We start from the raw sequence: 115,343 nt of genomic DNA on the forward strand, positions 1-115,343 counted from the left end.
CAGATGCCGTATGTGCCATCGACCTCGATACCATACTCCCCTTTTATATTATCTCGAAGCTGAAGGGCATTCCGCGTGCGTATGATGCACACGAACTATTCTGCGAAATGAAGGAAGTGGTTACCCGGCCGGCCATCTACCGCACCTGGAAGCGGGTTGAAAAATTCACGGTGCCCAAATTCAAACACGGGTATACGGTCAATGATGCCATTGCCCGGGAATTCTATCGCATGTACCAGGTGCAATACGGGATAATACGGAATGTACCGGTATTACAACCTGTAACCATTCCCGAAAAGCCGGAGAAATATATCTTATACCAGGGGGCGGTGAATGAAGGCCGCAGCTTTGAAACCCTGATACCCGCCATGAAGCAGGTGAACGCACGGCTTATCATTTGTGGAGAAGGAAATTTTATGCAGGCTGCCCGGCAACTGGTACAGGACCATGGTCTTACTGAAAAAGTAATATTCAGGGGGCTGATATTGCCAGAGGAACTCAGACAGTATACGGTACAGGCCTGGATAGGGCTCACCCTGTTTGAAAATAAGGGGTTGAGTAATTATCATTCCCTGGCCAACCGTTTTTTTGACTACATCCATGCCGGGGTACCCCAATTGTGTGTGGATTACCCAGCTTACCGGGAAATAAACAATAAGTACAATATTGCTGTTCTAATAAGTGACCTACGGCCCGAATCGCTGGCCGAACGGTTAAATGAATTATTGTATAACAAAAAATTATATGATCAGTTGCAACAAAATTGTCTGAAGGCCCGCGAGGCCATAAACTGGCAGCAGGAAGAAAAAAAGCTATTGGAGTTCTATAAAAATATATTCTAGCCATTGGAAAAGCATTTACATATTGTTTCATTCGACGTACCCTTTCCTGTTGATAACGGGGTGATGATGGATATTTTTTACACCCTGCAAACATTGCATGCAGCCGGCATCGCGGTTCATTTACATTGTTTTGATTGCGGCCGCGGCCAGCAACCCGACCTTGAGAAATACTGTGTTGAAGTAAATTACTATTCCCGCCAATGCGGTCATAAAGGGTTTTCGACCAGGTTGCCTTATATGGTGGCTTCCCGTTCAAATCCTGAATTGCTGAACAGGCTTTGTGAGGATGAATATCCCATATTGCTGGAGGGTGTGCATGGCAGTTACCTCCTGTACGACGAACGGTTCAGCAATCGAAAAATATTATTACGGGTACACCAGATAGCGCATGAGTACCTGCGCGAACTGTCGCGAACTTCTTCTTCTCCGTTTAAAAAACTGTATTACCTGCACGAAAGCAAATTGATGCGGCAGCACGAAAGCTTTATTGCCGGTAAAATAACCATCCTTACCCAAAGCCAGCAGGATGCGGCCGTATACCGGCAGCAGCTAAATGCATCTTCCGTGCTGGCGTTACCGCCTTTTTTACCCTTCGGCGATACGGTCAATAAGGATGGGATCGGCTGTTTTTGTTTGTATCACGGTAATCTTTCTTCGGTGCAGAATGAAAAAGCGGCGCTCTGGTTATTAAAAAATGTATTTAAAAAGTTGAACGTGCATTTCGTGATAGCCGGTAAAGATCCTTCGGCCCGTCTTGAGCAGGCCATTAATTCGCAATCGAATGCCTGCCTGGTGGCCAACCCCAGTGAGCAGGAAATGCAGGACCTTATTAGCCAGGCGCATATTCATGTACTGCCTTCGCTTTCCAGCAAACCGGTTCAAATAAAATTATTGAATGCGCTGTTCAACGGCCGACACCTAATTGTCAACGAACAAATGGTGACCGACAGTGCGCTCGCGCCTTACTGTCATATCGCTACAACTGCCGAAGCGTTTCAGTCGGTTATTGTACAATTGAAGCACCAGCCGTTTGACGATCATGAAATTATGTTACGCCGCAACCTGCTCGAAAAATATTTCGATAATGAACAGAACGGGAAACGGTTGTTATCCCTGATTTATTAAAGGTCGCTGCCTGCCTGTTGCATGTCAATAAACTGATGTAGCCGGTAAACATCGAACAGGAACAGGGAAGGATTGCAGGAATGCAGGTTGGTTTTAATGTACAGGCCCATAAGCGTTTGCAACAACCGGGGAAGCCATAACAGCCGGTATGTTTTCAGCGTGTAATAGAATGCGTACAGCCGTACATGTGCTTTAAGCTGGGCAACCGGCACCAGCTTTTGCAGCCGGGCCAGATTCTGCAACGCGTTAACGGTTTTGGCCAGAAATACGGCAGTTGCTTCTACCCCATCGTGCTCAACCGCATTATCAATATATTTTACGGGTACCTGAAGCGTTTCGAGTTGAATACCGATCCAGGTATCTTCATGCCCATACCCGGTAAAGGAATCATGGAATTGCAGTTGATTGAAAATGCTTTTATGTACCAGGAAATTATTCGACATAAAACCGGCGTAAGGCTTGCGGTTACGGTTGGCTGTATTGGGGGCTTCCCGTACGGTACCATATTTCCAGTGTAAACGACAGGTACAATCTGGAGGCGGTGTTTGGCTGTATATTCTGCCGCCCGGCACCACGCAGGGCGTATCACTTAACTCATCAAAATAGTTTTGTAAGAACCGGGGTGAAAGCAGCAGGCTGTCGCCATCAAGAAAAACCAGCCAGTTGAAGCGGGCGTTCTGCGCCAGCAATTGGCGAATGCGAATGCGGCCATGATTTTTTGTACCGGGTACATACCGTACAAAAGGGAGATGGGCAATGGATGCATTGATGGCCTGCCACGAAGCATCGGAGCCATCATCCATAATAAGAATTTCGCCATCCTTGTTCAGCGCGGTCATCTGGCTGCTAAGGGCTGTTGCCAGCGCCGTAATGTTGCGGTTGAAAACAGGGATGCAAACAGCGATCATGTAATATTGATACTGGCGTTATCGATCACCCGGCCTCTTTCGGTGCGAACCGTACGGGCGGGATATTTATTGATAACGATATAATCGTGGGTAGCCATTACGATAGCGGTGCCATAGTCGCGGGAGATATGGAACAGCAGCTGCATGATCTCATCGGAGGTTTCGGGGTCAAGGTTACCCGTAGGCTCATCGGCCAGGATCAGCTTGGGCGAATTGAGCAGGGCGCGGGCGATATCAACACGTTGCTGTTCGCCACCACTAAGCTCAAAAGGCATTTTAAAACCCTTTGATTTAAGGCCAACTTTATCGAGCACATCGATGATCTTTTCATCCATCAGTTTTTCGTCCTTCCAGCCGGTGGCGCGCACCACAAAGCGCAGATTATCGTTTACGTTACGATCGGTGAGCAATTGAAAATCCTGGAAAACAACACCCAGGTTACGGCGCAGGAAGGGGACTTTTTTCCAGTCCATATCGCGCAGGTTGAAACCAACAACGGTTCCATCCCCTTCTTTCAGGCGCAGATCGCCGTACATGGTCTTTAACAGGCTCGATTTTCCGGTGCCGGTTTTACCAACCAGGTACACAAACTCGCCTTTTTGCACTTTGAAATTTACATCCTGTAAAACAAGGTTGTTCCCCTGATAGATATTTACGTGCCGTAGGTCAATGATGTTCTCCTGCATACTGATCCGTTAAGTTGAAACAAAAATAAGCAATTCAGCCCAGTTATGAATTTTGTGTTTTACCACTAATAGCATGCCCATTGTTAATAAACTCAGGACTTTAGACAATTTTTCCGGTTCGGGGGAGCGGGGATGTGCCTGCATTTTGAAACAGGGAAGAAAGGCTGGCGGCCAGGGCCGTTTACTGGCTCTAATATATGGTTAATTTTTTATGTGAACAAGGCGGAGTTGGGCTCTTAATTAAGCCCCCCAGAACGGGAACTCTCTCTTCTTTTTTATTGGCAGCGTGTAGATATCCCGGAGATGTCCCGGATATAAGCCGGAAATATCATACTGATATCCTGTCACTTTATAACTCCGGAATATCTCCGGTTTAGTACAATGATATTCCTAAGTTGTTTTTATAATATAGGTAGTCTCGCCCTGCGACATACCGTTATTTTTTGACCATTAAACCATCGTTTATGCCAAAGTTGATAGGAAGTTTGCAATTCATCGGTTCCCTCGATAACATGAGCGCCTATAAAATGCGCGGTTCCGACAAGATCATACTCCGTAAAAAAGGCGGCCCCTCGAAAAAGCAGATCAAGCAAGACCCGCACTTCGATCTTACCCGCCGGAATAACAAGGAATTTGGCGGAAGATCAAAGCTTGCCGCCCAAATCAAAAATGCGCTGTTTCCACTGCGTTCCCTGACAGATTATAATATTACCGGCCCGCTCAATGCATTATTGAAACATATTCAAAAGCTGGATACCGAAAATGAATATGGGAAGCGAAATGTGCTGATCTCGAAAAACCCACGGTTGCTCGAAGGATTTACCCTGAACCGCAAAAACCTGCTTGAATCAATTATAAGTACCCCATTTTTATGGTCATTACAAAAAGATCAGGTGATCATTGATGTGCCTGGGCTGTTGCCGGGCATTAACTTTATAGTGCCGGGCGATTATTCCTGGTACCAGTTTACTGCTGTGGCCGGTTTGGTGCCCGACCTGTATTATCACGAGCACGGATACCGGCCAAAAGACGACCGGGTGCATTTTCGGGATCTGGCTTATTCAGACTGGTTGCCGGTGAACACCCCTTCCCCTGCCGGCAAATTGATCGTAACCGGTTTGCCCGAACAAAAACCGGAAAACTGCAGCTTAATGATCGCTGTGGGCATTGCCTTTGGAACCATTCAACGTGGCGAAATTGAACAGGTAAAATACGTTGGCGCGGGAAAGGTGATCGGGATGGTTTGAGGGGTGGAAGCGAGTTTGCCGGATAATAGCTTGCCCCAAAAGGGCAATTGTGTATTTTAGCGTAATGGATTGGATAGAATTTATCTCCACTGAGATTAGCAAAAAAAATGATATAGAACTTCGCTTTAATTCACCCGTGCCCGAAAGCAGATTGATTGAATTGAAAGAACAATTTGGTCTTACCCAGTTGCCTTTTGAATTGGAGCAATTTTACCGACAAACAAACGGTATTGATGAATATATATATGTTGAGAAAATTGGTGAGTTTATCTGGTCGATTGACCGGGTAATTGAAACTAATAAATTCAATAGAAATTCTCCGCGTTATAAAGACATTTACAAAAGCTTTGACGATCTGCTTTTCTTTTCAGATGCAGGCAATGGAGACCTTTTTGGTTTTGAAACCCTGAACGGTAAATTTGAGCGATCTGATGTATATGTTTGGAATCACGAAAATGACAGCAGAGAATGGATTGCCCCGAACATGAAGGTATTTATAGAAGGATGGACAAATGGCTTCATCAAAGTATAACTATCTTTGGCCCATGTTTGACTTTCGATTAAAGGTATTTTACACCGTTGCGCGCAGACTGAATTTTACCAAAGCGGCGGAAGAATTGTTTATAACGCAACCCGCAGTAACAAAACATATCCACGAAATTGAGACCTACTATAAAACCCAGTTGTTTCAACGGAATGGCACCAGAATAAAGCTAACGCCGGCCGGCACCGCTTTACTGGAACATGCTGAACAGTTGTTTGCGATCTACAGAAATATAGAATTTGAACTCGCAGCCATCAATCAAAATGCAAAAGGCACCATGCGGATCGGGGCCAGCACCACAGTAGCGCAATATGTGCTGCCCAAATACCTGGCGCTGTTCAAACAAAAATTCCCGGACATAAAAATTGCCCTCACGGCTAATAATACGGAGCATATTGAAAACGCACTTATTGCCAGTAAAATTGATTTCGGCATTATAGAGGGGCAATCGAAACGGCCGCAACTCAAGTATACTACCTTCCTGAAAGATGAAATAGTGTTATGCGCCAGAGCGGGTAATCCGTTCCTGAAAAAGCAATCCATTTCCCTGGCCATATTGAAAGACCTTCCCCTGCTGATGCGCGAACAAGGATCTGGCTCACAGGAAGTGATTGCCGCGGCCTTAAAAAAGGCAGGACTTACCATTTCGAAACTAAAAGTGGAAATGGTGCTGGAAAGTACAGAAAGCATTAAGTCGTATCTCTCCGGTTCCGACTGTTTTGCCTTTCTTTCCAGACACTCCATTGTAAAAGAATTAAAAAGCAATGAGCTCAATATTATAGATATAAAGGATCTGCATATTGAGCGGGCTTTTTATTTTGTAAAGCAACAGGGCGATAACCAGCACCTGCCTGAATTGTTTATGAAATTCATTTCCTCTGATAACTTTAAGTTATAGCAGATTAAATCTATTCATTTCTCCCGCTGGCCACCATTTTATTCCTTTGTGCCGGAATAATTATCAGCACAATGGAAACAGAACAGGTTAATCCAAATGAAGAAAGGAAGTTCCTCGACAAAACGATTACCACACGGGAATTGATCTTTTTACTGGCATTGGTATTTTGCATCTCCCCACTGATCACTCCCCCACTCGCTTTATTGCTGGGACTGGTGATTGCCCAGTTTATCGGGCATCCATACATGCATCTGAATCACAAGGCATCACATATATTATTGCAACTTTCAGTTGTAGCATTGGGATTCAGAATGAATGTCACCACTGCCTTGCAGGCCGGAAAACAAGGGCTGCTGATCACCATTATTTCTATTTTGGGAACGTTGATAACAGGTTATTTCATTGGCCGCATCTTTAAAACCAATAACAAGACATCGTATCTTATTGCGGCCGGCACGGCAATCTGTGGCGGCAGTGCTATCGCTGCTGTATCGCCAGTGATAAAGGCTGAAGAAAAGCAGATCAGTGTGGCGCTGGCCACTACGTTTATTTTAAATGCGCTGGCCCTGGTGGTTTTTCCCATGATCGGCTACTGGTTGCATTTAAGTGAGACCCAGTTTGGGCTTTGGTGTGCAATAGCCATACACGATACCAGTTCAGTAATTGGCGCCGCCAGTAAATATGGGCGTGAAGCGTTGGAGATCGCGGCCACTGTAAAACTGGTGCGGGCATTGTGGATCATTCCCGTTGCATTTTTCAGTACGTTGATATTTAAGAACAAAGGAACCCGTATTAAGATCCCCTGGTTTATCGGCTTTTTTGTGCTGGCCCTTTGTTTGAATACCTACGTGCCCGTCATTCAGCAATATACTAATTACATTGCCGGTGTTTCAAGGTCGGTATTGACGGTTACGTTATTCCTGATTGGCTGCGGACTTTCGGGTAAAACAGTAAAAACGGTAGGCTGGCAACCCGTTGTGCAGGGATTTATTTTGTGGTTGATTGTTTCTGTGGCAGCTTTATTGGCTATCCTATATTTAAGATAATTTTATTAGTGTTTTTATAAAGCAATAGTACTGCAATTGAGCTTTTGTGTTATTTTGGCTTATCAATAAGAATGATGCTGCGTAAAATAAAAAGACAGGCGTGTTTAAATAAATACTCAACCTTTCCTTTAAGAGATTATGATACCGAAAACGATGAAGAGGTATATTCATTTCCAACTGTTTTCCGGTCTTATATCTTGACGATCCCTGCCAAAACTTTCAGGGGTAATATCAGGGATTTAGGTATAGAGATTTCGAGGTTGGCAAAAGAACTGAAAGCAAACTCCCTGATCTTTCTGGGCGATTCAGTAACGCCCCATTATGTACTTTCTATGATGTGGATTTCAGCAATAATCAAACCTGCGGGCTTTCGGAAGATGAAAAAATTGCTATCAGTTAATCAAGAGGAGTAATTACAGCGGGTAAATCCTTTAAATTAGCGCATTAAAAATAATCATCATGAGCTCCTACACTTTACCTCATTTCGGAGAAATAGATCTTTCGAACCTCGATGAATATTATGATGTGGAAATTGAAATGAACGGAAAAGAAGTTGACCTCGATCTGAATTTTGAGAAAAAGACTGTTGACCCAGCCAGGTTGGATATCGTAAAGAAATTTTTGGAGAAATTACCGGAGTTTGATCAAAAGAATAAGAAATATATCGTTGAGGATTTTGAAGGCGAAGATAATGATACTGTAGCCACCTATGTTGAGCATCATTTGGAAGAACTTGATGAAGATGAACTGGGGGAGATCATTGATTTTAAAAACGAAGCAGTGGAACCTGAAAAGCAATTTATAGATGCACTGCACCTTACCCGGGTTGGGTTTTACCCCGACGGAGACGACCAGTTTGCTATTTTTGATTACTCTATAGGCCGTGAGCTAACAGATTACCTGGTGGTTATTTTTACCGATGAAAATGGCGAACTGGAATATATGACAATGGAAAGTTAACTGTTAAACGCATGTAACGCTGTTGATACGGGTAGTTCTTATGGACTACCTTTTTTTATTCCATTGAATTGTTACCATCAAATCATGCCAGCTGAAAAATTTAGCAACTACTACTATATAACTATGATCGATATGCTGAAATATATTTAGCCACACCCATTGAACAACATGGCATCATTTATGTCACCATTGATGCGAGTTAAATAATTATCCTATTTATTAAACTTAAACTTTATTCAATGAAGAAGGTCTTTTATTCCTTATTGGTAGTTGCAATGGTGGCAGGCGCCTGTAAAAAGAATGCCTCCCCCGAAAATGAATCTTCCCCAAAAAACAGTTCAGGTGGTGTAAATACTACTGCGAGGGCCGCAAGTACCGTTCAATTCAGCGGCTATACCTGGTATATACGTAATACCGGCAATTCAACAGAAGGTCCTGGCCCTAACATTTTCAACGGTAGCAATGCCTGGGTAGATGGTAATGGCTGGTTGCATTTGAAGATCACAAAGAACACCAGTACCAACAAATGGAATTGCGCTGAAATATACAGTGCCCAAAACTTTGGTTATGGTTCTTATCAGTGGCAGGTAGAAGGTGCAATTGGCTCCCTCGACAAAAACATTGTGCTAGGATTATTTAATTATTCAGGCAACGACGGTTTTGATGAAATGGATATAGAATTTGCCCGCTGGGGAAACAGCAGCTGGCCTAACCTGAATTATACCGTATGGCCAGCAACCTCAGGCAAAAGTGAATGGAATTACACCAAAAACTTTACGCTCACTGGCGGCACTTACACTACACATCGCTTTACCCGTAACAGCAGCTCGGTAGTGTTTAAAAGTTTGAACGGATTTTATAACGACGACACCAATTTGTTCGCCAGCGCTACCTGCTCGTCACCAGCCTGGAGCATCAGCACATTAAGCATGCCGGTACACATGAACCTTTGGTTGTTTGATGGCCTGGCGCCTTCTGATAGCAAAGAAGTAGAAATTATTATTCACAGCTTTAAGTATACTGCCGGGTAAACCAACGATATTACCAGGGGCAACTGCTCAGGGATGTTAGAATTTTAATATTGCACCATTAGCAAACAGGCTGATGGTGCAATTTTTTTTTCAGAGTTATTCCTCCTGTTTCTTTCCCTTCCCCTTCCCCATCGTATTAATTCTTTAAGAACCCTTGAAATTTCATCTATTTGAATAGTTCAATAATAAGAATACAACCCTCCCATTTTAAAAAAGCACCCTTTCATAATGAAAGGGTTTTTTATTGAGCATTGGCCGGTAAATATGCAAATTATTTATTCAAATTGTTTTATTTCAGTTAGTTATACCTCATTCGATTTCCCGGAAAGAAAGGGCCCTGTATTTGATCTTTCTAATAGATTTAAATTTTAGTTGGGGCTGCGTGGTCACAAGGGTGAAACGCAGCATTTACACTCACTTCGTATGAAACAGCCCCTGAAATATATTCTATACGTTTTGGTAATAATTCTTTTAGTGACCATCCTTTCTTACATCTTGTATAAGGCTGGTGTTTATCAAATCAGATCAACATAAAAATATAACAGTCTTTCTGTAATGAAAAGCACCAGGGATAAAAAAGTAAAGGAAGAATTGGACCACCAGATTGACCTGCTGACAAAGAAATTCCTGTATGAAGTATACAAACAGATCCGGATAAAAAAAATGAGGCGGGCTGAGCTTGCCGCATTATTACAGGTTAGTCCGGGTTATTTGTCGCAACTGTTCCATAACAAAAAGCCATTGACATTTACCATGTTGGTGAGGTTTCAACAGGCTTTACATATTGAATTTGAAATAAAAACCAGGTCGCATGACGAACAAAAAACAAAGAATGAAAATTAGTTTAAAGGGGCTGGGCAAAAAGCTGGGGTTACATATTATACTCCCCATCTTTTATGTTCTTGCCCTGCTGGCTGTATTTATTCTAAATAAAAATTAAAACGCTCAATTTGTATGGATCCAGGTCCCGGGAAAAGAGATGAGATCATTAAACGAAACGCCTTTTTAGTAGCCATACTAACAGGCATTATTGCTTTAAGTATTTTGGCGCTGGTTTTAATTCATAATCTGTAAATTGATGCCAAAATGAACCCTGCCCTAATTAGAACCTGAATGAGTTACCATACCCTGTTTTTGTTACTTTTTATAGCTGTCTGGATCATCCGTGCCAATATTGGTAAAAATGTAAATAAAAAGGTAAAGCTGGCGCTTACTGTTTTAGCAATATTCTTTTTGATAATCCCCTTTTTACCAAGGCTGTTCTTTGGAAAGTGGAATGCTATTTCACTATTGAATGATAAAGAAATTTCTCAAATACGCCTGGGGCCTTCGCTGCCAAATTGGAAAGTAAATTTAGTGGGCAGCGACCTGGTTATTTCAGATAAACAACAAATTGACACCATTACTCAGTTATTAAGAAAGGTGGACGTTTACTTCCCCAGCCACCCCATAAGGGTTTGGGAAACAAAAATGTTCCTTATTACAACAACCAGGGATACAGTTGAAATGAAAATTAATAATACGAATAATAACGGTACCTCCATTGAAACCCCTTCGAACGAATGGAGACTGGATACGCTCGGATGCTATCTGGAAAAATTGACCAAATATCAGCAGCCGGTTTACAGCGATACCGTAAAACCTGAACCTGTGAATGTTGGATCACAATAACCTCCGGGCGTACTGTTTAACAAAAGGCTCTCTCCTACTTCATCTTCACCTTCCCCATCGCATATTGCATACCGCCCCATAAATGCTGCAGGTACAGCGGATCGGCCCAGGATTCATCGGTATGTCCTAATTCAGTATAGAAAGCGCGGCCGCCTTCAAAGTTATGGTACCAGCTCATGGGATGGTTGGCGCCATTGGTGCCGCCGCTGTAAGAAGTTTCGTCAATACTGATGAGCACATGCAGGTCTGGTTGAATATCCTTGAAATTGTACCATTCATCGGTGCGCTTCCAGGGACGGGGTAAATGCTTGGTCGCTATGTTCGTGCTGTCGTTGATCACCAGTACGGCTTCCTGTATTTTAGGATGCTTTACAAAATAAGCACCTACCAGTTTGCCATACCAGGGCCATCCATATTCAGTATCGGTAGCGGCATGTACACCTACAAATCCACCGCCGGCCTGTATGTATTGCTGAAAAGCTTTTTGCTGCTCCTCGTTCAATACATCGCCGGTAGTGCTTAAAAATACCACGGCAGCGTATTTTTTCAGGCTGCTGTAAACGAACTTCGTTGAATCGGTGGTGGTATCCACATCAAAATGATATTTCACCCCCAGGTCCTGAATGGCTTTTATGCCTGCATCGATCGACTTGTGATGATAGCCGGCCGTTTTCGAAAATACCAGTACTTTATCTTTTGCCAGGGAAACTATTGTGAAGGATGTTACTAATAAAGCGGTAAATACAATTTTCAGGGCGAAGCTCGTTTTCTTCATGTTATTATTTTTTACATACTTGTCCGGTGCCGAAAGATAGCGAATTCTTTATTAAGCAAAAAAGTCGGAAACGTGCGAAAAAAGGTTGCATCTGCTGCCAGGAAAAAAGGGTGGGCCGTCCCGATAACTTTCGGCACGACCCACCCTTAAGAAGGAGACCCACCTTATTCTATCAATCCCGCTGCGTTTGCGAGCTGTAGGTACTTTCAAATATTTTATCGGCATTGCCTGCTTCAAACCCTTCCCGTCGGTGTATGCGTTGCACCTGGTCTGTCGACAAATGCGCAAATTGCGGCAACACCCGTCTTTCGGCAAATTCAATATACGAGCCTGAAATGGCATGCTCGTCGCCACCCGCAAACCGGGCCCCGATCATTTCGGCTACGGTAGAGCTTTGTAACAACCCGCCATCCGGACTGGTCTTTATTTTTCCGCCCGCATTATTCAGCTTAAAGCCGTTGCGCTCAAGAAACTCATTGAACTGCGCAATGGTGTTGTAGCCTTCTTTCAAATTATGCACGCTGATGGTAAAATGGTTCAGGTAATACCGGTTATAGATCACCCAGGCGGCGTATTCGCTTTGCGCGCTCAGCGTTTGAAAATCGTCCCAGGTGGGCAGTCGCCATAAGCCGCTGTGCAGGAACTGGTCTACCGCCATTGCATCATCAAGGTCAAGCTGTTCAACCGGGTCGGCAGTCACTTCATTGGTATAACTGGTGATGAGCTGCTGCATTTCGGGCGACAGGTCCTTTATCCGCAGCTCGCTGATGAAGATACGCGGGTAATGGGGCGCCGGTGGTGCATACCAGTAGGCATCCAGCTTTTTTTCGGGGAAATGATAATAATCCTTTTTCTGGTAACCATAATGTAAAAAGATCTTTTCCAACGATTGTATGCCAAGGTGCGGTACACCCATTGTGCGGAACGCAATATGGTCATTTTCAATATCACTGGCCTGCTGTATGATATTTTCCTTTATCATGGCGTTGATAATGCCCAGTACATCGGGCACGCGGTCGCGATAGCGAGACATTAAGCCTGATAATACGTTATCCAGTATGATTGACATAGTATTAGTTTCTTTTGTAGTTTAAAGGCTGATGACATGTTCCAGGTTTCAGGACGGCGCGGCCCATTCCCGGGCGAGCCTGCAACCTGAAACTTGCAACTGTATTTTTATTGCCTAATGGTTCTTCCCGTACAAACTTCCATTCTTTGTTTTCAGGAATTTCTCAAACGGTATTTCTTCCTGCTTAATAAATCCTTTTTGGGGTAACTCTTTATTGGCTACCATTTCTACCACAGCTGCTACCGAGGCGGCGGTTGTCCAGCTAATAGCGCGCCATTCTTTGCCATTGATCGTAATTGGATGATAAGCCTGGTAGAATTCTTCCCTTGCCAGCTCCTGCCCTTTCCAGCCTTCCACTACGGCATATACATACACTACATCTTCCCGTACCGGCGGTTTGGCTTCCGTTAGAATTTGTTCAGTTAAGGCCCGTTTATCTTTCAGGATCAGCTCATATAATAAAAACCGCATGAGGCGGGCGTGCCCGGGGTAACGGATGGTCTTGTAGTTCAGTGTATCTACTTTTCCTTCCAGGGTTTCGCACAAAGTGCCCAGTCCGCCACTGGTGCTGAACGCTTCAAACTCCTGTCCTTCAATATTGATCTGTTCAATGCCATCGAGCGAGGGAACCATTTTGCGGATGCCGTTGTGTATTACTTCGGCATCGTTGATGTATTCATTGATAACGCCGGCGGGCGACCAGGTAAAGGAATAGGCCATTAAACCATTGGGGAATCGTGGCAGGGCCCCTACCCGTAGTTCCACATCGCGCAATTTGGTAAACCGGTGGCAAAGGTCGGCGCCAACAATTCCTATAAACCCGGGCGCCAGTCCGCACTGCGGCGCCATTACGCCTTTCGATGTTTCGGCCATCTTTCGTATAGCGCTGGTAGTGGGTACGTCTTCTGTAAGATCGAAATAATGAATACCGGTTTTAAAGGCTGCTTCTGCCACCGGCAGGTTCAGGTTGTATGGTAAACACGAAACCACGGCATCCTGCTTCGACAGGGTGTTTTCCAGAAATTTTGCATCGTTTATATCTCCGGTAACTATGTTGAAAGGAAGACCGGCAGGTGCTTTTTGATCAACACCGGTAACAGTAAAGATATCATTCAGCAACGTGGCTACCAGTGAACCCACCTTGCCCAGTCCGATAACGGCAATATTTTTCATAACTTATTTTAGTTAATAGAATGAGTAATAATATAGTTAATTGACGGGTTGGCAATAGTGCCCAGGACGCCTGTCAATTAAAGATATAGCAACAAAATCAGGATTGAATATGTGTGTAAGACATGAATACTATGGAACGTTCGCGCATGCACTTCGCAGAAATGCCAGGTATGAGTAGAATATTTTTACGCTTTCATTCACGGTGCGAATGTATTCAAAGCTGGTTAAATAACAAACATGTGTTTGTAAAAAACATGCAAAGAGGGTTTTGCACAACCGGGATGTGCCTGCAGCTTCCCGGCAAAAAACGGCAAGGCTAAAATCCGGTTCTCCGGAATATTCGTAACTTATAGTAAATTTTAAATATGTCTACCGGAGGCCTGCTATTTATCCCCGATATCAGTGGCTTCACTCAGTTTGTTGAAAAGACCGAGATCGAACACAGCCAGTTCATTATTAAAAACCTGCTGGAGGCATTGATCAATTGTAACCAGCTCGGTCTGCAGGTGTCGGAAATTGAGGGCGATGCCATTTTGTTTTACAAATTTGGCAACCCGCCCGGCAGTAAGGCCATTTATGAGCAGGTTGAAAAAATGTTCTGCGAATTCCATCACCTGTTGCGCAGTATCTCTGTAAAACGGCTTTGCCAGTGCGGGGCCTGTAAAGAGTCGGAGAAATTAAGCCTGAAGGTGATTACCCACCAGGGCGAATTCACTACTTACAATATTAAGGAGTTCAGTAAACTCATTGGAAAAGATGTGATAAGGGCGCACCAGTTATTAAAGAACGATATCCCCGAACATGAATACTGGCTGGTTACCGATAACCTGTATAATCAGCATTTTAAGCCTGATGAGTTGCCCGGCTGGATGAAATGGGTGCCGGGCCGGAAAGAAATAGAGAATGATGCCATCAACTTTCAATATGTATACCTGTCGCCGCTGTTAGAAAAAGTGCCGGTAGAATCGCGTTTCCCTTCTGCGCTTCAACAGGGCAAAATTGAACTGGTGCGTGTTTATAAAGAAGTGCCGGTTGATTTTATGCAGTTATTCTACCTCACTGTGAACCTCGATCTGCGCCCGCTTTGGGTAGAAGGCGTAAAGGCTATCGATAAAATGAACAATCCCGAAAACCTGGTAGGCGTGGCGCATCGTTGCATTCTTGCAAACCGCAGCGAGGTGCTTATTACCAGTCATGTTCGGGCTACTGATACCTGTATTGAATATGAGGAAACCTCCAAGGATGGCCAGCGCACCATGCATTACGAGTACAACACTACCGGTACGGGCAAAGCAATGGCTTCTTTTGTCATTTATATTAAAAAGAACGCATTGAAGTTATTCCTGTTCGATCTGTTTATGCGAAAGCGCATCACCCGCCTGCTCGAAAACTCACTGAATAACATGGTTGCGCTAAGTAAACGGCAACAGAACTGAGCTACAGATCGGCATACATTTTCTTCAATCCTTTCTTTATATAATCGGGCAGGTTCATTTGCGCGGCTACTTTTTTAAAGAAGCTACGGTCGCCCGCTACCGTAAGGGCATCGAGTTGAATAGGCGCCAGCACGTCGGGTGTTATATTCATGGGCGCTAACTTTTTAAAGGGCAGGCCATGTTTGGCCATGGGATCAAAATTGGGCCGTACCGCCTCGCCCTCCTCTTCATTGTGATCAAGCACCAACACCCATTCCGGTTCTTCATGCGCCTGTAAAGGCGGTTTAAGCGGAACCAGGAAACGGTTGCCCTCCTTGTCCATCATACCACGCAGGGGCAGGGAGCGGGTGGCCAGCTTTCTGATATTGAGCAGTCCGTCCTTTACTTTTTGCGTGGCGGCCGACAGGGTCAATGCGCCTACCACGGGGTCTTGCGAAACCTGTTGCAGGTTGAACAATTTTGATTGTGCGCCAATGGTTTTGGCTTCGGCGCCGTTGCCGCCAAATTTCCGCATCAGCGTGGCATCGCCATATCGCGGCGTTCCATTGATCACTACCAGTGAGATACTTTTTTCGGATGCCTGTAAAAGCGTGGTATAAGGATCGTTCCCCTTTCCCTTTACCACCAGCAGATCGGCGCGTTTGCCTTTTTCCAACGTACCCAATTCCTTATCCCATTTTATGATGCGGGCGGCATTTACAGTGGCCATGGCAATAAGCTCATAATCGCTGAACAGCCTGCCATTGGCTTCGCTGTAGAGTTTGGCCACTTTCAGCTCGCCCAGTAAATTCTTACTGCCGCTGGGCGACCAGTCGCTTCCCAATGCTATGGTGATGCCGCTTGCTTTGGCGCTTTTTATATCGGCCGTTTGCCCGTATAACAACAGGTTGCTGAAGGGCGACCACACCATCGACGCGCCTTTTTGTTTCATGATGGCAAAGTCGGCCGCTTGCAGCGCCACGCAATGAATACCGGTGAGTGAAGGCCCAATGGCCCATTCGTTAAGCCCCAGTCTCAGGTGTTCAAAATGCTTGCGGGCCGAAGCATTTGTTCCTTCGCTTAAGTGCAACAGTAAGCAGGTGCTTTTTTGCAGTTGTTTCGAAAATCTGGCGGCATCGCGGGCGGTGATGTCGGGAATATGCGCATCTACGTTAGGTAGGTTGGCATCGGCACTCTCTTCTACATTACGCACAATGCCGCGGTAATATTTTTTTATACCTGCATTGCTGAACAACATGATCCCCTGTGATGTGGTGACGCCGCCGGCCAGGCATTTGCATTCCACATACCGTACAATGGCTTCCACATACCCTTTTGTTTTTCCCAGCAGGTTCATGGGATAACTGATGGCCTTTTTGTAGGGGTCTATGCCACTCCATTGTGCGCGGTTCTCGTACCGTTTAGGTACATTCCACATGGGCAGGCAATTATAACTTAAATGGTTGTGCAATTCTATAAAGCCGGGGAAAATGGCGCCTTTTGTTTTGTAAACAGGGTAATTGGCCAGGTTGGCTGGAACCGGTTTGCCATCGGGGATGATGGCTTCAATACGGGCCGCGTTTATGAAGATAGTGCCTTTGACAATTTCATTGGGCGCGGTCATGGTAACAATGGTGCCGTGCAATCCATAGCGGGGGCTATCCAGTGGGTCAATGGCTGGTTTCTTTGCTTTGGCCATATCAGTTGAATTTGGGGGCTTTCCATAAAAGGGTGTGTCCGTCGTCGGGCGATGGCCGGCTCACACTGTTCATACCCCGCTTTTTTCTGAAGAAGGCATCGTTACCGAACCAGTCGGGTATACCAAAGGGCAGGTCCAGGGCCGGAATGGCCGCATAATCCTGTTCGGCGAATTTGTCGCCATACAGGGGCTTGTTGGTGGCAGCGCCCTCATCGGGCGTAATGATCCCGCGCAGGGCGGTTACCACCCGGTTCCAATCGGTGAGCATTTTTTTTTCACCGGCAGCCCCGCCCGAATGATAACTGGGATGATAGGTCTCAAACACCGGAATATTGCCTTTGGTATCCCATAGCTGCACCGTTTTCTTTGCCACATCGCCAAAGGCCACTATCGCCTGCAACGAAGGCTTTTTTAGCATGTTGAAGAGCTTGTTGCGCCAGGTGGTCAAATCGGGGCGGCTCAGGAGTTTTATGCCGTCGCCCAGGTGGCTGGGGTGCAAAGCAAAGGCCCACCCGTTCACGCAGGTATACGATTGGGTTAACCCGATCTTTTGCAGAAAGCCCTGCACCCTTTGCCCGGCATTGCCTACCAGGGTGCGGCCTGCAATGCGTTCGGTTGGGCCGGGGTCTGAAGCCACCAGAATTATTTTGGCGCTGCCATCGAGACGGCCCCGGTAAAACACCGGACCCCAGTCGTACCAGAAATTGTTTTTAATGTCGGTGTGATCGGGCAGGGCGGCAAAGTGTTTTACAAATGCTGCACCGGGCCCTTTGTCGAACTGGATCATAATACATGGTTTTATGGTCAATGATGAATGCTTGCCCGCTGTAGTTTTAGCGTAAGCGGGGTCAATGCTTCGCCTGGTAAAGCCCAGTGAAAGCAGGTCCATTGGCAATTGATAACCGGGGTGCAGATTATGATCAGTTCATCAACAGAGATGGTTAGTTGGGTGGGAATACCGGCTATTAAAGCTACTAACTCCGGCGTTTTATGCCAACCGTAGTTTTACTGATTTTAATTAGTTTTTGATCAAAAGGTATAACGGTCAACCTCCCGCAGGGCTCTTTCGAAGTCTTCGTTCTTCCACCAGCCCACTTCCTTGTATTTTTTACTCAGTATGGCGGCCAGTTCTTTTTTCGTGTGTGGCTTGCTTTTCTTTACAACAGGCGGAGCTATCTTCGTGTCATCGGCCAGCTCAACCTTTGTGGCAAACCAGGTAGTGAACTCCCGGGGAATGGCCAGCCCGAGAATCATTCCGGGTAAGCCGCTAAAGAATTCCGGTCCGCCCTGTGGCACTATCTCGGGGCAATAGAACGCTACCACATAAACGCTGTCGTGAATAACGCCGATGGCTTTGCGGCAATCGAAACCGGCTATCTTCCTGATCTCGTTTTCTATCTTCCACTTTATTGGCCGAACACTATCGGCCAGTAAATAGGGTTCGTTTATGAAGTATTGTTGTGAAATGGTTTGCCTGTTCTCAAGATCGGTATATAAACTGTTATCAGCAGCGAAATACGTGGTTGTTCCCCTGCGGCCCAGCGTATACAATAACTGGTTCCCGGCAAACACCAGGTCGCGGTAATAAATATCGAATTCGGGCTTACTGGCTATCCAGCTATTGCTGGCCCGCTCGGCATCGGTGTATATTCTTTTATTATTCTTTTTTATTTCATATTCTATTTTACCCCGGGTAATAAAATCCTGGGCACTTGTTTGTTGCGAGAGAAACAGCGAGGAGCATATAATAAACAACAACAGTTTCATACAGCGTTTATTTTAAACTTTTTGAAAAGTTCCAGGTTGCCGACAAAAGCCAGTACCTTTTTATAACAAAGCGGTTCGATTCGGATACATTGCTACCCGTTACATACCGGTTGTAGCCATTATTATTATTCAGGATGTCATTCACTGAAAACCTGATTACTGCCTGGTTATTCTTCAGGAATTTCTTCTGCACAAAAGCATTCCATTGTATGGTGTTTATACTGGAATTAAAAGATGCGTTCTTTGGCTGAAAATTAAAGAGGCAATCACTCGTAAGCTCCAGATGCCAGGGTATGTAAAAGGTCGCATTCACCGCGTGTGAATGGTTAAAGTAACTGGTGTTAGGGCGATTGGGAATATCGCTCCAGCCCCAGTTCTTATTTACAGTTCCTCTATAACCGGTGCTCATCACTTTTGTCCATTCATGGTTAATGCTATAAGTGGCGCTCACGTTCAGGCTGATACTCTTTAATTTATTATCGTTTTGAATGGCATAATTGCCGCCCTTATTGGTTGATAAGTTTATCGAATGCTTCAGGTGCAATTTTTTATTTTGCCAACTGTAGTACAGGTAACTATTTATATTGGGAATACTATTGAGATTGATATACTGGCTCACACTCCTGTTCTGGGCATCGGTATAGGTTTTGGAGGCTACATCGTTGCTGGTATACCTGATGTTAACACCTGTATTGAACCCGGAGCCTTTTGCCGTATTCCATGAATAATACGACAAATAGGCGCTGTGCCTGAATCCCTGTTGCAGATCGGGATTACCTATTTGTACATACAGCTTGTTGCTGCTTTTTCGTAACGGTTGCAACTGATCAACAGAGGGCTGTGTGGTTTCTCCGCGATAACTGAATGTAAGGCCGGTACCTTGTTTAGGGCGCCAGTTTAAATTTGCCTGTGGCGAAAAGTTGTTAAAGCGGCGGGTGTTTTGCTCGTGCAGGTCGTTATTCATTTGTTTGAACCCGGTAAAAAAGGCATTTCCACCTATAGAAGCCCCAAACTTTTTTTCATTGTATACAAGGGTAGCGCCCGAGATATGCGTGGTGCTGCTAAAAGTATAGTCATTGCTGAGGGTATCAATGCGTTCAGTGAACTTGTCGTTTACATTGTTGAGGGTATTGAATACGTTTCCTGACACATTGTTTTTCCAACCATATTCAAAACCCAGGCTCCATCTGCTGCTGAGTTTCTCCAGGTAATTTATTCTGGCGGCATACGATTCAAAAGAGTTGATGCTTTTCTGTAGCTGGTTCAGCGTATCGGCATTTTTGAATGTGCCCGAAGCCGGATCATAATAATTATTGGCCGAATAGTTATAGGCATCGCCTGTTCTGTTGTTGTAATCCTGCTGTACCATCAGCGAGAGGGTCCTTCCTTCTTTTCTGAACTTGCGTTGCACACTGATGTTGGTGCCAAACTTTCTACTGTCGTAATCGTTTTCGTTCCTTTGTTCGGAACTGTTTACCTGGAATCCTTTTTCATTGATTGAACCGGAAATACTTGTGCTTTGCTCACTGGAGGTACCGAAACTTCCATTGGCCGATATTTTAACGGTGGTGAAAGAATCAGCTTTTATGGTAAAACTGCCACTGGCCCTTTGTGAGAAGCTGTATGTTTTTTCCTGTCTGTCGCTTTTGCTGGTGAATGAAGTGCCATCGGGCAGTACATTCAAATTGGTTGAGTTTTGCCAGCCGGTTGCATTGATCTGTTTAACGCGGTAATTGCTCATCAATTTCAGCTTATCGAAATTCCATTTTTCAGAGTAATGCGCGCCGCCCGATTGTATGGATGGCAAACCGTTACCGCGATAATTCTCGGGTTCATAGTCCCGGTTCGAATAAAAAACAGTACCGCCAATGCCATCGTCAATAAGCTCATAATCTTCGGTGGTATATTTGCCTAAGTCATTATAGGAAAGGGTTTGCTTGCCGGTCTTAGAGGATAGGCCAAATACCGATATTTTACGGGTGCCATCGAACAGAGCGCCCATGGCTTCATGGTTGTAGTATTCTTTGCCATCGCTGGCTGCACTTAGCTTGCCGAAATAGCCGTTCTTCCGGTTCTTCTTTAATTTCAGGTTAATGGTCTTGGTGCGGGTGCCATCGTCGATCCCCGTAAACTTGGCGCGTTCACTTTTATCATCATAGACCTGCACTTTGTCTACTGCATCGGCGGCCAGGTACTTGGCGGCAATTGCGGGGTCATCTGAGAAAAACTCATCGCCATCGACCAGGATCTTTTTTACTTCCTGCCCCTGGGCGTAGATCTTCCCGTCTTTCTCCACCTGTAAACCCGGCATGCGTTTGAACAGTTCTTCCACATTATCGCCTGGTTGTACGGCAAAACTATCTGCGGTATATTCCAGGGTATCGCCCCGCATTCGAATGGGTAATCCGGCCTGTACAATTACCTCCTGTAACAATTGGGCCCGGGTTGTCATTGGAATGGCTTTCAGGTCGAGGTTTGAAGTATCAGTAATGGTTACATCCTGCAGATAATCGGCCATTCTGGGATAAGAGACCAGCAATGTATACCTTCCTTGTGGAATGTTTGTTATTTTAAAAAAGCCGGCTTCGTTGGTGCGAACAGATTGATACAGGGTTGAATCCCTGAGATCAATGAGTGCTACAATGGAGTAATGAAGCTTTTTCTTTTCTGCAGTATCAAGAATAATTCCTTTAATGGAATTTTTTTGCGCGAATACGGGCAGGCAAAAGAGATAGCATAATGCTATCAGCAGCATTGTTCTGGTTGGCCATACTTGTCTTGTCATGGGTTGTCTTTGGGCTGTTCCAAAAATATGGTTCCGCCTGATGTTTTACAACCGCTACGCCTGCCTGTTATCAATAATAGATTTTTCTTAACTTATCAGAAAAATCGCGCATGCAAGATATAAAATGTTTTCCTTACAATATTGGTAGAGTAATAAAGTTTAGTTAAAGCCTAACGGAAAAGAGTATTGCTTAACAGTTAAGCATGGCTTTTAATCATCATATCCCTTGCTCTCAAATGAACTAAATACGGCGCTATTGGTAGTAGGTGCGCCGTTCGACGTTGCATACATGGCATACATACAGCCTGTAAATCCGCCGGCTGTACGGGTGCTCAGGAAGGTGGCATCGAGCCCTTCTTTAAATAAGCGCCACTGGTTGCTGTTCTTTTCTGCATAATAAAATGAATAGGCATTGCCGTTGGTTTGTATTCTCAATTGCAATGGCAACTGGCTGTTCGTTTGTATTTTTTGTGAAGCCAGCAATAGTGGTTCTCCGCCGCCAGATCCCGGGCCTTTGTACAACTGGATCACCGGTTGGTTATTTTGTACCGACTGGCACAGGTAGTAATAATACTGTTCGTTCTGGAATATCAGCAAACCGGCTTTCTCCTGTTCACTGGCAGGGGTAAACGAGAGGCTGATGGCCGCAAAGCCCCGCTGGTGCGATTGCCTGAAACCGATAAAGGCCGGATTGGTTTTATCTGCGCAAGTGGCGGGTTTTAATTGCATGGTGAGCGAACCGGTTACACTGTTGATATGGTACCAGGGTTCGCGCACGGTGCGCAGGAATTGATAGCGATTGTTTAATGTGGCGGTTTTGAAATCGTCTTTAAAATGAAAATCGCTGTTGTAAGGCAGGGGCCCTTTAACATTAAATCCAGCTATGCTTACTTTGTTGGGCACTGTTTCGTTGCCGTGTAGGATCACTGGCCAGCCATCTTTCCATTCAACCGGGGCCATAAAGGTTTCGCGGCCCGTGTTGTAATAATCACCCGAATACGGGCGGCAACCCAGGAATACAGCATACCAGTTGCCATCGCTGGCATTCACCAGGTCGGCATGGCCGGTAGAGGTAACAGCGTGTTTCCGGTTCACATCTAACTGCCGTTGCGTAAGTATGGGATTGCCTTTATACGATTCATACGGGCCTTCTACTTTTTTACTTCTGAATATAACGGCCGAATGATTGAAACCGGTTCCGCCCTCGGCACAGAGCAAATAATAGTATTCTTTGGTTCTGAAAATATGCGGCCCTTCTATCCAGACTGGTTTCTGGCTAATATCGGTTCCGCCATTGACCAGTACCTTTTCTTCGCCTTTTGTTTGCAGGGTGTTCAGGTCAACCTCGTATAGCCTGATGGTGCGGTGTCCTTCGTACTGGGGTTTGTTATCGGGCGCCACGCTGTTGTACACGATGTATGCTTTTCCATTGTCATCAAAGAACATGGAAGGGTCAATGCCGTTCACGGCCGTTAAATAAACCGGGTTGCTCCAGGGGCCTTTGGGATTCCGGGTTGTTATAATGAAGTTGCCGCCTTTATCAACATTGGTGCAGGTAATGTAATAAGTGCCTTTGTAAACCCTGATGGAGGGAGCAAACAATCCGCGCGACACCCCTGCCCCATCCAGGTCGAGCTGTTCGGGCCGGTCCATCGCAAACCCTAATTGTTCCCAGTTCACCAGGTCCTTGCTGTGAAATACCGGCAGTCCGGGATAATAGGCAAAAGTGGAGTTAACGAGGTAATAATCGGTGCCGTTGCGGCAAATGGAAGGATCGGGATAGAAGCCGGCCAGCACCGGGTTACTGATCTTTGCCGTCTGTGACAGGGCGCATTGACAAAAGATCAGCAGGCAGGTAATCGTTTGATAGAATTGTTTCTTCATTTGGCGGAATCCTTAGGTACCAAAAATACAAAAGAAGCAGGAAGTAAGTAGTAATTGTTGATTTTGAGATTTTTAGATTTGGGGATTTGTCAGGAATTGAATTTCCCGATAAATCTCAGGATCTCTACATCCCGCAATCTCAAAATTCCTACTATTACTTCCTGCTCCTTAACACTTACCTCTAAAACCTAAGAAACTACGATCTAATTTGTTTTCAACTGAAGGCCTTTCAGGAATTCAGTATATGCTTATTCATGTAAAGATTACAATTCTTTTTTTCTATGACACTATGTAAATGAGCCTTCGCCAAAGCGGGCGTTGTTCTTATGTCTTTATCTGTAAGACTTTATCTGTAAGACTTTATCTGTAAGAGAGCTCATCATCTCTTCTTTTCTTTAATTGCCTGAAGCAGGCGCCTTCCGCATCGTGGTTCTCTGCGAGCATGGGTGTAAGCCGGTTCCAGGTAGTGATAATTTTATTACTGTCTCTGCGTAAACTAAATAGCACATCACCTGGTTTGAAAGCTTCAGACCCATCGAGGTACTGGTTGTACACGACATCAACTCCTGAAGAGTCGCCTGATAATGTAGTCAGCAATTTAACATAGGTTGTTAAACCGGTTATTTCAAGCGTGCCCCAGCAGGTATCGTGTTGTTGGGTAACAGATAATTCCCACTCCATGATCTTGTTAATACCGGTGGCTGTGGGTACCGGGTCTTCGTGATAGGAATAATCGCCTACCCAGTCAGCGCAATGAAAAAGTGTATTGCTCTTTGAACAGGAATACAGGATAAATATGATCAATAATACAGGTACAGCAATGAGTAGCATTCTTTTCATAGAGTTGATGCTTGTTTTATTAAGGCCTCGCTATAAGACTACGGCTGTATCAGAGGTTATTGATAAGGGGTAAATAATTTTCCGTTGATTACGGGCGGGGTTATTACAAATGCTGATTAATTGTAATAGAAGCATTGTGTTGTAAATGCGCAGCAATTTCAATATTTATCTGTTACCAACTAATGATTTTTCGTTGTTGTGGAAAAATTAAGGGACCAACAGCCTGATAGTTTCGATTTTCAGCAGCTTTCTCATGACAACAAGATCGATTATGTAGATCATAATGCGCATTCCTGTATATCATAACGGAAACGTTTCCGTAAATAAAGGGAAGTTCTTATATGAAATTCACTTAAAATTACTGTCTTGCTTATACATCTATAACGAAATTAATTGCCATGCCTAAAGCCAAACTAACGATTGCCACGTTGGTAATGTGCTGGTGTACTGTTGCCTTTGCGCAAAACAAGCAGTTCACCGGAAGGGTTACCAACCCGCAACAAGCCCCGCTGGCCGGGGTCTCCGTTCAAATTAAGAATAGTAAGACCACTACCGCTACTGCCTCTGATGGCAGCTTTACCATTTCAGCACCCGGTGATAAAGTAGTGCTGGTAATTTCTTCTGTTGGTTTTGAAAAGAAGGAAATACCAGCTACCGCCGGCGTTCCTGTAGAGATCCAGTTGAAAGAAGAAGCACAAGGCCTTTCAGATGTAGTTGTCGTTGGGTATGGCACCCAACGCAAAACTGAGTTAACAGGTTCCGTTTCATCGATCCGCAATGAAAAACTGCGCGAAATGCCGGTGGTAAGTGTTGAACAGGCCGTGAGTGGCCGCCTCGCCGGCGTGCAGGTTCAACAAACAAGCGGACAACCGGGCGCCGGTATCAGTGTTCGCGTGCGGGGTGTTTCTTCCATTGCCGGTGGTAACGAACCGTTGTATGTAATTGACGGATTACCGCAATTCAATGATGATGTGCGCGGCTCCAATGGCCTGGCTACCATCAATCCTTCTGATATTGAATCAATAGAAGTATTGAAAGATGCCTCTGCAACCGCCATATATGGATCGCGCGGCGCCAATGGTGTGGTAATGGTTACCACGCGCTCGGGCCGGGCGGGCGCGCCACGGATCATTTTTGAAAGCTCTGCCGGGATGCAAAAGCTGCGCAAAAAGCTGGAGCTGATGAATGCCGATGAATATGTGGATTTTTCAAAACGGTACTATACCAATTCGGGACAGGCATTTCCGGCCGACCTTGCCGCTTACACCCCCGGCGTAAATACCGACTGGCAGGATGAAGTGTTTCGCACTGCTTTTCTCAGCAATAACAACCTGAGCGTTTCAGGTGGCAATGATAAAACCCGGTATTATATCTCTACCGGTTTTACCAGCCAGGAAGGCATTGTACGCAACAGTGGTTATAAACGCGGCTCGCTGCGGTTGAATGTCGATAGCAAAGTGAGCGATCATTTCAGCATTCAATCGCGCATGACCGTTAGCCGCGCCAAACAAAACGGCTTCTCCCCTTCTGTTGGTGACAATACCCGCAATTTTGGTAAATCGGGTATTGGTTCTGTAATGCGTGCCATAAGTACCGTGCCGGTGAAGAACCCCGACGGAACCTATTCAGATGTAACGCCCTTCAGCTTTAACGGTATCGATGCCGAGAACCCGGTAGCGATGGCCGATGAAGTGCTTGACCAGAACACCACTACACGCATACAGGGCGGCGTTGACTTCAAGACGGTGATCATAAAAGGGCTTACCAATACCACGCGGTTGTCGGCCGATTTTTATCATATCCGCCGTGATCTGTATTTTCCGCGTATTCTGCCCCGCCTGGGTAATAACATTGGTTCGGCAGAGCTGGGCAATTATGATAAAACATCCCTGCTGGCTGAAGACTTCCTGGAATACAAATACAACCTTACGCCCAACTCTTACATAGAAGCGATCGGTGGGGTATCGTATCAGAAAGAACGGCTCAATACCATCGACCTGGCTGCTTCGGGTTTTGGCACCGATCAATTGAAGAATTATAATTTCAACTCGGCCAATTCAATAAGCAAACCAAATACTAACGTTACCGAGAATACGATCCTGAGCGCTTTTGCCCGGGTAAGGCTCAACTTAAAAGAGAAATACATGTTTGCGGCCAGCATCCGGCGCGATGGCGCTTCGGTATTTGCCGAAAACAACAAATACGGGGTGTTCCCTTCTGTGTCTGCTGCCTGGCGTGTGTCGGAAGAAGCATTCCTGCAGGACGTGAAATGGCTATCGAGCCTGAAGCTGCGCGCCAGCTGGGGACAGGCGGGTAACCCTGCCATTAAACCCTATCAATCATTATTGCTGGGGCAAACCGTGAATACAGGCCAGGGGGCTGGAACCGGTTTGTCGGTAGGGCTGGCGCCTACTTTTCCCAATCCCAATCTGAAATGGGAAACCACCACGCAAACCGATCTCGGTTTTGACGCCGCTGTGCTGAACGACAAATTGCGCGTTACGTTCGACTATTACGTAAAGAAAACAACCGACCTGCTGGCGCTGGTACAATTACCGCCCAGCGCAGGCGTGGGCGCGGGTATTGGTTCAGGCCCCGGACAGATCATTGATAACGTAGGCGAAGTGGAGAACAAAGGCTGGGAATTAACGCTGGGTACAAATATCCTGAACAACACCGACTGGACGATCGCCATCGACGTGAACCTGTCGCAGAATAAGAACAAGGTGCTCAGGACAAAAGATGGGAAAGACATTCCTACCATTGCCGGTGGAAACGATGCTTCCGGTTCCAACAGTATTATTCGCCCCGGCCAACCGCTTTCGGCCTTTTACGGCCCCAAATACCTTGGCATGGATAAAGATGGGGTTCCTTTGTATGAAAACCTGAATGGCGACAAAGACGCCACGGGCCGCGACCTCATCAATGCGCTCGACAACCAGATCATCGGCAGTCCCTACCCCGATCTGTATTATGGCATTAACCCAACCATCCGGTATAAACGATTTACGCTGTCATCGGTTTGGGCAGGTGTAAGCGGTTCAAAGATCAATAATGCTGCTTTGTTCGATCTCACGGTTCCTTCCCCGGTGGGACAGTATAACAAGCTGAAAGCTGTAAATGATTTTTATCCTACACCGAGCCTTACTGCCAGCAATTATCATTTCCGCAGCGACCGGTATATGGAGAATGGTTCCTTCTTCCGGTTACGGAACATCCGGTTTGATTATAACATCGATCTGAAAAGTAAGGTCATCAGGAACCTGAATGTGTATGTGAGTGCGCAGAATCTGCTCACTATTACTGATTATTCGGGCTACGATCCTGAAGTGAACACCTTCAATGGCAATGACCGCCGGCAGGGAGTTGACCTGGGTGCATATCCCTCTGCTAAAACTTACAATTTTGGTTTTGGTATAACTTTTTAGAATATAAATGCTTAATATATGAAACTTAAAGTTTTTTATATACTACTGGCCGTTTCCATAATGACCAGTTGTAAAAAATTACTGGATGAAGAGCCAAAGGCAACCGCCACGCTGGGCGACCTTGATCCTACTACACTCGATCAAACTGTTATTGGGGTGTATGAACCCCTCACCCGCAGCCGGGGACGTTTATGGGAATCAACTGTTGGATTGGGGCTTGAACTCATGAGCGAATATGCCGACGGCGGATCGAGCCAGTTGAACTGGAGCAATTACAACGCGCTGATGAACCTGCCCAACAACTTTGCGCAAAGCTGGACGACCCTGTATGAAGCCATTGGCCGGGCTAATTCGCTCATCAGCAATTTGAATAAGAATACCACGCTCAGCGATGCCGTAAAGAACAAAGCATATGGTGAAGCGTATTTTGTGCGCGGCTATTGCTATTATTTTGCTGTACGCGTATGGGGTAAAGTGCCATTGCGGTTACACCCTATCGTAAATGCCAGTGATGTGGGGCTTGCCCTTTCTCCAGTGAACGTCGTTTATGATTCAGTAATTAAGGATATAAAGCTGGCCGATTCACTGCTGCCGAATACGACTACAGCACCCGGCCGGGCAACAAAAGGCGCCGCCAAAACCGCGCTGGCTGATATTTACCTTACGCTGGGCCAGTACCAGAACGCCCGCGACAAAGCCAAAGAAGTGATAGATAACAAGGCTACTTATGGCTACGACCTGGAACCATCGCTTGCTACCGTTTATTCACCCACGTTAGCGACCAATAAGGAAGATGTATTCTCGTTAAAGTTCTCACAGATCGTTGATAAGGGTGCGTTCATGGCTTCTTATTGGGCCGATTCAAAAGCGAAGGCAGCGGGTTATTCGGTGAGCGGTAATAAATTCGGTGGAATTATTTCCCTGGCGCCCCTGATCAAGGGTTGGGACGATAATGACCTGCGTAAGAAATTCAGCCTGTACGACAAATATGTGATCAATGGCGTTACCACTGCAGCCGAAGTGGAGAAGGATATTTATGACCTGCGCATGGGTAAATACAAAGATCCCGATGCACCTATTGATACCGGTAATGGAAATGACTTTTATTTATTCCGTTTTGCCGATGTGTTGTTGATCTTTGCCGAAGCGGAGAATAAATTGAATGGGCCTACAACCGCTGCGTATAATGCCATTAACCAGATCCGCCGCCGTGGCTATGGTCAGCCTGTGAATACGGCCTCTGCGTACGACCTTACGGCAGGGCTAAGCCAAAGCGCTTTTGATGATTCGGTGTTCAGGGAAAGAGGCTATGAATTTATTGGTGAATCGAAGCGGTGGTTCGATATGGTGCGTACGAATCGCGTTGCACAAATGATCAATGGAGTTAATTCTGTGATCAAATTTCCGACCCGCAAACCTGTGCCTACGAAATTTGTGTTTGCGTTGCCGGATGTGGAGTTGCAGAATAATCCCTTGGCTAATTAAGTAGCTGATGAGTAAGTATGTAAAATCGTGAGTTTAGGAGACAGAAGTAAGAAGTAGGAAGTACGAAATTTAGAGATTTCGGGATTTAGAGATTTCGGGATTTAGAGATTTTGAGATTTATCGGAAAAATCAATTCAGTACAAATCCCAAAATCTCTAAATCTCAAAATCAGCAATTACCTCCTACTTCTGTCTCCTATTTCACAAAGGCATCTCGATGACAAGAATAATCGCATCATTCGACAATGCTTCCCACTCCACTTCCTCCGCTTCCCACAAGGCCAATCCATCCCGGGCATGCAACAGGCGGTATTGCACTTCAAATGCGCCTTCAATAACATACACGAACAGCCCGTTGTTGTGATCACTCAATTTATAGGTACTTTCTTCGCGGCCGGCATATTTGCCAATGCCGAATTTGTAAGATGTATTATCAATAGGAATTGGTACCAGCTGATCTTTGAAGTTTACGATATCAAAAGGAATTACCTGCGGAACGCTATCCGGTTCTACTCCCGGCTTATAAAACCAAATTTGCAAAAAGTTCACCAGCTCATTATCGTAGAGATTGCCTATATTAAAAGTCGTGTCTTTAGGTACATCGTATACCTGGCATTCATCGGCTTCAATGATCGTTGTATTGCCGTTGTTGTCGTCGTAGGTAATGGTACCAACGATGGGCACCAGTAATATCTCCGAATCTGCTTCTACGGTCATGGAAATGCTTTTACCACCTGCCAGCGTATCATCGTTCAATACATATAAAGGGCCAAAAGGCGATTTATGGTCATGCTGATAACGGCCGAAGTTGAAGGTATTATAACTTCTGAACCATTCCATTTCATTATGGCCACGTTCATCAGCCAGGAAGATCTTTCCCTTGTTCTGTTGTACCATAGGGCGCTGGGATTTTTAGTGAATAAATGCTCACAAAAGGCGGCAGGGTGAACAATTCGGTCAATAGCTCTCCATTCTCTGTATTACCGGGAACCGACAATAACAACATGTTATTGATGGTGTCGTGCCATACCAGGGGATCGGTAAAGAAATTAACAGCCACCTGGTGTTTCGATTTATCCTTAACATCGGAGTTGATGATCTCGAAACGGAAATTTTTAAAGGGCAGAAATAACCGGCCCAGGTTATTCACCAGGTCGGGTACCCTGCCCTGGAGTTGCTTCAAATACCCAATGACGGCGGCGCTTACCAGAAAATGTAATTTTTCGGCCGCCGGCACATAGGTTATGATGTCGCTGAACGAAAAGTATTTTTTATCCTGGTTGTACAACTGCACCTGCATCAGGAATTCTTTGTACGTATCTTCAAACACCAGTTTATCCCAGGGTTTCACCGAGTGCACATCTATCACCTTTCTGTAACACAATCTGATCATTCCTTTTTGCATAATCCTTGGTTTGGTTTAGGGGTAAGGTTAAAGGTAGAAAGTAGAAGGTTTGGGAACAGGTTTATTAACTTGTAATCTTTGGTTTTTCAATCAGTATTTTGTTAATAATTTTTCCGGAACGCTTTGCTATCATTCCGAGGTATACACAATTAAGAAGCTGTTACCTTAAACCTTCTACCTTCAACCCGCCCTGTTACGCACTCACATTAATAGTATGTGCAAGCGTATAGCCACCTGAAAGGTTTCCGGTACAGGTGGCTGTTTCAAGCCCTGATGAGTCATCAGTGAACACGGTGTCTGATGAATTGTACGTGTAACCGGTCATCCCTTTGGTATAACCATATGATGAACCAGTGGTATTTACAAGATATACGGCACTGCTGCTGCCTTCGGGGAAAGCGATCTGCGTAACCAATAACGAAGTGCCTGACGAATTATACACGTGTACATGAATATGGGTGGCGCGGCTTGTATACCAGCCCGGGAAAATAGAGGTAAACGTTACCAGTCCGTTTGAGTCGGTGGTTTGGCGGCCCCGTAAAAAGTGAACCGAAGTATAATCTACGGTTTGCATGCTGGTGCCACCGTATTCTGAATAATAACCATCTTTATCACAATGCCAGATGTCGACTATTGCGCCGGCGAGGGCAGCACAGCTGGCATTTTTATTCTTGATATAGATCTTGATGGTAAATGCCACGCCGGTTCTGTCGCCTACAATATTTGATTTTACTAAAGAACTGGGCGTAATAGTAGGAAATGGCCCTGCTGTTTCTGTTGGTGTGGTAGAACAGGTGGTGGAGCTGGTTCCACCTGTAGAGTCTGTACCTGAAGTTGTAGTGGTGGTATCTGTACTACCGTCTGTATTTTTTTTACAGGCATTGGCTAAAGGAGCAATAGCGGCAAGACCGAGGGCGGCTAATCCATTCTTCAAAAAAAGTTTTCTTTCCATAATAAACGATTTTGTTATGCTGCGTTGATTAATTGACTGTCTGACCGTATTCTGACGTAAAGTTTAATCGATATTCGCGCCGGAATGGCCGTTCCTCGGTGAAAAAGGAAATTGTGTCGGTGAATATGAGGTGCTGATCAGGATTGTGTGGGGATAAAAAGGCACTGAACGTTATTGCAATTGGGGGTATCTACTTAGCAGTGGGGAGCCGCCAACCCCTATCTTTGCAGCACCATGTCGCTGTTTATTGCATCACTGAACTCGGGAAGCAACGGAAACTGTTATTATGTTGGAAATGAGCAGGAAGCCATCCTGGTTGATGCCGGCATCTCGTGCCGGGAAACCGAACGGCGCATGCTCCGGCTCGGGCTGTCGATGCAAACGGTAAAAGCCATTTTTGTTTCCCACGAACATACTGACCATATCAGCGGTATTCCGGTTCTGGCCAAAAAATACCGGTTACCCGTGTACATCACCGATTCAACCCTGTACCACGGCGGTTTAACCTTACAAAAAGAGCAGGTGTTCGGGTTTAAAGCTTATGAACCGGTTCAAATCGGCAACCTCGCCATTCAGGCTTTCCCCAAAAAACATGATGCTGCCGAGCCACACAGTTTTATCGTGAACGGCAATAATGTGAACATCGGCATCTTCACCGATATTGGCGCTGCCTGTGATCATTTGCTGCTGCATTTCAAACATTGCCATGCTGCTTTCCTGGAAGCCAATTATGATGAGGAGATGCTGGAAAAAGGCAGCTATCCACGGCACTTGAAGAACCGTATTCGCGGCGGGCAGGGGCATCTCAGTAATAAACAAGCGCTGGAAGTATTTACCCGGAACAAACCGGCGTACATGAGCCACCTGTTCCTCAGCCACCTGTCGCGGGATAATAACTCGCCTCAACTGGTACAACAACTATTCAACGAACATGCAGGCGATACCCAGATCATAATAGCCTCGCGCTTTGAAGAAACCGCTGTTTACCAGGTGAAGCCAGCAAGTGATGCCGCCTCCATTCCCCTCCCGCAAAAAGCGGATGCGCCGGTAAATTTTAAACCGGTATACACACAACTGCGTTTATGGTAACCGGGTAGTTTACTTTATCACCTGTTTGCGGTATTGGAAATTTGAAAAAGGGTATAGTAGCTGAATAAGATATACTTACAAACTGAGAATTGTTGATTGTCGGCATTGAATTGCTTACACTTGATAAAATTATATATACCACTAAAAGAGTATTGTGCAGGAATAGCGTGTTGGTATTTTTGCAACATCCAATCTATAGTTAACGACAGATGATCCTCCAAAATTCATCTCCTGGAAGACCCTCCCTAAAAACCCCTTGCTGCAAACGTTCGGCAGGCTTTGCACAAATAGATCCGTAAGTAGCTGGAATTTCCTGGTAGCATTATACTGGCCCGGGCCTGTTGGCCGCCAGCATTGTATTGTATTTATTCAATTTAAATGTAACACCCATGAAAGGATCATTTACACAATTGATTCTACTGCTATTTTTATGCCCTTACATTACCCGGTCACAAAGTATTACACCCAATGTTTTAAATGTGACCGGTGGTTCTGCAGTCAACATAGCAACACCAACACAACCATTGCCGAGTGAGAAACCGGTTGCAACGCCATCGCCCGTTAAACCAGCAGCGGCGGTGTTGCCGAAGCAGGAATAAATAAAGAATTAAAGAGCTTAGGTTTAGGGGGAAAAGTGAAGAGTCCCGGCGAGAAAGCCGGGGCTCTGTTTTTTTATAACAGAATTTTTGTGCTGAATTAAGTTAAGAGGGGCTTTTTTGTTTTTATATTGTACCGAAACAGGTTAATTGTTAATGGATTTATAAAACAAAATTCGATGACCGCGCTCCATTTTCATTTCTCTGACAATCCTTAGTTTTGCGGCAGTAATTCCATGAAAAAGTTCCTGATTACCATATTAGCCCTCGTTTATTTGACCAGCACGTTTGGTGCAACGTTGCGGCTGGATTGTTGTCTGCAGAACCTGGTTCATGTTGGTTTGGGAACGTTGGGTCAGGAGCACCAGTGGCTTAATGAGGCTAAAGACAACTGCAAAGATGAGCACAACCAGGTGAAGCTGGTTCATGAACAAAAACACTCCGACAGCAAAATCCGGATTTCCAAATACGTTCCACCTTCGCTCAATACGGCTTATCCTGATTATTCATTTCACTCAACAGCTACTTTAACTGCTGCCAACCAGGTTAACAACGCGCTGTCAAAACAGGCGCTCATTCCCCTTTTCATTCTCAATTGCGTTCACCGGATTTAGCCGGTCCTTCTCTCTTGTATTTTCACATTAGGCAATTATTGCCTTACTATTTACGTATGCGATAACCATTGTGCCTGTCCTCGCATTTTCAATTGGAATAACATTAAATTATAGGATCATGAGAAGGATCATTATAGCATTATCATTTGTTGTTGTAGCCGTAGCAGCTGTGAATGCCCAGAGTGGCGTGTACCGTACGTTGGAAGATTTTGAGAACAACAGGCTCAGCTATGCCACGAATGATGGAATGAACGAAAATAAAATACGATTCAATGAGTTTTTAAGCAAGCCCTATATTGTTGTAAAGCAAAATGGCGAAAAGATCCATGTATTCAAGGATGAGATCTATGCTTATAAGAACAAAGGTAATATCGTTCGTACGTGGAACTTCACGCAGTACTGTTTTTTGGAGAAAGGACCCATCTGGATCTATTATAAAGATGTGTATGCCTCACAACCCAAGGGTATGCAGCGGGTTCGGAAATATTTCTATTCTACTTATGGCAAAGGCGAGATACTGCCATTGACATTACATAACCTGAAGAAATCATTTCCGGTTAATGACCTGTTACATATTTATCTCGATGCGCAGTTCCGTAATGATGCCGACCTGGCACGTTATGACAATTATGCCAATAAGTTTAAAGTGAATCATCTTTTGGAGAAGGCCGGTATGGGGTTGTCTAAAAGATAACGATCGTGTTTTTAGGGGCTACCATAAAGCCTTCCCATTAAGCCGGGAGGGCTTTTTCGTTGGAGGAAGATTTGTCTTCAGTTGGTTTATTTTAATGCAGCAAGATGCTGTGTTGGAATTCTTGCACTTTGCATTATTATCTAACAGTAAGAATTGATCGAAATACTTTGTTATCTATTGATGTTTTTATTATATTTGTTTACCCATACGCACTGATACAACATTCTACACACAACCCGAGGTTTTTTTCCAAGTGTAAATAGATGTGATAACATTTGATCAATAGTAAGGCTTTACTATTGACGCTTCTATTTTACGCATTTGGTTTAATTCTTTAAAACTGTGTAGAATGAAATATGAAATGTACTCGGATTACAATTTTACAGAGGATTATAGTGTGTTTAATTTCATGAGTATCGGCAAAAATGGAGCTATTCCTAAAAGAATTACTTTTACGGCCACTGAGCTTGAGAATGTCTTTAACCTGGCTTTTGGAGATGTTGATGAAAATGGTGAGTTAGATGATTGCAATATTAGTGACAATGGCGATAGAAATAAAATTTTAGCAACAGTATTTACTGTAGTAGATATCTACACTAAAAAATATCCCAAACGATGGATACTTTTTAGTGGAAGCACCAGAGAAAGAACCCGATTATACAGGATGGCTGTTGGGTTAAATCTGGAAGAACTATCTCTAATTTTTGAGATTTATGCATTTGTTGAACAGGAGCTTATTTTGTTTGCTAAAAACATGGAAATCAATTCGTTTGTAATTAAAAGAAAAAACCCTTAACTTTATAGATATGAAAAAGGTATATAAAGTCAAAAGCGACTTATTTAATAAAGTATGTACCCTTACACATGACCCGGAGCTTGATAAGTTACAGGGTAAAATATGGGCGCCTAAAAAACTTGAAGAGGCAAACAAATTACTTCGAAATCTTAAAACGCCTTTGCCAAAGTAAGTTTGTACAATATAATTTACCTATATCATTTAAGCCACTTATACAAAAGTGGCTTTTTTAATTTTTGCTGATCGTATTTCTTCACTTGTTTTATTTCTGTTGGTTTGAGCTGCTGATTGCCCGCTTGCACCTAACTACCAGTTATCGATTTATGCAAGCTCCGGATAATGTTTAAATATTAATGCCTTTTCCTAGAAAAAGTAAACGGAAGATGGGAAATCAAAAAATCGATGCGGATTTGGGTGTCTTAGCCTATCTATAAGCTGCCGTCAATATCTTTTATTATCAGATTTTGCAGACACTTTTTGCAAAATTCGAATTGGTTGAAAATCAAATAAATATAATTTGCGGACGGTGTCCGCAAAAAGTCGGGATAGGCAAGGTAAAAGTCTTTACATAGGTATAAATGTCCTTCCCTGATAGAGCTTAAGGCTACATTCTTAAGCGTGCCGGAAATCTCTTTAAATAACTGTTGTCATCCGAAATGATCCGGAACACTTTTGCAAAACAAAAACGGCCGAAGAAACCTTCATTTCTTCGGCCGTTATAACATTTCAACTTATAAACATACCAACGTTTCTCCCGCTCGCCAGAAGGGGTCAACCCCTTTCTTCTTTCTTCATTTCGGATAATTCGGGTCTGCCTTTACTTCCATGATCTGTTGCGTATGCCGGTTACTGTGGGCGGCAATGAACAAGATCATCTGGTAGCTGTCTATTGTTCCAAAGGGAAAGGCAACTGTGTGGTTGCGCAGATCCGATTCTGTGGATTTTACATATTCTATCAGTTTTTCCCGGTCCTTTGTAAATGACGCCAGTGCCTCTTCCGTATTTTTCAGGGGAATGTTTTCCGGCTTCAGCTTCTCCATAGTCTTTACTTTGGTGCTTCGGTCTTCGATCCGCTGTATCAACTGTTCATCGGTGAGCTTGATCTCACTGCGCTTGTCGGGCGTGGCGGCGCCTTTCATTACACTGTCCATCATTTGCCATAACATTTCTTCACTCTTGGCAATATGCTTTACGCATTCTTCAATACTCCACCTGTCGGGGCCGGGTTTGAATTTCAACTGGGCCTCTGTTAGCCCTTTTACCTGATCCTTTACGCCTTGCTCTGTATCCTTTAACAGCTTGAGGGCATCTTTCCTTTCTTTTTTTGAAATAGGATCAACAACAAGAAATGAAAGCATCAGTATAGCTGATGCCATAAAAATCAGTTTTTTCATTTGCAATCGCTTTTTGGGTGAACAATACCGGGTACTGTTTTTATAGAGCGGGACTTATGAGGTGGTTGCTAAATTAAGATATTTTTTAATAAGTGTAGTGTGACGGGGATCACGAAACCCTCCGTAGGGCCTTATCCTAAATTAACAATCTTCTATCGGCTATTAGCTAATCGTAATAAACGAAAATCAATAATTGTCAATAAATATAGCAGCAGCCATCAGGCACACAATTTCCAGTATACACATTTTTCCATGTGCTAATTATTTATATTTGTATACACCCAGCCATATGAACTACAAAGTATTTGACGATGCGATACTTTTAAAACTGCTTAAAGCCGGTGATGGCGCCGCTTTGGAAGAGATCTATGCCCGCTATAGTGAAATGGTCTTCCTCGCTGCCCTAAAGAAAGTGCGATCAAAAGCTATTGCAGAAGAACTGGTGCAGAACCTCTTCATCAGCTTATGGGTAAAACGGGAAACCGCCCAGATACAAAATTTGCCTTCTTACCTGCAATCAGCCATTCGCTACCAGGTTATCGATTATATACGCTCACAACTTATTCGGGAGAAGTATTACCAGAGTGCCAAAGAACAGATGGTGGTACAGGAGAATCCATCCGAATCAAGGTTATTGTTGCATGAGCTGTCTATTGCCATTGATAACACCATTAAAAAGCTGCCGCAGAAAACGCAGGAGATCTTTCGCCTGAGCCGGTATGAAAAACGTTCTACCAAAGAGATCGCCCAGCATATGAACCTGTCTGAAAAAGCCGTGGAATACCATGTTACCCAATCGCTTAAATTTATGCGGCTGCATCTTAAAGACTTCATCATTGTAGAACTTCTTCTGCACACCCTTTGAGTGCTTTCATCACCTCATAAACCCCCAGCTATGAAAGTCAAACTATCATTAACCGCAGCCTGGTTAATAATAATACCTGCCATATGCATGACCAGTTGTTCCAGTAACAACGCAGGTATCCCCTATCCAGACCCCGCGCCGGATTCAATACCCAGGGTTTTTCTGCCCGGCATTGTTTCAAAGGATGGGCTCGATTTTAACGCTTCTTTTTCTGCAGACGGGAAAACCTTTTATTTCTCGCGCTCCTGCAATCGGAAATATGTTATTTATGAAACTGTTTATAAAGATAATAAATGGCAGCCGGAGACTGTCAGCTCCCTGTTCGATTCCTCGTATTCCAATACCGATCCTTTTGTAGCGCCCGATAACGCCCTCTATTTTATCTCGAACCGGCCAAAAGACAAAAGCGACACTACCGGCGATTATGATATTTACCGGATGGCAAAACAGGGGAACGCTTATAGTGCACCCGAATACCTGGCTGGCGTAAACAGCGACAGTACCGAATATTACGTATCTGTTGCCCGTTCGGGTAATATCTACTTTGCTTCTTACCACGATGGCAATCTGGACCTGTTCATGAGCAAAAAGACCGCAACCGGTTATGAAGAACCGGCTAACCTCGGTGGGTTGATCAATTCGGTTTTTGATGAACATGACCCCATGATAGCGCCGGATGAATCTTTCCTGGTGTTTACCTCAACCCGGAGCGACGGTTTTGGCGAAGCCGACCTGTATATTACGCATAAAACGAACAGCCAGTGGGGAAATCCCACGAACCTGGGCGTTGGCATCAATACGAAAACCTACGAATACTGTCCCTACCTAACGCCCGATGGCAAATACTTCTTTTATAGTAGTGAAAATGAGGTAAAATGGGTCAGCAGCAATGTTTTAAAGTAATTAGAAGGTGCTGGTTCTTCTTTTCTAATTTCTCCTTCCTCATTTTTTAATTTTTTCATTTCCCTTTTAGGGTACTCCCTTTCACAACCGACTTATAAATAACTCTGTTCATTGCAGAGACAAACAAAACCTACATGAATCGAAAGGCCTTTTATCATTTGCTGAAACGGTATGTAGAGAACGATTGTACTGAGGAAGAAAGAAAACTGGTTGAACAATGGTATGAATTATTGGGCGATGAGGAAGGCGTTGACCCTACCCTGCCACCCGGGGAAATAAAGGAAACCCTTAGCCGGCTGTGGCCCAAAATTCAACGGCATACGCTGTCGGCTGAAAACAGGGAGCCCGTATCGCCGCCACCAAAAAAGATCATCCCGGTATGGTTACGCTGGGCAAGTGCCGCAGTGGTTACCGGTATCATTATAACGGTAGCCCTGCTGTACCGGGTGTCTGATAAAAAAAGCGACAATGTATATCACCATGGGTCATTGGCCGGTTTGCACCAGGTAAAAAATGATAAAGGTGTCAATGACACAGTTCATTTGCCCGATGGCTCCCTGGTGATTCTTGAACCTGCAGCTATTGTTCATTATGGCGACAATTTCAGTGGCCCTAAACGTGAGGTATATTTAGAAGGGAATGCATTTTTTAAAGTGACCCGTAACCCCCACGCCCCCTTCTATGTATACAGTAAAAATATTGTGACACAGGTGCTGGGCACCAGTTTTTTTGTAAAGACCAATGCGCTTACGAAGAACGTGGAGGTATCAGTACAAACAGGAAAAGTGGCGGTTTATGAAGCCGGCCGTGAAACAGTTCAGGAGCGGCATAATGAAGAATCGAGCGGGGTGATATTGAAACCAAACCAGAAAGTGATCTACAATGCAAATGACCATCATTTCAGGACCACCCTGGTTGAAATTCCGCTGCCGGTGATTGCCGGCAAGAACGCCGAAGAAAGAATTACGGAATTGAATTTTATTTTTGATGAAGCGCCTATGACACAGGTGCTGGCCTACCTTGAGCAGGCATACCATATTGAAATGGTGATTGAAAATGAAAGCCTTTCGAAATGCCTTTTTTCAGGTGATATCAAGGGGAAGAACCTGTACGACCAGTTGGAGATCATTTGCGAATCGATACAGGCCACCTATGAGATCCGCGGTACGCGTATTCTCATCAAAGGCTCCGGTTGCGAATAAATTAATGCACGAGAACATCCTATAATTATAAAACACCCAAAACGATTGGCGCATGAGAATTAAACTATTCATCACTTAGTCCCGCATCCGGGAACAAATTACCCGACATATTATTTTATTGAATGATCCTACGGATCAAATGAATTTCCGGTGAGATCGGGGAAACAGCAGCTCATTCTTTTTTCAGTTTGCCGTTTCGCGTTTCACGACATGGATTCCCTATTGACCACAACAATCTATTTATGAAACAAAAACGATTGGTTGCAACGACCGCTATTGCCATTCGGATAGGATTTTTGCAAACAGCATTGCTCGTCCTTTTCTTTAACACCTACGCCTATTATAATAGTGCTGATGCGCAGGGCATCCTCGAGAAAACAGTCTCGGTATCCGTTGAAAAAGGACAATTAAAAGATGTGTTCAACCTGTTAAAAAATCAAACGGGCGCGCGCTTTGTCTACAGCTCAAAGACCATTGAAGCAGGCCGCAAAGTATCTATTAAGGCCATGCAAAAAAAGCTGAGCGAAGTGCTGGAAGAACTGCTTTCGCCTTTTGGTATCACCTTTAAATTAGTAAAGGACCGCATTATTTTATATAAAGTATCACCGACCACCCTGGCCGATCCGCCAGGCATCAATGAATTATCGGTAAATATTGACGGCGGCATTTTACAGGAAGTAAAAGGGCAGGTCACTGATGACAAAGGCAATGCCCTGCCGGGTGTAAGCGTAATTGTGAAAGGAACAAATACTGGCACCAATACCGATATAAATGGAAATTTTACTGTCAATGTGCCGGAAGGTAAAAGCATTCTGGTCGTTTCTTCTGTGGGGTTTACCACCCAGGAAATAAATATTGCCGGAAAAACCTCCGTCACCATCGCGATGGTTGCCGGTAATACCGGTCAATTGGGTGAGATAGTTGTGGTTGGTTATGGCACCCAAAAGAAAGTTACAGTAACAGGAGCTGTTGCCCAGGTAAAGGGAACTGATCTGGCCAAATCGCCTTCTGTGAATTTATCAAACGCATTGGCAGGCCGGTTACCGGGTGTTACCGCAATTCAATCGACCGGGGAGCCGGGTTATGATGGTTCTACCATCCGCATCCGTGGTTCCAATACGCCCAACAACAGTGGCGCATTGATCGTTATTGACGGGGTGCCCGACCGCGCTGGAGGGCTCGAGCGTCTGAACCCGGCCGATATCGAAAGCATGTCGGTATTGAAAGATGCAGCCGCTGCCATTTATGGTTCGCGCGCTGCAAATGGCGTTATTCTTATTACCACCAAACGCGGCAAAACCGGCAAGCCGCAATTGTCGTATGATTTCAACCAGGGTTGGGCGCAACCTACGCGTATACCCAAAATGAGCGATGCCGTGGAGTACGCCAATATCATCAATGAGTTGGCCATCTTCGATCTGCCTGCCAATCAATGGGCAGCTGCTTCGGCTGCGTTCAAACAAAATGGAACGTATACCCGTACCGATAACGGCAGGCCGGTACCTGCCCCCTACTCGCCTTCAGACATCACCAAATTCCAGGATGGTTCCGATCCCTGGGGCCATCCGAATACCGACTGGTTCGCTACCACCTTGAAAAGATGGTCGCCCCAGTCGAGCCATAACGTGCAATTATCGGGCGGTTCCGAAAATGTAAAATACCTCGCCTCGATGGGTTATAAAAACCAGGATGGTTATTATAAGAATTCGGCCACAGGGTACAAGCAATATGATATGCGCCTGAACCTCGACGCCAAAGTGAACAAATATATAAGCACAAACATCGGGTTAACGGCGCGGGAAGAATACCGTTTCTTCCCTACTGTAGGTGCACAGCCTATATTCCGCATGCTGATGCGGGGTAAGCCTACCGAGCAGGAAGTGTGGCCCAATGGATTGCCGGGGCCCGATATCGAGAACGGCCAAAATCCCATTGTGATCACCACCAACCAAACGGGTTACGATAAAGACCGGCGCGATTATTTTCAAACCAATGGCCGCATCGATCTGCAGGTGCCGTATGTAGATGGTTTGAAGATCTCGGGTTTCGCTTCAGTTGATAAATATTTCCGCCGTGGTAAACGCTGGGAAACACCCTGGTATCTTTACTTCTGGGATAAAGCAAGCTATGAAGCCGATGGCGTTACGCCCAAACTTACCAAATCGGTTCGTTCTACCTTCACCGATCCCCGCCTGACCGAATCGCAGGAAAACCAGCTGAACATCAACCTGTCGGGTTTTATCAATTATGATAAAACATTCGGTCCGCATACAGTTAACCTGCTGGCGGCCGTAACCCGCGAAACGATCAATAACGAGAGTTTCAATGCCTTCCGCCGCAATTATATTTCTTCGGCCATCGACCAGATGTTTGCAGGCGGCGATCCGCAGAAAGACAATAATGGCAGCGCTTACAACCGGGCGCGCTTAAGCTATTTCGGCCGCGTGAACTACAACTATAAAGAAAAATACATGGCGGAATTCCTATGGCGGTACGACGGTTCTTACATCTTCCCCGAAAACGATCGCTTCGGGTTCTTTCCCGGTATTTTGCTGGGCTGGCGTTTGTCTGAAGAGAAATTCTTCAAGAATGTAAGCTTCATCGACAACCTGAAATTGCGCGCTTCGTGGGGACAAATGGGGAACGATAATATCATCTTCAATAATGAATTACAGGAATACCGGTACTTGTCGACCTATGGTTTTAACACCTACATCGTTGGCGGTAATGTCGTAAAAACGCTTACCGAAACCGGCGTGCCCAACCCGGGTTATACCTGGGAAAGGGCCAACAACTCCAACATTGGCCTTGAAGGCGCTGCACTGAACAACCGGCTCACGTTTGAGTTCGATGTATTCAATAATATCCGCACCAAGATCCTGATGCAGAACTCGGCGGTAGTGCCTGCTACGGCCGGTTTTAACCTGCCCCCTGAAAACCTTGGCAAGGTGAAGAATAAAGGGTTTGAATTTACCGTTGGGTACAACGATAATTTTGGCAAGCTGCGGTTCGGCATTAGTGTGAATGGTGGCTATGCCAAGAATGAAGTGATCAACCTGCCAGAATCACCCGGACTGAAACCATATCAATTATCAAAAGGCCATACATTCGGCACCAATGGCGCCGCCTTCCTGGTGTATGAATACGACGGCGTATTCAAAGATCAGGACGATATCAACAAGAATACGATCGACTACAGCGCGGCCACCGGCAAACTGTTACCCGGCGATATGAAGATAAAAGATGTTGACGGCAATGGAAAGATAGATGCCGATGACCGCATTCGCCTCGATAAGAACCGCGATCCCCTGTTCACCGGTGGTGTGAATCTTAACCTGGCGTACGGGAATTTTGATTGTTCTATCCTGTTCCAGGGCGCCATGGGTGGTTTGCTCTTTATTGGCACCGAATCGGGCACCATTGGTAACTTTCTGCAATACTCCTACGATCATCGCTGGACGGTGGAAAACCCCAGCAGCACCGATCCGCGGCTGGCAAACCGGGGCAATACTTATTATGCCGGCGGCGCCTTTGGCACCAATACCTATTGGTTGCGCAAAAGCAATTATCTGCGGTTGAAGAATATTGAGTTTGGTTATAATCTGCCTTCAAAGATCGGCCAGAAGGCGGGTATCAGTAATCTGCGCTTATATGCAAATGGCATCAACCTGATCACGTTCGATAAAATGAAGATCTGGGACCCTGAATCAACCAGCGGCAGCGGCCAGTACTACCCGCAATCAAGAATTTTGAATGTGGGCGCGAGATTAACATTCTAAAAAATTAAAATAATTATAGATGAAAAAGATCCTGTTTTGTGTGCTCATTATTGCCATCGCGATTGGTTGCAAACGCGATTTTCTCAATACAAAACCGCTGGATAAAGTTTCATCGGCCGATACCTGGAAAGACGGTGCCCTGGCAGAATCCTTTGTCACCGGCATTTATGCGGGTCTTGGTCAGGGCGGATTTGATGAACAAATGCTGGCATCCCTGTCAGATGAAGCGGTATTTACCCATCCCAGCCGCGGTATCAATATCATTAATGAAGGTACCGTCAACCCATCCAACCTCGGCTGGGTGAACGTGAACTACCGCTGGGGAAAGGATGGAAGCAATAACGATATGTATGCCAAGATCAGGCAGGCCAACCTGGCGTTGGAGAATTTGCGCACTGCCAGCTTCACCGATAAAACACTTAATGACCGGTTACAGGGTGAAGCGCATTTTATGCGCGCCTTCTTTTATCACCAGTTGGTACGATACTACGGTGGCGTACCCATCATTGACCGGTCGTATGGACTGGGTGAAGATTACAGCGTTACACGCAATACCTGGGAAGAATGCGTGAATTTCATCTTAAATGATTGCGATAGCGCCATCCTGCTGCTGAAAGGCAAGACTATGGCCGCAGGAAGGGCAAGCGACCTGGCGGCGATGGCGTTGAAATCGCGTATGCTGCTGTATGCCGCCAGCGATCTGCACGATATTCCAACCGCTAAAACAAAATCGAGCCTGATCAGCGGTTTCGCCAAACCGGAGTTACTGGGATATACCAGTGGTGATCGTACCGCCAGGTGGACGGCCGCCAAAAACGCCGCCAAAGCCCTGATGGATGCGGCTGCTACCAAAGGATATAAACTGAACCTCAACGCACCTGTATCTGCCGCTGAGGGCAAAAAGAATTATGTCTCCCTGGCCATGGGCGGAGGCAGTAAAAGCGGTGATGTAGATAAAGTAGCCGAAAGCGAAATACTCTTTGGCCGTTATTGGACCACCAGCAAGGATGAATATGCCGGTATGTATGTTGGTTTAGCCAACGGGCCCAATGGTTATCACAACTGGGCCGGTAATACGCCGGTGCAGGAGCTGGTAGATGATTACGAAATGATGGACGGCACCAAATTCAGCTGGAACGATCCGGTGCAAAAAGCGCAACCTTACGCCAATCGCGATCCCCGGTTCTACGCCTCCATTTTATATGATGGGGCCGACTGGAAACCACGGGACAAGATCAGTGGCAATGTTGACCCGGCCAACCAGATACAAACCGGTAAATACGACCAGGGCGGTGGCGTGTTCCTGGCCGGACTGGATACCCGTAACAGTTCTATTGAGAACTGGAATGGTAGCTGGACCGGTTATTACATGCGCAAGTTCATTGACCCCGACCCGAACATCGTTGATAATACGACAAGGCAAACCATTCCCTGGCCTTTCTTCCGCTATACCGAAGTGGTGATGAATTATATTGAAGCCTGCATCGAGCTGGGCGATGACACTGAAGCGAAAAACTGGTTAAATAAGATCCGTTACAGGGCGGGCATGCTGCCTGTCACCGAAACAGGCGCAGCTTTGAAAGACCGGTACAGAAATGAAAGAAGAATAGAACTGGCTTATGAAGACCAGCGTTATCACGATTGCCGCCGCTGGATGATAGCGCCCGCCGCCCTCGGCCGCAAGCTGGTGTATATTGATGTGGTGGCTACGCTGAAACCCGGCGCTACCTATTCCGCGCCTTACAAACACGACGAAACTAAATATAATTATGTTTATACGCCAATAGAAGTAAATTCGCAGGAGAACCGGAAATGGGACGATAAAATGTATTTCAGGCCAATTCCACTGGACGAAATGAATACCAATCTGAAACTTATTCAGAATCCAGGTTACAATTGATGAAGCGTTGGTACTTATAAGAAGATCTTCTGGTCATAGTTATATGAAGTAGGAAGTAAGAAGTAAGAGGTAAGAAAAACCTGTATTTCTTACTTCCTACTTCTTACTTCAATAAAACTCAACGATTGCATATATGATTGTTTTTGCACAGAAGCGTCTTTTATTTTGGTTAGGCATCTTTTGTATCTTTTTCTCCTGTAACAGCAACGATAAACCCAAACAAGCGGCAGCCCCGCCCCTTTTCACTTTACTTTCGGCCGACAGTACTCATGTAACTTTCAACAATACCTTAACGGAAGGCTTAAACACCAATGTGTTGATGTATGAGTATTTCTATAATGGCGGTGGTGTGGCTACCGGCGATGTAAACGGAGATGGGCTGGCCGATATTTACTTTACCGCCAACATGGGCGATAACCAGCTTTACCTGAACAAGGGCGCGATGCATTTTGAAGATATCACTGCCACTGCCGGCGTTGGCGGGCGGCCCGGCCCCTGGAAAACCGGCGTTACCATGGCCGATGTAAATGGCGATGGCCTCCTGGATATTTATATTTGTTATTCAGGTAAACTGCGTGGCGAAAAAAGGATCAACCAGTTGTTCATCAATAGCGGCAATGACGCAAAAGGCTATCCGCATTTCAGTGAACAGGCGCAGCAATACGGACTGGCAGATTCAAGTTACACCACCCAGGCTTATTTCTTTGATATGGACCGCGACAGCGACCTCGACCTGTTGCTGCTCAACCACAACCCCAAGGCGCTGGCAGTGCTCGATGAAGCCAGTACGGCAGCTATTTTACAACAGGACGACCCGGCTATCGGCATCAGGTTGTTCCGGAACGACAATAATCATTTTACTGATATTACCCGAAAGGCCGGTATCAGCAGTTCTTCATTAACGTATGGGTTAGGCGCCGGTATTGCCGATATCAATGGCGATTGCTGGCCCGATGTGTACATCAGTAATGATTATGCAGTGCCCGATTATCTGTACATCAATAACCACAACGGTACGTTTACCGATCAGCTGCAGAAATGCCTTGGGCACAACAGCCAGTTCTCGATGGGAAACGACATTGCCGACATCAACAACGATGCATTGCCCGATATCTATACGCTCGATATGCTGCCCGAAGACAATCGCCGGCAGAAATTATTGTTTGCACCGGATAATTATGAAAAGTTCGATTTGAACATTCGCTCTGGTTTTTATTACCAGTACATGCGCAATATGTTGCAGTTAAATATTGGAAGCCCTTCACCGGCCGCCAATCCATTATTTACCGAGATCGGACAGCTGGCAGGCGTTTCCAATACCGACTGGAGCTGGGCCCCCCTGTTGGCCGATTATGACAACGATGGCTGGAAGGACCTGATGGTGACCAATGGTTACCTGCGCGATTTTACGAATCTTGATTTCATCAAATACATGAACGATTACCTGCAAAGCAAGGGCCGTTTACAACGCGAGCAGGTGCTTGACCTCGTTCATCAAATGCCTTCTTCCCAGGTGATCAATTACCTGTTCAGCAATAATAAGAACGGCACATTTAGCAATGTTTCGGCCCAATGGGGGTTCGATAAACCCTCCAACAGCAATGGCGCCGCTTATGCCGATCTTGACAACGACGGTGATCTTGACCTGGTGATCAACAACATTAACCAACCGGCTTTTATTTATCGCAACGAAAACCGCCAGCGAACCGGTTCACACTATCTGCAGGTAAAATTGCAGGGATTGCCCGGCAATACACAGGGCCTTGGTGCGAAAGTGATCTGCTACAGCAAGGGCATGCAACAATTGCTGGAACAAATGCCTACCCGGGGATATTTATCTACCGTATCAGCTACGCTTCATTTCGGACTGGGCACACAAACAACTATTGATTCCCTGCGGGTGATCTGGTTAAGCGGTAAACAACAGGTGATACATCCTGTAGCAATTGACCAGGTGCTGGTGGTTGATGAAAAAGCGGCAACCGGCCAATATAAAGCGGAAGCGGCGCCTCCTGCCCTGTTTGCAGAAATACCTGCACCGGTAAATTATAAAGCACCGGTAAACGCTATAAACGACTTTAAACGACAACCCCTTTTGGTAAGCCCGTTGTCATTTAGCGGGCCCTGCCTGGTAAAAGGCGATGTGAACGGAGATAAACTGGACGATATTTATGCCGGGGGCGGCAGCGGACAACCGGCTCAACTATACCTGCAACAAAAAGACGGCCGGTTCATCCCAAAACCACAACCCGCATTTGAGGGTGATGCAAAATGTGAAGACGCTGATGCCGCGATCGTTGATGTAAACGGTGATGGCTATCCTGATATTTATGTGGCCAGTGGTGGGTATCATAATTATACACCGGATGATCCCCTGTTACAGGACCGGTTATACCTCAATGATGGCAAAGGGAATTTCACCAAAAGCAACAATGCCCTGCCGTTCATGAAGGTGAGTAAAAGCTGTGTACGGGTGAATGATATCAATAGCGATGGGCACCCCGATCTGTTTGTAGGGGGCCGGGTAATACCGGGCCGCTATCCCGAAACACCCGAGAGCTTCCTGCTTATCAATGATGGTAAAGGTCATTTTACCAATCAGATCGCGGCGATAGCGCCTTCACTGCAAAAAGCGGGAATGGTCACCGATGCCGTTTGGATCGATATGAACAACGATTCAAAAAAAGACCTGGTGGTAGCAGGCGAATGGATGCCGGTGATGGTGTGCATCAACGTCAATAACAAATTACAGGATAAAACAACCGATTATTTCAATACGCCTTATCGTGGCTGGTGGAACAAAATAACCACCGGTGATTTTAATAAAGATGGTCACCCTGACCTGGTTGTGGGTAATTTGGGATTGAATGCCCAATGCCGGGCCAGTGATAAGGAGCCGGCCGACCTGTATTACAAAGATTTTGACGACAATGGCGCCATTGATCCGGTGTTCTGTTTTTACATTCAGGGAAAATCGTATCCCTATTGCACCCGCGATGAATTGCTCGATCAGATCAGTATGATGCGCACCCGCTTTACCGATTATAAAAGCTATGCCGATGCTACCATCAACAATGTTTTTACAGAAGAGGAAATGAAAGGCGCCGGGCATTTGCAGGCTAACTATCTGCAAACGGCGTATTTCGAAAGTACCGCTTCAGGCAAGTTCCTGCCAAAAAGGCTTCCCATTCAGGCTCAATATGCACCAGTGTATACGATTACCCCGCTTGATTATAACCATGATGGGCATGAAGACCTGTTGCTATGTGGTAATGTAAACCATGCCCGGTTGCGGCCGGGTAAGTATGATGCCAACTATGGCATATTGTTGCAGAATGATGGCAGGGGCGGGTTTACTTATATTGATCAGCAGCGATCAGGATTTTATCTCAAAGGAGATGTGCGCTGTGTGCTTGCGATAAATGATTGGTTGTTGTTTGGCATTAACCAGCAACCGGCAAAAGCTTTTACGTTATCAAAAAAGAATACCACCCGATGAAACGGACCATATACAATACCATTTACCTTATTTCAATCCTCATGATCGAATTGACCGGTTGTACATCACGCACGAACAAAGAACCTGTATTAACGGCTGCCGTCATTGGCCAGGTTACAACAGAAATGACGGAAGTGATGATACACGATATTACCAATCCGCCATTGGCCGCCCGCTTTTTCTCCTATGCCTGCCTGGCCGGTTATGAAATAGTGGCGCAAAACGATAGTTCTTTCAAAACCATGCATGGCGTGCTCAAAGAATATCCTGATCTTAAAAAGTCAGATACCATTCAGGGCTACGATGTACCATTGAGTGCGGTGCTGGCCATGCTGGAAACGGCGCAGAAAATGCAGCCAACCGGAAAACAGCTGGCCGTTTATGAACAGCATTTGCTCGACAGCTGTCGCCGCCTGGGTTATGAGGAAGACCGTATTTATAATTCCTTGCGCTATGCAAAAGCCATCAGTAAAAAAATACTGGTTTGGGCAAAGGCCGACGGCTATAATAAGATCAGCAATTTTCCCCGCTATACACCGCTTGATAAAGAAGGCTGCTGGTATCCCACCCCACCGGGTTTTTTGCCTGCGGTAGAACCTTATTTCAATACAGTGCGTACGATGGCGCTTGATTCCTGTTCGCAGTTCATGGCGCCGCCACCCACCCCTTTTTCAAGTGGCAAAAAAACTGCCTTTTACAAACTGCTGTTACAAAATTATAATGATGGCAAACCGGTATCGGAAGATCAGCGGGTGATCGCTGCATTTTGGGATTGCAATCCGTTTGCCATTCAGGATGATGGGCATTTAATAATGAGCAAAAAGAAGATCTCGCCGGGTGCACACTGGTTAGGCATTACCGGTATCGCCTGTGAAAAGGCCGGTAAGCGGTTTGAAGAAACCATGCAGATCTATACCTGGGTTTCGGTTGGCCTGATGGATGCATTTATTTGTTGCTGGGATGAAAAATACCGCAGCAACCGCATTCGTCCGGAGACCGCTATTCGTAAATACATCGACCCCAAATGGACGCCGGTGCTGCAAACGCCGCCATTTCCCGAATACCTGAGCGGGCATTCGGTCATCTCGGCCTGCTCGGCCACCATTCTCTCCCATTTCTTTGGAAATAATTTTGCGTATACCGATAGTGTGGAGGTGGCGTATGGTTTACCACCGCGTTCTTTTACTTCCTTTAACCAGGCTGCCCAGGAAGCAGCCGTGAGCCGTTTTTACGGCGGCATTCATTTTATGGATGCGATCGAGAATGGGTTACTGGTTGGAAATAAAGTGGGTGGTTGGGTAGTTGGTAAAATGTAAAAAATTGTTCCAGGTTGCAAATTTGGAAGTCCGCAACCTGGAACCTGTTAGTGTTATTGATCAACACTAACCTTTATAACCACCTTTTTCACAAAAGAAGCTTTATCGATCATAATATTCGGCATATGCAGATCATGCGGGAAGAAAACCGCAAACATGCCCTCACGTAATATAGAGTAGAACGAAGGCTTTTCTCCCCACAGCATAAAATCTTTTTCTTCATCATACGCTTTGGAAGGCGTTTGTTGTTGAAGAAAATCATGACCAATGCGTTCTGCGCCGGTTACTATATATTGAATGTCGATATATTTTTTATGCGACTCCATTTGCTCATTGTCGGGGTTAACCGTGTCGTACTCGTTCACAATAGCAAACAGGTTGGTGCCATCCAGTTCATACTTTCCCTTTTCTACTTTTGAAAAATCAGTGTTGGCCAGGTATTCAAAGGCTTTTTTAAACCGGGCGCCCTGGTTATAATACATGTGTGCATTTGACAGCAGATCAATGAGCATGGGGTATAATTAAATGATTAATTGAGGTAGCAAGATACGGAAAGATATGTTAGGCGCATGAGCGGTTATAGGAAAACGAAGTAGGATGTAAGAAGTAGGAAAATACAAAATTCAAGATCTTCTTACCTCCTACTTCATAAACTTATATCTACAAAGGTCCTACTAGCAATCCCAACTTCTTTAAAAGAATATTTGATACTGCAGCACTACGCTGTTCTTACGCGCACCTTGCTCAATACCACTGGTAACCACTTCGTACGTTGGCCGGTTCTGCCAGTCGAGCGTGAATTTTGATCTATGTCCGTTCAGCAGGCAATTGATTCCGGCATTGTATACGTTCATTTTATTACCCTGTAACGCGTCGAATTTGGCGCTGGTGAACGTGGCATAAGGCATCAGGCGGCTTTTGCCTTTTCCGGGCAACAGGTAACCAACCTGGGTATAAATAACCTGGCCGGTACCAAACATCGGGTAAGCATTGCCATAAGTAGGTCCCTGACCCGTTATATAATCGAAAGGAAAAAGGGTTCTGCCATTGGCAGGATTCATAGAGCCGTTGTAGCGCAGGTAATTGGTGCCATAATCGGTATTGAAAAATCCGGCATAGGCCGAGATCGCATCCTGTTTGCCGCCCAGTGGCATGTCGAGAAAACTTTCCACCGCAAACAATTTCATGTCCTGGTAAACGGTGTCGTTATTGCTCCATCTCCACATAGCATCTTTTTGAAATATACCGCCTACCGCAATATTGAAGATCTTCTTCTTGCCCAGGTAGGTGCCGGTCATATAAGGCGTGGTGTGATTTTCATGCTCGAAGAACTGGTATATAATATAAGCCTGCGGTTGCAGGGTATGGCCATAATTCGAGAAGGTGGAATAGGTTTGCGCTTGCGTAGTTGTTGAAACATTGCCTGATGAAGAAATAGGAAAAGGATCGCTCAGGATGAACCGGTAGTCGAACTTTCCAACCTGACCTCTTGCATAAATACTGAGTTTGCGGCTGAACTCATCGGTTTGATCAACGGTACTTTGGGCAAACACCGGTACGTCCATGGTCATAATGGTGCTAACACTGGGTTGCGAGAACCGCGATAAGCCGTTGGCTATAGTGAGCCCGCCACCTACTTTCAACTGATTGCCTTTCGACACTTTGTATTCGCCGAGGGCATCATGAAAAAAAGCATGCAGTTTCCGGTTCGAGCCTGTATTGTACTGGCTGTTGAAATTGTTCATCCCGAACTGGAAATAGATAAAAACTTTATCGGTCAGCTGGCCAAAAGCCTGAAACCTCGTTCTGCGCAACCCGATATCGAATGAGTTGTCTTTCAGTTTGTTTTCAACCGTGGTGCCGGGGTTATTTTCATTGAAGCGAACCCAGGTCTGGTTCATTACGGTAAATTGAAAATAATGGCTGCCATCGGCATTGAGGTTAAATTGTAAGGCTTCTTTTTCGGCGGTTGTCGATGTGGGTGGTACGCCGTTGCTGTCGGCCCGTTTTTCTTCCTGGCTGTAGGAATACAATGATAATAAAAGGCAGGATACAATGCTGGTTGTTCTCATGGTAGTAACTTTTGGGTTTTGATTTCGGTGGGCGAATATAACAACCAGGAGATTAAAATGGGATTAGAACGGTGTAAACAGTAACAGTAAACGCCATAATTAACATTATGGATAGCGCAGAAAAACGCAGGAAAGAAGTGTATGAGGGGGCAAACAATCGAGCCGCCCAATAAGGACCTGGGCGTGGTCATTTAGCGCAGCAAACGAAAGAGGACCGCCAAATGTAAATAATATTTTTTACAGTTCATAATTTGTTGATCTCCCCTATTACTTCCATTTCCCGGTCGAATACGCGGATGTTTTTGAAGCTTATTTTGTCTTCCATATGTATTATATAGGTAACCGGCTTCAGCGATTGTTCAATTTCTTCTACAAGAACAATAGTATAATCGTAATACACTGATCTTACCATAGCCCGTACATCACGTGCCAGTTTTGTTTCATCATACTGGCGAATGGTATTCAGCCATTTCCCTTTCTTATTAAAAGTAACCAGGTGCAGCACCTCACCGGCTGTAAACCGGGCCCGGTACCCATCTGGCACTTCATACCACGTTTCATTATCTACTTGTTGATAGCTGTTTTTAAAATTCCTGACTGCTTTGATAGGAATATTGCGGAACACCGCCATATTGTTGACCGGTGGAGCTATACGCTCCCTTTCGAGAGCAGCTACATCTTTGAGGTCCTGTTTTTTTACAGCAGGTTGTGCCAGGGCAGAAATACTGGTGAGCATTAATACGCTGCCCGTAACCAGTGATACAATCAGGTTTTTCATATTGATATTAAATATTTTACAGCCGCCTTTTATAGCAGGGCAATCGACATATGGAGCAATAAAATATCTGAAACGATGTAGTTAAACAGGAATGATGCAGTGGTTAATAGCAGCGAAAAAATTAGTACTCAAATATAAAAAAATAATTTATTTGACGAGATTAAAATTAATCGTTCCGTCAACAATTAAAAAGCCCCCGATGCACCGGGGGCCTTGCTTTGATTAAATCGCAACTTAGGTTAACAGCTAGTTGCCGACCTTCAGGTCAACCTTTTGTACATCGGCAGAACTGCGGCCTACAAGGCATTCAAATACGCCATCTTCAACCGTGTATTGCATATCGGCATTCCAGAAAGCCAGCTTGCTGGCATCAATGGTAAAGGAAACTGTTTTTGTTTGCCCGGGTTCAAGGGTAATGCGCGTAAAGTCTTTCAACTCTTTCACCGGTCTTGTTACACTGCTTACTTTTTGATGTATATATAATTGAACAATTTCATCGCCTTTCATAGTGCCGGTATTGGTAACATCAACCTCAACGGTACCGTATACTTTATTGCCTGCCGGTTCTACAGAAGACAGGCTACCCTTTTTGGCGGTTGACGCATTCGCCATCAATACCCGTGGTTTTGAATAGGTGAAGGTGGTATAGCTTAACCCATGACCAAAGGGGAACAAAGGCGTTTTATCTTCCACCACATAATCGAAAAAGTGGGCGCTTGGTTTGTGATTATAATAAACAGGCACCTGCCCCGTCGATCTGGGATAGGTAATAGTCAACTTACCCGATGGGTTGGCATCGCCAAACAAAATATTGGCAAATGCATTACCGGCTTCTTCGCCCATAAACCAGCCATCGACGATTGCCGGAACATTTTGTACAACCCAGGGAATAGCGAGCGGGCGACCATGCATTAAATATACCACAACCGGTTTGCCGGTAGCCACAATGGCTTTCACCAGGTCTTCCTGCTGGCTTTGCAATCGCAGATCGGCCATATCGCCAAAGTGATTAGGCCCCCAGGCCTCGCGCGATAATTGCTCGTTCTCTCCTATTGCCAGCACAACCACATCGGCCTGCTGTGCCGTTTTAACCGCCTCATCGATCAGCTGGGCATTTTCAGCGGCGGTGGGGAATATAATGGTGTCGATATACTGGTAGTTGTTCTGACTAATGGAATCGCCATTGGCGGTTATCCGGCAACCTTTTGCGTACAGTACTTCTGCCCCCTGGGCTTTATTCCTTAATGCTTCTAATAACGAGATATTTTTATCGGGCAGGCCTGAGTAATCGCCGAGGAGGTTGGCAGCTGCCATAGGGCCCACCACTGCGATCTTTTTATACTGATCTTTTTTAAAGGGTAACAGGCGGCTGGTGGCATTTCCGAATGGCGCATTCTTCAACAGCACCATCGACTCTTCGGCTATTTTCAGCGCCAGCTGATGGCCTTCGGTATTGGCCGCATTTTGTTTGGCCTTTTCGAGATCGATGGGTTGTTGCTGATCGAACAAACCGAGTTTGAATTTCAACTCTAAAATTCTGGCAACGGCGCTGTCGAGCGATTTGGTGCTGATCCTGTTCTCTTTTACCAACGCACCAAGATGGCGGTAATTAATGCCATAAGGCAGGTCGGTTGTTACACCGGCATTGAAAGCCTTGAGCGCAGCCGCTTTTTGATCGGTGGCAATAAAGTGTTTATTCCACAACTGATCAATACCAAACCAGTCACTCACCACTACCCCATTGTAGTTCCATTCTTTGCGCAGTACATCTTTCAACAACCATTTATTGGCGTGAGAAGGCATGCCGTCAATTTCATTATAGGATGCCATGATACCGGCAGGATTGGCATACTTCACACACAGGCGGAAGGGTTCCATATGCGCTTCGCGAATAACGCGTAAGGAATAGTTGGCCGGCGACTGGTTACTGCCGCCTTCCGATTGCCCATGTCCTGAGAAATGTTTCAATGTTGCTCCTACATGATCAGGCGCAATGATGCCATTGTTACTGCCCTGAAAACCGCGAACAATTGCGCTGCCCAGCATACCGCACAAATACGGGTCTTCACCCAGCGTTTCGCCGGTTCTGCCCCAGCGCGGATCGCGGCAAACGTCTACAACAGGCGCCAGCACCAGGCTGGTGCCGCGTACCCGGGCCTGCATGGCGGCGTGGGTATATATTTTTTCAAGCAGGTTCACATCCCAGGAGCAGGATAAACCAATGCCATGCGGAAACACATCAACCTGGCGTTGAACCAGGCCGTGATGGGCCTCGTCAATAAAGATAATGGGAATGCCGAGGCGGGTCTTGTTTACCATATAGTCCTGGAGGCGGTTGCGGGCGGTAATGGTTTGCTCCATGGTTTCATCAAAGGCCGGGTTCATCATACCCATACCATTTTTGAAAAGGGAATCGAGCCTGCCAGTATTATTAAACAATTTATCGTCGAGTTTAGGGCGGCCGGCATGCATGGTTTGCAGCTGGGCCACTTTTTCTTCGAGCGTCATGCGGGAAAGCAGATCAGTTACCCGTTTGGCGATGGGTTGTTTGGCATCTTTGTAAACGGGTTGTTGCGCATAGGTATAGCTAATGCAACCAATAAGACAGGAAACGACAAGCGTAACAAATTTCATTTTGAACAGTTGAGTTTTTGTTAAGACAAATCAATGCCGCCTCACGCTGAAGTTTTGATGAGTGCCGACACGCGGGGGTCCGAATGAAATTTGGTTGGGGATTGTTAGAAGGGGCTGAAGATAGGAAAAAAAATGAAATGGCCTGTAACTGAAAACGATATGATGAAAAGATATATACATCGTTATGGAGCGCCAATATTTTCAGTTTCATCGTTTTGTTCACTGACCGGTGGTCTGTTTTGGAGGCCAAAACCCTTGAATTTTCCATTTTCCGGGGGGATTCCTTTGCAAATTTTTTAATGAACGGGTGCCAGACGGCGGTTTGTTCAACAGATCAAGCCAGAATTTGATGTTTTTTCATTTTTAACTCCACTATTAGAAAAAATACAGATAAATCCCTTATAATCTGACTATATTTTAAGAATTTTGCAACTTGATTTAAATTATTAAAAATGAGCAAAACCCCCGCTGCATTATTCGACAAAGTATGGGATTCGCATGTGGTCAGGCATATTGAAGATGGCCCCGATGTGTTGTTTATTGACCGGCATTTTATTCATGAGGTAACCAGCCCGGTAGCATTTCTGGGTTTGGAAAGCCGGGGACTGAAAGTGATGTTCCCCGAGAAAACCTTCGCTACAGCCGATCATAATACCCCTACCATTAACCAGCATTTACCCGTTCAGGACCCCCTGAGCGCCAACCAGCTGAAAGCCCTGGAAACAAACTCGGCTAAATATGGTATTTCACACTGGGGACTGGGCAATCCTAAAAATGGTATCGTGCACGTTGTGGGTCCCGAAAACGGTATTACCCTGCCAGGTATGACCATCGTTTGCGGTGATTCGCATACTTCTACCCATGGCGCTTTTGGCGCTATTGCATTTGGTATTGGTACTTCCGAAGTGGAAATGGTACTTTCTTCCCAATGTATTATGCAGCCCCGCCCAAAGAAAATGCGTATTAAAGTGAACGGCAAACTGGGCAAAGGCATCGTTCCCAAAGACGTAGTGCTGTACATCATTTCAAAACTTACCGCAGCCGGCGCCACCGGTTATTTTGTGGAATTTGCCGGTGATGTGTTCGAGAACATGAGCATGGAAGGCCGCATGACCGTGTGTAACATGAGTATTGAAATGGGCGCCCGTGGTGGTATGATAGCCCCGGACGAAACTACCTTTAATTATATCAAAGGCCGCGAAAAAGCGCCTAAAGGCGAAGCCTGGGATAAAGCGCTGGCTTACTGGAAAACGCTGAAAACTGAAGAAGGCGCTTTCTTTGATAAAGAATATGATTTTGCTGCTTCAGATATTGAACCCATGATCACTTACGGAACCAATCCGGGTTTGGGTATCGGTATTACCAAAAAGATCCCCACAGCAGCAGAAATAGGCGGCAGCAAGGCCAGCTACGAAAAATCGCTTGGCTACATGGATTTCCATGAGCAGGAAAGCATGTTGGGTAAAAAAGTTGATTATGTATTTATAGGTAGCTGTACCAACGGCCGTATCGAGGACTTCCGCGCATTTGCTTCTGTGATCAAAGGCCGTAAAAAAGCCGATCATGTAACTGCCTGGATCGTGCCCGGTTCGCACATCGTTGAACAACAGATCAGGGAAGAAGGCATTCTGGATATTCTGCTCGATGCAGGGTTCCAGTTGCGTCAGCCCGGTTGTTCAGCCTGTTTGGCGATGAATGACGACAAGATCCCCGCCGGCAAGTATGCAGTGAGCACCAGCAACCGTAACTTCGAAGGCCGCCAGGGCCCCGGAGCAAGGACCATGCTGGCGAGCCCGCTGGTAGCAGCAGCCGCTGCCGTTACCGGGTTCGTAACTGATCCGAGAGAACTCATATAAAGTTACCGGTTACCGGATACCAGTTACCCGTTTTCCCGGCAACCGGAACCCGGGACCAGGAAACTGATAACAGATACGAGAAAGAACAATCAATACACAAAACAAACATGGCGTACGACAAATTCACTATATTAAAAAGCACTGCGGTACCTATGCCTATTGAGAACGTAGATACCGACCAGATCATTCCGGCCCGTTTTTTAAAAGCTACCGAGCGTAAGGGATTTGGTGATAACCTGTTCCGCGACTGGCGCTATGAAGGCGATGGCACACCTAAAAAAGATTTCGTTTTAAATAATCCTATCTATTCAGGTAAAATACTGGTTGGCGGAAAGAACTTCGGCAGCGGTAGCAGCCGTGAACACGCTGCCTGGGCTATTTATGATTATGGCTTCCGTTGCGTGGTGAGCAGCTTCTTTGCCGATATCTTCAAGAACAACTCCCTGAACATTGGCATATTACCGGTACAGGTAAGCGAATCGTTCCTCGATCAGATCTTTAAAGCTATTGAGGCTAACCCAAAGACCGAACTGGAAGTAAACCTGGCCGATCAAAAGATCAGCATCGTGGGCGGCGCTTCAGAATCGTTCGAGATCAATGGCTATAAAAAGCACAATATGATGAATGGCTTCGATGATATCGATTTTCTGCAAAGCCTGAAAGGCGATATCCAGTCATTCGCAACAAAAAGCATTTATTAATAAGTTCCAAAATACAGATCCCAAGTTCCAAATTCCAAATTGGTTCCAGGAACTTGGGATTTGGAATTTTTACATTTTATGCCAGGTGACCAGCGATACCTAGAGATTATGGATACCACACTCCGCGATGGCGAACAAACCAGCGGCGTGTCGTTCTCCCCCACCGAAAAACTGACGATAGCCCAACTGCTTTTGACGGAAGTTAAAGTTGACCGTATTGAAATTGCTTCAGCACGGGTAAGTGAAGGGGAATTTGAAGCCGTAAAAGCCATCACCAAATGGGCAAAGGCCAATGGTTTTTTGAACCGGGTTGAAGTGCTCACTTTTGTTGATGGCGACGTATCTATTCAATGGATGCAACAGGCCGGCGCCAAAGTGATGAACCTGCTCACCAAAGGATCGCTCAACCACCTCACCCACCAGTTAAAGAAGAAACCGGAACAGCATTTTGCCGAAATAGCCGATGTAATAAAGCTTGCCCGAAAAAAAGGAATTGAAGTAAATGTATATCTCGAAGACTGGAGCAATGGTATGCGCCATTCAAAGGAGTATGTGTTCCAGTACCTCGACTTTATTCAAAAACTGCCGGTAAAACGCATTATGTTACCCGATACACTTGGCATTCTTACGCCATCGGAAGTAACAGAATATATATCGGCTATTGTACAACGCTACCCCGATCTCCATTTCGATTTTCACGCACATAATGATTATGACCTGGGCACCGCCAATGTACTGGAAGGTGTAAAGGCCGGCGCCAAAGGCATTCACCTTACTATAAACGGTATGGGCGAAAGAGCGGGTAACGCCCCCCTGGCCAGCGCCATTGCCGTGTTGAACGATTTTCTGCCCGAAGTAAAAACTTCGGTGGCGGAAGCCTCCCTGTACCGGGTAAGTAAACTGGTTGAAACGTTTTCAGGTTTCCGCATACCTGTTAACAAACCGGTGGTGGGCGAAAACGTGTTCACGCAAACGGCGGGCATTCATGCCGATGGCGATAAAAAGAACAAACTCTATTTCAGTGACCTGATGCCCGAGCGTTTTGGCCGCCAGCGTAAATATGCCCTGGGCAAAACCAGCGGCAAGGCGAATATTGAAAATAACCTGGCCCAGCTGGGTATCAGATTGAGTGAACATGATCTCAAAAGGGTGACCCAGCGTATCATTGAGCTGGGCGATAAAAAAGAAGTGGTTACCCAGGCCGATCTGCCGTACATCATCTCCGATGTGATCGATAGCAAGAACATTGAAGAAAAAGTACTTATTGATAATTATGTATTGACCCATTCCAAGAACCTGCATCCTTCTGCAACGGTAAAAATTTCTATCGATGGCGAATTACATGAAGAGCATTCCCAGGGCGATGGACAATACGATGCCTTTATGAATGCGCTGAAAAAAGTATATAAGAAGCTGAAAAAGGAGCTGCCGCTTTTAACTGATTATGCGGTGCGTATTCCGCCCGGTGGTAAAACAGATGCCCTGTGCGAAACTGTTATCACCTGGAGCTTTAACGGGAAAGAATTCAAGACCCGGGGGCTCGACAGCGATCAAACGGTGGCGGCGATAAAAGCCACACAGAAAATGTTAAACCTCATTTAATAGTTACCAGTTACCAGATTCCGGTTCCCGGGCCCTGGTAACTGGCAACCGGTAACCGGTAACAGAATCAGAATTCACAAAAGATCATTTTTTAGTAAAATCAATCTTAAGCAAACATGGCAAGCAAGCACATACTCATCGTCCCCGGCGACGGCATTGGACAGGAAGTAACCGCAGTTGGTAAAAAAGTGTTAGATAAGATCGCTGCAAAATTCGGACACACCTTTTCATACGACGAAGCGTTGATTGGTCATGTGGCCATTGAAGCAACCGGCAATCCCCTCCCCGACGAATCGCTGGAGAAAATGCGCAAATCAGACGCCGTTCTGTTTGGCGCCGTAGGTCATCCCAAATATGACAACGATCCTTCTGCGAAAGTACGTCCCGAACAAGGGCTGTTGAAAATGCGTAAAGAGCTGGGTCTGTATGCCAACCTTCGCCCAATTAAATTATTTGATGAGTTATTGGGCGCTTCCAGCATTAAACCTGAAATATTGAAAGGCGCCGACATCCTGTTCTTCCGCGAGCTCACCGGTGATATTTATTTTGGTGAGAAAGGCAGAAAGAACAATGGCGACACCGCATACGACATAGCCGAATATAGCCGCTTTGAAGTAGAGCGTATTGCCCGCAAGGCATTTGAAGCCGCCCGCACAAGAAGAAAGAAATTATGCTCTGTAGATAAAGCCAATGTTATTGAAACAAGCCGCCTGTGGCGCGAAGTGATCCAAAAAGTAGCGAAAGAGTATCCTGATGTAGAAGTTGAACATCAGTTTGTAGATGCCACAGCGATGTTGCTCATTAAAGATCCCCGCCGTTTTGATGTGGTGGTAACTGCCAACCTGTTTGGTGATATCCTTACCGACGAAGCATCACAGATCGCCGGTTCTATGGGTATGCTGGCCTCCGCTTCTATTGGCGATGGCACAGGCGTATACGAACCTATTCACGGTTCAGCGCATGATATTACCGGTAAGGGCGTAGCCAATCCGCTGGCCTCTATTTTATCAGCAGCATTGTTGCTTGATATCTCTTTCGGAATGAAAGCCGAATCAGAAGCCGTGATCAGTGCCGTTGACAAAGTATTGAAAGCAGGTTTCCGCACCCGCGATATCGCCGATGCACAAACTCCTGCACACAAAATACTGGGCACAGAGGCAATTGGTGAAGAGGTGTTGAAGTTTTTGTAAAATACTATAGGTACATTTTTGTAGGGCGTCCCGATTTATCGGGACGCTTTTTTGTTGCCATTAACTGGTAGCAATAGTTGATAACAATCAGTATTTTTATAATTGCCGTTAGTTTATTTTCATGCATAGATAAATTTGTATGAAAACTGACAAATATCCATTGAGGTCAGAAGAAAGTTATACGGTTTTTGAGTTTATCAGTTGGGGGCCAAAAGGATTTGTTCACAAGCTTGTTCACTTTCAAAAAACAGATGCCCCGGGACTATATAACTTAGCTTTTGGAGACAAGAATCATGAAACAGGCGAATTGGATGATCTGGCCAAAACTAATAATGGCGACAGTGAAAAAGTTTTGGCGACTGTTGTTGCTGCCTTATATGCATTTTTTACCAAACATCCAGAGGCCCTTGTTTACGCAACTGGCAGTACCACCTCAAGAACAAGGCTTTATCGCAGGGGTATCACCAAATATTATGACGAAATGGTGATTGATTTTCAAGTGTTTGGGCAGGTTGGTAATGAATTTCATCTATTTGAAACAGGTAAAGATTATTCAGGATTTTTAGCTCAAAGAAAAAAAACTTAAATTGCATTTATATATATGTATATATGAAAAACATACAGGAGTTCAATAATCGCAAAGTGCCTGTTATATGCATTGACCCTTCACTTGAAAAGTACCGGGATAAAACTCCTTTTCCCGAAAAATTGGCTAAGGCAAATGAAATGCTTAAGACAGCTAAATTGCCAAACAAGAAAAAACGCAACTAAAGTTATCATACAATATAAGTAATTAAAAGGGTGGGCATTCAGTGTCCCACCCTTTTCGCGTTTTATAATGTAGCGCCTGCTTTCTTTCTGTCGATCATTTTTTCCATGAGGTCGGGCACTTTATCAAATACGGCGCTTAGTCCTTTATTTGATTTTGTAGAAATAAAGGAGATCTGATCGCCACGGGTTACCAGAAAACCTATAGGTTCAACCCCCATTCCGCCACCGGCGCCTCCGCCAGTGCCTTCACCCTGGCCTTTACCATCCTGCCGGCCTGTCCCTTCTCCACCGCCATAGCCAACGCCCATTCCGAATTTAATAACCGGTACACAGGTAAATTCGCCTAACTGGAATGATTGCCCTATCACCGTTTCTGTCTTTGCTTCTGTTTTTAACAATTCGGTAAGCTGCTTTACCGTTTCATCGAGATTAAATGACATAACATGATATTTTACGGTTAACAAATAGAATCGCTTATCTGCGGAGATAAGCCATTAACATTTTCCAAACCTGGTTGTGGATGCGGATGAAAAAATAGTTTTCGTTGGTGAAGTTGATTCTCAGGTGACCACATAAGGCGGGATAAAATGTAAAAGGATACAGTTCGGCATTTTTTGCAAAATCCCCGGTATCAATCGAAAGCTGCCATTGCTGTACCGTACAACTGCGCAGTACCTGCCACCCTTTTTTTAGTTTTGGGAGCATGTTTTTCGGTTTGGCAGCTCTGGCTTTTTTTTCAGCTGGCTTTTTCTTTTTGCCTGTTTGCGCTGACAGCCTGAATGTGTGCCTGTAAAATAGTATCTGTACATTCAACAACCACTCCTGTTGAAACCAGATCCTGCATTGGCCTACAGACACCCATCGCAAATTAGCTTCCGGTACTCTTGTATCGATCTCAATATATAAGGGCATGGTTAACAACCAAATGATAAACAAGCCTATAAGTAATATGATTATTATAAGTAGCACTGCTTATAAAGTTCCACCTATAATCAGAAAAGAAAAATGAGCAGGATCAGGCGGTTGCATGATAGAAATGAGGTTTGCAAACACGAGAAATCCTGTAAGCGCTCCTAATACACCAACTGATTCGCATAACGCCTTAACTGCAGTTCAGCTACCTTGGCGGCAAAACTTGTATTGATGAGCAGGTAACCTGCATTCTCAAAACTCTGCTGCGCATTTTTAATATCAACAATGGTGGCCTGCCACGCCATAACTGTTATTAATATCTGCTATAATTTGAGGAGCAATTTGCCACCAGGCTGCACGGTTATCAGGTGCAGCTTTTGCAGTTACCAGAACCAGCAATAACAAGGATAATCCTGTCTTTTTCATAGCCAACCTGTTTTAATGTTCTGCATTAACAGACGTTAAAAGAACTGGCCATCTGGTTACAAATGCATTCATTAACCATCAATTAAGATTGGTTAATGAGGGGTTAACAAAATAAAAACAGGGCGGCACTCATAAGTATGCCAAATAAGGGCAGAATTGTGTTAGAAACAGATAATTACGTAAATTATATCTCTTTAATTTAGATCTACCTTTACCATAGGAATCAGGCCATATGAAGCATTTAAAAAAACAACTGCAACAGGGCGCCACCCTGCATGGCTGCTGGCTGAATTTAGGCAGCGCGGTAACCGCCGAGATCGTGGGCTTATCAGGATTCGACTGGGTGCTGCTAGACCTTGAACATGGGGCGGGAACCGAAAAGGATGTGTATCACCAGTTGCAGGCGCTTGAACATACGCCGGCTGCTGCTATTGTTCGCATCGAGAGCGCTCAACGGCAACGCATCCATCGCATACTCGATATGGGTGCTGAAGGCATTATGTGCCCCCGCATTAGCAATACAGCTGAAGCTGCTGCGGTTGCCAGCGGTTTGCATTATCCGCCCGATGGTACGCGGGGTGTTGCCAAAATGGTGCGGGCCACTTCGTTCGGACAAAATTTTCAAAACTATTATCAGCAGGCAAAAGAAAATATTGTAGGGATAGTGCAGATAGAGACCATTGAAGTGCTTGACCACCTCGACGAAATTGCCGCGCTCGATGGCATAGACGTGTTGTTTATTGGTCCGGCCGATTTAACCATGGCCCTCGGCATTTTTGGCCAGTTCGATCATCCATTATACCTCGATGCGGTAAAAGCCACGGTGAATGCAGCTAACAAGGCTGGCAAGGCAACCGGCATATTATTCTTTAATGCAGGTGAATATGCCCGCTACAGCAGCATGGGCATACGCATGATCGCCTGCGGCGCCGACGCCACATTTGTGGCTGATGCGGCGCGCAACATGGCCAGTACATTACAAACATTGCGGAGCTCCGGAAAAACAGGCATGCCATGACGTTATCCTTATTCTTAGCTGAACCGGTTGTTATATTATTTACCGGCATTGTTATAGTGGCCGGTGGTATCATCGCAATAAAACTGCATCCTTTTCTGGCGCTTTTATTAGGCGCGCTGGTGGTGGCTATTATGACGCCTGCATCGGCTGTTGAACAATATGCGCTCAGCAAAGGCGCCACGGCGGCTGCGGCCCTGCAACAGGCAAACCGCAGCGTTGGGGAAAGAGTCGCGCTGGAGTTTGGTAATACCTGTTCAAAAATAGGCATCATCATAGCCATGGCGGCCATCATCGGAAAATGCCTGCTCGAAAGTGGCGCCGCAGAACGCATAGTACGATCGGTATTACGGCTCACCGGTTTACAAAGAGCCCCGGTAGCTTTTATTATGAGTAGTTTTTTTGTGGGCATTCCCGTGTTCTTTGATGCAGTGATCTTACTCATGACACCATTGGCGAAAACCATAAGCCTGCGGCTGGGAAAGAATTATCTCCTGTTCATTTTGGCTATTGCCGGTGGCGCTGCTATGGCCAACTCACTGGTGCCACCAGCCCCTGGGCCCCTGTTCCTCGCTGGTGAAATGCATATTGCCATGGGCTCCATGATGATCGCCGGTATATTACTGGGACTATTCACCATTACAGCTGGTTATTATTATGCCGTATGGGTAAATAAAAAATGGCCGGTGGCATTAAGAGATTCACTCGATGCAAAGCTGGAAGATATCAGGACTGTTTCATTACAGGAAACCAAACAGCTTCCGCCCCTATGGCTGTCGATGCTGCCATTGCTGATACCATTGGTGTTTATATGCGCCGATACAGCATTGCATTCCATACATGGCGGCCGTCCGGCGGAAATATCTTCGTCCCTGTTCTTACAAAAAATGGCGGCTGTAATAAAATTCCTGGGCGACAGGAATATTGCGCTGGTAATTGGGGCACTTGTTTCGCTAATAATACTGCGGGTACATAAAAAAGCAACCCGGGAAGGGCTAAGTTCATTTTTGCAGGGAGCGGTGATCAGCGCAGGTAGTATTATACTCATCATTGCTGCAGGCGGCGCTTTTGGCGGCATGTTGCAGCAAACAGGCATCAGTGAGCGCATTGCCGGGGTTACAAAAGATTACCAGATGGCACTGATCCCAATGGCATTTTTTATCACTGCTATTGTAAGAACCGCACAGGGATCGGCAACGGTGGCATTGATCACCGCATCGGGTATACTGTCGGGATTAACGCATAATGCCCATCTTCCGTATCATCCCCTGTATATAGGGCTCGCTATAGGCTGCGGCTCAAAATTAATACCCTGGATGAATGATGCCGGGTTCTGGCTCATCTGTAAAATGAGCAACCTTACTGAAAAAGAAACCCTGAGAGCATTTGCGCCCATGCTGTTGGTAATGGGGCTTACGGGATTGATCATCATTATGATCGCAGCGAAACTGTTGCCACTGGTATAAGAATATAAAACCTGTACATAAATTATTGATAATGGAAAAAGTAGGATTTATTGGGTTAGGCATCATGGGCAAGCCCATGGCATTGCATTTGGTAAAAGCAGGTTATCCTGTATATGTATTGCAAAAAAGTAAAGCAGCTGCAGAGCTGGTTGAGGCAGGCGCCAAAGCGCTGGCTACCGGTAAGGCCATAGCGCAGGCGTGTGATATCATCATTACCATGCTGCCCGATTCGCCTGAAGTGTTGGAAGTTGTTACAGGCCCCGAAGGAATTGTGGAAGGCGTAAAGCCGGGCAGTTTGTTTATCGATATGAGCACCATTGCCCCGTCTGCTGCAAAGGAAATTTACCAGCTATTACAGGCAAAGGATGTGGAGGCGCTGGATGCACCTGTATCGGGCGGACAGGTAGGCGCCACCGCTGCTTCTCTTTCCATTATGGTGGGTGGTAATGCGGCTGCATTTGAGCGGGCCCTGCTCCTGTTCAATGCAATGGGAAAAAATATTGTGCACATTGGTGAAGCAGGCGCCGGACAAATGACAAAAGCCTGCAACCAAATGATCGTGGGTATGACCATACAGGCAGTGGCCGAAGCTTTTGCCCTGGCCAAAAAAGCGGGTGTTGATCTGGAGAAAATGCGGGAAGTGCTGCTGGGCGGTTTTGCGCAAAGCCGCATTCTAGATCTGCATGGAAAACGGATCATAGAAGAAAACTTTGCACCCGGCTTCAAAATAAAACTACACCGGAAAGACATGAATATAGCCTTACAGGCCGGAAAGGAATTTTCGGTTCCGCTATACGGAACGGCACAGGTAAGCGCTCATATGGATGCCTTGATTGCCCAGGGAAAGGGAGAATGGGACCATAGTGCTATTGCCTGGCTCATACAACAATTGTCGGGAACCCATTAGCAATTCCTGTTACCAGTTACAGAAAGATAATGAAACCAACCAATCAGTTTTTACCTCATATGAAAATCAAAAGTGCGCCACGGATCAGGGAAATGATCATAACACCCATCGCCATTACCGATCCACCTCTATTGAACGCTGCAGGTTTGCATGCACCTTATGCCTTACGTACTATTGTTGAACTGATCACTGATGATAACATCTCAGGTGTCAGTGAAATACCAGGCAATACAAGCATCAATGAAGCACTTGAGGAAGCCCGTCAGTTGATCATAGGAAGATCGCCCATACAGTTAAGCAGCATTGGCCGGGAACTGGAAAGTTATTTTGGTAAAGAAACCGCATCAGCGCGTGGAGAAACGCCCTGGGACCAGCGAAAGCTGGTGCATATTTTCAGCGCCATAGAAGTGGCCTGTTTGGATATCATTGGAAAAATTACCGGGCTGCCGGTAGTAGATCTGCTGGGTGGAAAAATGCGCGACCGTGTTCCTTTTGCTGCCTATCTTTTTTACAAATACGAAGGCGCCGGTGGCGAGTTGGGTTTTAACATTGACAGGAACGCTACGGGATGGAACGCCGCCCGTCAGGCAAAAGCGATTGACCCGGAAGGTATTGTACACCAGGCAAAAGCCATGGGCAAGACATTCGGGTTCCGCTCTATAAAATTAAAAGGCGGTGTATTTGAGCCGGACCAGGAAACCGCAGCCGTTTTTGCGTTGCGTGAAGCCTTCGGCGAGCATATTCCATTACGAATTGATCCGAATGCTTTATGGACGGTTGAAACTTCTATTCAGTACGGCCGTAAAATGGAAGGCATTATCGAATACCTCGAAGATCCTACGCGGGGGCAGAAAAATATGTCCATCGTGCGGCAGGCGCTAAAAACGCCATTGGCGACCAATATGTGTACTACCTCTTTCGATGATATACCAGGCAGTGTTGCCGTTGGTGCCGAAGATATTATTCTCAGCGATCATCATTTCTGGGGCGGGTTACGGGCCTCCATGGAATTATCAAAAATATGCAGCACGTTCGGCCGGCATCTTTCCATGCATTCAAACAGCCATCTGGGTATTTCGCTGGCGGCTATGGTTCACCTCGGTGCTGCCCTTCCCCATTTGCCCTACGACCTCGATACGCATTATCCCTGGCAGTCAGACGAGGTCATAAAAACGGGTCGCTTCAATTTTGAAGATGGCGCCATTGCGGTTCCTAATGAGCCTGGTTTAGGCGTAGAGCTCGACCGGCAGGCATTGGCCCGGCTGCATCAGAATTATCTACAATGCGGTTTAACCAAACGGGATGATGAAACGGAAATGCAAAAAGTAGTGCCGGGCTGGAAATTTGAGGCAGTACGCTGGTGATACTAGTTACCGGCGTACCGGTACTTACTTTATGACAAATATTTCTTTTTGAGCATGTCGATGTGATGCACTTCATGGCCAATTGTCGCTTTCAGGAACTCTTCAACGGTCAATTCATATTTCCAGGCAGTGCCGGTAAGCGCCAGTTGTTCTTTTGATAAGGAGTGTATGAAGCTGATGGAAGCATTCCTTACGTTCTCCAGATCGGTGATCAGCTGCGATACCGGCAGTTCGTCAAAACGGCTGTTATCAACAAAAGTGTTTTGATCGTAACCCGGTAAGGCGGTTTGATCTTTCCTGCTGAACCGGAGCGCCCGGTAGGTCATAATGCGTTCGTGATCAGTTATATGGCCAATGATCTGTTTTATACTCCATTTACCAGGGGCATAGCGCCACGCCGCTTTTTCTTCTGTAACAGACCTGAGCAGGTTTATATTTTCTTTTGAGGTGAATAACTGGTAATAATCTTTACCGCCTAACAATTCAATGTAATATGGGAATCCGTCATTTATGGAGTACTGCATCCTGATAATTTTATAGCAAGATACTGATTCACGCTGATATCACCACGTATACAACTGCCATGCCCCGCCCCGGGCGGGGTTGCGCATTGATATCATAGTGATCCGGGTTTAAATAATTTTATTTTTTCATTAACTGCCAATAATTAATTTTGTAATGGAATTTAAACAATTATAACAACTAAGGCTGCCCGTTTCTACGGGTGGCCATTTTTTTGGTTGGACCGATCTGTGAAAAATAATCTAGTTTGCTAACGTTTACGGTTGTGTTTTAATGACCGTACTGTTGCTGTAGGCCGCTTTTTCGGGATTGTACATACATTGTAGTGATGCGGGGCCAAAGGTGAAGGTTCCCTCCTGGGCTACTCTCAATTCATAACTGATGTCGGTTCTACCTGCAGGAATGTGCTCTGCAAAGAACTGCATACCCGCATCGCGTACCGATCTGTAATATTGGAAGTTATTACCAAATTCATATCCACTGTTCGCATCCACTGGTTCAAAAGCGCCGCTTGTTTTATCATCAATATATACATACGGTAGATAACCGGCGGTTTCAATTTCAATTACTACTTTCAAATTATCCGACACTTTTAATACGGTGCTATCGCTAACCGGTTCCCATTTATTGGAAACATTGTTGAGCCGGAAAATATGCTTTATTAATTGAACACCAATCAGCTGATTTACTGTTGAGGCAGCCATAAATTGCCAGGTAAGAATATTACCCTGTACCAGGGCATCATTGGTTTTACCAACTTTCAGTGATTGGGGAATGTTGTTGGTCTTTATAAACGAAACGGGCTGGCCGCTCAACAGGTCATCAGTGACAGTCACCAGCTGATTATTGATGGTACTGTTTATTGTGTTGGGCGCTCCAATTACCGTTTGCTGCGTTTTCTGCAAAAGGCTGATGGCTGCGGCAGCTGCTTTGGTGCTTTTCCATTCATGGCCACTTTTTGATGTAAGTATCCATTTAATTATTCCTTCACTGATATTGGCAGAACCGGTTGTTTTACCAAATGCTTCCGCAAGCAAAGCAAGGGCTTCTTCCCAGGAAACAGTCATATAATCCGCATTGGCAAGAAATTTCCAGCGAATGCCCTTTACAGGGTCTTCTATAGCCTGCTGGCGGATGTGTTCCAACTGTTGAAGCGCTTTCTCGTATAATGTATTATTGCTATTGAACCATTTCATAGCAGTAATGATCAGCAGGGCCTGTTTGTACAGGCTGGCATTATCTATTTGCTCCCATTGCTGTTTAATATTATTTTCAATTTGCATATACTGAGTGGCTGTTACCGGATATTTGGCTCGCCAGTAACCTCTTGCATACAGCGTAAATAGATCATTCAGGTCGCCATCTGTATAATGAACAAGCTGACCAATAAAGGCATCCATTTTTTCTCCTTTGATAATTGCAGACCTATCTGCCTGTTCAGCCAGTTTTCCAAAACCGGCCAGCACATAGGCCGAAATGTACGAACTGCTTTTTCCGCCTTCAAACCAGCACAAGCCACCATCTTTGTTTTGTAATTTATAAAGTTTATTAAGATAGCTGTCAATGGCAGCTTTGGTTCGAACTGTATCGAGCAACTCGTACAATTGTTTTTGCTGCAGGGTTGTGCGGGAAGTTAACTGCAGCCAGGGCATTGCCTGTTCATTAAGCTGGTCAGGAAGTAATGCAGGCGCTCCGTATTTTTCTGTTGTTTGTTTTGCTGTTATATATACCTGCCGGGTCACCTTATCGGTTTGCATTATATTCAATGCAATGATATTTGCCAGCATTTTATTGAATGTTTGCTCGGCACAATCAAACGAATAGTTGGCCAGGAAAGGCAATGAGTTGATCAACGCTGCCTGGGGTTTTGGCTGTATTGATAAGCCCACTCCATACACATCATTTTTTGCAGGAAGGGAGATCAGCGTATCTCTATTATTGACGAAACTAAAAGGCACAACGTGTTTCACCAGTATTTTATCTGTCAATATGGGAATGATATGTTCTTCGCCGTCAGCAAAATCACCGGCCAGGGCTTTTACTATTATTTTCACCGGGTTAAGCTGTCCTTTCGGAATAGTCAGTACAGTACCTGTAACCGTATTCGAATGGCCGCCCACCTCAAACCGGTTTTCGGGGGCTTTTACAACAATGGCAGTAATATCTTCTCCTGTTACCGCATCTTCTACTTTGCAAATTGTTTTCCCGGTTTGTCGTAAACTATCCAGATTGCTGATACGGCTTTTCAGGATGAGGTGATCGCCCTGGTAAAGCAGTTTGGGTATATTAGGGATCACCATGAACGGCAGTTGCGTATTGAGCTTACGTTCGGCATACGCGAATTGCGCTTTTTTCGTGTGGGCAAACAGTTTCCAGTTCCATTCAGTTAATGATTCCGGCACGGTGAACGTAAAGCGGTAATACCCGTCTTTACCGGCATGAACGGCCGGGTAAAAGAAGGCCAGCTCATTGAAATTGCTGCGGATTTTCACTATGGGCTCCTGTTTTATTTCAGGTAATTTAACCGGGCCTTTCGTACTTATAAGAATAACGCCTTTAGCGCCTCTTGCGCCATAAATAGCCGTAGCGTCTGCCCCTTTCAACATCATCATATCTGTGATCTCGGCAGTATTCAATTCATTTAGCTTACCTGTATACGGTACGCCATCGATCAGCACCAGTAAATCATTCCAGTCCCCGTTAATGCTGTTGGAGCCCCGGATGGTAATAACGTTGGCGGTAGCAGATAAAGGCTTTTTTGAGGTGCCATACCCTACCACTATCACATCATTCAGGCCTCTGTCTTCGATAGCTATGCCAGGCATCCTTCCTTCCAGTTTTGTGAAAACACGATCATAATCCACATCTTCATCTTCCAGTTGCCCAAAGCGATCTGTTGGCTTTTGTAATGTGTTGCGCATCCACCAAACCGGATGTTTTATTGTTTGTTCCGGAATGTTGTACCGGTTAAGAAAGATTCTGCCTGTGGCTTCATAAATTAATCTTTCAGGCCATTCATTCCTCAGCACACCAGGCATTTCGGGCTGCGGAATTTCCCATTTGTGTTTTTCCAGTTTATCTAATGAGGCATCATAGCAGGTTGACGCCATTTCCGCCGCCACATTATCATCTCTTGTTTTTACTGAAACAGAGAATGTCGTTTGCTGCCCTGGCGTTAGCTTGCTTCTGAATTGTTCAATTATAATGGCAGGTTGCGCTGATTGCTGATTGATCCATATTTTTTCACTATGCCTGCAAGCTTCGTTATTCCTGATAAAAAATGAAGTAATGATTGCATGATCGGTAACATCGTTGGGTATATGAAATGTAAATGCATGAACGCCCGCTTTTATAATCTGTTCCCGGTAAACAGGTACAATAACCTGTTTTTTGTGCTGAAGGGAAAAATATTTGATCTGCAATAACAGATAAGTGCTGTCGTAAGCACTTCCTGCATAAACCTGAACATTGTCACCCGGATTGACCGAATTAAAAGGCAAATTAAAAAATGAATGTTTTGCTACGGGAAGATGCGTTGATGCTGTATCAAATATGGTAAATGCTCCTTTAGTGTTTCCCCGCACTATATTGTTTTCATAACAGGTTGCCTGCACAGTGTATTCACCAGCTTTTAATGTTTCAAACGGAATGCGAAGCTTCTCACCGGCGCCCGTATTGATCGTTGTTTCATAAACCAGTTCCTTCTCCGGTTTAGTGTCAGCGCTGAATTCTATATCTGGAAACCATTGCGCCAATTGTTCCTTTGAATATTTCCATTGGTCTGCATAATTTGTTATTCCGGGGAACATATTTACACGGTTGTTCTTTTCCCTGTATATTTTCACCTGGATATTTCTTGCCAGCTCAATTTTATTTGGGTCTTTGGTTGTAATAAGAACCGGTTGCTGATCATGGATATAATAATTATGTTTCAATGGAAAGCTGATCACGACCGGCTGTGTTGAAACATGTAAGGCACCGTCGATTTCATGGCTTTCACCGGAAAGATCAGTGGCGGTTGCCGTTAGCTGATAATGAAAATCATATTTAACAGAGTCGGGCAGTTTTGCCTTTTGCAAAGCGGTATCGGTAACAACTATTTCCGCAATACCATTTTCTCCGGTTGTTACCGAGCTGTCAAACTGCATTTCTTCCAGTATCCCTTCCGGCAAATAATACGGCACAGACCGGCTGATGGAATACTGGATCTTTGTATGGGCCATAGTGCTGCCGGCAAATGAGCGTACCTTTAATTTGAATGTGATCGCATCGCCCGGTAAATAAGTGGTCGCCGGTGGTTCTGCTGTGAGTTCAAATGTGGGGCGTTTATATTCTTCCACCCTGAACGCCCCGTCGCGCCAGGATACATTATCAATATCTCCATCAAATTCCCAGGTGCCGGTTGCGGCCGTTGCCGGAATATGAAAAGATCCAGCTATGGAACCATATGCATTCGGTTTTACCGCAAAGGTGTCAACCTTTCTTTTGAAAGGATCGGTAATATACATTTCCGGCTCATCTTCATTTAACCATTTTTTCAAAAAATTCCGGAAGAGGCCGTGCTGCAGGTTCTTTTTATTAGCAATGATCGTTGCCCCGGTGTAGGGATCCCTTGTCGTTACTATACCTTTGTAATAAACCGTTTGGCCGGGCCGGTAGATGCTTCTGTCGGTCAGCATTTTGATCTGGGCATTATCAATGTAATAATCCAGCAGATCATCATCTTCTTCCTTGTTATAAATATGGTCATTCTGCTTTTCATTGGAAACTCTTATATATTTATACAGCGAATCGCTGCCGTTGGCTACTTCTACTTCATAGTCTTCAGTTTTCTTTAAAAGAACATACCCATACTGTTTCGAAATATTTCTGATTGATACTTTTTCATCTTCATCACTAACCGAAACAGATACACCTGTTAGTGGCAACCCGGTTTTTCTGTTCAATACATATACCCGGTTATCAGATGCCACTATGGCAATTTGTGTAACCTGGAACGTAACGTGGGCAATCTCCTTATTAAACCCGGTAATTTCGTTAGGCGCAAACAAAATGGCATACCTGCCAGCCGTCAACCGGTCAATTTTCAGGAAGGTTTTATGTTTATCCAGATCGCTGGTGACCGGTAAGGATTCGTGTACAGAACGCAGGGCGGATTTATTAAGAAGATACAGAATGGCTGTATCCTGGCTTTTTGGCAACTGTTCATCATGCCCTAACTGAATGACCCTGTAATATAGATTACTTACATTTTTGTATTCAATCTTTGTCAATATGGGTTCATTGGGCAATACGCAATCATTCATTTTCCAGGTAATCTCTGAGGCCAGAATTTGTTTTTTCATGCCCTCCAGTTCGCGGCCGAGGAAAGCAAAATCGTTGAATAAAGCCTTATTGCTTTCATACAGTTCAAGGGCCTTAGCCGGCGGGAATTTATCCTTACTAAAAATATACTCATTGTTCCTTGTACGGTTGTGCCATAACAGGCAAAGCTGATAAACCGCATGGGCCCTTACTTCCGGGATAGGGCTTTCAGTGCCGGCGAGTAAATATTTTTCATATTCCGATTCTTTCAATAAGCCGTACCCAGCCTTCTCATAAATATATTTCCGTACCAGGGATTCAATAAAGAAAAAGGTCGCGGAGTCTTGTTGATGTTTTCCAAGCCATTCTTTATAAAGATGGAGTGCAACCACTTCCCTACTGTTGCTTTGTACAGTATCAAGGGCTTTGACAAGTTCAGCGGGAGATAATTTCAGCCACCCCGAAAATTGTTTTTGCCACGAGTCATTGAACCAGTAACGATTTGTATTATAGGCGATCTGTTCTGCGATGATGATATCAAACATAGCGGGTTTAAACAGGAACACCATTGGGTTGGAAGAAAGCCAGGCAAAATTTTCGGGGTTGTCACTATTGAGTGCGGGCGACAGGCTTTTCGCCTGTTCGTAATGATACTGAATGGTGCTATCAAGCATCGCATTGGAAAACGCGGCATAATTAAACGGGAGGTCTCTTGTTTCGTAAAGCGGCCTTCTATATTGAGCTTTTTGATAGAATTTTTGGAGCCGGTGCGCCTGCATAATATGCATGATCAGTCTCAGGCTGGCAGGGGTATGCAGATTTTGCAGGGTGCTGTCGATAAAAGAGGAATTGCGAAAATAAAAGGTGTCTTCCGTTCTGACATCGGTGATGAGCAACTGGTAATAGCGTGCGCGGGCATAAATAACAGGGTCACCGTTTTTTTGTGCGCCGGTTTCAATATCCCCGAGCTGCTGGTAAATATCTACAAGATTATTCTTTTGCCTGATGGCGGTTTCCAAAGATTCCCACAATACGGGATCATGATCATTCTGGGAAAAAGCAAAAAGAGGAAAAATCATGGAAATCATTGCAATAACCGACCATTTTAGCATCATACAGTTGACTCTTTAACCTTAGATGCGCAAACCTAACATATTACATATGATAACCAAAAGAAAAATAACTGTATTGCAAATTGTATTACCCCCCGGCGCAATCGCCTGGAGGCAATGTGGAGCCGGGCATGGAACGCCAGGTATCGGCAAACAGGTTATGAACAAGGTCGTAAGCATCATCGGCCGAACTTGTTTATTTACAGGCCAGTTTAAATATAGGCAAGCTGCGCATCACTGCAGTTATACTGCAGTGGTGTATAACGGTAACACCTATTTTAGAAAATACTTTATTTCAATATATCAAATTCTGTATTGCTATATTTTAATGAGCAATTACATAACTATCCTGCGTAATATTGAACTGGCAGTATAACAACAGTTAAACCAATTATCAGGTGAAGCTGACAGTTAAAAACTTAACATTGGAAAATAAAATTCCTTTGTAAATTTACAGTAAGATAATATCTATCGAGGTTAAGGCCAGCTCCCGACACTCCTTCTAACCTCTTTTCTGAAATCCGGTTGGTGTTATTATTATACCGTTTCATTCTCTTTGGAATAGACCGGCAAATCCCTGTTTTCCGTGCCAGATGAAAAACCCACAACCTTAAATTTTATTAAATAGAACAACTGTTTTGTAGCTAATCTCTCCGTCGTAAGATGGGGATCAATAACCTTATTCGTCAACATTAAGACCTGTAATGCTATGAAAAAGAGTAATATGGCCATGGGGATCATATGCACTTTGAACATTATCCTCTTTATATACGCTGCTTCTGCCAAATTGCTTGATTTTTACAATTTCCAATTCTCACTTTCAGAATCACCTTTTATTGCGCCCTTTGCCGGCATACTGGCCTGGGCGGTGCCTGCCATTGAGTTGATCATTGCCGTTATGCTGGTAATACCGGGGTTACGGCTGGCGGGGTTATATGCCTCCTTTATATTAATGTCGTTATTCACTGTATACATTACGGCTATGCTGCTGTTTACCAGCGACATCCCCTGCTCCTGCGGCGGTGTGCTGGAAGAAATGTCGTGGGGTACGCATATACTATTCAATTGCGTTTTTGTCGCATTGTCGGCCTGGGGCATTTACCTGTTACGCAAAAAGCGGCGAATGTTACCAATTTTACCTGCCCTCGCATAATAATAAGAGCACTGTTTAATACTTACTATATCTGAAAGGCCATGTTACGTCCCGGCGCATAACAAAAAGAAACCGATTCCTTATCCCGTGGCGATTTAACCGTCGTCACCTAAACACCCGATATATGCAAAGAGACATTATTGACCGGCTCTCCCGATTAGACCATCTTATTCGAATCAGAGGTACCGGCACTCCTGCGCAACTGGCAGAACGGTTGAACCTTTCGGAAAGAAGTATTTACGATTACATCAATTTTATGAAAGGACTGGGGTGCCCCATTAAATTCGACAGTTACCGCGAAAGTTATTTTTATGAAGAAGATGGCTTTTTCGTGATCGCCTTTTTCTCGAAAAGCAAGTTGAAACCGTTGCTTGATAGTTATTCACTGGAACTTAATGATTGATTAATGATAGGGCAAAATTTAATATTCCACTGCAGGAAAACTGCAGTGGACTTGCCGAAATTTAGTTAACACCATTAAACCATTATCGGGATGAAAGTTGCGACAGAAATGGCCGTTTCGCAAAGTGCGGCGGAAACCGAAGTAAAAGGAAAGTCGATCAAAAAGGCAGGTAAGCGCATCGGCTATAATTATATAATATTAAAGAGCCTCAAAGAAAGCCAGAAGAACGATGTTATAAAATGCCTGTATATCAAAAGCCTCACCAATTTTGGTTTTTGTGTGATCAAGGAAGGGACCTATGGCGACAGCAAAGACAAGCATGGCCGGGATATCAGGGACCGGCTCATTTGGCAGGAACAATTGCATGCCCAGCTCCAGGATAAAATACGGATGCCGCGGTTGCTGGGCCATTTTGAAGAGAATGGTAATTATTACCTGGTAATGGAACGCATAAAAGGCAAACCATTATACAACGCCTGTCGCGACATGAATGGTGAACTGCGTAATGGGTTGCTAACGGGAACCCGTACAGGTGTAACTTTCGTGAATTATTTAGTACAGATCGTTGACCTGCTCAATACGCTGCATAAACACCAGATAGTACACCGCGATGCCACTTCCAATAATTTTATCATTATGCCCGGTGGCAAGGTAGCGGTAATAGATATGGAATTAAGTTATTCCCTGCAACAACAGGCGCCGGCGCCACCATTTCAGTTAGGAACTTTTGGTTATATGTCGCCGGAACAACTAAAAACAGAAACGCCTACGATCAAAGAGGATGTGTTTTCTGCCGGCGCCGTGTTATTGCAGGTATGGACGGGTATATCGCCGCAAAAGGTAACCGATGCTCCTTTTGAATCGTTGTGTGAAAAGGTGTATTTTTTTATTCCCGATAAAGCGATTGCCGATATCGTGATACAATGCCTGCATCCCGATGCGGTGAAACGACCTGCCCTTACGCCTGTGTACGACGCACTGGTGCAATACAAAAGCGACCTGCGCACCAAAAAACAACGGCCGATAACAAAGCCGGTCCTGTTTACAAAAGAACAAATAAAACAAACGATACAACAGGCTATTGGTACTTTGACCTCTCCCTTGCTTGTAGATGAAAACAAAGGCTGGTTTTCGGAAGATGTGAACGCCGAACCCAACCGTGAAAAGAACAGGATCAACAAAGGCTGGTACACCAGTTTCGGCAAAGGCGCTGCCGGGGTAATGTACCTGCTCAATGAAGCACATCGCCTGGGATTCGATATAACAGGCACTGCCGCTCCCATTCAGCAGGCATTAGATCTGATTGAAACCAAATACATACAACGCATTCAGCAGGTTTCACCCAGTCTGCATTTCGGTGCGCCCGGTATTGCAGCTACCCTGGCCCTCGCCATCCGGGATGGACTGATAGTACCTCAAACCCATTATTTTGACTGGATCAACCGCTTGCTTCACCGGGATAACCAGGCAACTGGTTTTATTAATGGCATGGCCGGGCAGGGAATGGCCCACTGGCTATGCCATGATTTTTTACAACCACATATAACCAGAGATCGATTAACCAGTTACGTTACCAGGTTGATCAGGGAACAGCAAAAAGATGGCACGTGGGTATACAAAGAAGTAAAAGACAAACAAAAGAAGCGGCCCGGTTTTGCCAATGGCGTATCGGGGATCATTTATTTTTTGCTGGAATATGCCCACCGTTATAAAGATGAAACTGCGAAGGCATCGGCAGAAGCCGGTTTAAACTGGTTGATGAAAAAAGGTATTCACCGGGGCGACAAAATTCAATGGCGCACTGATAAGAATAAAGAATTAATGCACTGGTGGAGCGAAGGCACGTCGGGAATCGCCCTCGCTTTTATAAAAGCTTATGCCTGTTCGGATAACCCTACACTTAAGCAGGATTATAAACATTATGCCACCGGTGCATTATTAAATATTCCCAAACAGGCAATTGATAACAACCTCAGCCAGTTGCAGGGGTTGAGCGGACTGGGAGAAATTTACCTCGAAGCGGAGCGGGTGTTTGCAGAGCGGGAATGGCAGGAAAGAGCCGGTTGGGTAGCCCAGGTGATTATGCATTTGAAAAAAGAACATCCGAAACACGGACCGTATTGGTTAGTACAGGGGGAAAAGCAGCCCACACCCGATTTTATGACCGGTAATAGCGGGGTGATCCATTTTCTATTGCGGTATTGTTTTCCGGATAAACTAACTTTGCCATTAATGGAATGATTGATGTGCCGGTGTAGTTGGGAATCAAAATTATAACCTTAGTCCTTTGATAAATGAATTACGCAAAAGTTATTGATGCAGCCCTGACCTTATTTCCCAAACGGATAAAAGTAACCTGTATCGATGGCGTTACGGGCCAGCAAATTGGTATATACAAAGTACCATTCAGCCAGTTACCGGCTATATTTGATAAACCCATTACATTAGATATTGAAGGACATACGTGGCGGGTGATAAAAGCTGATCCCCTGTCGGCCGATGAGTTTGGGATCTTCAGAAAATTAAAACTGCATGTACTGAGTGTAGAACAACAGCAACAGGCAAGCCTGGGCCATAACGTAGCTACCCGGCATGCCAATAACCCCTTGACCACTTCTACCCCATTCTATCAGCAGTTCACCCTCGAACTAACGCCAGATGACTGGTTGCAATTAGAATTCCTTCCTACAGACGCCCTGCCTTTAATTCAGGAAGAAATGGCGTTGATAGATCCCATTTTATTAGCCCAAAACGGTTCCAGCCTGTTATTGGGGTACGAAACCATGCATATTCGCCAACAAACAGCCCAACTGGGGGTTGAGATCCCTTTTGACGCTTTTTGCGCCGCCCTGCCCGTCAATAAAAAGGGAAATATCCGGTTTGGGGGCGATGGGTACGTGGAGAACGGTTTTGTTGTTCAAACAGACAATTACGAATATTACGGCATCCTGGTAAATAACCAGATCACCCATTTATGCCTTACTTCCTTTGATTGTATTGACGATGAGTTTACGCAGGTAGCCAGCAACTGGGACCTGGCGCTGGTGAACTGGAAACAATGCAGTATAACGATGTGCTAACCGCTGAACGCATCCCATGGACTAAGCGTTTATTCTTATTTTTATTTGCCTGAATACAAAAATCCTTTTAATTTACACAGCCAGATCATTCACCTTCCCTGATGGATACTTTGGAAGGTTTGTACACGATGCTCCGATTAGTAAGCCAAATTGCCACTATTGGCTTAACCTTTAAATGAATTGAACAGCATGGCAAAGAAGAAACGCATTGCTGCAAGAAGCACCGTTCAGGTAAGAAAGAAGGCATCAGCAACCAGAAAGAAAGCCGCGACAAAAAAGAAAAAAACGGCCAAAAAAGCACCCGCTTCGGCTAAATCAGCCACCAACCGGTTGGTGATCCACACAAATGATATTACAAAGATCCTGGGGATCAATATACGCACCGCTCAACGGTTGCTGCAAACGATCCGCGAAGAATTGGGCCGGAAGAAGAAAGACTACGTTTCCATCAAAGAATTTGCCCAGTATGTACACCTTGGTGAAGAGGAGGTAAAAGAAAACCTCAGCGAAACCGTGCTCTCCTGACGGATTTGACGGGTTTTTGTGCCGCAGACGCTGGCAGGCGTCTTACGACGCTTTGTACACATTGTTCCGGTGAACTACGGAAACGCTAATTATTTTATTATGGTAAGCCATTAAGTTGGCTTACCATCAGGCTTTGCGGCATAAGTTGGTAAATTGGATACATTGTTTCAAATTTTGGCCTGCAGCTTTTTAATTTATTTTTATGGGTTTCAAAGGTTGTAGAAACAGTCGCTTACGATGAGGCATAAGTTCGCAACCTGGCGGAAACAGTCACCAACTATGAGACGTAAGTTCACAACTTTGGCCCCAATGTTTTATACTTTCCACCTAATGTTTTGAACTTTCCAGGCAATGTTCGAAACTTTCCATTCAATCTTTTAAACTTTCCACGCAATGTTTTGAACTTTCCATTCAATCTTTTGAACTTTCCACATGAAGTTGCAAACATCTAACCAATAGTTTGAAACATATGCGGCATAGTTAGCAACTTTTTAGCCGCGCTTTCCAAAAAACGGCTCCAGATAGCCGTTTGTAGTGTAAAACGATCAACTTCGGTTCCATTTCCTTCCACGCTTCTTCCAATATTTTGAAATCAATCCATAAACTATCCATATTTCTGGAATTGGATTGGCACCTTTTACATACGTGTATGATATGCAATTAAGGTAATTGTTGAAGGATGTTCTATTTTTTTACCAGTTTACCGGATTTTCCTTCCAATCCCTTAACCATTTGCTTATACTCAGGAAACCCAGGTTGCCTGTAGTAATCCATTAAAGCTGCCTGGGTTGCGGTATTATTAAATCCTAACCCATCAATAAATACTTCATCCAATATAAGAGCTAATAAACGCTCACGGGTGACCCCATTATAATTTTGTTTGGCGTTATTATAAAAAAGGGTTGGCAGTTCCTCTTTCGATTTGAACTTTTCATTAGTAACATCAAAATTCAATTTCCGCAGGGTCTCCATTTGATTAAAGCGCGACAAAGTATAAGTTGAGCCATAATAATCAGGCAACCCTCTAAGCCATTTACCCCAATGCTTATATTGTGTTGAGTCCCATACCGCAATCAGGTTTGAAGCCGTTATACCCGACGCAGAATCATTCATGCTATGTTTTCTTAATGCGGTGTAAGCATCAATACGATCATTCTCTATCGAACCAACAAGGGCGGATTTTAAATAATTATATTCAAAAGGCTGAAGTTTCGCTTTGTTTGAATCAAGGATGGGCAGTAGCAGGGAAAGTTTCTGGTCTAAATAACGGCTCCAATTAAGGTAATCATTGATTGAATGTATCGTATTGCAATTTTTTGTGGGAATGCCCAGTCTTTTCCCTTCTTCCAAAAGCATTTTCCAGGTCATTAATTTGTTGGCACCCCTGCCTATAAAAAAGGGTTCGTCATTATGATATTTAATTCTAATGCTGTCGCCGGGGGAAACAAGATTTAATTTACCGAATCCATAATTCATCTCTATGGGCTTATCTGAAAGGAATTCCCACTTTACTTTATTTTTTGAAACTTTCGCTTCCACATAATCATATGGCGGAGAATTCTCCACTCTGATCACCGGCCGGAAAGCGATTTCCATGTTTTCCTTCATTTCAAAATTAGCAGGTCTTTGCGTGGTCATTTCGTCGGAAAGCTGAAGTTCAATTATGGTCCTTTTGCCAGTTCCCTTGTATCCTTCTGATACCTGACAACCCCATAATAAGCCTGTAAATAAAAACAGGAGTGATCGATTGGCTGAAAAAGTCATTATGTTTAATATAAATTTTGAATTATTTTATTTTTTTCCTTTTCCCGGCAGCATCCATACTGTAATAGTTATCTTTTTTTATGATCAGCGCTTCTGAAATGCCGGCTGCATGGTCGGTATTCACGTTGATCACTTTACCATTAAAAAGAGTGGTTATTTCACTTACTATAGTGTGACCGGTAATAATGCTTTTAACTCCGAAATGAGTAAGTATAGCATCAATGTCATTTTCTGAAATTGTTTGGCGGTAATAACCCCGGTACCAAAAAGGTGACAGGTCGCTGTTAAAGATCAATTTCAGGGAAGAATCAATAAAGCTTTCCTTTGCCCTGGTGTAATGTTGACGGGCGCGATTGTTCAATTCAGCTATGCTTACATTTAATTTGATTATTTCGGGGGCAATTCCTCCATGCACAAACAAAACATCGCCTATTTTTTCTATAATATTCTTTGTGCACAACCATCGCCATAATTCATTATTAGCGCCATACAAAGCCGTAGGGGGATTTTTGTAAGAATTCGTTGCTGCATATTTAGGATGAACATAACGCCAATCACCATTTAAATTCATGATCTCATGGTTACCCAGAATGAAATGAACGTAGCCCCCCACTCTCCTGGCTTTTTCTTCCAGATAATAAATAAGCCAAAGACATTCGGAAACCTGTTCTCCCCGGTCAAAACAATCGCCAACAATTACAAGATGCCCCTCGTCATACACCCATTTCAGGTGTTTATCAATTACCCCACCCTTGTATAATAACCGGCAGAAAGCCTGAAAATTACCTTCAATATCAGACACAACGAATACTTTCGACGTTTTTCTATATTCTGCTTCCTCATTTCGCATACTTTGCTTTAGCCGAACAGAAAAGAATAGATCGTTTTTTTCAGGATGAGGCACTTGTAACGATATTTTTGGAGAAGTTAACATAGCGTAATTTCTTTGGTTAAATTTATTTTCCTGATCGTAACAATTGTTCTGAATAAGCCGTAATGCACTGGCTTATTTCCTGAATTCCGGGCCGGTTACCCGGGTTATGATCAAGACATTTGACAATTATCTGAATTACATTTTCATTGACAGGTAGTTTGTAAAGTTTCTTTGTGGTCTTATTAACCTCTTCCTCAATAAACTCACCAGGATGAATGTTGGTCAACAGGAAAATCAATAATGCGCCTATAGAATAGATATCTTCCTTCCAGGAAGGAATTAAAGCGTTTTGTTGTTCCGGTGCCTGGTAGCCTTTAGAAATAGTTATAAAAGCCTTATTGGGAAGTGACTCTTTAGCTGAAAATGCCACCTCAAAATCCAGCACGATCGGCGTGCCGTCAGGCGCTATCATAAAATTTTCACCTTTTATGTCCCGGTGGATATAGCCCGATTCATGAATGTTAGCAATAAGCTGAAGGCAATTCAAAAAATATTTCAGGATGTACACTTTCGTTGGTAATGGAAGCTGCGGCCAGGAGTTATGCGTATAAAAAGATTGGATTTTTGATACCAGGGTACTCCCTCTTTTAAATTCTATAACGAGGTAGCTGTTGTCGTGCGCCACAAAAAAGTGGAGGAACCGGGGAACACCGGTCAATTCTTTTAAATCGGTCAATACCTTTTTTTGCCATAATAGCCGGTCGTGTATTGTTCTGCCGGTAAGATCATCAACCATATTCATGTTGCCCTGCTTAATCAGGCATTCCCTGAATAAAAATCGTTCCCGGTAAATGGCTTTGTAAATATTTCCTTTTGCAGAAGTCCGGATCCTTTTTGTTAGAAGATATTTTTTTGCCAGGATGAGTGTACGCGCTGGTTGAACTATTTCTATTATGTCTTTAAATGGAATAGCAGCTTTACCCGGAATGTATTCTTTTTTAATTTTTTTGCCATTCTTAACTTTCAACATTTCGCTGAAGCAGGCATATAAAACTTGTCCTACCCGCATTGTATTCAATACCCTGGGACCCATAAACTTTTTCACCAACGGCTGTAATAGGGTAACCATTCGAACGGCTTGTGCTTCGGAAAGTGGATGAAGACAAATTACTTTTCCAACTTTATCGGGCCCATACCGTCCTATGTTAACATATTGGTGTAGCAAGCGGTTTTTAATTAACCGGAATGGCACCTGTTCCTGGATCAGAAGGGGTAAAATACAATGCAGTAATTCAGGCAGCTGCGCCCTGATCACACTAACAAAGATCAGCCATTTATTTGTTGAGGAACACTCTCCAGACACAAGCCAGGGTTCTTTATCTGAAAAACGTACATTGTATTTCTTTAATGCATCTGCATAATTCAGTAATTGGTTATATGGAAGTGTTTCACTCATGGTATATATTGCCGTATCCTGTGCGTTACAATTTTAATTAGTGAAAAAACTATGCAGGTCCTGCTTTACAGTGATGGGAATACTGGATATTTTCTTATAAGCCTTTTGATTAAAAGTATAATAGATTGTAGGCTTGTCAGAATACAGGTCATATTTAAATGCCCTGTTCATACTATCAAGAAATAATTTGTTTTCAATTATTGGAAGCTCTGAATTTTCTTCCTTAAAGTAGGCGCCGATAGTTTTGCGGCCACCATTGGCTGAGATCACCACAAACCGGCGATCAGGCAGGTCGCCCCGGTGCTCGATAATACTATCAATTGTTTTTTTTCTACAGGCAGGACAGCTGGCCTGAACGGGTAAGATCAAAAATGCCAGTGAATCGCTTCTTCTGGCTTCTGGTATAGTATTGTTAGTTACGGCAATAAGATTATTAAAAATATTTGTTTGCCTGCTGGCTTCTGTAATTAATTCAATGCTTTTTTGCTTTTTTCCTGCTTCATTACAAGCCAGGCATATAGTTAAAGCCAGCAATATGGAAAAGATTTTCATGACATTATTTATTAGGAGCTCTTTAATTTTTCGTTAGCTGGGTATTGTTTTCCCGGCTGTCAACGTAAGCAAGCCTTACAAAGTGCAATGCATATTCATCGTTGGACCTTGTTCTGGCATAAATATTTCCATCGGCCGAAATAAACAAACTACTAAAGGAGATATTCTCATCAATTAACGATTCGCCAATGATTTTTAAATGCTCATCAAAGATCAATATGCTTCTTTTTCTATTCAGGTTCTTTGATTCAAAATCTGCCTCACTTATCTTTTGCTTCGCCAGGCGCAAATATCTTTTATGGTAACCATCAAAATAAATAGCACCATAGGAATCCCGTAGCATATACTGTTTACCCGCTTTATCATTTAACAGGTCTTCCTTTTTAACCGGAGTTATATCACTGGTTTGATACTGGCTTTTGCCGCAATAAGATAGATTGTGACCGGCCAGGTCCGACTCATATACATTGGTATCTGCAGGAAAGCTAAAAACGAAATATCCGTTGTTATTATAGCAATAGTTGCCTTCTAAAAAATGATAACCAAAATAATTTTCCTGGTACATTCTGGGCAGGGAATAGTGCAATTTTGCTTTCCCGTTCAATAGATCAAACGAGTATACTGCTTTCCATTTTGCCAACGACCGTAAGGAAGTTTCGTTAATGGACGGCCGTACTCCTGCATACAACTGATTGTCCTGAATTACCGGCGGGCTGTTGTTGTCAAAAACCGCCCTGGCCAATTCAGGTTTTTGAAGAAATTTAAAAGTTTTGTTTAAGTGCCCGGCACTGTCAACCAGGTATAACGAGGCATTGTTGGTCACAAAAATACTGTCAAAGTTTTTGACAAATGCTGAGGTTTTATATAGATCATGACCTGATAATATTTTTTTCAGTTCAAGGCGTTTAATTAATTGTCTTGAGTGTAAATCGTAAATATTTAATGCCTCAGCCCGTTGGTCATGGAAACAAACATATTCTTTATTTCTAATAACAAAGCTCAATGTTGATTTTATTGCATTGTAGCTGTTTTCATCTAATGGAAAATGTAAGGTATCAGTAGTGGGTAGTAATTTTATAAGGCCGTATTGTGGCATTATATAAATATGAATAGTAGCGTTTGCGTCAGGTGTATTCCTGCATCTGGAATTTAATAACAGAACCAACAACAGCATTAAATGCCATGCGTGAAATTGTTGTTTGTTATTTGATGTCATTTTTTTAAATATTTATGCTTGTTATTAAATATAATATTCAGGCTTTACGGGAGCACAAACACTAAGTTATTAATAGCTACTGCAGTTAAACTGCAGCAAATAAATGAGCCAACTCAACAAGACGGCTGAAATAAAAGAGGATGTCTCTTTTTGTTGAGACATCCTCTTTATGTTAATCAGCATTAAATATCACCAACAGTTGTATTGTTGGCAGTTTGATATCCTAATTCAGTATAGCTATTTGTTTGATTTACACCAGTTGTTAATGAACCGGCAGTGGCGTTACAGGAATTTGCGTCCTGGCGGAAAGTACAGGTATTAACAGCTGCACCACCATCATTGCTGATATCTCCTCTAAGTGTACCGTTGCTTGCAACCCTGTTAGTATTTTTTGAGGGCATGAAAGCGGCAGTTACTGCAGATACAGCCATTAATGAAAGGCCTACAAGAGACAGTTTTCTTAATGATAACTTTTGCATAATAAATAATTTTTAATGATTAATAATAAATGATGATAATCAATGGCCATTAATTATCATACTAAATTAGTAGTCGTAACTGCAGTGATACTTCAGTGGAATATTAAATTTATTAAGGGGAATAAAAGAAGCCTGCCAATGAATAACAGGGGCAGGCTTCCTTATATTTTTGGGTTCTCAGTTTTTGGTTATTGTCCCCTGATTCAACGGCGGTATTGTAAACAATACCTTTTTCTTTTCTTCACTTACTGCATAAAATGTGTTTCCTTCAATTAATAAGGCTTCCGATTTGCCTTCTGCATGTTTAGTGTCGGTATTAATTATTTTACCATCGTAATGTAAGCTTATAGTGTCAGCAACAATAGTGTGCCCGGTTATTATATGGGTAACCTCAAATCTGTGCAGACTGCTGTCGATTTGCCGGGTATTGGGACTTTTTTTATTATTTCCGTAATAACCGCGATACCAGAATGGTGATTTTTCATAATCATAGAGCAACTGCAAATTAGGGTCTGTGCTTTTCCTTGCAATATTATCCCGGGTATAGTAGCGCCTTGCCAGTTCATTTAATTGTGAAATCGTTAATGGCAGGTAATTCAATTCAGGCGAAATACCCCCATGAACTACCAGGTTATTACCGATCTTCTCCATAATGTTTTTACTCCTGAGCCATTTCCCCAATTCACTTTGTTGGCCCCAAAGCTCATTGAGATCATCTTTTTTTAGCAGTGATACATTCAATTTATACTTTTCCTGATTATAGCGGGTATCACCATTCAGGTTCATGATCTCGTGATTGCCCAGTATAAAATGCACATATCCGCCCGCTGCTTTTGCTTTTTCTTCGAGTGAATAAATAAGCCATAAGCATTCTGTGACCTGTTCGCCCCGGTCAAACATATCGCCATTAAATGCCAGGTGCCCGGTCCCAAATGTCCAGTTATAGTTATCGTCGATAATTTTGTTTGCCTGTAATAACTTCCGGAATGAATCAAAATTTCCTTCGATATCTGATAGAACAAAAAGTTTGGAAGGCTGCGGATATTCAGCAGGTTCTACGGCATATGCAGGCCTGATCTTTACATCAAATGTTTTCCCGGCTTCATCAGTTTGTACGTTTACGGTGAGGTCCTTTTTTTCAAACTGCCGCGTTTGAACTATCGCATTATTAACCGTATACGAAATAATGGAGTCGCCCTGCTGTAGTAAATAAGGTCCGTCCTGTAATAAAGCTAATTGATGCCGGATCAAACTTATCAATGCCGATTTACCACGGCTCCCTCTTGGATCAGGCACCGGATTCCGGGCAACTTTGCCAAAGGGGTCCAATATATACAGTGTTGGATAACCAGAGATATTGTAATCACGTATCATTGGATGATCACTTCCTTTTTCGCCAGTATATAAATTTATTCCCTTACCGGTATTAAATTTTCCCTGGGCAACACTTTTAACCCATTGCTCCCTGTTTTTATCAAGTGAGATATTTACAAAAACAACATTAGTATCGTTTTTAAAAGCTTCTTCCACTTCATGCATTCCTGGTGTCATTTGCATGCATCCTATACACCCGGTAAACCAAAAATCGAGAATGGCGATTTTGCCTTTCAGTTTATCTTTAGTAAATAACTCGCCCGAAATGTCTGTAAGACTAAAATCGGGGGCGGTCCTACCCTTTCCTAACCGCCTTTCCCGGGTTTCGGTTTCAAAGTCTTTTAACCATTTTTTGTAATCAGTGAACCCGTTTTGAACATAATAGTTCGATAACATCGTTTCCACTTCCGGTATAAAGCCCAGTTTGGTTATTGCCAGTGATAATATTTCACAGCATGTTTTTTCACGGATCACTCCTGTAAGGCTCGATTTGGCATTCTCATATAAAAAAATATATCGATTGGTTTTATTACTAAAGCTATCTGTAAGAATAAAGCCCTGTTTTTTTAAAGCCGCAATTTGATTCACTGACCAGAAATAGGAAGAAGAGCCTGATTGCCCGTTTGCATAGAGCCATTGGGCTGCAGCACCATATAAAGTGGAGTCTGCAATATTCAGCAGGTCATTGGCACTTAACCCAAACTTTTTGGGTTCTTCACCTGCATTCTCATACAGGCAATAAAGTAACAGCCCCCAGAATTTCTCGAGGCGTACTTTCTCAATTTTAATAAGACGGGTAGTCTTTAGCCTGTTAAAGATGGGCGTTGAAATAACCTGCCTGTAAGAATCAGTTATGGCAGAAATTGAATCTGACAGATTATTCAAATATGCATTCCAGTCAAGATATTCTTTCAGCGAAGCGGTTTGAGTATATTTACCGGGAAGTTTTTCATATGCTTCCGATTGCTCAAATGATCTTACTTTCTTTTCAATTTTTTGTATGAGACTGAACTTGTTTGCTCCTTTTCCGGAAAAGACGGGTTCATTCCCTTCAAAATGAACCCGTACGCTATCGCCGGGTTCAATAAGAAATGAGTTGCCTTTTGATAACAGGTTCGAGCTTATCATTAAGAGGCTATCTGCAGGCAATTTCCATTTAATATAATTATTGACGTTTATGCCTGTTATTTTTTTGTCTTTGACTACAGGACCTATATAATCAGCCGGGTAACAGGTAAGGACAGCGGTATTTATAACGTTGCTTTGGGGCAACTCAATTTCAATAATGCTATTTTTTTGAGAATATATTTTTTGACAAAACAGGAATACAATAGCAAATGACAGGGACAACTTCATGCTCAATTGATTTTAATTAATAGTCTAAATTTTGGGAAAAACCCATCAGGTTCACATCCGGAATAGGAAGCGGTGCAATTGCTTTGTTATTGGGATAAGATAAAATTTTCGCAGCCTGGTTAGGGGCGTCCGTTCTGTTCACGCCTTTTTTCCATCGTAACAGGTCAAACATTCGCAGCCCTTCAAAGGAAAGTTCCTTTCTTCTTTCTTTATATATGGAGTCAAGTAAGGCCGGCCCTGTTGCGCTGGTTAATATTGCTGCAGGATTTGCTCTTTTTCGAACTTCATCAAGATAATACCGGGCGCTGTCTTCATTATTTAGATTTGCATACGATTCAGCTGCTGTCAAATACATTTCAGATGACCGTAACAGGGTTTGATAGTAAGAGCCGGCGGATAATGAAAATCCGGGAACAACATTTGCGGGAAATTTAGAGATATTCCAGTTTGAGCCGCTTTGCGTAACCCAGCTGTTTCTTACATCCTGGGTCGTTTCTTTTAAAATAGTTGCGATATCGCTTGTGGCTAAAAACTTCTGTTGCGATCCGGAAAGGAATACACCTTCGAATAGCGTATTATAGGTGCTGCCTGCTACTCCACTTGCTGAAGGGGGCAACTGAAATAAAGCTTCCGTTTCTCCCTTTCTAAACAAGCTATCGGGATACATTTTTACGGCGCCATTGTTTTTCATGATCGGAACAACCGTTCCTACCTCTCTTGCCAGTGTTTTTGCGCCATTATAATCTCCTTTGAACAGGTATACTCTTGCCAGTAAAGCTTTGGCGGCATAACTATTCATGTATAAGGTACTGACCAGTTCGGGTTTATAAAGCGAAATAGCCGCATTAAGATCATTGATAACTCCATTATATACTTCATTTACACTATTGCGAACTACCGCATCGGAGATGTTTGAAGAAGTTACAAAGGGAATACCGGGATGTGACCCATCTCCTGAATAGTTATAGGCCTGGGCAAAAATATTAACCAGCTGAAAATGCACCAATGCTCTTAAGGCATAAGCCTGGGCTTTAATGCCATCGGCTTTTGCCGGATTCTGGTCTCTGTATTTGTCTACATCCTCAATTATAAAACTACAGGCCCTGATAATCCTGTAACCAGTTGTCCAGCTTGCATTCATTGCCAACGATGCGGCTGAAGGTTGATCTTCAGCTCTCAATTCGGCCTGTTGGGTCCAGCTATAATGATTAACAAAAAAAGTACCGCCAACAATGGGTTTTATATTATCTGCTATTAAATCAGGATACACGAGGTTTAAACCATAATAGAATACCCGGTGAAGCATGTTGTAATTCCCGTTCAGGAATTCTTCCATACTTTTCAGGTCTTTAACATAGCTCTGCCTGTTGATAAAGCTATTATCATCCACCTCCAAAAAGTCTTTTTTGCACGAACTAACCAATGTCAGAACGACAACAAACGGGAAGATATATTTGTGGGATTTCATTTGTTTTCTTTTTGAATGAGTTATATCAGGAATAGGTTAAAAATTAAGGTTCAACCCAAATGAAAATGATCTTTGGTTGGGATATGCAAAAAGATTACTGCCATTTGTGTTTGAATTACCGGGGTCCAGCGCCGGATATTTTGTCCACAAAGCAAGGTTGTTGCCCTGAACATATACTTTAAGCCTGTTAAGACGCAGGCGGTCTGAGATGCGCTTCGGTACATAATATGCCAGGGATACATTACTTAACCTGATATAATCTCCGTTGAACAAATACCTGGTTGAAATACCTGAGCCACCATCAATATTATTCAATACTCTCCTGGGGTTTTTCGCATTATCACCTGTCTTTTGCCAGCGATTCAATGCATCTTTTTTCTGATTGATGTAGGGTACCTGTCCATCATTTAACAATGGATCACTTTCATAGATCTGGAATCCGTATTGATAATACAATATGGCCGACAACTCAAAATCTTTATAAAAAAAGGTATTGGTGACGGCGCCAAATGCATCTGGCTGTGGTTTGCCTGCAAATTCCTTTTTTGCAGCATTTATATTTGTATTCGGCGTGCCTGTTGAATCTATCCACATTGGTTTTCCATCTGCCTCATTCACACCTGCCCAGCGTTTCATATAAAAACTGTTAAAATTCCGTCCCTCTTCATTGCCCAATAATGTGCTGCCCACACTTGCTAAAGGCACATTGGCTTTTACCAGTTTGTTTTTATTAGTGCTCCAATTTGCAGCTAAATTCCAGCGAAAATCTTTGGTGCGAATGATTACCGTGGAAAGGGATAGCTCAACGCCCTTGTTTTCCATATCGCCAATATTGCTTAAATAACTCGAGAAGCCGGTTACAAACGCCAGATTTGTTTGGTATACGAGGTCGGAAGTTTTTCTTTTATATACATCAGCTGTAATTACAATTCGGTCTCTTAAAAATCTGGCTTCAACACCTGCATCCCAGGTAAATGTTTGTTCCCACCGGATGTCTGGATTGCCCGGTGATACCGCAGGGTTTGGATAAATAGCGGTGTTTCCTAAATAGCTGGCCACCACAAGTGGATCGTAACGGGTTATCCGGTCTATTGAAGCAGAACTACCGGCAGCGCCTATACTGCCCCTTATCTTGAAATAATTCATCCAGGCTTCAGTGCCTTTCATAAAGCGTTCTTCAGTTACAACCCAACCTGCGCCGGTTGACCAGTAGGTTCCATATTTGCGATCTTCACCAAAACGGGAGGAGCCATCCCGCCTGATACTTGAGGTCAGTAAATATTTGTTTCTGAAGCTATAATTGACCTGACCAAAATAAGACAACAGGTTTTGTTTTACTGCCAGTGAGCCGTAATCCTGTAACGCCCCGGTAAATCCATTTATGATCTGGTCAAGGTTTGGATAGGCAATGTTTTTTACACTTACATATTCTGTTTTAGTATTCAGGGTCTGGGCCTCCTGCCCTGCGAGCGCATTTATAAAATGATCGCCCCCGATTGTTTTATCGAACCTCAGTATGTTTGTTGTTATTAAATTGGCCGATCTGATATCCCTGTCCTGCAATTTCCCAATACCAATTCCCTGACCATCGACAGCGAGCCGTGGATCAATTTTTTCTTTTGCTTCAGTCAACATGAAATCCACGCCCAGGTTTGAGGTAAATTTAAAATGCTGAAGGAAGGAGACTTCTGCATACACTTTGCTTAATCCGCGATAGGATACGTTTCTGTTGATATTGTAATCAGCCGCGGCAAGTGGGTTCGAAATAGCATCAGTTTGTGTGGCACTTAACCCTGCTACATAGTTTAAAAAATAAGATCCGTCCAGCTGGCGAACGGGAAGCAGCGGAGAGGCTACATAGGGAGTACCAAGCGGCGCTGTTCCATCGGTTGTTCCTGAATAATTTTGAACAGTATAAGACAGGGCGGAATTAAGCCCCAGTTTAAACCAACTGGCTGGCCGGTTCTCAAAATTGAATCGAATTGATTTGCGGTCAAAGTTTGTTTTTTTAGCTATCCCATCCTGTTTGGTATATTCAACATTCAGATAGTAGTTTGATTTATCATTACCACCAGAAATGGAAAGTTCATTTGAAATGGTTAATGCATGATCGTTGTAGAGTTCTTTAAACCAGTTAGGCGCATTATAAAAGCTGGTATCGCCGGGGCCGTTTACAATGATGGGGAATTTAGTCGCTTTGAGTGCTGGAATATAGCTTCGTAGATCAGACAGAATTAATGATTCATCCTCATATTTTGAATTTGAATTTTTATACGCTTCAAATAACAGCTCCATGTATTCGTCCTGGTTCAATAATTCAACTTTCCCCTTTAATCTTGATGCAATATCGGTTTGATGCCGGAAGCTGAATGTCGTTTTGCCTGCTTTACCTTTTTTCGTTGTAATAATAATAACGCCGTTACTTGCTTTGGAGCCATATAAGGCAATAGCAGCCGCATCTTTTAACACAGATATAGTTTCAATATCAGAAGGGTTTAACTGCGCCATTGGATTGCTGATAGGCGTAGAAGAGGTTAAGTTCATTTGGTTGGGGTCCTGGTTTACAGGAATACCATCGACTATGATCAATGGGTTCCTTACTGTTTGACCAGCGGTTATTTCCGTAGCAGTGGCTATACCCCGCAATACAAAATTACTCAATCCCCCACCCGGCTGCCCGGTACCACTGGTAACTAATAACCCCGGTACCAATCCCTGTAACGACCTGTCAATGGAACGGTTGGGTAAACTTTGGATATCGTCGCCCTTTACCACCGTTACTGCACCTACATTCTTTCTTTGTGTTGTAGTATTATACGCTACCACCACAGCTTCATCCAGATCATCGGCATGTTGGGCTAAATCAATATTGATAAAAGTGCGCCCGCTTATTCGAATCTCCCTTGCATCATGGCTTACACTGCTCACCACCAGGGTAGCATCTTCTTCTACCTCGGGCAGGGTGAAAATACCGTCTTTGTCGGTACTGGCGCCATTGTCGGTGCCTTTGATCATGATGCTGGCGCCGGCTACAGGTACATTATTACTGGTTACCTTGCCGCGTACTGCAATTATTTTCTCAGGATTGGAAACAGAAACAGCTGCTGTTAGGGGTGCAGATGCCGGCTGTTCCTTTTTTCTTTTTACGATAATGGTTTTGTCAACAATGGCATAGCTCAACGGCTGGTTGTGGAAACAGGCGTCCAGGGCTTCTACCAGACTGGCATTTTGAAGACGGAGCGTTACTTTTACCGCACCCTGTAGCAGGGTTTCATTGTAGAAAAAGCGGTACCCGCTTTGTTTTTCGATACTTTGAAATACTTTTTGCAGCGGGGCGTTCTCCTGCCTCAGCGTAATGCCACCCCGGCCGTTTTCGGCTTTTGTTGTTGCCGGATTAAAAAGCGTTAAAAAAAGCAGCATTCCTGTACATACCAATACAGTTTTGGTCAAAATTAGACCCATACGGATGCACCAGGTCCGTAATTTCATACATTTGCGTTTTAGGTTTGATAAATAGAAATGTTCCCAACAGTTTTATTTAGAAATGACCCAACCAAACAGCCGCTTCATCTCGCACATGGAGCGGCCTTTTTATTGGTTTGGTCTTCGGTCTCTGATTAATGGCTATACTTTTTTGATATTGATACTTAATTGTGCACTATTAAGGTCTTTCCCTTCAATTCAAACTTCACTTCTGAATACTCCAGGATCTTCAGGAGCTGACTGAGGTTCACATTCCGCCCGATCTTTCCACTGAATTTGTCTTTTGGCATTCCTTCGGGGTAGCTTACTTCTATATCGTACCACCGCGCCACCTGGCGCATCATGGTGCCTATATCTGCACTTTGGAACAGGAATTCACCATTCTTCCAGGCCACTACTTCTTCCATATCGGCATCGTCCTTTACTTTCAGTCTGCCTTCTACTTCAACCTGCGCCTGTTGCCCGGGTTTCAGAATGGCTGATTGCTTTCCATTGAAAAAATCACTTTTGATCTTTACCTTTCCTTCGAGCAAGCTCGTTTTTACCAGCGCTTCATTACTATAGGCGTTTATATTAAAATGTGTACCCAACACTTCAATTTCAGTTCCGTTGCGGGCTGCTCCTTCACTTGTTGTAACCCCTACTTTAAATGGTTTGGCGGCATCCCTGGCTACTTCAAAATAAGCCTCGCCATAAATGGTTACCCTGCGGTCGTTGCCGGTAAATGCAGTAGGATAGGTTATTGAGGAAGCCGCATTCAACCAAACGCGGGTACCGTCGGGTAATTTTAGTTGAAACTGTCCACCCACCGGGGTGGCCAGCGTATTATAGGATACGGCTGCTGTTGCTTCGGATGGGGAATACATTAATTGTCCATCCTGTTTTTCAATTTGTACGGCTCCCTGTTGTGCCAGCAATCCGTTTTGCGCATTGTCGAGTACTATGGTTTTGCCATCGCTTAATTTAAGTATTGCTTTATTACCACCGGGCAATACATCGTTGGTGGTGGTTTGGGCTATTGGTGTGGTTGCTGGTTTTGGCTTTTGCTGCAACCAGAAATAAGCTACGGTGGTTAATACTGCTCCTATTGTTACCGCAGCAGCCAGGTACCTGTACTTCTTTTGATGTTGTACAGTAATAGGTATTACCGGTGTGGTTTCAGGGGTAGCTTCATCGATCTTTTTCCATACGGCTTCTTTTGATTGCTCCGCTTCATAATAGTCGATCAGTTCCCGGCGCAACGATTCATTATCTGTTAACTCTTGCAGCAATTCGCGGTTAGCAACGTTTTCGTTGGCCCACTGCTCCAACTCTATCGATTCTTCTACCGATAATTCGTTCCGCAATTGTTTAACAATAAGGGCCGCAATTCTTTTTACTACTAATGTCATTTCTATAGTTTAAGTAATAGCCTGCTTCCCCGGGAAACTCAGGCATATCAGTTTCTTAATGTTGAATGGTAATGGTAGCAATCGTAATGCAGGAAAAAGTTAAATGGCCGGTACACACGCTACCAGGATCAGGTTGGAAAAGGTTATCAAAGCGTATGTATCCTAGAAACGCGCGATTGTTATTTTGTACCAACGGGTGTACCGGAATAATTCATTACATAACAATTCGGTAATATCGAATTGGTTGTCAGGGAGATGGCTTATTGGTAGGTTTCAATTTTGCTGGCAATTACCGGGTTGGCAATTGATTATTATCAAATGAGTTTGCCAGTTTCTTAATTAATATCAATAAAAACGTTTGCTGGTATGCATGTTCCTCGCCTTTAGCTGCGATACAGGTGGTTGTCAATGATGGATGTGATAAGAAATGAATTTGCTGTTATTAAAGCATACATAAGAGGAGCAACACAAACAATTCCATATTGTAATTCGCCAATGCTACCCGCAAAATTTTTACCGCGCGGGCTTTTTGATTTCTTATGGTTTGTTCGGTAAGCGCTAACTGCCGGGCTATTTCTGCATTCTTTTTTCCTTCGAGCCAGGCCATTTTGAAGATGCGCCTGCATTGCGAAGGCAGGTTCTCTATTTCGCTATGGACCTGCTTTAATACTTCTGTTTTTATTTCGTCATTGGGAGTAGTGGGAACAGCAACTTCCTGTTGTAGTAATACATAGCCAAACTCCTGTTTATTGGCGGTTTGGCGTTGCCGGTACCGCAGGTAATCCATACAGGCATTGCGGGCCGTAATGTATAAGAAAGCTTTTATATTTTCGGCCGTGTTGAAATTGGCGCGCAGCTTCCACAGCTTTACAAATGTTTCGGCAGTAATATCCTGGGCTTCTTCCCTGTCCTCAACCAACTTTTTGATAAAGCCATATAACCGGCTATAGTGCATATTATACACGGCAGCAAACGCATCTTTGCTTCCCTGCTGAAAACCGGCAATAATGTGATGTCCCGGATTCTTCATGAACCAGTCCGTTATGAGTTGCTATTAATTTTGATCCAAAACCAATGGTTACATCACCAGGATATTGGACTTATATATAAATGTTGGTGATTGATTATGGCCGTCTGGTATTACACATTTTTCCCTCCCGTGTTGCTTATTTGGAAAGGTTTAGATCCTGCTCTGGTTTTTACTATTGACTGACAAGCAAATGGGATAGGTTTAGAATTTGAAAGCAATTCACAATTACAATCGTAGAAAGTTGTTAATGATAGCGCTCGTCAGGCGTAAGGTTTGATGTGGTAAAAATAATCAAATTTGCCATTGGTGTGTTTAAATAATTATTAACGCAGCTGCCTTATTAATACACAATGGAGTTATATACATTTTACAATATAACTACTGCTTTGTTATAGAATATCTACCAAAGCTTTACCCTCTTTAATGAGCAGACATTAAATGAGTGGTTTCTTTGAATAAATCAAAAAAGGTGAGCTGGAGATGTGAATAAATCAAACCGGAATATTACGGCAACTGGCTTTTCCTGGCCGGCATGGTGGCATATCTGCAGATACTTAACACAATACCTGCCTGTACATGAAATGCCGCGTCTCGTATGGGGATGTCCGGTATTTGACATACCGCTAACGGCTCCTGTTTATTGTGCTGGTGAACGATGAGCTTTGGATTGGGGCCAGCTACCAGATTGTAATCATACACTTCATTATTGATCTCGAGCCGGCCGCTATGGTTGCGGTGAGTGAATTTACCAAGGTCAACACCATACACATTTTTGAAGAGAATGCGGTTGGCATAGCCTGTATCTTCCAGAAAGAACACCAGGTGCTGGTCGTCAAATGTGATCCGTATCGATTGCTGTTCGGGGCTGTATTTCATTATTGCCAATACAAGGCCATCCTGTACCAGCTGAAATTCCTTAATGCCTGTTGGTGCGTTACTAATCAGGTTCCACTTCATGCAGTTAATTTAATTCGCCAAAAACCGACGCAAGGTAGCCTAATGCGAAGGTAGAGCAGTATTAAATCAACGTTATCAATTTCTTCCTGATATATGTCAGACTGTTGCAATGCTTTTGGAATCGCTTTTGCGGTAAAACTTAACATTGGAGATGTTAAGTTTCTATTATCTTTATATTAAATCCATAAATAAATATTTTCTTTCATGAGTAAGGCAAAAAAGCAAGCGGCACCAGAAAAAACGTCTAAAAAAGAACTTTCAAAAGTAGTTTTTGAAAAATTATCTGGCAGCCTGACCGATTTTCATTTAAAAGAAAAGAAACTGGAAACCCGGTTGCAGAAAGTGAGCAAACGCCTGGCCTCCGATATAGTAAAGCACCTTAAAAAAGAAACGCCAAAAAGCGAAAAGCCCGCTCCACGCAAAAAATCGGCAAAGAAAGAAAAAGCGGCTTCGGCTGAATAAACTATAAGTGGGCTGTCAACTCTTCGGCCAGCCCAAACGACAGGGTCATACCTGCCCCGCCCAATCCGTTGAAAATATACACACCTGGTTCAGGGGATTCGAACAAATAACTTTCTCCATTGGTAAGTTTTGCATATACCCCATTCCAGGTGGCGGTAACGGTGTTGCTTTTAAAGCGGGCAAAAGTTTTCAGATAATCAAGTATCAATTGATTGATAAAGGCTTTGTCGAACGGATCGGGTGATAACCCATACTCATGGGAGTCGCCCACCGTTAGTTCATACCGGCTGTTTTGCGATACCATTACATGCACCCCCCATCGCAGGTACTCGGGCAATTCCTGTTCATAACGGCGCCTCAATAACAAGATCGAGGGGGCCATGGCAAAACTTTTATAATGGATCAGCGATAACCCACCGCACAATGCGGGGCCTATTTGCCAGTTATCGGGTTGAACCCCAAAGCGCAGCATTTGCAGTTTGCACCGGGTTATGGGGCGCTGACTGAACACTTCAGGATACAGGGTCTCAAAATCGGCCCCGCTGCATATTACGATCAGGTCGGCACTGTATTGTTCGTTCAATCCCACATAAACGGCATTGTCGGCCACATAGCTCACACATTTCCCCCACAAACAATGAATGCCATAGCGTTCCTGCAACCAGGCGGGCAACCTGCTTATTGCTTCCCGTGGGTCAACAATTGCTTCTTCGGTACTATATAGCCCACCTTGTAAATTCAGGGGCACAACTGCCGGCGACCGCTCAATAACCTGTTTGGGCGTTAACAGGGTAACATTCCTTTCGGCTTTGAATTGTTCATACAGTTCCTGCAAAACCTGCCATTCGGTTTCATTATAGGCCAGGTGTAAACTACCGGTTAGGTCGCAGGGGAATGCGCCGCTAGCACTGATCTCTTTCCAGATATCCCGGCTGCGAATGGCCCGTTCATACAACCGCCCTGCTGGCTGGCCTATGGGCCATACCATCCCAAAATTCCTGACAGAGGCGCCGCTGGCCCGGTGGCCCCGGTCAATAATGGTCACTGCATATCCTTTTATGGCCAGTGCACGGGCCATTGCCAGTCCGGCTATTCCTGCACCAATTACAATCGCTGATTGATTAAACATGAAATAATTAATTTGTAATACCCCCCGGCCTCCTAAAGGGAGGAGTTGGATTTCAGGGGGATATGTTTCTTATTTTTATTCGGGATGGCTGATTGTGTTTATGGCCTCCCTGATTTCAGGCATTTTTATATTTCCTGGTAAAATACAGCCAGGAATAAACGGTTCCAGCCAAACCCGCTATTGAAAAAAATACCACACAAACCGGATAGAACTGCACCCAGCTTAGCTGTAACCTAAAGACCTCTTTTGATAATACCACAGCTGAACTGCCCAGATAGCCCCAGGCATCAACCAGGTATATTAGAAAGCCTACATTGCCGGTTATTTTAAAGGCGGCGATCAACCGCTCGAAAAACATACAGTTAAAAGGAATATATCCCATGTATAATCCCAGGCCAACCAGTTGCATCCACAACAGTCCATTCAATGCGTCGGAGATAAATAACAGGGAGGAAATTCCTGCCAGTAAAAAACCGGCGACTACTACGCCGTGAGCCGTTTGTAATGCGCGGATATTATTCCTGATGAATACCAACAGGCCCATAACGCCGAGGATCACCAATGAAATGGCTGTTTCGGTTTGGGTGAAAATGGCTGGCTTTGATCCATACCCCAGCTCATTAAATAAATTCACCATGAAATTGTCGCGCACATCGCGCATAATGGTCAGGAATAAATAAGCGACGGCCACTGAAATAACCCCGATGCCGAAACGCTTTAAGAACAGCCTGCGTTCTGTGCTGCTCATGGGTTGCCGTTGGGTTCTTTCCTGCACATCCTGTGTATCGGGCGCCGGCATTCTTTCCAGCAGATAAATAAATACGGCAAGTGGAATTAAAAAAAGCAGTCCGGTCACAAATGCGAGCCATTGCTCCCCCACTCCCCAGTAATCGCGCAACCACAAGGCTACGGAACGGGTAAAACCGCCGGCAAAAATGAAGCTGATAGCCATTATGGCGCCAATAAAGTCGGTGCCTCTTCTGCCCTCTATATAACTGAAAATAATGCCCCACATGAAGCCAAGCATAAAGCCATTTACAAACAGGCAGATCACGCCCCATGGTGCGGGCAACAGGGCAAATACGCCGAGGCTCAACCAGGCGGTCCCTATCAGTATGGCGCTTGTTTTCCAGCGCCCACGCCGGTTTAATTCTGCAATGAACCGGATGCCTGAAAATTTACTGAGCATATAACCCAGGCCCTGGCAAATGATGAGCAGGGTCTGGTATTTGATGCCGGCAAACGACAGGTTGTTGAAGGTGGCTACCGTGAACGGTTTCCGGAACGCATACACCGACGTATACGCCAAAAACGCGACCAATGCCAGTACCAGGGAAGTACTTACCTGCTTTTTACTATATGCTTGTGTTATGGGAATTAACAAGGCGATGGCTGAATTAATATTATATATATGCGTTTCAACTGCGCTCAGGATGCTATAACAGGGTGAGCAATTCGGCCAGGGTATCGATGATGCGATCGGGTTTATACAATTCCAACTCACTACGGGGGCAGGCGCCGGTGGTTACGCTTACAACAAGGCCGCAACCGGCATTGCGCCCTTCTTCCACATCTACTTTCGTATCGCCTACTTTTACTACAGTCTGGCTATCGGTTACTGCCAGTTGCTGCATGATTGTCTTTATCATAAAAGGGTACGGTCTGCCTTCGGGTACTTCATCGCTGCACACCACCATATCTATAGTTTCGGGTATGGTCCATTGTAACCGTTGCAGAATGGTATTGGTAACCGTACGGGTAAACCCGGTATTGAGCGCGATCTTAATGCCCCTTTGTTTCAATTGCTGAAAAACTGTTTCTGCGTATGGCAGCGGTTGCAGTTCCGGATCGTTCTCGTATATATGCAGCATATTGCGGGTAAACGCGTCATGGATCTGTTCTGCCAGTTCTTCGTTCTGTTGGGGCAATAGCATGCGGATGGCATCTTTTTTTCTGAATCCCATAAACTGGTTCACTGTCATTACAGGAACGTCTATATTGAACTCATTAAACGCATCGATAAATGCTTTGGCTACCAGGCCGGTATCACGAACGGTTGTTCCGGCAATATCAAATACCACTAATTGTGTCATGTTGGTGAATGGTGAATGGTCAATGGTGAATATTCTGTTGACAGTCGGGGCTCGCTATTTCCACTAGCCATTTTGCTCAAGGTGCCTGATGATCATCTCGCGGTATTTTTCCAGATCACCGGTTTCGAGGTGCTCTATTTTAGCCACATCGTCCCAGTGCCGCATTTTAATGATGAGTTCAAAAAGCGGATGTTCTTCAAATGCAATGGCTTCATCGGTTAACATGGGGCCGCCCTGGTACTCCAGTGTTTTTTTACTGGCGGCTGATAACTGTTCATAATACAGGGGATCTTTCCAGGTGAGATAGCGCTTGGCTTCTACATGCGAGGCAACCAGCCGAGCCAGCCGTTTTGAAAATCCTCTTTCGAGTAAAAAATTGGCGCCAACTTCTTCATGGTCCCTGATGCCCCAGCCATTCATGGAATTGGCAGTATGGGCCGCTTCACAAATATGCCCGATGTCGTGCAGGAAGGCGGCCAGTACCACTTCTTCTTCATATCCCTCCTGTTCTGCCAGGCGGGCTGCCTGTACCATGTGTTCTAACTGGGTCACTTTTTCCCCGGCATATTCGCTGCCACCGTATTCTTTAAACAACCCGATGATCCCGTTGGCAATGGTTGTGGCCTGTGTCGTATTCATACTGTTTTTTCGCAGATTTAAATGATTGGGTTTCAATAAGGCAGGGCTTCGAAAAGCCCCGCCGTGTAATTTGAGAAACTGCTTTACTATTTACTGTGATGGCTTACTTTATGATCCACATGACTCCATTGATGTCGTCATTACCGCTGTATTGTGTTTGCAGTGCTTTTGTATAATTGGTTGTGTTAGCCGTTTTTTCGGTTGCGGGATACTGGAAGCGCAAGGCGATACGGGCGCTGTTGCCGGTTCCGGGCCCGGTAGTGAAAGCGGGTACACCGGTACGGCGGTAGGTGAAATAGGATTCCAGTCCTGCATGACGGAACAGGGCCAGGTAACGCTGGTTAAGGATCTGCGTTAACCCGGTAGCATTGTTACCGGCATAGGTCACTGCAGCTTGTCCATAATAGGTAGCGAAGTTTGCCGGAATGGAATATTTATCATAGGCTACATTAGCGCTGCCCGGACTGCCAGACCTCAAAAAGTATGCATCGAAGGTGCTGGCTTCGGGAATATTGTAAAAGGCAAAGGAGGCTTTTATGCCTGCTATGTAATAGCTTTCTGCTGTACCCAGTGCGCCCGAGGTTGCCCAGCCCCTGTTGATGCCCTCTGCAATATTGAAACACATTTCAGCAAATCCTATCTGTATGGAGGGCTCTGCGGTATAAGTTTCATAAAAATGCCTGCGGTTGATCAATGAGTATTGTCCGCCGTTTGCTTTTATATACATGGCGCCAATATCTTCACCGGGGTTTGCACCAACATAGGCATCGTAACTGGTGGGGCTTTTTCCGGCTGTTACCAGGGCGGCGGCCGGTTCTGCCGTTACAAATACCCGTGGGTCTTTTAACTGGGTCAGCAGGCTTATATAAGTGGCTGCCGTATTATAACGCGATCCATCGAACCCAAAGGTGCCCGGGTTCATAGGATAATCATTGGTAGGGTGTACAAAGTTAAACTGCAGGTTATCGCTGGCATCTTCCATCACCGGATATTTTGTTTTGTTGGAAAGGATGCTGGCAAATTGTTGTTTAACGTTCAGGTCTGCGTCATCGGTCCTTTTGCTTAAGTGCAGCAACAGCCGGATGCGGAAGGTATTCACCAGCTTTTGCCATTTTGATAATTTATTACCATAGTAAAAATCGCCGGCCAGTGAATTATCATTGGCCGCTATTAGTTGTGCGATCTCGTTATTGGCGCTATCGAGCCACAGGATCGACTGCTGAAAGATCTTCTTTTGAGAATCGTAAACCGGGGCAAGATTGGTAGATCCCCGCAGGGCTTCGTCCATAGGCAGATCGCCCATGGCGAGGCTCATTTTTGTAAAGAAGTAGGCTTTAAAGAATTTCGCCAGTGCTTCATAAGGATTCACTGCAGCGGCGCCGCTCTTGATCGCTTCTTCTTCCATTTTTACCACGTTCTTCAGGGTGGTATAATTATTATCGCCCGATCCGAAGTCGTACCGGTTATTGCCATAATAATCGTAGTTACAGCAATAATACTGGCACCAGCGTTCCTTCATGGTTGATGGGGCATCGTACATATTGAATAATATTCCGTTCAGCAGCAGGGAAGCCGGTACCGACGAAGGTTTGTTCTCGTTCGTATTCATTTCGTCGAAGGTCTTTTTGCAACCGGTAGCAGCCAGTATTACGATTGCCAGCACAGGGATATATCGTGTGAGTTTCATTGTTACTTTTTTTGATGAGCTTAATTAAAACACAATATTCAGGTTCAAACCATAACGGCGGGTTGTAGGTGATTGCAGTACGGTAGAGCCCAGGGCGTAATTATACTGGTCAAGATCCACATCCCTGAACCGTTTGTCTTTATAGAAATAGATCAGGTTGCGGCCTATGAGCGAAATGCTGGCGCGGCTGATAAAGCTTTTCCGCAGCAATGAAGTGGGCACATCGTAGGTAATGGTAACTTCCCGCAGCTTGGCAAAGGTCTTGCTCATGAGGTTCGATTCATCGATGCCGTAATATTTACTTACATAATCCTGCACATGAGTGGTTGTTTTATTGGCTGCAAACTGCAGGTCTTTATAGTTGATGATCTTACCATCGTTGTCGAAGTTGATGGGAACGGCATTTGAAACTACCATACCCTCGCCTACATATACACCGGCAAAGCTGTTGTCGCCTGAATGTTCGTAGTCTGCTTTCCGGGCAACCCCCAGGGCGCCCTGTACGGTTTCAATGTTACGGCCGCCGCGCATGGTTTTGTTATGCATATAATCGCTGGTAGTACCGCCTACACTTCCATCGAACTGGAAGCCGAGTGTAATGCCTTTGTAAGCGATCTTGTTGTAAATGCTCCACTGATAATCGGCGTTCAGGTATCCCAGGAACTGTTTTACCGGGTTGGCCAGTGGTTTACCTGCAGCATCATTAATGATCTTGCCATCGGTGGTCTTTACAAAGGCGCTGGTGTATAATTTATCTACGCGGTCACCTTTTCTGAAGAAAGTGGCATAGATCGTTTGATCGCCCGGTAATTTCTTATATGTATCCTGATAGGTTGACCAGTTCACCATCACATCCCATGACAAGCCATTGGGCATTCTCAACGGAGAACCTGACAGTGAAAATTCATACCCCGTCTTTTGAGTTATTAAACCATTGATATAATAATAATTATAACCGGTGGCCGACGATATGGGATTGGCCAGAATGCGTGGCCCATCAACATACTGGAAAGCGGTAGCACTTAACCCCAGCCGGTTTTGCAGGAACTTCACATCAAACCCTTCTTCATAATTGGCGCGTTTGAATGTTTTGATATTGGGATCGAACAGGTTATCTGAAGCGGTAGCCGCAGTTTGATTGTTGTAGTTCTTACTGGTTGAATAAGCTGCCTGCAACGAATAATCGGGGCCGCCATAGGGCGACAAATAATTGCTGCCATAATTGAGCGGGTAATCGGTTAACGAGTTACCTGATGGTGTATGGCCAAATGCTGAGATGGTAGAGAATGGCGCCATGCCAATGGTTGATGAAGTGGCATCGCCATGCACTACCGCGTAAGAGCCTCTTACTTTCAGCATTGAAATAACCGAAGGCAGCTGTACATAATCTGAGAGTACAGACGATACAGAAACTGCGGGATAGAAATAACTGTTGTGCGCTTTAGGCAGGGCCGATGATTTATCGATACGGCCGGTTACAGAAAGGGTTGCATATTTGTCGAACGAGGCATCGAGTGAATAATATGCGCTGAGCACCCGCATGTCTGACTGAAAGCTGTTGGCCTGAACCGGATTGAGCGAATTGCTGAAGCTGTATACACCTGGCACGTTCAGGTAATCGGTAGAGGTAAAGTTTGAGTTATACGTAAATGATCGTAAGCTACCGCCTACCAAACCTGAGAGGTTCACGAACTTTTTCACATTGTAGTTATAGGACAGCAATACGTCGGTATTATTCTCGAACAAATTGCGATGATCTTCCCGGTAATCGCCCATGGCGCCTTCGCGGCTATATGGGTGCGCCGAGAAAGGCATCTTCTCTGTGCGTAACAACCCATATGTGGTGGCCTGGGTACGCGCTGTTATGTTCAGGTTATTATTGATCTTGTAATTGGCCGACACCCAGCCATACAGATCGTTTTTGTAATGTCCGCGTAACCATTTATACACCATAAACCAGGGGTTGTGATAACGCTGGTATTCGGCAAATACCGACTGTGTACCTATTTTGGAAGGATTCCAGATAGCTTTGATGTCGGGTGATTCTACATCCCAATCGGCCCCTGTCCAAATACCCACATTATAGATTAAACTATTAGGGCCATAATCCACATCAGGATAATTGGGTGTGTATTGGCGGTTATAGTTTACGTTGGCTTCAATTTTAAGCCTTGAAGAAGGATTAAACCCGCCATAGATGTTGAAGTTGGTAATATTCAACTGCATGTTGGGAATAATGCTTTGCTGGTACGAATGCGATAAGGAGAACCGGAGATTATAATTATCACCGGTTGCATTCAATGATACGTTGTTGGTTGTTTGAAAACCGGTACGCAGGAAACGGCCGAGGTTATTCTTTCCGCGGGCTACCCACGGCGTTGGTTTTATATGACCGGTATAGTCCTGGTCGTGACCGCCGGGATATGAAGTGGTATATGTTTGGCTGGCATCATATACGCCATCATATTGCGGTATTAACTGTCCTTCGAAACGGGGCCCCCAAACATCATAATCATTATCATTTTTTCCACCACCCTTTCCATCGCCAAATGCGTAGGTGGCATTTTCGCCGGGGCCGTATTCATCCTGCACCCGGGGAAAAGCCAGGAAACCTTTATCTATTGAATTGGTTGAATTGAACTCAACGGTAAAACCTTTTCTTTTACTACCTTTTTTGGTAGTGATAAGGATAGCGCCATACTGGGCCCGGCTTCCATATAAAGCTGCAGCGGCCGGCCCTTTTAATACGGTATACGATTCAATATCATCGGGACTGATGTTCCAGGTATCGGTGCTGATGGGAATACCATCGACCACATATAAGTTAATTTCATTACCACGGAGCATTACAGTTGGCTTACGTAATAATTCTGCAGAAGGACCTACCGATAAACCGGCCACTTTACCGGTTAACCCGGTAATAGGGTTCTGGTCGCGGGCTTTTACCAGGTCTTCGCCCTTTACTTCCTGCACGGCATAACCGAGTTTCCTGGTTTCCTTTTTTACACCGAGCGCCGTCACTACCACTTCACTCAGCCCCCTGCTGTTTTCATTGAGGGATACAGTAATATTATCATCACCGGTTACAGTGATCATTGTTGGTTCAAAACCTACGCCACTTAATATAAGTACATTCCCCTCCTTTGCATGGATCACAAAGGAACCGTTGGCATCGCTGGATGTTCCGTTGGAAGTACCTTTAATAAGCACGGAAATGCCGGCCAGTGGTTGGTTGTCTTTTGTTGAAACCACTTTGCCGGTAATTGGCCGTTGTGCATATAACAGGAACGGGAAAACGAGTAGCCACAAAAAAGCCGTGGCTGCTTTTACAAGGTGTTGCCTCATAAATCAGTTTTTTTGGATGAGGAGAGCAGAATTTTATACAACGGCGAAATTATCGAGGCACTGTGAAGCGATAGTTAGGCGTAGTTTATGAAAACATTAATTGTATACCTATACTAAACTAAAGTTTAGCATTAATAAATACTACATAATAACATGACGGGGAGTTAGAAGAAGTAAACAACCAGCAGGCTGGCTGCTGTATTACCAATATTACGTAAGCGGTGGCGGGCCCGGCCATCAAAGAATAAGGTGTCGCCGGCTTCTAGGGTGAAGCGCTCTTTTTCGATCTCGTATTCGATCTTCCCTTTTAATACATGTTTACATTCAAAAGCTTCGGTGCGGATCATTTGTTTTCGGCCCGCGCCCTTTTTCAATTCAAGCAGTACAAAATCAACAGCCTGGCACATAAGGCTCTTGGTAAGGATGCGGTTATAAGAGAATCCTTTTACCGGTTCTTTTTCAAAGGCTTTTTCTTCGCCCTTACGTATTATTAATACATGGCCATTGGTGAAATGCTCATGCATGTCGTCAAAGAATGATTTTATGTCTTCATGGAGGCCATGGATCAAATTGAACAATACAGGCAATGAGGGAACAGTGCGGTTATTCTCGATCTGGGAGATCAAACCCTTGGTAACACCTGCGCTATTGGCCAGCTCTTCGAGCGTGATGTTCTTCTCGGTCCTTTTTGATTTGATGTGTTGCCCTATCAGGAGAATTAGATCTTCATGCATAGCAATAGCAAGATATATAAAAAACGCGTCCCGGCTTGCCGGGACGCCCTGATCACTTCCTTAATTAAATTATATTTTAATCACTGCCAGTATAGGATAATGGTCAGAATGGTATTTACCATGATAACTATTATATCGATTGGAACCACCTTGCCGACGGTTTTTTTCTCAATACATCGATCAATATAAAGTTCCTGAAGTGTATGCGCAGATTAAGTGATTGTTAAGAAAAATGTAATACACACAATTACAGAGCCTTCTACCCCACCCTCCTGTATTTTCCACCGTATATGGTCACACACAATTAATACGCTGGTAAAAGTAACATCACATGATACAATTATTTTTATTACCCAAAATTACCAGTAATGTATTTATTCGACTGGCTCGATCATATTGACAAGATCGCTTTTACTTTTATTCACCGCGACATGAGCGCCCGCTGGCTCGATTTCGTAATGTTACTCCTGCGCAACCAGTACACCTGGATCCCCCTGTATGCATTTATGCTTTACTGGTCACTGTTCCGCATAGACCGGCCAACCGGAATAAAATTCATTTGTCTCACTATATTATGTTTCGCCATTACCGATTATACCAGTTCCAGCATACTTAAATATCATTTTGAACGCTTACGCCCCTGCTATGATGAAGATATGACCACTGTAATACGCGGTATCATTGGCTGCGGCGGAAAATATTCCTTCCCTTCTTCCCATGCTGCCAATCATTTTGGACTGGCAACATTTTGGTTCTTTACCATTATGCATGTAACGCAAAAAAAATGGACCTGGCTCTGGATCTGGGCTTTCATGATCGGACTGGCACAGGTGTATGTTGGTAAACATTTTCCGTTGGATATAGTGGGTGGTGCTGCGCTGGGTATTTTGGTGGGACTGGGTGTTTTTAAATTGTTTGAAGCCTGGTTTAAACGGGATTATAATAAGTATTTAAAAAATCCTTCGTTAAGTTTGCCCTAGCTTTTAATGAACAATATGAAACTGGACCAATCGAAGCAACTGCCTCATAAATTTCCGCGCCCTGTTGAAGCCTGGTTTACCTGGTTAACTATTATTGGCATTGTTGTAAATGCCAGTGGGCTGTTACTGCCCATTCTGGAACCCGATGGCGCCCTGTATGCAACCCTTTCCAAAAATATGGTGCTGCGGGGTGATTATATGAATTTGTTCGTTGATGGCAAAGACTGGCTCGATAAACCGCATTTTCCTTTTTGGATAACAGCTTTCAGTTTCAAACTCTTCGGCTTTAATTCGTTTGCTTACAAGTTGCCGGCCCTGCTTTTTTGGCTGGCCGGCGCCTGGTATACCTACGCATTGGCCAAAAAATTATACAACAAACAAACCGCACAATGGGGCCTGCTCATCTACCTGTCGGTTGAACATTTGATCATTTCGAACAACGATGTGCGGGCCGAACCATATCTCACAGGCCTGATGATCGGCACGGCTTATTATTATTACCAGGCATATACCAGCAATAAATGGAAATACTTTATCGCCGGTTCTTTATTACTGGCATTTGCGGTAATGACCAAGGGTATTTTTATTGTTTGCATGGTGATGGCGGGTTTTGTTATTGACTGGGTGATAAAAAAACAATGGAAACAATTTCTCAATTACCGCTGGTGGGTGAGCATGGTACTGGTGCTGTTGTTTATTATGCCTGAGCTCATCAGCTTGTATACGCAGTTTGACCGCCATCCCGAAAAACTGGTATTCGGGCAAACTAATGTTTCGGGCATCCGCTTCTTTTTCTGGGACAGCCAGTTCGGACGTTTTTTTAATACCGGCCCCATCAAAGGCACGGGCGACAAATTTTTCTATGTACATACCATGATCTGGGCATTCCTTCCCTGGTCTGTCATCCTGTTTGTGCTTATTGGTTCGTGCATGAAAAACTACAAAACCATTATTTCGCCGGCTGGTAATTATATCTGCAGCGGCATTGCGCTTTCAGGATTCCTGGTGTTTTCGGTGTCGAGCTTCCAGCTACCCCATTACCTGAATATCCTGTTTCCTTTTTTTGCCATCATTGTGGCGGCCTGGTTGCTGAATTTGAAGAACAATGCCCTGGTTAAGACAATTATTTACAGTCAGAACACTTTATATTATCTGTTGTTTGCGGCCTGTATTGCACTGGCATTTATTGTGGGCGTACCCTATAAAATAGCGGCAACGATCGTGCTGGCGTTTTTGGCGTTTATTATGTTGCGCGTATTTCCCGGCAATGGCTTGCCGCATATACTGGCCCGGTCGTTTGGCGTTATCATGGCGGTGAACCTGTTCCTGAATACTTTGTTCTACCCGGTATTATTTAAATACCAGTCGGGCAAGGTGGCGGCAGATTATGTAAACAGCGAACAACATGAACCGGTATACCTTTTTAATGATATTTCGCCGGAATATGCGTTTCAATTCTATTGTAACGAGCCTACGTATAAAATTGATACCCGCGACCTTGATACCATGAAAACCGGGATCATGGTATATACTTCACAGGAAAAAGCCGATTCGCTGGAACATATGGGATACAGGCTGCAGATCATTCAGCGGTTCCCCCATTTTCATATCAGTCAGCTTACGGGAAAATTCCTAAATGAAAAAACAAGGGAAAATGCAATTGATCAATTTGTGATCGCCACTATGCAACCGGGGCTATTGGCTTCCATTACAAATATAACCGCACCATTTTGCGCCAGTGATAAGGGCGGTGTGCTTCATCGTCCCAGATAAATAAGGAATGCGGGATTTTTTTACTGGTAAGAACGGCGCTTAAATGTTTGTTGTTATCAAAGAAAGGATCTTCTTTGCCCACTATCAGGCTGATTGACAATTTGCGAATTTTCTCAAGCAGGCTGTCATCGGTTAAATTGGGCATATACATGCTGGGCATGTTGTAGTAAATATTCTCATCTATATAGCCATTGAACAGATCGGGGAAAGTATTGGCCGATAAAGTAAGATCGTAGCGTGCGCTCATGGCCACTACTTTATTAAAGAACTGGGGATATTTAAATGCAATGTTCACGGCATGATAACCGCCGAGGCTGCAGCCGGCAGCTGTTAATATGGTGAAATTATTCCTGAACATGATGAGGGGAAGCACTTCCTGAAGAATATAGCGCTCATATTGCAGATGGCGGGCGATCTTGGCGGCAGGCGGAGCAGGTGCATAAAAACTTTCCGCATCCACACTATCCACACAAAACAACTGCAACAGGCCCTGGTCTATTTTATCCTTCAGCACGTCCACTATCCGCCAGTTCTCATAATCGTAAAAGCGGGCGGTGCGGGTTGGAAAGAAAAGCACCGAAGGGCCGGCATAACCAAAAGAAAGCAGTTCCATATGCCTGTACAATGAAGGGCTAAACCACTTGTAGTATTTTCTGGTCATTACACTCATAGACAGGAAACACCGGCCATCAGTTGTTTTTGGCGTGTTATGAAATTTTAAAGAATTGTTCGAAATGCCGCAAAAGCACTTCTTTCCATATAAGATAGCCTTTTTTGGTCAAATGCAAGCCATCATTCTCATACAATTCTTTTTCCGGCTGGCCATTGGCGTTCAGCATGTGACTGAAGATGTCGAGATAATACTGATTGTCGCTTTTTTCAATTTCTTCTTTTATCAGCTGGTTGGCGTAGCGCACTGTTTTTTCGAGGTTCCAGCGGGCAATGCTGGGTTTTATGGAAATGTAAGTAAGCGGCACACCGGGAAAACGTTTTTGTAAACAGGCCTGGAACTGCCTGAAAAATATATATACTTCTTCTGCCGTACGGCCATCGCCGAGGTCGTTCTCCCCGGCATAACAAACAATATGACGGGGTGAATAAGGCTCCATGATACGGTCAAAGAACCAAACGCAGGCCGCAAGGGTTGAACCGCCAAAACCCAGGTTAACCGGGTGAAGCGGTTTCAGGTCTTCATACATATTTTCCCACAACCTGATGGAAGAACTGCCATAGAATATTGTTTCCGGGGTGTACGGTAAAGTGCCTTTTAATGCTTCCAGTTTTTTAACATCGTTTTCGTACCAGATCATGTGTTGATTGCTTATTACTAATTACCAATGAGATGGAGGTTCTTTTTACGGAATTTCCGTGCCGAAATTACAGGAATTACCAATTGTATGTGGAATAATGCGAATAAAGCGCATAACAAACTGGTAACGTTGCTGTAACAATCAGGTAGCATAGCTGGAATAGTTTTGTTAAAAACTGTGAAGGGAATCATTCGCATTTTCAAAGTTTGTCCTGTTTTCTGGAGTTTATTGCTTACTGTACTCTGCGTAAGCGGTTTTTTTCTTGCCCTATTTTCTGCCAAAGACATTTTTTTCAGATTAAATACGGTCCATACCCTATACCTCGATACGCTTTTTGAGAATTATACCTTGCTGGGCGATGGCGTTACTTCCATAGCCATCTTCCTGGTACTTTTACTGGTCGACAGAGGTGCGCTGGCCATGCAGGTGCTTACTGCATATGTGTTCTCGGGCATTATCAGCCAGGTATTGAAACGGTGGTTCCATGCGCCACGGCCGATGGCCATTATTCACAATACAGAATATCCCTATTTTATTGATGGCGTTACTCATAGCGGTATGACCAGTTTTCCATCGGGTCATACCACTTCAGTTTTTGCACTGGCCACTATACTGGCGTTAAATACAAAAGACAAAAGGCTCTCCCTGATATACCTGGTAACTGCTTTTATCACCGGCTATTCGAGAATATACCTGGGACAACATTTTCTGGCCGATGTAGTGGCCGGCGCATTGATCGGCGTGTTTTCGGCATTACTCGTATATTGGTACCTGAGCCAGATCAAAATTGAATGGCGGGGCGTCAATAACGAAGGTCAAATTCAATTGCAATAAGGATCATTGCATTGTTCTGAAACAATAGAAAACTACGATACATGATACTTTCATTCCGTATGCCGTCTGAGAAGTTTCGAAAAGGAGCGAAGCTGTTAATTAAGGTCGTGATCACGGCATTGTGTATTTGGTATATCACAGATAAGATAGATTTTAAAAAATTGTCCGGTGGACTTACCCTTGCCAGTCCGGCCTGGATCATACTGGCCGTTGGTGCTTTTATAGTATCCAAATTGTTTTCATCTTTTCGCCTGAACATCTATTTCCGCAATCTCGGGATCCAGCTGCCAGAATGGAGGAATATTCAGCTGTACTGGTTGGGCATGTTCTATAATTTATTCCTGCCCGGTTCCATCAGCGGGGATGCGTATAAGGTGGTGCGTCTTTCCAAGGATTATAATATAGCCTATAAAAAAACGACTGCGGCTGTTTTGCTCGACCGGTTCAGCGGTTTGGTGGCGCTGGGCGTATTGCTGGTAATTTTCTGGACGATCGCTTTTAAAGGCGGTTATTACAGCGGCTGGTTAATGACTGGTATTTTGCTGGGCATTCCGGTTTTTTACTACCTGGTAAAAATATTCTTCCCTTATTTTCTGCCCGGCTTTTTTCCCACATTCGCCTGGGGAATGGCCGTACAGGTTTTGCAGATCGCCTGCATGTATTGCATCCTGAAAGCCTTGCATGTTCATACCAATATTGAACAGTACATGCTCATCTTCCTGATCTCATCGGTTGTGGCGGTTTTGCCGTTCACCATTGGCGGATTGGGCGCCCGCGAGGTGGTGTTTTTATGGGGCGCACAGGTATTCGGGTTAGATCATACCATTTCAATAATGGCCAGCCTGTTGTTTTATGGCACCACTGTTACTTCTTCGTTACCCGGCTTACCTTTTATTTTTATAGATCCTATACAATCCAATACGCCAAAACCTGCACCACAGCCGTATGTTACAACAATGGAATAATGTGTTATTGCACCTGCGCACCAATAAGATAACCTGGTTATTTATCATTGCTGCGTTCTTGTTGTTTTCCAGTATCGGTTCCACCCCCATGTACATTTTGGATGAAGCCCGCAATGCCCAGGCAGCGCGGGAAATGATGGAACGGCACGACTGGATCGTTCCCACTTTTAACGGCGAGCTGCGGGCACAAAAACCACCTCTGCATTATTATTTTATGCAGCTGGCCTACCGCACATTTGGCACAAACGCCTTTGCGGCCCGGTTCTTTTCGGCCGTGTTTGGCTGGTTAACTATATGGCTCACCTGGTTTTTTGCCAGGCGCTTTGTAAGCTATGGCACTGCTATATGGTCGGTAGCCGTGTTGCTGGTAAGCACCCATTTTTTGTTCGAGTTCCGCCTATCGGTCCCCGACCCTTACCTGATATTTTTTATTACCGCCGGTATTTTTTGTTTTTATGGGTATGCCCAGGAGCGTACCTTAAAATGGCTGATCTGTTCAGCCGTTGCGGCCGCACTGGCTACCCTGGCCAAGGGACCGGTGGCCCTCGCATTGCCGGCAGTCATATTGGTGTGGTGGAGTATTTCGCTGAAGAAATACGGCCTGTTGTTTTCCCGGAAAATGCTGCTGTATATTGGCGTTATAGCTTTAGTTGCTGTACCCTGGTATCTTGAAATACACCGGGCAACGGATGGCGAGTTTACACGCGAATTTTTCTTCCGTCATAATTTCAACCGCTTTGGAGAACCGATGGAAGGCCACGGCGGACTTTTTATAATAGTACCGCTATTTGTTTTGACCGGCTTATTACCGGTATCTGTCTTTAGTGGCGAGCTGGTGAAAAAACTACTAACATACCATAGAAATACCTTTATCAGGTTGTGCATGTATGTAACCGTAGTGTTCATCCTATTTTTTAGTTTGTCGGGCACCAAATTGCCCAACTATCCCATGCCCTGCTATCCGTTTATGGCTGTATTGCTTGGTTATTTCATCAACAAGGTGATAACCGGACAAATAAAAGTGAGACCCTATCCTTTGTGGTTATTATTTGGGCTGAATGTGCTGTTGCTGGCTGCTACCTGGTTTTTACTGGGGCTTGAAAGCGCTACACAATCTTTTCGCGGCTGGTCGCTGTTGTTCATTGTGCCGGTGATAACGGCAGGCTGCAGCGTGTGGTACTTCAGGAAAGAAGGATTGAAAAAAGCCTTGCACGCCATCATCGCCGGCTATTCTGTTTTCAATTTTCTATTCCTTGCCATTGGCTACCCGGCTATTTACCAGCATAATCCCGTTACAAAAACATTGCACCTGCTAAACAGGGATGAACAGGTGTATTCTTACCAGATCTATAACCCGGCGTATAATTTCTATTTAAACAAACCGGTAAAAGTGCTGGTTAACCCGGCCGAGGTAAGCGAATTGATTGCAAGCAACCCGCAGGCCATCATTATATCACGCGAAAAAAATATCCGCGAGCTGGATGGTGTGCCCATTAAATTATTAGCCAGGGAACGCGATCTGTTTGAGACTGCAACGACGGTATTAATAAGCGGAAAATAAGTATAAGTGTATGTACCCATAAAGAGCCTTCCGATGCATCGGGAGGCTTTATTTTTTGCAGTGCCAGCCACGCAAGGCGATAATTAATAATATAACTTTTTCGTAATACATCAGTAGCAATAAAGAAACACCACTCCGATAGCTTCGATAACAAATCATTAACGACATGAAAAAACACCTGCTAACTGTTTTTGGCATCATTGCCATGGCAACTGTATGTCAAACATCCACCTGGGGCCAGGTAAAAGGGCCCTCTTCTTCCCAAACTCCCTATGTTGTGCCTGTAAAGACCGGGGTAAAAACCACTGCCATTTTAACTACCCTCGATATGGCCGGTAGTTATAAAATGGTTGGTAC

The 115,343-nt window shown here is 44.5% G+C and carries 94 protein-coding genes (2 of these 94 cut by a window edge); 48 read left to right on the top strand and 46 right to left on the bottom strand.

Annotated elements, in window-relative coordinates; genetic code table 11:
- On the top strand, positions 1-842 hold the 3' portion of the coding sequence (locus tag A3860_RS35120; protein ID WP_245843693.1) for a glycosyltransferase. It extends 244 nt beyond the left edge of the window; the window shows 842 of its 1,086 coding nt (coding positions 245-1,086); its start codon lies beyond the left edge, outside the window; it ends in the stop codon at positions 840-842.
- Positions 843-845: 3 nt separating this feature from the next.
- Positions 846-1,967, top strand: coding sequence for a glycosyltransferase (locus tag A3860_RS35125; protein WP_081155273.1), 1,122 nt, complete (start codon positions 846-848; stop codon positions 1,965-1,967).
- Here the strand turns inward: A3860_RS35125 and A3860_RS35130 are convergent.
- Together A3860_RS35130 and A3860_RS35135 are read right to left on the bottom strand one after the other, a co-directional pair.
- Entirely contained in the window at positions 1,964-2,875 is a 912-nt protein-coding gene (locus A3860_RS35130; RefSeq protein ID WP_081155274.1) for a glycosyltransferase family 2 protein, read from the bottom strand. The two genes, A3860_RS35125 and A3860_RS35130, sit on opposite strands and share 4 nt — an antisense overlap.
- Positions 2,872-3,561 carry a cell division ATP-binding protein FtsE gene (locus A3860_RS35135; RefSeq protein WP_081155275.1) on the bottom strand — a complete coding sequence of 230 codons (690 nt, stop codon included), beginning with the start codon at positions 3,559-3,561 and terminating at the stop codon, positions 2,872-2,874. The genes A3860_RS35130 and A3860_RS35135 overlap by 4 nt, the downstream gene beginning before the upstream one ends.
- Positions 3,562-4,025: 464 nt before the next feature.
- Here A3860_RS35135 and A3860_RS35140 point away from each other — a divergent pair, with 464 nt between their 5' ends.
- The 9 genes from A3860_RS35140 to A3860_RS35180 all read left to right on the top strand — a co-directional run bounded on the left by A3860_RS35140 (position 4,026) and on the right by A3860_RS35180 (position 10,958).
- Positions 4,026-4,808, top strand: a complete 783-nt coding sequence (locus A3860_RS35140; RefSeq protein WP_081155276.1) for a hypothetical protein — start codon at positions 4,026-4,028, stop codon at positions 4,806-4,808.
- A 64-nt stretch (positions 4,809-4,872) separates the two neighbouring features.
- Positions 4,873-5,340: an SMI1/KNR4 family protein gene (locus tag A3860_RS35145; protein ID WP_081155277.1), complete on the top strand. Its 468-nt coding sequence runs from the start codon at positions 4,873-4,875 to the stop codon at positions 5,338-5,340.
- Between the two features lie 13 nt (positions 5,341-5,353).
- Entirely contained in the window at positions 5,354-6,250 is an 897-nt protein-coding gene (locus A3860_RS35150) for a LysR family transcriptional regulator (protein ID WP_081155278.1), read from the top strand.
- A gap of 71 nt (positions 6,251-6,321) precedes the next feature.
- A complete protein-coding gene (locus A3860_RS35155; protein ID WP_081155279.1) occupies positions 6,322-7,296 on the top strand; it encodes a YeiH family protein in 975 nt (324 codons plus the stop codon).
- A gap of 71 nt (positions 7,297-7,367) precedes the next feature.
- Positions 7,368-7,709: a hypothetical protein gene (locus A3860_RS35160; protein ID WP_081155280.1), complete on the top strand. Its 342-nt coding sequence runs from the start codon at positions 7,368-7,370 to the stop codon at positions 7,707-7,709.
- Between the two features lie 46 nt (positions 7,710-7,755).
- On the top strand, positions 7,756-8,256 hold the full coding sequence (locus tag A3860_RS35165) for a DUF2004 domain-containing protein (RefSeq protein ID WP_081155281.1): 501 nt from the start codon (positions 7,756-7,758) through the stop codon (positions 8,254-8,256).
- 239 nt (positions 8,257-8,495) lie between these two features.
- The gene (locus tag A3860_RS35170; protein WP_081155282.1) at positions 8,496-9,287 is read left to right on the top strand and encodes a glycoside hydrolase family 16 protein; all 792 of its coding nucleotides are present in this window, start codon (positions 8,496-8,498) and stop codon (positions 9,285-9,287) included.
- 555 nt (positions 9,288-9,842) lie between these two features.
- On the top strand, positions 9,843-10,130 hold the full coding sequence (locus A3860_RS35175; protein ID WP_081155283.1) for a helix-turn-helix domain-containing protein: 288 nt from the start codon (positions 9,843-9,845) through the stop codon (positions 10,128-10,130).
- 270 nt (positions 10,131-10,400) lie between these two features.
- On the top strand, positions 10,401-10,958 hold the full coding sequence (locus A3860_RS35180) for a hypothetical protein (RefSeq protein WP_081155284.1): 558 nt from the start codon (positions 10,401-10,403) through the stop codon (positions 10,956-10,958).
- Positions 10,959-10,992: 34 nt separating this feature from the next.
- On the opposite strand, the gene A3860_RS35185 is transcribed toward A3860_RS35180, so the two are convergent.
- The 3 genes from A3860_RS35185 to A3860_RS35195 form a co-directional block, all read right to left on the bottom strand.
- Positions 10,993-11,733 carry a ThuA domain-containing protein gene (locus tag A3860_RS35185; protein WP_081155285.1) on the bottom strand — a complete coding sequence of 247 codons (741 nt, stop codon included), beginning with the start codon at positions 11,731-11,733 and terminating at the stop codon, positions 10,993-10,995.
- Between the two features lie 172 nt (positions 11,734-11,905).
- The gene (locus A3860_RS35190; protein WP_081155286.1) at positions 11,906-12,802 is read right to left on the bottom strand and encodes a DUF1338 domain-containing protein; all 897 of its coding nucleotides are present in this window, start codon (positions 12,800-12,802) and stop codon (positions 11,906-11,908) included.
- 114 nt (positions 12,803-12,916) lie between these two features.
- Positions 12,917-13,975, bottom strand: coding sequence for a saccharopine dehydrogenase family protein (locus tag A3860_RS35195; RefSeq protein WP_081155287.1), 1,059 nt, complete (start codon positions 13,973-13,975; stop codon positions 12,917-12,919).
- A 365-nt stretch (positions 13,976-14,340) separates the two neighbouring features.
- On the opposite strand from A3860_RS35195, the gene A3860_RS35205 reads away from it, so the two are divergent.
- On the top strand, positions 14,341-15,411 hold the full coding sequence (locus A3860_RS35205) for a DUF2652 domain-containing protein (RefSeq protein WP_081155289.1): 1,071 nt from the start codon (positions 14,341-14,343) through the stop codon (positions 15,409-15,411).
- A 1-nt stretch (position 15,412) separates the two neighbouring features.
- Here the strand turns inward: A3860_RS35205 and A3860_RS35210 are convergent, their stop codons facing one another.
- From A3860_RS35210 to A3860_RS35235, 6 genes are all read right to left on the bottom strand, one after another.
- A complete protein-coding gene (locus tag A3860_RS35210) occupies positions 15,413-17,089 on the bottom strand; it encodes an amidohydrolase family protein (RefSeq protein ID WP_081155290.1) in 1,677 nt (558 codons plus the stop codon).
- 1 nt (position 17,090) lies between these two features.
- Entirely contained in the window at positions 17,091-17,978 is an 888-nt protein-coding gene (locus tag A3860_RS35215) for a uracil-DNA glycosylase family protein (protein ID WP_081155291.1), read from the bottom strand.
- Positions 17,979-18,118: 140 nt separating this feature from the next.
- Positions 18,119-18,856, bottom strand: a complete 738-nt coding sequence (locus tag A3860_RS35220) for a GLPGLI family protein (RefSeq protein ID WP_081155292.1) — start codon at positions 18,854-18,856, stop codon at positions 18,119-18,121.
- A 7-nt stretch (positions 18,857-18,863) separates the two neighbouring features.
- Positions 18,864-21,641 (bottom strand): outer membrane beta-barrel protein, encoded by a 2,778-nt coding sequence (locus A3860_RS35225; RefSeq protein WP_081155293.1) that lies wholly within the window; start codon positions 21,639-21,641, stop codon positions 18,864-18,866.
- A 210-nt stretch (positions 21,642-21,851) separates the two neighbouring features.
- Complete coding sequence (locus A3860_RS35230) at positions 21,852-23,525, bottom strand: glycoside hydrolase family 43 protein (protein WP_081155294.1); 1,674 nt, start codon at positions 23,523-23,525, stop codon at positions 21,852-21,854.
- A gap of 360 nt (positions 23,526-23,885) precedes the next feature.
- Positions 23,886-24,365 carry a DUF5991 domain-containing protein gene (locus A3860_RS35235; protein ID WP_081155295.1) on the bottom strand — a complete coding sequence of 160 codons (480 nt, stop codon included), beginning with the start codon at positions 24,363-24,365 and terminating at the stop codon, positions 23,886-23,888.
- Between the two features lie 398 nt (positions 24,366-24,763).
- On the opposite strand from A3860_RS35235, the gene A3860_RS35240 reads away from it, so the two are divergent.
- Positions 24,764-27,793, top strand: a complete 3,030-nt coding sequence (locus A3860_RS35240; protein WP_081155296.1) for a SusC/RagA family TonB-linked outer membrane protein — start codon at positions 24,764-24,766, stop codon at positions 27,791-27,793.
- Between the two features lie 18 nt (positions 27,794-27,811).
- Positions 27,812-29,278: a RagB/SusD family nutrient uptake outer membrane protein gene (locus A3860_RS35245; RefSeq protein WP_081155297.1), complete on the top strand. Its 1,467-nt coding sequence runs from the start codon at positions 27,812-27,814 to the stop codon at positions 29,276-29,278.
- Positions 29,279-29,478: 200 nt separating this feature from the next.
- On the opposite strand, the gene A3860_RS35250 is transcribed toward A3860_RS35245, so the two are convergent.
- The 3 genes from A3860_RS35250 to A3860_RS35260 form a co-directional block, all read right to left on the bottom strand.
- On the bottom strand, positions 29,479-30,174 hold the full coding sequence (locus tag A3860_RS35250) for a pirin family protein (RefSeq protein ID WP_081155298.1): 696 nt from the start codon (positions 30,172-30,174) through the stop codon (positions 29,479-29,481).
- Entirely contained in the window at positions 30,137-30,682 is a 546-nt protein-coding gene (locus A3860_RS35255) for a hypothetical protein (RefSeq protein WP_081155299.1), read from the bottom strand. Before A3860_RS35255 ends, A3860_RS35250 begins: the two co-directional genes overlap by 38 nt.
- Positions 30,683-30,875: 193 nt before the next feature.
- On the bottom strand, positions 30,876-31,634 hold the full coding sequence (locus A3860_RS35260; protein ID WP_081155300.1) for a dioxygenase family protein: 759 nt from the start codon (positions 31,632-31,634) through the stop codon (positions 30,876-30,878).
- A 234-nt stretch (positions 31,635-31,868) separates the two neighbouring features.
- On the opposite strand from A3860_RS35260, the gene A3860_RS35265 reads away from it, so the two are divergent.
- The 6 genes from A3860_RS35265 (at position 31,869) to A3860_RS41385 (ending at position 35,595) form a co-directional block, all read left to right on the top strand.
- Positions 31,869-32,723 (top strand): MBL fold metallo-hydrolase, encoded by an 855-nt coding sequence (locus A3860_RS35265; protein WP_081155301.1) that lies wholly within the window; start codon positions 31,869-31,871, stop codon positions 32,721-32,723.
- A gap of 389 nt (positions 32,724-33,112) precedes the next feature.
- Positions 33,113-33,322, top strand: a complete 210-nt coding sequence (locus tag A3860_RS40810) for a hypothetical protein (protein ID WP_143774424.1) — start codon at positions 33,113-33,115, stop codon at positions 33,320-33,322.
- A gap of 233 nt (positions 33,323-33,555) precedes the next feature.
- Complete coding sequence (locus A3860_RS35270) at positions 33,556-33,933, top strand: hypothetical protein (RefSeq protein WP_081155302.1); 378 nt, start codon at positions 33,556-33,558, stop codon at positions 33,931-33,933.
- A 118-nt stretch (positions 33,934-34,051) separates the two neighbouring features.
- Complete coding sequence (locus tag A3860_RS35275) at positions 34,052-34,627, top strand: hypothetical protein (protein ID WP_081155303.1); 576 nt, start codon at positions 34,052-34,054, stop codon at positions 34,625-34,627.
- 349 nt (positions 34,628-34,976) lie between these two features.
- Entirely contained in the window at positions 34,977-35,423 is a 447-nt protein-coding gene (locus A3860_RS35280) for a DUF6934 family protein (RefSeq protein ID WP_216823583.1), read from the top strand.
- Between the two features lie 10 nt (positions 35,424-35,433).
- Positions 35,434-35,595: a hypothetical protein gene (locus A3860_RS41385; RefSeq protein ID WP_158085459.1), complete on the top strand. Its 162-nt coding sequence runs from the start codon at positions 35,434-35,436 to the stop codon at positions 35,593-35,595.
- A gap of 619 nt (positions 35,596-36,214) precedes the next feature.
- Here the strand turns inward: A3860_RS41385 and A3860_RS35285 are convergent.
- Positions 36,215-36,799 (bottom strand): DinB family protein, encoded by a 585-nt coding sequence (locus A3860_RS35285; RefSeq protein ID WP_158085460.1) that lies wholly within the window; start codon positions 36,797-36,799, stop codon positions 36,215-36,217.
- Positions 36,800-37,106: 307 nt separating this feature from the next.
- Here A3860_RS35285 and A3860_RS35290 point away from each other — a divergent pair, with 307 nt between their 5' ends.
- From A3860_RS35290 to A3860_RS35320, 7 genes are all read left to right on the top strand, one after another.
- Positions 37,107-37,682, top strand: a complete 576-nt coding sequence (locus A3860_RS35290; protein ID WP_143774425.1) for a sigma-70 family RNA polymerase sigma factor — start codon at positions 37,107-37,109, stop codon at positions 37,680-37,682.
- 30 nt (positions 37,683-37,712) lie between these two features.
- The gene (locus A3860_RS35295) at positions 37,713-38,585 is read left to right on the top strand and encodes a TolB-like translocation protein (RefSeq protein ID WP_081155306.1); all 873 of its coding nucleotides are present in this window, start codon (positions 37,713-37,715) and stop codon (positions 38,583-38,585) included.
- Between the two features lie 134 nt (positions 38,586-38,719).
- Positions 38,720-39,787, top strand: a complete 1,068-nt coding sequence (locus tag A3860_RS35300) for a FecR family protein (RefSeq protein ID WP_081155307.1) — start codon at positions 38,720-38,722, stop codon at positions 39,785-39,787.
- A 242-nt stretch (positions 39,788-40,029) separates the two neighbouring features.
- The gene (locus A3860_RS35305; protein WP_081155308.1) at positions 40,030-43,566 is read left to right on the top strand and encodes a TonB-dependent receptor; all 3,537 of its coding nucleotides are present in this window, start codon (positions 40,030-40,032) and stop codon (positions 43,564-43,566) included.
- Positions 43,567-43,585: 19 nt separating this feature from the next.
- Complete coding sequence (locus tag A3860_RS35310; RefSeq protein ID WP_081155309.1) at positions 43,586-45,466, top strand: RagB/SusD family nutrient uptake outer membrane protein; 1,881 nt, start codon at positions 43,586-43,588, stop codon at positions 45,464-45,466.
- Positions 45,467-45,599: 133 nt separating this feature from the next.
- Positions 45,600-48,965: a VCBS repeat-containing protein gene (locus tag A3860_RS35315; RefSeq protein ID WP_081155310.1), complete on the top strand. Its 3,366-nt coding sequence runs from the start codon at positions 45,600-45,602 to the stop codon at positions 48,963-48,965.
- Positions 48,962-50,281, top strand: a complete 1,320-nt coding sequence (locus A3860_RS35320) for a vanadium-dependent haloperoxidase (protein WP_245843694.1) — start codon at positions 48,962-48,964, stop codon at positions 50,279-50,281. The genes A3860_RS35315 and A3860_RS35320 overlap by 4 nt, the downstream gene beginning before the upstream one ends.
- A 53-nt stretch (positions 50,282-50,334) precedes the next feature.
- On the opposite strand, the gene A3860_RS35325 is transcribed toward A3860_RS35320, so the two are convergent.
- The 4 genes from A3860_RS35325 to A3860_RS35340 form a co-directional block, all read right to left on the bottom strand.
- Positions 50,335-50,793: a YhcH/YjgK/YiaL family protein gene (locus tag A3860_RS35325; RefSeq protein WP_081155311.1), complete on the bottom strand. Its 459-nt coding sequence runs from the start codon at positions 50,791-50,793 to the stop codon at positions 50,335-50,337.
- Between the two features lie 180 nt (positions 50,794-50,973).
- Complete coding sequence (locus A3860_RS35330; RefSeq protein WP_081155312.1) at positions 50,974-52,353, bottom strand: hypothetical protein; 1,380 nt, start codon at positions 52,351-52,353, stop codon at positions 50,974-50,976.
- 244 nt (positions 52,354-52,597) lie between these two features.
- On the bottom strand, positions 52,598-53,131 hold the full coding sequence (locus A3860_RS35335) for a hypothetical protein (RefSeq protein WP_081155313.1): 534 nt from the start codon (positions 53,129-53,131) through the stop codon (positions 52,598-52,600).
- 246 nt (positions 53,132-53,377) lie between these two features.
- Positions 53,378-55,765: a glycoside hydrolase family 3 N-terminal domain-containing protein gene (locus A3860_RS35340; RefSeq protein ID WP_081155314.1), complete on the bottom strand. Its 2,388-nt coding sequence runs from the start codon at positions 55,763-55,765 to the stop codon at positions 53,378-53,380.
- 452 nt (positions 55,766-56,217) lie between these two features.
- Between A3860_RS35340 and leuC the strand changes: the two genes are divergently transcribed.
- The 5 genes from leuC (at position 56,218) to A3860_RS35365 (ending at position 61,700) form a co-directional block, all read left to right on the top strand.
- A complete protein-coding gene (gene leuC, locus A3860_RS35345; RefSeq protein ID WP_081155315.1) occupies positions 56,218-57,621 on the top strand; it encodes a 3-isopropylmalate dehydratase large subunit in 1,404 nt (467 codons plus the stop codon).
- A 107-nt stretch (positions 57,622-57,728) separates the two neighbouring features.
- The gene (gene leuD, locus A3860_RS35350; RefSeq protein ID WP_081155316.1) at positions 57,729-58,322 is read left to right on the top strand and encodes a 3-isopropylmalate dehydratase small subunit; all 594 of its coding nucleotides are present in this window, start codon (positions 57,729-57,731) and stop codon (positions 58,320-58,322) included.
- Positions 58,323-58,430: 108 nt separating this feature from the next.
- Complete coding sequence (locus tag A3860_RS35355; RefSeq protein WP_245843695.1) at positions 58,431-59,924, top strand: alpha-isopropylmalate synthase regulatory domain-containing protein; 1,494 nt, start codon at positions 58,431-58,433, stop codon at positions 59,922-59,924.
- Between the two features lie 116 nt (positions 59,925-60,040).
- Positions 60,041-61,114 carry a 3-isopropylmalate dehydrogenase gene (gene leuB / locus A3860_RS35360; protein ID WP_081155317.1) on the top strand — a complete coding sequence of 358 codons (1,074 nt, stop codon included), beginning with the start codon at positions 60,041-60,043 and terminating at the stop codon, positions 61,112-61,114.
- 139 nt (positions 61,115-61,253) lie between these two features.
- Complete coding sequence (locus tag A3860_RS35365) at positions 61,254-61,700, top strand: DUF6934 family protein (RefSeq protein ID WP_081155318.1); 447 nt, start codon at positions 61,254-61,256, stop codon at positions 61,698-61,700.
- A gap of 247 nt (positions 61,701-61,947) precedes the next feature.
- On the opposite strand, the gene A3860_RS35370 is transcribed toward A3860_RS35365, so the two are convergent.
- The 4 genes from A3860_RS35370 to A3860_RS41395 form a co-directional block, all read right to left on the bottom strand.
- Complete coding sequence (locus A3860_RS35370; RefSeq protein WP_081155319.1) at positions 61,948-62,325, bottom strand: GerW family sporulation protein; 378 nt, start codon at positions 62,323-62,325, stop codon at positions 61,948-61,950.
- Positions 62,326-62,359: 34 nt separating this feature from the next.
- Positions 62,360-62,797 carry a hypothetical protein gene (locus A3860_RS35375; RefSeq protein ID WP_081155320.1) on the bottom strand — a complete coding sequence of 146 codons (438 nt, stop codon included), beginning with the start codon at positions 62,795-62,797 and terminating at the stop codon, positions 62,360-62,362.
- 161 nt (positions 62,798-62,958) lie between these two features.
- The gene (locus tag A3860_RS41390) at positions 62,959-63,102 is read right to left on the bottom strand and encodes a hypothetical protein (RefSeq protein ID WP_158085461.1); all 144 of its coding nucleotides are present in this window, start codon (positions 63,100-63,102) and stop codon (positions 62,959-62,961) included.
- A complete protein-coding gene (locus A3860_RS41395; RefSeq protein WP_158085462.1) occupies positions 63,077-63,223 on the bottom strand; it encodes a hypothetical protein in 147 nt (48 codons plus the stop codon). The genes A3860_RS41390 and A3860_RS41395 overlap by 26 nt, the downstream gene beginning before the upstream one ends.
- Positions 63,224-63,455: 232 nt before the next feature.
- Here A3860_RS41395 and A3860_RS35380 point away from each other — a divergent pair, with 232 nt between their 5' ends.
- Genes A3860_RS35380 through A3860_RS35395 form a run of 4 tightly spaced genes read left to right on the top strand, consistent with a single transcriptional unit; the run spans position 63,456 to position 67,975 of the window.
- Entirely contained in the window at positions 63,456-64,241 is a 786-nt protein-coding gene (locus A3860_RS35380) for an HpcH/HpaI aldolase family protein (RefSeq protein WP_081155321.1), read from the top strand.
- Positions 64,238-65,704 carry a GntP family permease gene (locus tag A3860_RS35385; RefSeq protein ID WP_081155322.1) on the top strand — a complete coding sequence of 489 codons (1,467 nt, stop codon included), beginning with the start codon at positions 64,238-64,240 and terminating at the stop codon, positions 65,702-65,704. The genes A3860_RS35380 and A3860_RS35385 overlap by 4 nt, the downstream gene beginning before the upstream one ends.
- 4 nt (positions 65,705-65,708) lie before the next feature.
- The gene (locus A3860_RS35390; protein WP_394334802.1) at positions 65,709-66,611 is read left to right on the top strand and encodes a 2-hydroxy-3-oxopropionate reductase; all 903 of its coding nucleotides are present in this window, start codon (positions 65,709-65,711) and stop codon (positions 66,609-66,611) included.
- Between the two features lie 59 nt (positions 66,612-66,670).
- Positions 66,671-67,975, top strand: coding sequence for an enolase C-terminal domain-like protein (locus tag A3860_RS35395; protein ID WP_081155324.1), 1,305 nt, complete (start codon positions 66,671-66,673; stop codon positions 67,973-67,975).
- 29 nt (positions 67,976-68,004) lie between these two features.
- Here A3860_RS35395 and A3860_RS35400 read toward each other — a convergent pair whose 3' ends face one another.
- Both A3860_RS35400 and A3860_RS35405 read right to left on the bottom strand, forming a co-directional pair.
- A complete protein-coding gene (locus A3860_RS35400) occupies positions 68,005-68,499 on the bottom strand; it encodes a DinB family protein (protein WP_081155325.1) in 495 nt (164 codons plus the stop codon).
- A gap of 255 nt (positions 68,500-68,754) precedes the next feature.
- On the bottom strand, positions 68,755-74,889 hold the full coding sequence (locus tag A3860_RS35405; protein ID WP_158085463.1) for an alpha-2-macroglobulin family protein: 6,135 nt from the start codon (positions 74,887-74,889) through the stop codon (positions 68,755-68,757).
- A 733-nt stretch (positions 74,890-75,622) separates the two neighbouring features.
- Between A3860_RS35405 and A3860_RS35420 the strand changes: the two genes are divergently transcribed.
- The 5 genes from A3860_RS35420 to A3860_RS35440 all read left to right on the top strand — a co-directional run bounded on the left by A3860_RS35420 (position 75,623) and on the right by A3860_RS35440 (position 80,074).
- Positions 75,623-76,066, top strand: a complete 444-nt coding sequence (locus tag A3860_RS35420; RefSeq protein ID WP_081155329.1) for a MauE/DoxX family redox-associated membrane protein — start codon at positions 75,623-75,625, stop codon at positions 76,064-76,066.
- Between the two features lie 124 nt (positions 76,067-76,190).
- Positions 76,191-76,469 carry an HTH domain-containing protein gene (locus A3860_RS35425; RefSeq protein ID WP_081155330.1) on the top strand — a complete coding sequence of 93 codons (279 nt, stop codon included), beginning with the start codon at positions 76,191-76,193 and terminating at the stop codon, positions 76,467-76,469.
- A gap of 90 nt (positions 76,470-76,559) precedes the next feature.
- On the top strand, positions 76,560-78,710 hold the full coding sequence (locus A3860_RS35430) for a protein kinase/lanthionine synthetase C family protein (RefSeq protein ID WP_081155331.1): 2,151 nt from the start codon (positions 76,560-76,562) through the stop codon (positions 78,708-78,710).
- Between the two features lie 53 nt (positions 78,711-78,763).
- On the top strand, positions 78,764-79,549 hold the full coding sequence (locus A3860_RS35435) for a hypothetical protein (RefSeq protein ID WP_081155332.1): 786 nt from the start codon (positions 78,764-78,766) through the stop codon (positions 79,547-79,549).
- Between the two features lie 189 nt (positions 79,550-79,738).
- Entirely contained in the window at positions 79,739-80,074 is a 336-nt protein-coding gene (locus A3860_RS35440; RefSeq protein ID WP_081155333.1) for a hypothetical protein, read from the top strand.
- Between the two features lie 684 nt (positions 80,075-80,758).
- Here the strand turns inward: A3860_RS35440 and A3860_RS35445 are convergent.
- From A3860_RS35445 to A3860_RS35500, 12 genes are all read right to left on the bottom strand, one after another.
- Positions 80,759-81,838, bottom strand: a complete 1,080-nt coding sequence (locus A3860_RS35445) for a hypothetical protein (protein WP_081155334.1) — start codon at positions 81,836-81,838, stop codon at positions 80,759-80,761.
- 22 nt (positions 81,839-81,860) lie between these two features.
- Positions 81,861-82,688 carry a metallophosphoesterase gene (locus A3860_RS35450; protein WP_158085464.1) on the bottom strand — a complete coding sequence of 276 codons (828 nt, stop codon included), beginning with the start codon at positions 82,686-82,688 and terminating at the stop codon, positions 81,861-81,863.
- A gap of 106 nt (positions 82,689-82,794) precedes the next feature.
- A complete protein-coding gene (locus A3860_RS35455; protein WP_081155336.1) occupies positions 82,795-84,168 on the bottom strand; it encodes a serine/threonine protein kinase in 1,374 nt (457 codons plus the stop codon).
- Between the two features lie 33 nt (positions 84,169-84,201).
- Complete coding sequence (locus tag A3860_RS35460; RefSeq protein ID WP_081155337.1) at positions 84,202-84,720, bottom strand: hypothetical protein; 519 nt, start codon at positions 84,718-84,720, stop codon at positions 84,202-84,204.
- 22 nt (positions 84,721-84,742) lie between these two features.
- Complete coding sequence (locus A3860_RS35465; RefSeq protein ID WP_081155338.1) at positions 84,743-85,936, bottom strand: DUF4221 family protein; 1,194 nt, start codon at positions 85,934-85,936, stop codon at positions 84,743-84,745.
- Between the two features lie 182 nt (positions 85,937-86,118).
- Positions 86,119-86,415, bottom strand: coding sequence for a hypothetical protein (locus tag A3860_RS35470; RefSeq protein WP_081155339.1), 297 nt, complete (start codon positions 86,413-86,415; stop codon positions 86,119-86,121).
- Positions 86,416-86,592: 177 nt separating this feature from the next.
- Positions 86,593-89,145 carry a thioredoxin-like domain-containing protein gene (locus tag A3860_RS35475; protein ID WP_081155340.1) on the bottom strand — a complete coding sequence of 851 codons (2,553 nt, stop codon included), beginning with the start codon at positions 89,143-89,145 and terminating at the stop codon, positions 86,593-86,595.
- A 16-nt stretch (positions 89,146-89,161) separates the two neighbouring features.
- Complete coding sequence (locus tag A3860_RS35480) at positions 89,162-90,613, bottom strand: RagB/SusD family nutrient uptake outer membrane protein (protein ID WP_081155341.1); 1,452 nt, start codon at positions 90,611-90,613, stop codon at positions 89,162-89,164.
- Positions 90,614-90,649: 36 nt separating this feature from the next.
- Positions 90,650-94,102, bottom strand: a complete 3,453-nt coding sequence (locus A3860_RS35485; RefSeq protein WP_081155342.1) for a TonB-dependent receptor — start codon at positions 94,100-94,102, stop codon at positions 90,650-90,652.
- Positions 94,103-94,260: 158 nt separating this feature from the next.
- On the bottom strand, positions 94,261-95,487 hold the full coding sequence (locus A3860_RS35490) for a FecR family protein (RefSeq protein WP_081155343.1): 1,227 nt from the start codon (positions 95,485-95,487) through the stop codon (positions 94,261-94,263).
- A 442-nt stretch (positions 95,488-95,929) separates the two neighbouring features.
- Positions 95,930-96,517, bottom strand: coding sequence for an RNA polymerase sigma-70 factor (locus tag A3860_RS35495; RefSeq protein ID WP_081155344.1), 588 nt, complete (start codon positions 96,515-96,517; stop codon positions 95,930-95,932).
- Between the two features lie 504 nt (positions 96,518-97,021).
- On the bottom strand, positions 97,022-97,474 hold the full coding sequence (locus tag A3860_RS35500; protein ID WP_081155345.1) for a hypothetical protein: 453 nt from the start codon (positions 97,472-97,474) through the stop codon (positions 97,022-97,024).
- 204 nt (positions 97,475-97,678) lie between these two features.
- Here A3860_RS35500 and A3860_RS35505 point away from each other — a divergent pair, with 204 nt between their 5' ends.
- Positions 97,679-97,936, top strand: coding sequence for a hypothetical protein (locus A3860_RS35505; protein WP_081155346.1), 258 nt, complete (start codon positions 97,679-97,681; stop codon positions 97,934-97,936).
- 1 nt (position 97,937) lies between these two features.
- Here the strand turns inward: A3860_RS35505 and A3860_RS35510 are convergent, their stop codons facing one another.
- From A3860_RS35510 to A3860_RS35540, 7 genes are all read right to left on the bottom strand, one after another.
- Entirely contained in the window at positions 97,938-99,065 is a 1,128-nt protein-coding gene (locus A3860_RS35510) for a TIGR03364 family FAD-dependent oxidoreductase (protein ID WP_081155347.1), read from the bottom strand.
- Between the two features lie 115 nt (positions 99,066-99,180).
- On the bottom strand, positions 99,181-100,449 hold the full coding sequence (locus A3860_RS35515) for a DUF5690 family protein (protein ID WP_081155348.1): 1,269 nt from the start codon (positions 100,447-100,449) through the stop codon (positions 99,181-99,183).
- A 52-nt stretch (positions 100,450-100,501) separates the two neighbouring features.
- On the bottom strand, positions 100,502-101,158 hold the full coding sequence (locus A3860_RS35520; RefSeq protein WP_081155349.1) for an HAD-IA family hydrolase: 657 nt from the start codon (positions 101,156-101,158) through the stop codon (positions 100,502-100,504).
- Between the two features lie 63 nt (positions 101,159-101,221).
- Positions 101,222-101,797: an HD domain-containing protein gene (locus A3860_RS35525; RefSeq protein WP_081155350.1), complete on the bottom strand. Its 576-nt coding sequence runs from the start codon at positions 101,795-101,797 to the stop codon at positions 101,222-101,224.
- A gap of 103 nt (positions 101,798-101,900) precedes the next feature.
- The gene (locus A3860_RS35530) at positions 101,901-103,484 is read right to left on the bottom strand and encodes a SusD/RagB family nutrient-binding outer membrane lipoprotein (protein ID WP_081155351.1); all 1,584 of its coding nucleotides are present in this window, start codon (positions 103,482-103,484) and stop codon (positions 101,901-101,903) included.
- 24 nt (positions 103,485-103,508) lie between these two features.
- Entirely contained in the window at positions 103,509-106,829 is a 3,321-nt protein-coding gene (locus tag A3860_RS35535) for a SusC/RagA family TonB-linked outer membrane protein (protein ID WP_081155352.1), read from the bottom strand.
- Between the two features lie 164 nt (positions 106,830-106,993).
- The gene (locus A3860_RS35540; protein ID WP_081155353.1) at positions 106,994-107,563 is read right to left on the bottom strand and encodes a helix-turn-helix domain-containing protein; all 570 of its coding nucleotides are present in this window, start codon (positions 107,561-107,563) and stop codon (positions 106,994-106,996) included.
- A 368-nt stretch (positions 107,564-107,931) separates the two neighbouring features.
- Here A3860_RS35540 and A3860_RS35545 point away from each other — a divergent pair, with 368 nt between their 5' ends.
- Positions 107,932-108,543 carry a phosphatase PAP2 family protein gene (locus A3860_RS35545; RefSeq protein WP_081155354.1) on the top strand — a complete coding sequence of 204 codons (612 nt, stop codon included), beginning with the start codon at positions 107,932-107,934 and terminating at the stop codon, positions 108,541-108,543.
- Between the two features lie 15 nt (positions 108,544-108,558).
- Complete coding sequence (locus A3860_RS35550; RefSeq protein ID WP_158085466.1) at positions 108,559-110,316, top strand: ArnT family glycosyltransferase; 1,758 nt, start codon at positions 108,559-108,561, stop codon at positions 110,314-110,316.
- Here the strand turns inward: A3860_RS35550 and A3860_RS35555 are convergent.
- Together A3860_RS35555 and A3860_RS35560 are read right to left on the bottom strand one after the other, a co-directional pair.
- Positions 110,252-110,929 (bottom strand): esterase family protein, encoded by a 678-nt coding sequence (locus A3860_RS35555; protein WP_245843696.1) that lies wholly within the window; start codon positions 110,927-110,929, stop codon positions 110,252-110,254. The genes A3860_RS35550 and A3860_RS35555 overlap by 65 nt on opposite strands.
- Before the next feature lie 94 nt (positions 110,930-111,023).
- Positions 111,024-111,626, bottom strand: coding sequence for an SGNH/GDSL hydrolase family protein (locus tag A3860_RS35560; RefSeq protein WP_081155356.1), 603 nt, complete (start codon positions 111,624-111,626; stop codon positions 111,024-111,026).
- A 177-nt stretch (positions 111,627-111,803) separates the two neighbouring features.
- Between A3860_RS35560 and A3860_RS35565 the strand changes: the two genes are divergently transcribed.
- The 4 genes from A3860_RS35565 to A3860_RS35580 form a co-directional block, all read left to right on the top strand.
- The gene (locus A3860_RS35565) at positions 111,804-112,460 is read left to right on the top strand and encodes a phosphatase PAP2 family protein (protein ID WP_081155357.1); all 657 of its coding nucleotides are present in this window, start codon (positions 111,804-111,806) and stop codon (positions 112,458-112,460) included.
- A 41-nt stretch (positions 112,461-112,501) separates the two neighbouring features.
- Positions 112,502-113,425 (top strand): lysylphosphatidylglycerol synthase transmembrane domain-containing protein, encoded by a 924-nt coding sequence (locus tag A3860_RS35570; protein WP_081155358.1) that lies wholly within the window; start codon positions 112,502-112,504, stop codon positions 113,423-113,425.
- Positions 113,406-114,986: an ArnT family glycosyltransferase gene (locus A3860_RS35575; RefSeq protein ID WP_081155359.1), complete on the top strand. Its 1,581-nt coding sequence runs from the start codon at positions 113,406-113,408 to the stop codon at positions 114,984-114,986. The genes A3860_RS35570 and A3860_RS35575 overlap by 20 nt, the downstream gene beginning before the upstream one ends.
- A 166-nt stretch (positions 114,987-115,152) precedes the next feature.
- Positions 115,153-115,343: the start of a T9SS type A sorting domain-containing protein gene (locus A3860_RS35580; protein WP_081155360.1), read on the top strand. The gene runs 1,927 nt beyond the window's last position; 191 of the gene's 2,118 nt are visible here — the first part of the coding sequence; the start codon lies at positions 115,153-115,155; its stop codon lies off the right edge, out of view.

Source organism: Niastella vici (assembly GCF_002077945.1).
Lineage (GTDB): Bacteria > Bacteroidota > Bacteroidia > Chitinophagales > Chitinophagaceae > Niastella > Niastella vici.

Coding starts and splice junctions, on each gene's coding strand:
- A3860_RS35180 (WP_081155284.1), top strand. CDS start 10,401: ATGAGTTACCATACCCTGTTTTTGTTACTTTTTATAGCTGTCTGGATC.
- A3860_RS35455 (WP_081155336.1), bottom strand. CDS start 84,168: ATGAGTGAAACACTTCCATATAACCAATTACTGAATTATGCAGATGCA.
- A3860_RS35135 (WP_081155275.1), bottom strand. CDS start 3,561: ATGCAGGAGAACATCATTGACCTACGGCACGTAAATATCTATCAGGGG.
- A3860_RS35355 (WP_245843695.1), top strand. CDS start 58,431: ATGGATACCACACTCCGCGATGGCGAACAAACCAGCGGCGTGTCGTTC.
- A3860_RS35265 (WP_081155301.1), top strand. CDS start 31,869: ATGTCGCTGTTTATTGCATCACTGAACTCGGGAAGCAACGGAAACTGT.
- A3860_RS35560 (WP_081155356.1), bottom strand. CDS start 111,626: ATGATCTGGTACGAAAACGATGTTAAAAAACTGGAAGCATTAAAAGGC.
- A3860_RS35495 (WP_081155344.1), bottom strand. CDS start 96,517: ATGAAGAATCCGGGACATCACATTATTGCCGGTTTTCAGCAGGGAAGC.
- A3860_RS35285 (WP_158085460.1), bottom strand. CDS start 36,799: ATGGCATCAGCTATACTGATGCTTTCATTTCTTGTTGTTGATCCTATT.
- A3860_RS35250 (WP_081155298.1), bottom strand. CDS start 30,174: ATGGTACAACAGAACAAGGGAAAGATCTTCCTGGCTGATGAACGTGGC.
- A3860_RS35365 (WP_081155318.1), top strand. CDS start 61,254: ATGAAAACTGACAAATATCCATTGAGGTCAGAAGAAAGTTATACGGTT.
- A3860_RS35175 (WP_081155283.1), top strand. CDS start 9,843: ATGAAAAGCACCAGGGATAAAAAAGTAAAGGAAGAATTGGACCACCAG.
- A3860_RS35530 (WP_081155351.1), bottom strand. CDS start 103,484: ATGAAACTCACACGATATATCCCTGTGCTGGCAATCGTAATACTGGCT.
- A3860_RS35315 (WP_081155310.1), top strand. CDS start 45,600: ATGATTGTTTTTGCACAGAAGCGTCTTTTATTTTGGTTAGGCATCTTT.
- A3860_RS35385 (WP_081155322.1), top strand. CDS start 64,238: ATGACGTTATCCTTATTCTTAGCTGAACCGGTTGTTATATTATTTACC.
- A3860_RS35270 (WP_081155302.1), top strand. CDS start 33,556: ATGAAAAAGTTCCTGATTACCATATTAGCCCTCGTTTATTTGACCAGC.
- A3860_RS35370 (WP_081155319.1), bottom strand. CDS start 62,325: ATGTCATTTAATCTCGATGAAACGGTAAAGCAGCTTACCGAATTGTTA.
- A3860_RS35475 (WP_081155340.1), bottom strand. CDS start 89,145: ATGAAGTTGTCCCTGTCATTTGCTATTGTATTCCTGTTTTGTCAAAAA.
- A3860_RS35320 (WP_245843694.1), top strand. CDS start 48,962: ATGAAACGGACCATATACAATACCATTTACCTTATTTCAATCCTCATG.
- A3860_RS35570 (WP_081155358.1), top strand. CDS start 112,502: ATGATACTTTCATTCCGTATGCCGTCTGAGAAGTTTCGAAAAGGAGCG.
- A3860_RS35260 (WP_081155300.1), bottom strand. CDS start 31,634: ATGGAAAGAAAACTTTTTTTGAAGAATGGATTAGCCGCCCTCGGTCTT.
- A3860_RS41395 (WP_158085462.1), bottom strand. CDS start 63,223: ATGAAAAAGACAGGATTATCCTTGTTATTGCTGGTTCTGGTAACTGCA.
- A3860_RS35195 (WP_081155287.1), bottom strand. CDS start 13,975: ATGAAAAATATTGCCGTTATCGGACTGGGCAAGGTGGGTTCACTGGTA.
- A3860_RS35295 (WP_081155306.1), top strand. CDS start 37,713: ATGAAAGTCAAACTATCATTAACCGCAGCCTGGTTAATAATAATACCT.
- A3860_RS35185 (WP_081155285.1), bottom strand. CDS start 11,733: ATGAAGAAAACGAGCTTCGCCCTGAAAATTGTATTTACCGCTTTATTA.
- A3860_RS35545 (WP_081155354.1), top strand. CDS start 107,932: ATGTATTTATTCGACTGGCTCGATCATATTGACAAGATCGCTTTTACT.
- A3860_RS35225 (WP_081155293.1), bottom strand. CDS start 21,641: ATGACAAGACAAGTATGGCCAACCAGAACAATGCTGCTGATAGCATTA.
- A3860_RS35140 (WP_081155276.1), top strand. CDS start 4,026: ATGCCAAAGTTGATAGGAAGTTTGCAATTCATCGGTTCCCTCGATAAC.
- A3860_RS35555 (WP_245843696.1), bottom strand. CDS start 110,929: ATGGAACTGCTTTCTTTTGGTTATGCCGGCCCTTCGGTGCTTTTCTTT.
- A3860_RS35380 (WP_081155321.1), top strand. CDS start 63,456: ATGAAGCATTTAAAAAAACAACTGCAACAGGGCGCCACCCTGCATGGC.
- leuD (WP_081155316.1), top strand. CDS start 57,729: ATGGCGTACGACAAATTCACTATATTAAAAAGCACTGCGGTACCTATG.
- A3860_RS35420 (WP_081155329.1), top strand. CDS start 75,623: ATGAAAAAGAGTAATATGGCCATGGGGATCATATGCACTTTGAACATT.
- A3860_RS35305 (WP_081155308.1), top strand. CDS start 40,030: ATGAAACAAAAACGATTGGTTGCAACGACCGCTATTGCCATTCGGATA.
- A3860_RS35340 (WP_081155314.1), bottom strand. CDS start 55,765: ATGAAATTTGTTACGCTTGTCGTTTCCTGTCTTATTGGTTGCATTAGC.
- A3860_RS35325 (WP_081155311.1), bottom strand. CDS start 50,793: ATGCTCATTGATCTGCTGTCAAATGCACACATGTATTATAACCAGGGC.
- A3860_RS35220 (WP_081155292.1), bottom strand. CDS start 18,856: ATGAAACTGTTGTTGTTTATTATATGCTCCTCGCTGTTTCTCTCGCAA.
- A3860_RS41390 (WP_158085461.1), bottom strand. CDS start 63,102: ATGGCGTGGCAGGCCACCATTGTTGATATTAAAAATGCGCAGCAGAGT.
- A3860_RS35490 (WP_081155343.1), bottom strand. CDS start 95,487: ATGACATTAGTAGTAAAAAGAATTGCGGCCCTTATTGTTAAACAATTG.
- A3860_RS35540 (WP_081155353.1), bottom strand. CDS start 107,563: ATGCATGAAGATCTAATTCTCCTGATAGGGCAACACATCAAATCAAAA.
- A3860_RS35165 (WP_081155281.1), top strand. CDS start 7,756: ATGAGCTCCTACACTTTACCTCATTTCGGAGAAATAGATCTTTCGAAC.
- A3860_RS35275 (WP_081155303.1), top strand. CDS start 34,052: ATGAGAAGGATCATTATAGCATTATCATTTGTTGTTGTAGCCGTAGCA.
- A3860_RS35425 (WP_081155330.1), top strand. CDS start 76,191: ATGCAAAGAGACATTATTGACCGGCTCTCCCGATTAGACCATCTTATT.
- A3860_RS35130 (WP_081155274.1), bottom strand. CDS start 2,875: ATGATCGCTGTTTGCATCCCTGTTTTCAACCGCAACATTACGGCGCTG.
- A3860_RS35395 (WP_081155324.1), top strand. CDS start 66,671: ATGAAAATCAAAAGTGCGCCACGGATCAGGGAAATGATCATAACACCC.
- A3860_RS35510 (WP_081155347.1), bottom strand. CDS start 99,065: ATGTTTAATCAATCAGCGATTGTAATTGGTGCAGGAATAGCCGGACTG.
- A3860_RS35400 (WP_081155325.1), bottom strand. CDS start 68,499: ATGCAGTACTCCATAAATGACGGATTCCCATATTACATTGAATTGTTA.
- A3860_RS35480 (WP_081155341.1), bottom strand. CDS start 90,613: ATGAAATCCCACAAATATATCTTCCCGTTTGTTGTCGTTCTGACATTG.
- A3860_RS35450 (WP_158085464.1), bottom strand. CDS start 82,688: ATGCGAAATGAGGAAGCAGAATATAGAAAAACGTCGAAAGTATTCGTT.
- A3860_RS35255 (WP_081155299.1), bottom strand. CDS start 30,682: ATGCAAAAAGGAATGATCAGATTGTGTTACAGAAAGGTGATAGATGTG.
- A3860_RS35280 (WP_216823583.1), top strand. CDS start 34,977: ATGAAATATGAAATGTACTCGGATTACAATTTTACAGAGGATTATAGT.
- A3860_RS35215 (WP_081155291.1), bottom strand. CDS start 17,978: ATGGACCTGCTTTCACTGGGCTTTACCAGGCGAAGCATTGACCCCGCT.
- A3860_RS35550 (WP_158085466.1), top strand. CDS start 108,559: ATGAAACTGGACCAATCGAAGCAACTGCCTCATAAATTTCCGCGCCCT.
- A3860_RS35440 (WP_081155333.1), top strand. CDS start 79,739: ATGGCAAAGAAGAAACGCATTGCTGCAAGAAGCACCGTTCAGGTAAGA.
- A3860_RS35330 (WP_081155312.1), bottom strand. CDS start 52,353: ATGAGAACAACCAGCATTGTATCCTGCCTTTTATTATCATTGTATTCC.
- A3860_RS35290 (WP_143774425.1), top strand. CDS start 37,107: ATGAACTACAAAGTATTTGACGATGCGATACTTTTAAAACTGCTTAAA.
- A3860_RS35465 (WP_081155338.1), bottom strand. CDS start 85,936: ATGACATCAAATAACAAACAACAATTTCACGCATGGCATTTAATGCTG.
- A3860_RS35520 (WP_081155349.1), bottom strand. CDS start 101,158: ATGACACAATTAGTGGTATTTGATATTGCCGGAACAACCGTTCGTGAT.
- A3860_RS35535 (WP_081155352.1), bottom strand. CDS start 106,829: ATGAGGCAACACCTTGTAAAAGCAGCCACGGCTTTTTTGTGGCTACTC.
- A3860_RS35470 (WP_081155339.1), bottom strand. CDS start 86,415: ATGCAAAAGTTATCATTAAGAAAACTGTCTCTTGTAGGCCTTTCATTA.
- A3860_RS35575 (WP_081155359.1), top strand. CDS start 113,406: ATGTTACAACAATGGAATAATGTGTTATTGCACCTGCGCACCAATAAG.
- A3860_RS35245 (WP_081155297.1), top strand. CDS start 27,812: ATGAAACTTAAAGTTTTTTATATACTACTGGCCGTTTCCATAATGACC.
- A3860_RS40810 (WP_143774424.1), top strand. CDS start 33,113: ATGAAAGGATCATTTACACAATTGATTCTACTGCTATTTTTATGCCCT.
- A3860_RS35170 (WP_081155282.1), top strand. CDS start 8,496: ATGAAGAAGGTCTTTTATTCCTTATTGGTAGTTGCAATGGTGGCAGGC.
- A3860_RS35375 (WP_081155320.1), bottom strand. CDS start 62,797: ATGCCCTTATATATTGAGATCGATACAAGAGTACCGGAAGCTAATTTG.
- A3860_RS35430 (WP_081155331.1), top strand. CDS start 76,560: ATGAAAGTTGCGACAGAAATGGCCGTTTCGCAAAGTGCGGCGGAAACC.
- A3860_RS35235 (WP_081155295.1), bottom strand. CDS start 24,365: ATGAAAAGAATGCTACTCATTGCTGTACCTGTATTATTGATCATATTT.
- A3860_RS35445 (WP_081155334.1), bottom strand. CDS start 81,838: ATGACTTTTTCAGCCAATCGATCACTCCTGTTTTTATTTACAGGCTTA.
- A3860_RS35190 (WP_081155286.1), bottom strand. CDS start 12,802: ATGTCAATCATACTGGATAACGTATTATCAGGCTTAATGTCTCGCTAT.
- A3860_RS35405 (WP_158085463.1), bottom strand. CDS start 74,889: ATGATTTCCATGATTTTTCCTCTTTTTGCTTTTTCCCAGAATGATCAT.
- A3860_RS35500 (WP_081155345.1), bottom strand. CDS start 97,474: ATGAAGTGGAACCTGATTAGTAACGCACCAACAGGCATTAAGGAATTT.
- A3860_RS35160 (WP_081155280.1), top strand. CDS start 7,368: ATGATGCTGCGTAAAATAAAAAGACAGGCGTGTTTAAATAAATACTCA.
- A3860_RS35205 (WP_081155289.1), top strand. CDS start 14,341: ATGTCTACCGGAGGCCTGCTATTTATCCCCGATATCAGTGGCTTCACT.
- A3860_RS35460 (WP_081155337.1), bottom strand. CDS start 84,720: ATGAAAATCTTTTCCATATTGCTGGCTTTAACTATATGCCTGGCTTGT.
- A3860_RS35240 (WP_081155296.1), top strand. CDS start 24,764: ATGCCTAAAGCCAAACTAACGATTGCCACGTTGGTAATGTGCTGGTGT.
- A3860_RS35310 (WP_081155309.1), top strand. CDS start 43,586: ATGAAAAAGATCCTGTTTTGTGTGCTCATTATTGCCATCGCGATTGGT.
- A3860_RS35210 (WP_081155290.1), bottom strand. CDS start 17,089: ATGGCCAAAGCAAAGAAACCAGCCATTGACCCACTGGATAGCCCCCGC.
- A3860_RS35335 (WP_081155313.1), bottom strand. CDS start 53,131: ATGAAAAACCTGATTGTATCACTGGTTACGGGCAGCGTATTAATGCTC.
- A3860_RS35145 (WP_081155277.1), top strand. CDS start 4,873: ATGGATTGGATAGAATTTATCTCCACTGAGATTAGCAAAAAAAATGAT.
- A3860_RS41385 (WP_158085459.1), top strand. CDS start 35,434: ATGAAAAAGGTATATAAAGTCAAAAGCGACTTATTTAATAAAGTATGT.
- A3860_RS35150 (WP_081155278.1), top strand. CDS start 5,354: ATGTTTGACTTTCGATTAAAGGTATTTTACACCGTTGCGCGCAGACTG.
- A3860_RS35505 (WP_081155346.1), top strand. CDS start 97,679: ATGAGTAAGGCAAAAAAGCAAGCGGCACCAGAAAAAACGTCTAAAAAA.
- A3860_RS35155 (WP_081155279.1), top strand. CDS start 6,322: ATGGAAACAGAACAGGTTAATCCAAATGAAGAAAGGAAGTTCCTCGAC.
- A3860_RS35435 (WP_081155332.1), top strand. CDS start 78,764: ATGAATTACGCAAAAGTTATTGATGCAGCCCTGACCTTATTTCCCAAA.
- leuC (WP_081155315.1), top strand. CDS start 56,218: ATGAGCAAAACCCCCGCTGCATTATTCGACAAAGTATGGGATTCGCAT.
- leuB (WP_081155317.1), top strand. CDS start 60,041: ATGGCAAGCAAGCACATACTCATCGTCCCCGGCGACGGCATTGGACAG.
- A3860_RS35485 (WP_081155342.1), bottom strand. CDS start 94,102: ATGAAATTACGGACCTGGTGCATCCGTATGGGTCTAATTTTGACCAAA.
- A3860_RS35525 (WP_081155350.1), bottom strand. CDS start 101,797: ATGAATACGACACAGGCCACAACCATTGCCAACGGGATCATCGGGTTG.
- A3860_RS35230 (WP_081155294.1), bottom strand. CDS start 23,525: ATGAAGAAACAATTCTATCAAACGATTACCTGCCTGCTGATCTTTTGT.
- A3860_RS35300 (WP_081155307.1), top strand. CDS start 38,720: ATGAATCGAAAGGCCTTTTATCATTTGCTGAAACGGTATGTAGAGAAC.